The 95210-nt window shown below is 64.6% G+C and carries 87 protein-coding genes, 2 tRNA genes, 1 pseudogene and 1 other annotated feature (1 of these 91 cut by a window edge); of the genes and pseudogenes, 44 read left to right on the forward strand and 46 right to left on the reverse strand.

Annotation, left to right across the window (positions count from 1 at the left end):
* Positions 1-171: 171 nt before the first annotated feature.
* The 6 genes from AC5QPF_RS10825 to AC5QPF_RS10850 all read left to right on the forward strand — a co-directional run bounded on the left by AC5QPF_RS10825 (position 172) and on the right by AC5QPF_RS10850 (position 5539).
* Positions 172-1056 (forward strand): hypothetical protein, encoded by an 885-nt coding sequence (locus tag AC5QPF_RS10825; protein WP_494963211.1) that lies wholly within the window; start codon positions 172-174, stop codon positions 1054-1056.
* A gap of 15 nt (positions 1057-1071) precedes the next feature.
* A complete protein-coding gene (locus AC5QPF_RS10830; RefSeq protein ID WP_494963212.1) occupies positions 1072-2412 on the forward strand; it encodes an endonuclease/exonuclease/phosphatase family protein in 1341 nt (446 codons plus the stop codon).
* 512 nt (positions 2413-2924) lie between these two features.
* On the forward strand, positions 2925-3143 hold the full coding sequence (locus AC5QPF_RS10835) for an MbtH family NRPS accessory protein (protein WP_494963213.1): 219 nt from the start codon (positions 2925-2927) through the stop codon (positions 3141-3143).
* Complete coding sequence (locus tag AC5QPF_RS10840; RefSeq protein WP_494963214.1) at positions 3143-3862, forward strand: alpha/beta fold hydrolase; 720 nt, start codon at positions 3143-3145, stop codon at positions 3860-3862. The genes AC5QPF_RS10835 and AC5QPF_RS10840 overlap by 1 nt, the downstream gene beginning before the upstream one ends.
* 43 nt (positions 3863-3905) lie before the next feature.
* Positions 3906-4457: an isochorismatase family protein gene (locus tag AC5QPF_RS10845; protein ID WP_494963215.1), complete on the forward strand. Its 552-nt coding sequence runs from the start codon at positions 3906-3908 to the stop codon at positions 4455-4457.
* A gap of 8 nt (positions 4458-4465) precedes the next feature.
* On the forward strand, positions 4466-5539 hold the full coding sequence (locus AC5QPF_RS10850) for a DUF1615 family protein (protein ID WP_494963216.1): 1074 nt from the start codon (positions 4466-4468) through the stop codon (positions 5537-5539).
* A gap of 53 nt (positions 5540-5592) precedes the next feature.
* Here AC5QPF_RS10850 and AC5QPF_RS10855 read toward each other — a convergent pair whose 3' ends face one another.
* The 11 genes from AC5QPF_RS10855 to pvdM all read right to left on the reverse strand — a co-directional run bounded on the left by AC5QPF_RS10855 (position 5593) and on the right by pvdM (position 15504).
* Entirely contained in the window at positions 5593-6513 is a 921-nt protein-coding gene (locus AC5QPF_RS10855; RefSeq protein ID WP_494963217.1) for a metal ABC transporter solute-binding protein, Zn/Mn family, read from the reverse strand.
* Complete coding sequence (locus AC5QPF_RS10860; RefSeq protein WP_458976103.1) at positions 6510-7409, reverse strand: metal ABC transporter permease; 900 nt, start codon at positions 7407-7409, stop codon at positions 6510-6512. The genes AC5QPF_RS10855 and AC5QPF_RS10860 overlap by 4 nt, the downstream gene beginning before the upstream one ends.
* Positions 7409-8155, reverse strand: coding sequence for an ATP-binding cassette domain-containing protein (locus tag AC5QPF_RS10865; protein WP_494963218.1), 747 nt, complete (start codon positions 8153-8155; stop codon positions 7409-7411). The genes AC5QPF_RS10860 and AC5QPF_RS10865 overlap by 1 nt, the downstream gene beginning before the upstream one ends.
* Positions 8152-9066, reverse strand: coding sequence for a metal ABC transporter solute-binding protein, Zn/Mn family (locus tag AC5QPF_RS10870; RefSeq protein WP_494963219.1), 915 nt, complete (start codon positions 9064-9066; stop codon positions 8152-8154). Before AC5QPF_RS10870 ends, AC5QPF_RS10865 begins: the two co-directional genes overlap by 4 nt.
* A 16-nt stretch (positions 9067-9082) precedes the next feature.
* Positions 9083-9649 (reverse strand): DUF6162 family protein, encoded by a 567-nt coding sequence (locus AC5QPF_RS10875; protein WP_494963220.1) that lies wholly within the window; start codon positions 9647-9649, stop codon positions 9083-9085.
* Positions 9646-9969 carry a hypothetical protein gene (locus tag AC5QPF_RS10880; RefSeq protein WP_494963221.1) on the reverse strand — a complete coding sequence of 108 codons (324 nt, stop codon included), beginning with the start codon at positions 9967-9969 and terminating at the stop codon, positions 9646-9648. The genes AC5QPF_RS10875 and AC5QPF_RS10880 overlap by 4 nt, the downstream gene beginning before the upstream one ends.
* Positions 9966-10505, reverse strand: a complete 540-nt coding sequence (locus AC5QPF_RS10885; protein ID WP_494963222.1) for a PA2404 family protein — start codon at positions 10503-10505, stop codon at positions 9966-9968. The genes AC5QPF_RS10880 and AC5QPF_RS10885 overlap by 4 nt, the downstream gene beginning before the upstream one ends.
* Positions 10502-11704, reverse strand: a complete 1203-nt coding sequence (locus tag AC5QPF_RS10890; protein WP_494963223.1) for a PepSY domain-containing protein — start codon at positions 11702-11704, stop codon at positions 10502-10504. Before AC5QPF_RS10890 ends, AC5QPF_RS10885 begins: the two co-directional genes overlap by 4 nt.
* A 259-nt stretch (positions 11705-11963) precedes the next feature.
* Positions 11964-12824, reverse strand: coding sequence for a dihydropyoverdine dehydrogenase (gene pvdO, locus AC5QPF_RS10895; RefSeq protein ID WP_494963224.1), 861 nt, complete (start codon positions 12822-12824; stop codon positions 11964-11966).
* 14 nt (positions 12825-12838) lie between these two features.
* Positions 12839-14134 carry a pyoverdine-tailoring periplasmic protein PvdN gene (pvdN, locus tag AC5QPF_RS10900; protein ID WP_494963225.1) on the reverse strand — a complete coding sequence of 432 codons (1296 nt, stop codon included), beginning with the start codon at positions 14132-14134 and terminating at the stop codon, positions 12839-12841.
* Positions 14131-15504 carry a pyoverdine-tailoring dipeptidase-like protein PvdM gene (pvdM, locus tag AC5QPF_RS10905; RefSeq protein WP_494963226.1) on the reverse strand — a complete coding sequence of 458 codons (1374 nt, stop codon included), beginning with the start codon at positions 15502-15504 and terminating at the stop codon, positions 14131-14133. The genes pvdN and pvdM overlap by 4 nt, the downstream gene beginning before the upstream one ends.
* 206 nt (positions 15505-15710) lie before the next feature.
* Here pvdM and AC5QPF_RS10910 point away from each other — a divergent pair, with 206 nt between their 5' ends.
* Complete coding sequence (locus AC5QPF_RS10910; RefSeq protein ID WP_494963227.1) at positions 15711-16163, forward strand: hypothetical protein; 453 nt, start codon at positions 15711-15713, stop codon at positions 16161-16163.
* A gap of 71 nt (positions 16164-16234) precedes the next feature.
* Here the strand turns inward: AC5QPF_RS10910 and pbpG are convergent, their stop codons facing one another.
* Positions 16235-17155 carry a D-alanyl-D-alanine endopeptidase gene (gene pbpG / locus AC5QPF_RS10915; RefSeq protein ID WP_494963228.1) on the reverse strand — a complete coding sequence of 307 codons (921 nt, stop codon included), beginning with the start codon at positions 17153-17155 and terminating at the stop codon, positions 16235-16237.
* A 277-nt stretch (positions 17156-17432) separates the two neighbouring features.
* Between pbpG and AC5QPF_RS10920 the strand changes: the two genes are divergently transcribed.
* The 3 genes from AC5QPF_RS10920 to AC5QPF_RS10930 are packed head-to-tail and all read left to right on the forward strand — an operon-like array spanning position 17433 to position 20811.
* Positions 17433-18749, forward strand: coding sequence for an iron-containing redox enzyme family protein (locus AC5QPF_RS10920; RefSeq protein WP_494964155.1), 1317 nt, complete (start codon positions 17433-17435; stop codon positions 18747-18749).
* Entirely contained in the window at positions 18740-19693 is a 954-nt protein-coding gene (locus AC5QPF_RS10925; protein ID WP_494963229.1) for a methyltransferase, read from the forward strand. Before AC5QPF_RS10920 ends, AC5QPF_RS10925 begins: the two co-directional genes overlap by 10 nt.
* A 2-nt stretch (positions 19694-19695) precedes the next feature.
* A complete protein-coding gene (locus AC5QPF_RS10930) occupies positions 19696-20811 on the forward strand; it encodes a carboxylate-amine ligase (RefSeq protein ID WP_494963230.1) in 1116 nt (371 codons plus the stop codon).
* 68 nt (positions 20812-20879) lie between these two features.
* Here the strand turns inward: AC5QPF_RS10930 and AC5QPF_RS10935 are convergent, their stop codons facing one another.
* The gene (locus tag AC5QPF_RS10935) at positions 20880-21062 is read right to left on the reverse strand and encodes a hypothetical protein (RefSeq protein WP_494963231.1); all 183 of its coding nucleotides are present in this window, start codon (positions 21060-21062) and stop codon (positions 20880-20882) included.
* A 99-nt stretch (positions 21063-21161) separates the two neighbouring features.
* Positions 21162-21512: a hypothetical protein gene (locus tag AC5QPF_RS10940; protein WP_494963232.1), complete on the reverse strand. Its 351-nt coding sequence runs from the start codon at positions 21510-21512 to the stop codon at positions 21162-21164.
* 160 nt (positions 21513-21672) lie between these two features.
* Between AC5QPF_RS10940 and AC5QPF_RS10945 the strand changes: the two genes are divergently transcribed.
* A complete protein-coding gene (locus AC5QPF_RS10945) occupies positions 21673-22485 on the forward strand; it encodes a shikimate 5-dehydrogenase (RefSeq protein WP_494963233.1) in 813 nt (270 codons plus the stop codon).
* Positions 22486-22596: 111 nt separating this feature from the next.
* Here the strand turns inward: AC5QPF_RS10945 and AC5QPF_RS10950 are convergent, their stop codons facing one another.
* Both AC5QPF_RS10950 and sstT read right to left on the reverse strand, forming a co-directional pair.
* Positions 22597-23241 carry a DUF480 domain-containing protein gene (locus AC5QPF_RS10950; RefSeq protein ID WP_494963234.1) on the reverse strand — a complete coding sequence of 215 codons (645 nt, stop codon included), beginning with the start codon at positions 23239-23241 and terminating at the stop codon, positions 22597-22599.
* Between the two features lie 97 nt (positions 23242-23338).
* Positions 23339-24547, reverse strand: a complete 1209-nt coding sequence (gene sstT, locus AC5QPF_RS10955) for a serine/threonine transporter SstT (RefSeq protein WP_494963235.1) — start codon at positions 24545-24547, stop codon at positions 23339-23341.
* Positions 24548-24690: 143 nt separating this feature from the next.
* Between sstT and AC5QPF_RS10960 the strand changes: the two genes are divergently transcribed.
* Complete coding sequence (locus AC5QPF_RS10960; protein ID WP_494963236.1) at positions 24691-25839, forward strand: MFS transporter; 1149 nt, start codon at positions 24691-24693, stop codon at positions 25837-25839.
* On the opposite strand, the gene nhaR is transcribed toward AC5QPF_RS10960, so the two are convergent.
* Positions 25820-26725 (reverse strand): transcriptional activator NhaR, encoded by a 906-nt coding sequence (gene nhaR / locus AC5QPF_RS10965; RefSeq protein ID WP_494963237.1) that lies wholly within the window; start codon positions 26723-26725, stop codon positions 25820-25822. The two genes, AC5QPF_RS10960 and nhaR, sit on opposite strands and share 20 nt — an antisense overlap.
* 133 nt (positions 26726-26858) lie before the next feature.
* Between nhaR and AC5QPF_RS10970 the strand changes: the two genes are divergently transcribed.
* Complete coding sequence (locus tag AC5QPF_RS10970) at positions 26859-27095, forward strand: hypothetical protein (protein WP_494963238.1); 237 nt, start codon at positions 26859-26861, stop codon at positions 27093-27095.
* Positions 27096-27133: 38 nt separating this feature from the next.
* Positions 27134-27883, forward strand: coding sequence for a TerC family protein (locus AC5QPF_RS10975; RefSeq protein ID WP_494963239.1), 750 nt, complete (start codon positions 27134-27136; stop codon positions 27881-27883).
* A 102-nt stretch (positions 27884-27985) separates the two neighbouring features.
* Here AC5QPF_RS10975 and AC5QPF_RS10980 read toward each other — a convergent pair whose 3' ends face one another.
* Entirely contained in the window at positions 27986-28171 is a 186-nt protein-coding gene (locus AC5QPF_RS10980; protein WP_494963240.1) for a hypothetical protein, read from the reverse strand.
* Positions 28172-28324: 153 nt separating this feature from the next.
* On the opposite strand from AC5QPF_RS10980, the gene AC5QPF_RS10985 reads away from it, so the two are divergent.
* Positions 28325-29053 carry a PA2778 family cysteine peptidase gene (locus AC5QPF_RS10985; protein ID WP_494963241.1) on the forward strand — a complete coding sequence of 243 codons (729 nt, stop codon included), beginning with the start codon at positions 28325-28327 and terminating at the stop codon, positions 29051-29053.
* Between the two features lie 54 nt (positions 29054-29107).
* On the opposite strand, the gene AC5QPF_RS10990 is transcribed toward AC5QPF_RS10985, so the two are convergent.
* Positions 29108-30391, reverse strand: coding sequence for an NAD(P)/FAD-dependent oxidoreductase (locus tag AC5QPF_RS10990; protein ID WP_458976129.1), 1284 nt, complete (start codon positions 30389-30391; stop codon positions 29108-29110).
* Between the two features lie 224 nt (positions 30392-30615).
* On the opposite strand from AC5QPF_RS10990, the gene AC5QPF_RS10995 reads away from it, so the two are divergent.
* The 6 genes from AC5QPF_RS10995 to AC5QPF_RS11020 all read left to right on the forward strand — a co-directional run bounded on the left by AC5QPF_RS10995 (position 30616) and on the right by AC5QPF_RS11020 (position 34557).
* A tRNA-Val gene (locus AC5QPF_RS10995) sits at positions 30616-30692 on the forward strand.
* Between the two features lie 317 nt (positions 30693-31009).
* On the forward strand, positions 31010-31822 hold the full coding sequence (locus tag AC5QPF_RS11000) for an alpha/beta fold hydrolase (protein ID WP_494963242.1): 813 nt from the start codon (positions 31010-31012) through the stop codon (positions 31820-31822).
* Positions 31815-32984, forward strand: a complete 1170-nt coding sequence (locus AC5QPF_RS11005) for an ATP-binding protein (protein WP_494963243.1) — start codon at positions 31815-31817, stop codon at positions 32982-32984. The genes AC5QPF_RS11000 and AC5QPF_RS11005 overlap by 8 nt, the downstream gene beginning before the upstream one ends.
* A gap of 133 nt (positions 32985-33117) precedes the next feature.
* Positions 33118-33194, forward strand: a tRNA-Val gene (locus AC5QPF_RS11010).
* A gap of 347 nt (positions 33195-33541) precedes the next feature.
* Positions 33542-33790, forward strand: coding sequence for a hypothetical protein (locus AC5QPF_RS11015; RefSeq protein ID WP_494963244.1), 249 nt, complete (start codon positions 33542-33544; stop codon positions 33788-33790).
* A 17-nt stretch (positions 33791-33807) separates the two neighbouring features.
* The gene (locus tag AC5QPF_RS11020) at positions 33808-34557 is read left to right on the forward strand and encodes an NAD-dependent protein deacylase (RefSeq protein ID WP_494963245.1); all 750 of its coding nucleotides are present in this window, start codon (positions 33808-33810) and stop codon (positions 34555-34557) included.
* A 2-nt stretch (positions 34558-34559) separates the two neighbouring features.
* On the opposite strand, the gene AC5QPF_RS11025 is transcribed toward AC5QPF_RS11020, so the two are convergent.
* The 3 genes from AC5QPF_RS11025 to AC5QPF_RS11035 form a co-directional block, all read right to left on the reverse strand.
* Entirely contained in the window at positions 34560-35102 is a 543-nt protein-coding gene (locus AC5QPF_RS11025) for a GIY-YIG nuclease family protein (RefSeq protein WP_494963246.1), read from the reverse strand.
* A 30-nt stretch (positions 35103-35132) separates the two neighbouring features.
* A complete protein-coding gene (locus AC5QPF_RS11030; protein WP_494963247.1) occupies positions 35133-36143 on the reverse strand; it encodes a WYL domain-containing protein in 1011 nt (336 codons plus the stop codon).
* Positions 36144-36225: 82 nt separating this feature from the next.
* Complete coding sequence (locus tag AC5QPF_RS11035) at positions 36226-38322, reverse strand: AAA family ATPase (RefSeq protein WP_494963248.1); 2097 nt, start codon at positions 38320-38322, stop codon at positions 36226-36228.
* A 149-nt stretch (positions 38323-38471) separates the two neighbouring features.
* Here AC5QPF_RS11035 and AC5QPF_RS11040 point away from each other — a divergent pair, with 149 nt between their 5' ends.
* Entirely contained in the window at positions 38472-38612 is a 141-nt protein-coding gene (locus AC5QPF_RS11040; protein WP_494963249.1) for a hypothetical protein, read from the forward strand.
* 123 nt (positions 38613-38735) lie between these two features.
* Here AC5QPF_RS11040 and AC5QPF_RS11045 read toward each other — a convergent pair whose 3' ends face one another.
* From AC5QPF_RS11045 to AC5QPF_RS11085, 9 genes are all read right to left on the reverse strand, one after another.
* Positions 38736-40259 (reverse strand): dynamin family protein, encoded by a 1524-nt coding sequence (locus tag AC5QPF_RS11045; RefSeq protein ID WP_494963250.1) that lies wholly within the window; start codon positions 40257-40259, stop codon positions 38736-38738.
* A 5-nt stretch (positions 40260-40264) separates the two neighbouring features.
* Positions 40265-41017, reverse strand: coding sequence for a hypothetical protein (locus tag AC5QPF_RS11050; protein WP_494963251.1), 753 nt, complete (start codon positions 41015-41017; stop codon positions 40265-40267).
* Positions 41018-41377: a hypothetical protein gene (locus AC5QPF_RS11055; protein WP_494963252.1), complete on the reverse strand. Its 360-nt coding sequence runs from the start codon at positions 41375-41377 to the stop codon at positions 41018-41020. It abuts the gene before it with no gap.
* Between the two features lie 8 nt (positions 41378-41385).
* Positions 41386-44025 (reverse strand): hypothetical protein, encoded by a 2640-nt coding sequence (locus AC5QPF_RS11060; RefSeq protein WP_494963253.1) that lies wholly within the window; start codon positions 44023-44025, stop codon positions 41386-41388.
* 31 nt (positions 44026-44056) lie between these two features.
* Positions 44057-44605, reverse strand: coding sequence for a hypothetical protein (locus AC5QPF_RS11065; RefSeq protein WP_494963254.1), 549 nt, complete (start codon positions 44603-44605; stop codon positions 44057-44059).
* On the reverse strand, positions 44602-45108 hold the full coding sequence (locus tag AC5QPF_RS11070; RefSeq protein ID WP_494963255.1) for a hypothetical protein: 507 nt from the start codon (positions 45106-45108) through the stop codon (positions 44602-44604). The genes AC5QPF_RS11065 and AC5QPF_RS11070 overlap by 4 nt, the downstream gene beginning before the upstream one ends.
* Positions 45109-45173: 65 nt before the next feature.
* A complete protein-coding gene (locus tag AC5QPF_RS11075) occupies positions 45174-47423 on the reverse strand; it encodes a dynamin family protein (RefSeq protein ID WP_494963256.1) in 2250 nt (749 codons plus the stop codon).
* Between the two features lie 10 nt (positions 47424-47433).
* Positions 47434-49743 carry a dynamin family protein gene (locus AC5QPF_RS11080; protein WP_494963257.1) on the reverse strand — a complete coding sequence of 770 codons (2310 nt, stop codon included), beginning with the start codon at positions 49741-49743 and terminating at the stop codon, positions 47434-47436.
* A gap of 560 nt (positions 49744-50303) precedes the next feature.
* Positions 50304-50522 (reverse strand): hypothetical protein, encoded by a 219-nt coding sequence (locus tag AC5QPF_RS11085; protein WP_330075186.1) that lies wholly within the window; start codon positions 50520-50522, stop codon positions 50304-50306.
* A 149-nt stretch (positions 50523-50671) separates the two neighbouring features.
* Here AC5QPF_RS11085 and AC5QPF_RS11090 point away from each other — a divergent pair, with 149 nt between their 5' ends.
* Positions 50672-51226, forward strand: a complete 555-nt coding sequence (locus tag AC5QPF_RS11090) for an NAD(P)H-dependent oxidoreductase (RefSeq protein ID WP_494963258.1) — start codon at positions 50672-50674, stop codon at positions 51224-51226.
* Between the two features lie 99 nt (positions 51227-51325).
* On the opposite strand, the gene phnX is transcribed toward AC5QPF_RS11090, so the two are convergent.
* Entirely contained in the window at positions 51326-52153 is an 828-nt protein-coding gene (phnX, locus tag AC5QPF_RS11095; RefSeq protein WP_494963259.1) for a phosphonoacetaldehyde hydrolase, read from the reverse strand.
* 34 nt (positions 52154-52187) lie between these two features.
* Positions 52188-53294 carry a 2-aminoethylphosphonate--pyruvate transaminase gene (locus AC5QPF_RS11100; RefSeq protein WP_494963260.1) on the reverse strand — a complete coding sequence of 369 codons (1107 nt, stop codon included), beginning with the start codon at positions 53292-53294 and terminating at the stop codon, positions 52188-52190.
* Between the two features lie 111 nt (positions 53295-53405).
* Here AC5QPF_RS11100 and AC5QPF_RS11105 point away from each other — a divergent pair, with 111 nt between their 5' ends.
* Together AC5QPF_RS11105 and AC5QPF_RS11110 are read left to right on the forward strand one after the other, a co-directional pair.
* The gene (locus AC5QPF_RS11105) at positions 53406-54269 is read left to right on the forward strand and encodes a LysR substrate-binding domain-containing protein (RefSeq protein ID WP_494963261.1); all 864 of its coding nucleotides are present in this window, start codon (positions 53406-53408) and stop codon (positions 54267-54269) included.
* An 11-nt stretch (positions 54270-54280) separates the two neighbouring features.
* Entirely contained in the window at positions 54281-55330 is a 1050-nt protein-coding gene (locus AC5QPF_RS11110) for an AraC family transcriptional regulator ligand-binding domain-containing protein (RefSeq protein WP_494964156.1), read from the forward strand.
* 46 nt (positions 55331-55376) lie between these two features.
* Here AC5QPF_RS11110 and AC5QPF_RS11115 read toward each other — a convergent pair.
* A pseudogene (locus AC5QPF_RS11115) lies at positions 55377-56002 on the reverse strand (IS3 family transposase); the annotation flags it as partial.
* Positions 55620-55736, reverse strand: a sequence feature (AL1L pseudoknot). (Overlaps the previous pseudogene by 117 nt.)
* 215 nt (positions 56003-56217) lie before the next feature.
* On the opposite strand from AC5QPF_RS11115, the gene AC5QPF_RS11120 reads away from it, so the two are divergent.
* From AC5QPF_RS11120 to AC5QPF_RS11190, 15 genes are all read left to right on the forward strand, one after another.
* Complete coding sequence (locus AC5QPF_RS11120; protein WP_494963262.1) at positions 56218-60513, forward strand: NEL-type E3 ubiquitin ligase domain-containing protein; 4296 nt, start codon at positions 56218-56220, stop codon at positions 60511-60513.
* A 142-nt stretch (positions 60514-60655) separates the two neighbouring features.
* Complete coding sequence (locus AC5QPF_RS11125) at positions 60656-62308, forward strand: AMP-binding protein (protein WP_494963263.1); 1653 nt, start codon at positions 60656-60658, stop codon at positions 62306-62308.
* A gap of 11 nt (positions 62309-62319) precedes the next feature.
* Entirely contained in the window at positions 62320-63087 is a 768-nt protein-coding gene (locus AC5QPF_RS11130; RefSeq protein ID WP_494963264.1) for an SDR family NAD(P)-dependent oxidoreductase, read from the forward strand.
* Between the two features lie 12 nt (positions 63088-63099).
* Positions 63100-64293: an acetyl-CoA C-acyltransferase gene (locus AC5QPF_RS11135; RefSeq protein WP_494963265.1), complete on the forward strand. Its 1194-nt coding sequence runs from the start codon at positions 63100-63102 to the stop codon at positions 64291-64293.
* 8 nt (positions 64294-64301) lie between these two features.
* Positions 64302-65429 (forward strand): acyl-CoA dehydrogenase, encoded by a 1128-nt coding sequence (locus tag AC5QPF_RS11140; protein WP_494963266.1) that lies wholly within the window; start codon positions 64302-64304, stop codon positions 65427-65429.
* 12 nt (positions 65430-65441) lie between these two features.
* Positions 65442-66215: an enoyl-CoA hydratase gene (locus AC5QPF_RS11145; RefSeq protein WP_494963267.1), complete on the forward strand. Its 774-nt coding sequence runs from the start codon at positions 65442-65444 to the stop codon at positions 66213-66215.
* 239 nt (positions 66216-66454) lie between these two features.
* Positions 66455-71020, forward strand: coding sequence for a dermonecrotic toxin domain-containing protein (locus AC5QPF_RS11150; protein ID WP_494963268.1), 4566 nt, complete (start codon positions 66455-66457; stop codon positions 71018-71020).
* Between the two features lie 158 nt (positions 71021-71178).
* Positions 71179-72699 (forward strand): acetaldehyde dehydrogenase ExaC, encoded by a 1521-nt coding sequence (gene exaC, locus AC5QPF_RS11155; RefSeq protein WP_458976150.1) that lies wholly within the window; start codon positions 71179-71181, stop codon positions 72697-72699.
* 258 nt (positions 72700-72957) lie between these two features.
* Positions 72958-73029: a pyrroloquinoline quinone precursor peptide PqqA gene (gene pqqA, locus AC5QPF_RS11160; RefSeq protein ID WP_009394664.1), complete on the forward strand. Its 72-nt coding sequence runs from the start codon at positions 72958-72960 to the stop codon at positions 73027-73029.
* Between the two features lie 116 nt (positions 73030-73145).
* Positions 73146-74309: an alcohol dehydrogenase-like regulatory protein ErcA gene (gene ercA, locus AC5QPF_RS11165; protein WP_494963269.1), complete on the forward strand. Its 1164-nt coding sequence runs from the start codon at positions 73146-73148 to the stop codon at positions 74307-74309.
* Entirely contained in the window at positions 74293-75960 is a 1668-nt protein-coding gene (locus AC5QPF_RS11170) for a NahK/ErcS family hybrid sensor histidine kinase/response regulator (RefSeq protein ID WP_494963270.1), read from the forward strand. The genes ercA and AC5QPF_RS11170 overlap by 17 nt, the downstream gene beginning before the upstream one ends.
* A 253-nt stretch (positions 75961-76213) precedes the next feature.
* On the forward strand, positions 76214-76618 hold the full coding sequence (locus AC5QPF_RS11175) for a TraR/DksA C4-type zinc finger protein (RefSeq protein WP_494963271.1): 405 nt from the start codon (positions 76214-76216) through the stop codon (positions 76616-76618).
* Positions 76619-77167: 549 nt separating this feature from the next.
* Complete coding sequence (locus AC5QPF_RS11180) at positions 77168-78391, forward strand: methyl-accepting chemotaxis protein (RefSeq protein ID WP_494964157.1); 1224 nt, start codon at positions 77168-77170, stop codon at positions 78389-78391.
* 447 nt (positions 78392-78838) lie between these two features.
* On the forward strand, positions 78839-79306 hold the full coding sequence (locus tag AC5QPF_RS11185) for a hypothetical protein (RefSeq protein WP_494963272.1): 468 nt from the start codon (positions 78839-78841) through the stop codon (positions 79304-79306).
* The gene (locus tag AC5QPF_RS11190) at positions 79303-79497 is read left to right on the forward strand and encodes a hypothetical protein (protein WP_494963273.1); all 195 of its coding nucleotides are present in this window, start codon (positions 79303-79305) and stop codon (positions 79495-79497) included. The genes AC5QPF_RS11185 and AC5QPF_RS11190 overlap by 4 nt, the downstream gene beginning before the upstream one ends.
* 6 nt (positions 79498-79503) lie before the next feature.
* Here AC5QPF_RS11190 and AC5QPF_RS11195 read toward each other — a convergent pair whose 3' ends face one another.
* The 7 genes from AC5QPF_RS11195 to AC5QPF_RS11225 form a co-directional block, all read right to left on the reverse strand.
* Positions 79504-79863: a Na+/H+ antiporter subunit G gene (locus AC5QPF_RS11195; protein ID WP_494963274.1), complete on the reverse strand. Its 360-nt coding sequence runs from the start codon at positions 79861-79863 to the stop codon at positions 79504-79506.
* Positions 79860-80138, reverse strand: coding sequence for a K+/H+ antiporter subunit F (locus AC5QPF_RS11200; RefSeq protein ID WP_330075207.1), 279 nt, complete (start codon positions 80136-80138; stop codon positions 79860-79862). Before AC5QPF_RS11200 ends, AC5QPF_RS11195 begins: the two co-directional genes overlap by 4 nt.
* Entirely contained in the window at positions 80135-80623 is a 489-nt protein-coding gene (locus AC5QPF_RS11205) for a Na+/H+ antiporter subunit E (protein WP_494963275.1), read from the reverse strand. Before AC5QPF_RS11205 ends, AC5QPF_RS11200 begins: the two co-directional genes overlap by 4 nt.
* Entirely contained in the window at positions 80620-82305 is a 1686-nt protein-coding gene (locus AC5QPF_RS11210; RefSeq protein ID WP_494963276.1) for a monovalent cation/H+ antiporter subunit D, read from the reverse strand. The genes AC5QPF_RS11205 and AC5QPF_RS11210 overlap by 4 nt, the downstream gene beginning before the upstream one ends.
* Entirely contained in the window at positions 82302-82646 is a 345-nt protein-coding gene (locus AC5QPF_RS11215) for a Na+/H+ antiporter subunit C (RefSeq protein WP_042128349.1), read from the reverse strand. Before AC5QPF_RS11215 ends, AC5QPF_RS11210 begins: the two co-directional genes overlap by 4 nt.
* Entirely contained in the window at positions 82646-85555 is a 2910-nt protein-coding gene (locus AC5QPF_RS11220; RefSeq protein ID WP_494963277.1) for a monovalent cation/H+ antiporter subunit A, read from the reverse strand. Before AC5QPF_RS11220 ends, AC5QPF_RS11215 begins: the two co-directional genes overlap by 1 nt.
* A 147-nt stretch (positions 85556-85702) precedes the next feature.
* The gene (locus AC5QPF_RS11225) at positions 85703-86647 is read right to left on the reverse strand and encodes an EamA family transporter (protein WP_494963278.1); all 945 of its coding nucleotides are present in this window, start codon (positions 86645-86647) and stop codon (positions 85703-85705) included.
* Between the two features lie 86 nt (positions 86648-86733).
* Between AC5QPF_RS11225 and AC5QPF_RS11230 the strand changes: the two genes are divergently transcribed.
* Positions 86734-87294, forward strand: a complete 561-nt coding sequence (locus AC5QPF_RS11230; RefSeq protein ID WP_494963279.1) for a helix-turn-helix domain-containing protein — start codon at positions 86734-86736, stop codon at positions 87292-87294.
* Between the two features lies 1 nt (position 87295).
* On the opposite strand, the gene AC5QPF_RS11235 is transcribed toward AC5QPF_RS11230, so the two are convergent.
* Positions 87296-87844 carry an isochorismatase family protein gene (locus AC5QPF_RS11235; protein WP_494963280.1) on the reverse strand — a complete coding sequence of 183 codons (549 nt, stop codon included), beginning with the start codon at positions 87842-87844 and terminating at the stop codon, positions 87296-87298.
* A 107-nt stretch (positions 87845-87951) separates the two neighbouring features.
* On the opposite strand from AC5QPF_RS11235, the gene AC5QPF_RS11240 reads away from it, so the two are divergent.
* Positions 87952-88920, forward strand: coding sequence for a helix-turn-helix domain-containing protein (locus AC5QPF_RS11240; protein WP_494963281.1), 969 nt, complete (start codon positions 87952-87954; stop codon positions 88918-88920).
* A gap of 25 nt (positions 88921-88945) precedes the next feature.
* Here AC5QPF_RS11240 and AC5QPF_RS11245 read toward each other — a convergent pair whose 3' ends face one another.
* Together AC5QPF_RS11245 and AC5QPF_RS11250 are read right to left on the reverse strand one after the other, a co-directional pair.
* Positions 88946-89716 carry an alpha/beta fold hydrolase gene (locus AC5QPF_RS11245; protein ID WP_494963282.1) on the reverse strand — a complete coding sequence of 257 codons (771 nt, stop codon included), beginning with the start codon at positions 89714-89716 and terminating at the stop codon, positions 88946-88948.
* A complete protein-coding gene (locus tag AC5QPF_RS11250; RefSeq protein WP_494963283.1) occupies positions 89703-90806 on the reverse strand; it encodes a DUF3182 family protein in 1104 nt (367 codons plus the stop codon). The genes AC5QPF_RS11245 and AC5QPF_RS11250 overlap by 14 nt, the downstream gene beginning before the upstream one ends.
* Positions 90807-91009: 203 nt before the next feature.
* Here AC5QPF_RS11250 and AC5QPF_RS11255 point away from each other — a divergent pair, with 203 nt between their 5' ends.
* Together AC5QPF_RS11255 and AC5QPF_RS11260 are read left to right on the forward strand one after the other, a co-directional pair.
* Positions 91010-92170 carry an aminotransferase class V-fold PLP-dependent enzyme gene (locus AC5QPF_RS11255; protein WP_494963284.1) on the forward strand — a complete coding sequence of 387 codons (1161 nt, stop codon included), beginning with the start codon at positions 91010-91012 and terminating at the stop codon, positions 92168-92170.
* 58 nt (positions 92171-92228) lie between these two features.
* A complete protein-coding gene (locus AC5QPF_RS11260; RefSeq protein WP_494963285.1) occupies positions 92229-94040 on the forward strand; it encodes a M24 family metallopeptidase in 1812 nt (603 codons plus the stop codon).
* A gap of 36 nt (positions 94041-94076) precedes the next feature.
* On the opposite strand, the gene AC5QPF_RS11265 is transcribed toward AC5QPF_RS11260, so the two are convergent.
* On the reverse strand, positions 94077-94358 hold the full coding sequence (locus AC5QPF_RS11265; protein WP_494963286.1) for a hypothetical protein: 282 nt from the start codon (positions 94356-94358) through the stop codon (positions 94077-94079).
* A 177-nt stretch (positions 94359-94535) separates the two neighbouring features.
* Positions 94536-95210, reverse strand: the 3' portion of a protein-coding gene (gene rhtA, locus AC5QPF_RS11270; protein WP_494963287.1) for a threonine/homoserine exporter RhtA. The gene runs 213 nt beyond the window's last position; only the last 675 of its 888 coding nucleotides appear in the window; the start codon falls outside the window, past its right edge; its stop codon occupies positions 94536-94538.

Genomic DNA, 95210 nt, shown 5'->3' on the forward strand with positions numbered 1-95210 from the left:
GTAGACAGTGCTCGCCGCGACAAGACTCCATTGGAAAGGTGCCCTCATCGGCGCCGGGTTTCCGTCGGGCCGGCGAGCGGTTCTACCAGGCTCGCGAGCGCCGGCGACGACAGACCGCGGCGGGGATCGCTGCTGTAGTGGCGATCCTTGCCGACCTGCGGAGTTCGCCTCATGCAAAAGATCTGGACCACCTCGAGCCCCCACGGGATCCTCGACCATTCATACATCACCGCTGCCACGACCGAGGAAGCCTGTCGTGTCGCCCACTTCAAGGGGCGCCTGTATTGCGTCTACATCGACGGGATCCGTGAGTTCGGCACCGTCAAGGTCATCAGCAAGGCTTCCAGTGCGGGGCTCTGGAGCGAGCCGGTGGTGGTCAGTGAAACCCCGCCGCGCTGGGCGCCGTGCATCTTCACCTTCAGGGACCGCCTGCACATTGTCTTTGCCAGTACCCTGGGGACCACCGACCTGCTGACCCTGGACGAGCCGTCCGGCCTGTTCGTGTTCAATCGCACCCTGGACATCTTTCTCGAAATGACCCCGACCGTGGCGCAAGTGGCCGGCCGCTTGCAACTGTTCCATCACCTGCACGACGACGCCGTGAATATCTGGCGGCGCTCGACCCTCGACCTCAAGGACTGGACCCGCGGCGAAACGGTCAAGTCCGATGGGCTGAGTGCGGTGCGCAGCAACCTGAGCCCGGTGGCGGTCACCTACCAGCGCCTGATCCACCTGATCTACAAGGACGTTGCCGGCGGTTTCTACCTGATCAAGTTCGATGGCGTGCAGCAATGGACGCGGGCGCAACTGCTGCTGCGCGAGGACTACCCGCATTCACCGGCAGCCGTGGTGCACAACGGCCTGCTCAAGCTGCTGTTCACCCAGGCCACGGCCGAGAGCCAGGGCCCCGATGTCCACTACGAAATTCATCAGTACGCCTACGACGGCAACGTGCTCGGGCCGCTGGCAGTGAGCACCGGCCTGGGCGCGACGAACAGTCCGGGGGCGGCAGTGCAGGATGGCGTGCTGCATGTGCTGTACCGCGGCAAGCCTTGAACACGGGAGGTTCGCATGCCGATCGACACGACGATTCGCCGCTACATCGACAATCATCTGGTGGAGGGGCTGGACGACGAGACCTTCTTCAACGAAGTGGAGGTCATTCTCCTGGATACCTTCCAGTTGCTCGCGTCCTCACCCTATGACGCCCAGCCCACCGCCTCGTACCTGGCGTACGCGATATCCCGCCAGTACATGCGCAGCGCCAACCAGGCCCAGCAATGCCGCTTCGCCCAGCGCCTGACCCTGCTCCTGCGGCGGCTGTACAACAACGGCGAAACCATCGCCATGCTTGGCCGCACGCCTGGCCGGGAGCCGCTGGCACTGTTGCTGGTGGTCTACCGCTTGCACGTCGTGCTGACCCTCAATGGCCTGCTCGCGGAGCGCGGGCCGTTCGACCTGGATATTGGCGATCCGCTGCGCGCCCTGCAGTTTATCGTCGGTGCCGCCTTCGGTCCCTGGCAGGGGATGATCCAGCTCCAGGGCGGCTTGCGCGACTACTACCACGCACGCATCCGCCGCGAAACCGGCGCGCCGCTGATCGAAATTGGTCGCCCCAGTCCCGTCGGCGTGGGTCTGGAGTTGCGCCTGGCCACCTGGAACATGCAGGGCACTGCGGCGACTGCCGAAAGCAAATGGCGCACGCGCCTGCTGCAACTGGCCCGGCTCAACGACGTGGTAGTGATCCAGGAGGCTGGTGCTCCGCCCGGGTCTGCCGAGCGGGTGGTACGCATCGATGTACCGGACCAGTTCGGCGCGCATCAGGAGGTCGATCAGTACCTCTGGCATGCTGGCACCGCCACGCGCCCGGAGACCTACCAGGTGTATTTCCTCGACGTGCAACGCCTGCGCGTCAACCTCGCCATCGTGATCCGCAGCAGTGCACAACTGGATGTGCGCAACGTCATGGTCATCGCCGACGGCGTGCCGCAGTCCGGAAGCCTGCCCGTGTCCCGCCCGGCCCTTGGCGTGCGTCTGCGGCGGCGGGGAGACGGCGCGGTGAGCCGCCAGGAAGTGACGGTGTACAACGTCCATGCCCTGTCTGGTGGTGGCTACAACGCGCCGCGGATGATCCGCGAGATCAGTTGGCACACCGACACGCCCTACGTCGTGCTTGGTGATTTCAACCGTGACCCGCGCCCGTCAGCCGCGGGCGGTGGCAATTGGGTCTCGCCTGAGAGCCTGGCGCGGATTGCACCGGCCAGCGGCAGTACTCACCCGGCTACGGCGCCGGCGCACATGCTCGACTACGCCCTGGTCAATGGCACCCGCGAACCGCTCCAGCCAGGCGTGGTGGACAGCCCAGGGCCCTCTGATCACCTGGCGGTCAGCTACGTGATGCATTTTTCCTAGGGGTGGGGGAGACGAACCCATCTTCGAAAACAACATCGGCATCGGTAGCTGTTGCTTTTGCCCTTGCTCTTCGTGCGCATACTTTCAGGCGCCGCAAATTGCGACTTCAGCCGGCCGAGTGGAGGTGTCTTGCGGGGGCAGGTGCGCAGCACCCTTCGGCGAAGCCGAAGCGCGAGGTGAAGACTTGCGAAGCAAGTCGTAGGCCGCGGGCCCGCGCAAGGCACCGGAAGGAGGGGACCCGAAGCGAAGCGTAGGGCCGGCTGTGGGAGCGAGCGGTTTTCGTCCATTTTGCCGCAACAAAATGGACCCGCCGTAAAGGCGGAAGGGGCCGGTGGCGTCACCCTCTGCAATGGATAATCTCGCGACACCGACACCGACACCGACACCGACACCGACACCGACACCGACACCGAAATTCCGTGATGACCCTAATTTTCCATGACGCGGCTTCGTTCTCCAGTCAGCGTTCCCGCGTCACGGGCACCCCCATCTCAGTGAAGGAGAGACAAACAATGACTTCCGTCTTCGACCGCGACGACATCGTCTTCCAGGTTGTAGTCAACCACGAAGAACAGTACTCGATCTGGCCGGACTACAAGGCTATCCCCGAAGGCTGGCGCGCCGTTGGCAAGAGCGGTTTGAAGAAGGACTGCCTGGCCTGGATCGACGAGGTCTGGACCGACATGCGTCCCCTGAGCCTGCGGCAGAAGATGGCGGCGGCCGCCTCCTGATGTCGTCGCTGACCCTGCTGTGCCTGCCGTATTCCGGCGCCAGCGCCATGGTCTACAGTCGCTGGCGGCGCAAGCTGCCGGCCTGGCTCAACGTGCGTCCGGTCGAGCTGCCGGGACGCGGTGCGCGCCTTGGCGAGCCGCTGCGTACCGACCTGGCGGCCCTGGCCCGGCAACTGGCCAGCGAACAGCGCCTGGCCGCCCACCAGCCCTATGCGATCCTCGGCCATAGCCTCGGGGCCTTGCTGGCCTACGAGCTGGCCCATGAGCTGCAGGCCCTCGGTTGCCCGCCGCCGCTGGCGCTGTTCGCCTGTGGCACCGCAGCGCCGAGCCGTCGCGAAGGCTACAACGGGCCCGAGTGGTGCGAGCCGAAGAGCGATGCCGAGCTGATCCGCGAACTGCGCGATCTGCAAGGCACCCCGGAGGAAGTGCTGGCCAACGAAGAACTGATGAGCCTGACCCTGCCGGTCCTGCGCGCCGACTTTCTGTTGTGCGGGCGCTATAAGTACCGGGCGCGGCCGCTGCTGCGTTGCCCGTTGCACGTGTTCGCCGGCGAGGAGGACCGTGCCAGTCAGGAGCAACTGCTGGCCTGGCGCCAGGAAACCCAGGGTGATTTCTCCCTGGAAGTGTTCCCGGGCGGGCATTTCTTCATCCACGAGCATGAAGACCGTGTCCTCGGTGTCCTGTCTGCCACGCTGGAGCCATTGCGTCTGACTGCCTAGCGCCGCATAGTCGGGAACATTTCCGACTGCAAGGAGCTACGCAATGCTGATCGACGCTTCCCGGGCCACGCTGCTGGTAATCGATGTCCAGGAAAAACTCATCGGTGCAGTCAGCGACCCCGCCGGGACGCTGGCGCGGACCCGCTGGCTGCTCGCCGCCACGGCCGAGCTGGGTCTGCCGACGGTGATTTCCGAGCAGTACCCCAAGGGCCTCGGACCGACTGTCGCCAGCCTGCTGGAAGCCGCACCCGCCGCTACGGTGGTGGAGAAACTGCACTTTTCCTGTGTCGCTGGCGAATGCCTGCCGGCTTCGCTGCTGGCCCGCGATCAGGTGATCGTCTGCGGCATGGAAACCCATGTCTGTGTGCTGCAGACCGTGCTGGAACTGCTGGAGCGCGGCCAGCAGGTCTTCGTCGTCGCTGATGCCTGCGACAGCCGTAGCGCCGAGAGCAAGGCCGCCGGACTGGCACGCATGGGCGCCGCCGGGGCGCAGATCGTTACCCGTGAAATGGTCCTGTTCGAGCTGATGCGCAGTTCCGGCCACGAGAAATTCCGCACCGTCAGCAAGACCTTCCTGGTCGGGGAACAACCCTGAAACGCCTGATGCGCGGGTTGCCGTTCGGGCTGTTGGTGTTGCTCGCCGGTTGCGTCGGCACGCGTACGGGCCAGGAGCAGGCGCTGTCGCAGCAGCAGGTGCAGGCGAAGGTCGCGGCCTTGCTGCCGGTAACGGTTAACGATCGCCAGGGCTGGGCGCGGGATATCCAGACTGCGTTCACCACACAGAAGCTCGATCCCAGCCAGTCGAACATCTGTGCGGTGCTGGCGGTGACCGAGCAGGAATCCACCTTCAGTGCCGACCCCAAGGTGCCGAGCCTCGGGCGTATCGCCCGTGAGGAAATCGATCGTCGGGCGGCGAAGGCCTTCGTGCCCAAGATGCTGGTGGAGGCTGCCCTCGATACCCGCTCCGCCAACGGCAAGACCTGGAACCAGCGCCTCGCGGCGGTGCGCAGCGAACGCGAGCTGAGCGGGCTTTACGATGAGCTGATCGGCTCCTTGCCGCTGGGCAAGACCTTGCTCGGCGGTTTCAACCCGGTGCGCACCGGTGGGCCGATGCAGGTCAGCATCGACTTCGCCGAAGACCATGCCCGCGACTATCCCTATGCCCGTGACGGCAGTATCCGCCAGGAGGTGTTCAGCCGGCGTGGCGGGATGTATTTCGGCATCGCCCATCTGCTGGGGTATCCGGCTAATTATTCGCAGCCGTTGTACCGCTTTGCCGATTTCAATGCCGGTTGGTACGCCAGTCGCAATGCGGCGTTTCAGGCGGCGTTGAGTCGGGTGACCGGGGCGAAGCTGGCGCTGGATGGCGACCTGATCGCCTATGGCGCGATTCTGCCGGGGAGTACCGAGAAGGCGGCGCGCCTGCTGGGGGAGCGCTTTGGCATGCGCAATCCGGTGATTCGCGAGCAGTTGGAGAAGGGCACGGGGGCGGATTTCGAGGAAACCCGCCTGTACCAGCAGGTGTTTGCCCTGGCGGACAAGGCGTCGGGCAAGCGCGTGGCGCGGGAGGTGTTGCCGGGGATAAGACTGGAGAGTCCGAAGATTACCCGCCAGCTGACTACAGCGTGGTTTGCGAACCGGGTTGATGAAAGGTATCAGCGCTGCATGAGGCGCTAGCCGTATTCAATGGTCAACTGGCCCGGTGAATCCCCACACCGACCGCGGCGCAATCAGGAATTTTTGGCAGTCAGTGCCGTCACGACCTGCTCCACCCCAGCCTTCAACCCTGCAACGCTATCTACCGCATCGGTATCCACCACCACCAGCCTGGCCCCGCTTGCCGCGATAACATCCGCAACGGCCTTGGGCGGCTGCTTGTGATGCAGCACCAGCGCCACGTCCTGTCCCTTCAGCTCTTCGTCCAGGTGTTTGAGCTGCTCTTCGCTCCATTTGTCATCCAGTACCTGCGGATGGTCCACCAGGTCCAGGTTCAACCCGCCAATCAGGTAGCCCAGGCGATCCGACAGGTTCATCACGCTGAGATTATCCACCTCGGCCAGCTTCGCTTCGCTGCGGGCGCTGAGGTCGAGCAACTGGCGCTTGAGCCCGGCGAGGTTGGCCTGGATCTTCGCCTGGTCGGCCGGCGACAGACGTCCCAGGTCGTTGGCCAGCACGTCGGCCATGCGTCCCAGGTTGGTCGGGTTCAACCAGGGGTAGCCGGCGATCACGTTGTCGCCCTGGGCGGCGATGCCCGGTAACGCGCCGTCCACCGGCCGCGCGGCATCGATCTCGATAATGCGGATGTTGGTCCGGCGCGCCACCGGGTATAGCGGGTCGTCGCTCCAGATCGAACGCAGGTCGATCACTGCGTCGGCCTTGCCCGCCGCCTTCTGCAGGCTGGCCGCGCCACGACCGCTGAAGTACGAGGGCTGGCGGCTCGCCGGAAGGTTCTCCGGGGCGGCGCGCACCAGCTTCACCGAGGTGCCGTCCAGCAGCAGGCTGCCAAGGCCGTAGGTCACCGGCAGCGAGGCTAGCACGGTAATGCCGGCGGCCTGTTGCGCAGCGGCTTTCGCGGCCGGTGCGGCGTGGGCGGCGAGGGGCAGGCCGGCCAGCAGCAGGGCCAGGCTCAGGTGTTTGAGGGTCGGGTTCATGCCGGGTTTCCTTGCAGGCGTGGAACCAGGCCGCGAGCCAGCGCGGCGAGGGCGAAGAAGCTGCCGGCGACCAGGATGATCGCAGCCCCGGAAGGCACCGGCAGGTCGAAGACGATCGGCAGGAGAATGCCGATCAGGGTGCTGAAGGTGGCGATGAGCACCGAGGTGAAGAAGAAGCCCTTGAGCGACTGGCTGACCAGCCGCGCCGCTGCCGCCGGGATCACCAGCAGGGCGCCGACCAGGATCGCGCCGATGACCTTCACCGCCGCCACGGTGACCAGGGTTACCAGCACCACGAACAGGTAGTCGAGGCTCTTCACTGCCACCCCGCGCACCGCCGCCAGTTGCGGGTTGAAGCTGGCCAGCATGATGCGGTTGTACAGCGGCAGAGCCAGGCCGAGCACCAAGGCGCCTACGATGCCCAGCACCACCAGGTCATGGCCGCTGACCGTGAGCACCGAGCCGAACAGCACGTTCTCGAGGATATGCACGTTGATCTTGCCGGCCAGCATCAGTAGCAGGCTCGCGCCCAATGCCAGGGACACCGACAGGAACACGCCGATCAAGGTATCCGGCGATAGTCCGGTGCGGTTGCGCAGGTAGTTGAGCAGAATGCCGAATAGCAGGCAGTAGCCGAACAGGCTGCCGTAGGGGCCGGTGTAGGGCTCGCCGAGGAGGATGCCGATGGCCACGCCGGTCAGCGCGGCATGGCCCACCGCCTCGGAGAAGAAGGCGAAACGCTTGACCACCACCAGGGTACCGAGGCCGCCGAGCACCGGGCCGATCATCAGCCCGGCGAGCAGGGCGTTGACCACGAAACCATAGGCCAGGGCCTCGGGCAGGTAGCCGGAGGCGGCCCAGCCCTGGATCAGCAGGCGGAATTCTTCGTAGTTCATCACAGGCTCTCGCTGCGCGGGTGGATGGAGAACAGGCCGAGCAGACGCTCGGGGGTCAGCGCTTCCTTCGGCGGTGCGTCGAACAGTACCCGCCGGCTCAGGCCGGTGACCCGATCGGCCAGGCGCGCTACGGCCTGCAGGTCGTGCTCGATCCACAGCACCGTGGTCCCGGCCCGGCGCCATTCGCCGAGCAGGCGTTCGAACACCTGGATGCCGGCCTCGTCCAGAGCCGACATGGGTTCGTCCAGCACCAGCAGTTGCGGTGCCGGGATCAGGCCCTGGGCCAGCAGCACGCGCTGGCGCTCACCGCCGGACAGGGCGCCCATGCGTCGCTTGCGCTTGTCGAGCATGCCCACGCGGTCCAGCGCCGCGTCGATGGCCGGGCTGACCCGGCGCGACAGGCCGAGGAACGCCGGGGTGCGCTGGCACATGGCGGCCATGAAATCGTCGACGGTCATTGGCAGGCCACGGTCGAATTCAAGAGCCTGGGGCACGTAGCCGATCACCTGGCGTTCATCCGGCCATCCCAGGGCCAGGCGGCCCTGGTGCGGCATCTGCCCGAGCAGGGTCTTGATCAGCGAGCTCTTGCCACCGCCATTGGGGCCGACGATGGCATGCACGCTGCCGGCGGCGACCTTGAAACTGACCTGGTCGAGGATGCGCGTGCGGCCCAGGGTCAGGTCGATGCCGGCGAAGTCGATGGACGGGCCGCAGGGCGCGGCGACCACGGGTTCGGCGACGGTCATGCCTGGTTCTCCTTGATCGCGCGGACCACGGTGTCGAGGTTGCGCTTCATTTCTACCTCGTATTTCTCCTTGGTGTATTCGCCGTAGGAAATGTGGGTCAGCGGGTACAGCCTGACCCCGGCCTCACGCTGGATGGTGTCGACGTAGGCGGACGGGAAGTCCATTTCCGAGAAGATCACCTTCACGTTCAACGCATGCAACTGGTCGATGGTCTTCTTCAACTGCGCCGGGCTCGGCTCGATGCCGTGGGCCGGCTCCACCACCGCGGTGACTTCCAGGCCGAACTCGCGCACCAGGTAGTCGTAGGCGGCATGGATGGTGGCCACCTTGAACGACGGGTTCGGTGCCTCGGTCAACTGCGCCAGGGCGTCGGCGCGCAGCTTGCGCAGGCGCTTGGCGTAGTCGCGGGCGTTCTGGCTGTAGTACCTGGCATTGTCCGGATCGAGTTTGCCCAGCTCGCGGGCGATGTTGTTGATCTGCGCGATGCTGGCGCTGATCGACAGGAAGGTGTGGGGGTTGACCACCTTGCCGGCACCACGGGCGGCGATGCCGGTGGCGGCCAGCAGCGGTACGTTGGCATTGGATTCGATGGTGGCGATGTTCGGTTTCTCGCTGGCGGCGATCATGCGGTCGGCGAAATCGTCGTGGCCGACGCCGTTGAGCACCACCACGTCCAGCGAGCCGATGCGTTTGATGTCCTCGGCGCGTGGCTCGTAGGCATGGGGGTTGAAGCCGGCCGGGATCAGCGGCACCACCTCGGCGCGGTCGCCGACGATATTGCTGACGTAGCTGTAGTAGGGGTGCAGGGTGATGCCAATGCGCAGTGGCTTGCCGTTTTCGGCGAGGGCCAGGGCGGGCAGGGCGAGGGCGACGAACAGGCTGAGGACACGGACGAAAGCGGAGCGGAGCATGGGCATTCCTTGCGGGTCAGTGCTGATGCTGGCGGGTGACACCGGCGTCGTAGTGGGCGGCGATCTGCTTCCAGCCGGCGGCCTGCAGGACGCCGGCGGTCAGTTCGGCGGGGAGCTCGGGCTGGGCGTCACGGCTGAGCCAGACATCGGCGACACCGTCCTGCGCCTCGGGGATCAGCAGGACGAAGCTGCCGGCGGTCTGCGGCTGCGGGCTGAGGCCGACATAGGCTGCGGCGACCTGGCGCCACTGGTGTGCGCCGCGTGCCACGCTGCTGGCATCGGCGACGAAGGGCGCGAAGCCTTCCTCGGCCAGCAGCTCGACGCTGGCCAGGCCGGGCTCTTCGGCACGGCGTGCCTGGATCTCGTCGAAGGCCACCCGCAGGTCGGTGTAGATACCCTGTTCGGCGGCGTTGAGGTCGCGGCGGGCGTCGATCTGGTGGGCTTCGACCCGGGTCTCTTCCTCGTGCCCACCGCGCAGGCTGACTACTGTGGCGGCCAGCACCAGGATCAGCAGGGCCACCAGCGCCACATACAGGGTTTCATGCCCGGCGCCGGCCGGGCGCACCACCTGGACCCGGCTCATGGTTCACCGATGTCGGCGTGGTCGATTTCCACGACGTGGCCGGGACCGGCGTCGAACAGCACGTAGAACTCGCCGGCGGGACGCTTGAAGGTCAGGGTCGAGTCGGCGCCGAGCTTGCCCGGGACCAGCACGCTCTCGTCGTAGCCGATCACGTCGAGGGTCACTCCCGGCGCGCCGCTGCCGTCGGAGAAACCGCCGGTGCACTTGATCTGGTCGCCGTCCATCGGCTCGCACTGGCACATCGGGTTGTGCGCCAGGGCCGGACCGGCCAGGCACAGCAGGAACAGGGGCAGGGCCAGCCTGCCAACACCAGGTTTCATCGTTTGCCTCCTTGTTTGTCGAGCCAGGCCAGGGTCGCGGGGGATGCCTTGGCCAGCGGGACCGCGGCCTGCTGCATGCTGCCGTCCCAGCCTTCGAGGGTGATCCACAGCTCGGCGTCGGCGCGGGTGCGCTCGGGTACCGGCAGGCTGGTGCTCATGCGGTACGGGGTGCCGAAGAAGATAGTGCCGGCGGCGCGCAGGCTGCGCGGCTTGCCGATGCGCAGGTAGGCGGCCTTGACCTCGCCGACGCAGGTCTGGCACAGGGCCATGTTGAAACTCTTGAAGTAGCCGGCCGGACCGTCCGGACGCGGCGCTTCATCGCGCAGTTCGGCGAGGCTGACGCTCCACGGGCCGACCTGGATGTTTTCCATGGCATTGGCGCCGAGGCCGCTGTCGCCGCGGAACAGCTTCTGGTCGGCGAAATACTTGGGCATGAAGCCCAACGGAATCAGCAGCAGCAACACGTTCAGATGGAAGCGCCACTTCAGCCAGAACTGCCTGAGTGGCGAAGGGGTGATGATGGCGGCCTGGCTCATGGCTGCACCTCCGGGGCGGGTTGTGGGGTGGCCTTGCGTACGCGCGGCGGTTTGTCCGCACGCTTCAGCGCGGCGGCGGTGGCCTGGGCGGTGCGTTTGGTCCAGATCAGCAGGCCGCTCAAGACCATCATCGACAGCACCAGGCCGAAGAAGGCCCAGATCAGCTTGATCGCCAGGCCGCCGAAATCACCGGTGTGCAGCGGCCGCATGGATTCGGTGACGAATTCCAGGGCCGAGCGGTCGGCAAGCAGGAAGGAGGCGTCGATCTTGCTGGTGTACGGGTTGACGTTGACCGTCTGGAACATCAGCGGGTACCAGCTGCGCCCACCCAGGTAGAGGTGGGCATAGGCGTTGCCGGGCATCACCACGAAGTTCACGTCGAGCCCGGGCACCTGGCGGGTGGCGATGCGCGTGGCCTCGTCGACGTCGATGCGCGCAGCCGGGACGCTGGTCTCCGAACGCGGCACGTCCTCGCGGGAGATGCCGGGGATCACCGGTTCCGTGGAAAGGGTGACGTGGTTGTCAGCCAGGATCGCCTGGATCAGGAACCAGGTGCCGGTGATGGAGATCACCGCGATGAACCAGATCGACCAGATACCGCTGAGGCGGTGGAAGTCGCCCCAGAAGATCCGCGCGCCGTGGTTGAAGCGCAGGGTCGGCTTGAAGAAGCCTTTCCAGAAGCGCTTGTACACCACCAGGCCCGTGACCAGCGAGGCCAGCATCGGCAGGCCGAGCAGCGACACCAGGTACCAGCCCCAGCTGTAGCCGTTGGTGAAGGGCACCAGCCACCAGCCGTGCAGGGCCCGGGTGAAACCTTCGAAGTTGAAGTCCGGCTGCTTGCCCTGGATCGCCCCGGTGTACGGGTTGACATAGAGAATAGGCGCGGTGCCGTCGGGGTAGGTCACGGCGACGTTGAGGGCGAAGTGCGAGCCGTCGGGTTGGCTGATATAGCGCACGGCCATGTCCGGCTCGGCCTTGTGCAGGGCGTCGAGCACCTGCTGGAAGCTCAGGCGTTCGGCGTCGTCCTCGGGCTGGCTGGCGCGCACCTCGGGGTTGGCCAGCCAGACGATTTCCTGGCTGACCACGGCGAGGGTGCCGGTGACGCAGACGATCAGCACGAAGAACCAGACGGGCAGGGCGAGCCAGCTGTGGACCAGGAACCACAACCGGGATTTGGACTTTTTCGCTTGTTGGGCCATTTGCATCAGTCTTTGTTGTAAAAGGTGGGGGCGAGCGGACCCTCGAAAAAGAGGGGCCGAGCCAACGCTCAACCTGAGGGCTGCACTAGTAAGGACGGATGAGATTGCGAAACCCGTCAGAGCATTTGTAAGAAAATGCTTCAGTGGCGGGTTTCCATGCTCTTCCGGCAGTGCCGGGGGGACTGATGTGCTGACTGTGTTTCTCCTCCATTGGGATGGTCGGCGCGGCGGCCCGCCCTGTGGCAGCCCAGGTTTCCTGTCAGAGCTCGCGGATCACCCGGAACCCGATCCAGTCGCCACGGGTGCTCGGGTACAGATTGTTGCGGTTCCCCGAGCGCGAGAAGATCGGCGCCTCGCCCCAGTCGTTGCCGCGGATCTGCACCACCTTGCAGTCCGCCTCCATCCACGCGCTGCCGTCGCTCGGTGCGCCGACATAACTGTCGTGATGACAGTCGGCGACCCACTCGTAGACGTTGCCGTGCATGTCGTACACGCCAAAGGCATTGGCCGGATAGCTGCCCACCGGAGAGGTGAAGCTGTAGCCGTCCTTCGGTCCGTAGACGTTGGCGTGCTGGCTGATCTCGTATTCCGCGTCCGGGTCCAGCGGGAACGGGAAGGGCCCGCTGCTGCCGGCACGGGCGGCGTATTCGCGCTGGGCTTCGCTGACCATGGCGTAGCGCTTGCCGGTCTTTTTCGACAGCCAGGCCACATAGGCCTCGACATCGTGGTAGTCCATGCACACCGCCGGCTGCCGCAGGCCCTGCTTGTAGCGCGGCTTGCTGGCCTTGCACTCGCGGCCCGGACGGGTGTCGCCGTCGGCGATCTTCACCCCGGATTCGCGAATATAGGCATCCCATTCCCCGGCCGTGACCTGGAAACGGCTGATGGCGAACGGTTTGGCGAAGGTCACTTCATGCAGCGGGCCTTCGTCCGGCTGGCGACCCATCTCGTCGTCCGGGGTGCCCATCATGAAGCTGCCGGCCGGCAGCACGACCATTTCCGGGCAACTGGTCTTGCAATCGCGGAAAACCGCGCCGGGTTTCTGTTCGGCAGCGCCAGCGGACAGGCTGGTGGCCGCCAGCAGCGCGGCAAGGGTCAGTCGGGGGAGGGTAAGCGTCATCGCAAGGCCTTCTTTCAGAGTTTCTTGATCAGCAGGGCCATGGCCCGATCGATTTCCTGCTCGTCGTTGAGCAGGCCCGGGGCAAGGCGGATCACCGGACCGACATCACGGTTCACCGCGTCCGACATCACCTTGTTGTCCACCAGGTACGCGGCGATGGCGTCCGGGTCGCGGTCCTTGATGCGGAAGAAGGTGAAACCTGCGGAGAACTCGCTGCTGCGCGGGGTCACCAGCTGGATCTGCTTGTGCTCCAGCAGGCGTTCCTTGAGCCGGTCGTTGAGCTGGTGGATGCGCGACTGGACGTCGGCCTTGCCCAGTTGCAGGTGCAGTTCGAAGGCCTTGCCCATGGCCCAGCGGTGCTCGAAGGCGTGGTATCCGCCAGGGGTCATGATGGTGGCGAAGTCCTCATCCTGGGAGAACGTGGCGAAGGTCGGGGTCAGCGGGCCCATCTGCTCCGAGGCGGCGCAGATGATCCCGGTGCCGCGCGGACCGAACATCCACTTGTGTACCCCGGAAATGAAGTAGTCGCAGTTGAAGTCGGCGAAGGTGCGGTTGTCGACGCCGAAGCCGTGCACGCCGTCGACCACGTAGAGGATGCGGTGCGCCTCATCACGGTCGCGGTTGTGCCGGCGGACGAGCTCGCCGATCTCGCCCACCGGCAACTTCACGCCGCTGCCGGAGTGCACCCAGGTCATGCCGAGTACCCGGGTGTTGGGGCGGATGGCCTGATCGATGGTGGTCAGCACCTGGTCCTTCGAAATTTCCCACGGCTTGTCGAACAGGCGCAGCTTGCGCACCTGGGTACCTTGGTGGCGGCTCCGGAAGGCCAGGGTCTTGTGGGTGGAATAGTGCTCGTGGACAGTGGTGAGGATTTCCTGGTCGGCGGCCACCTGCAGGCCGCCGTAGATCATGCCCAGCCCCTCGGTGGTGCTGCCGGTCAGGGCGACCTGCCGCGGCCGCACGTCCAGGTAACGCGCGGCCCACTCGCGGACCTCGCCCTCGCGTTTCCATTCGTACTGGCTTTCCCAGTCCATCAGCGCCGCCGGGTTGCGGTCGAGGTCGTGGCGGTAGCGGTCGATGGCGTCCTGTACCGGGCGCGGGTGGGCGGTGATGAGGAAGTTGGCGAAATGCGCAGTGTCGCGCTCCAGGGGGAACAGGTCGCGCAGCTGGCGCCACTTGTCCGCGCCTTTGAATGGCATGGCGCTGGCGCTCGGTGCGACGGTTTCGGCGGCGTTGGCCAGGGAGCCGGCCAGCGGCAGACCGGCACCAAGAATGGCGGCCTGCTTGAGAAAGGTACGGCGGTCGGTCATGGCGCAGGCGATCCGGTGTTGGACGTGAGGGCGGCGACAGGGCGGGCGCTCTTCTGCACCTGTTCCCAGACCCGCAGGAAGTTGCCACCCCACAGCTTGGCGATATCCGCCTCGCTGTAGCCGCGGGTCAGCAGCTCGGCAGTGATGTTGCGGATCTCGCTGACATCCTTCCAGCCGGCCAGGCCGCCGCCGTCGTTGAAGTCGGAGGCGATGCCGACATGGTCGATGCCGATCTTCTTCACCGCGTAGTCGATGGCGTCGCCGAACTCCTTGAGGCCGGCCTTGGGCTCCTGGTCGACGATGCCGTAGAGGTTGCTGGCGTAGTCGCCGAAGCGCTTTTCCGGCCAGATGGCGATCACCGCATCGCCGGGCATCAAGGCGTTGGCCAGGCCGTTCAGGGGTTGCAGGTCGAAGCGCGTGCGCAGGGCTTCGAGCTTGTCCAGGGTCGGCTTGCTCAGCGGCCGCAGGTAGGTGGGGAAGCCGACGATCTGCACCACACCGCCGCTGTCCTTGATCAGTTGCAGTTCCTTGTCGCTGAGGTTGCGCGGTATATCCACCAGCGCCCGTGGCGCCGAGTGCGAGGCCACCAACGGCGCGCGGCTGAGCTCGGCGACCTGTTCCAGGGCCAGGGTCGACATCTGCGACACGTCGATGATCACCCCGAGGTCGTTGAGCCGGCCTACCGCCTGCTTGCCGATGGGCGCCAGGCCGCCGAGGGCATCGGCGGTGTCGTTGAAGAACGGCAGCGGCCGCGACGAGTCGGACCACGGATTGTTGCCCACGTAGTTGAAGCCGAACATGCGCATGCCGCGAGCAGTCCACAGGTCCAGTTGGGACAGGTCGTCGCCCAGCGGGTAGGCGTTGAGCATGCTGATGAAGATGGCGAACTTGCCTTCGCCGTGCAGGCGACGGAAATCGTCCGGGGTGTAGGCGATGCCGACCTGGTTAGGGAAGTCGCGGACCATGCCGGTGATGATCTTGTAGCGCACTTCCTGCTGCTGTCGGGCCTCGTCGACGAAGCCGGCGGTGGGGCGGTGCGGGGCGTTGGGGCCGTTCCACAGTTCCGGCCAGCCGAAGATGGTCAGTGCCGCGCCAGACAGGCGCCCGTGTCCGGCCTTGACCAGGTCGAACTGACCCGGGCCGTCCTTGTCCGCCTCGCGCCCGGCGGTGCCGAAGTCCAGGGGCACGGTGATGTGGCTGTCGAAGGAAATCATGTGCTCGTGCAGGGCATTGGCCTGCTCGACGATCTTGCGCGGGTAGCCGGCGTCGTTCTTCCAGTACAGCCAGCCGCCGACAGCGGCGCCGATGCCGAGCACCAGGGCCAGCGGCAGGCCGATGTACAGGGCTTTGCGGGAGCGGGGTTTGGTCATTGCCATCTCGGTCGCGATTCAGGTGGGCGGTGGTCGGGTGTCAGGGGAAGGACGAAGAGAGCAGCGGGAAATTTATGCGGGAACGACAAATGTCTTGGCGCTGACAGAGACCCCGTGGGAGCTGGTGGCCCGTAAGAATGGTTTAAAGGTTTTTTTGTAAAGGCCGATGACCTGTTCGGATCTCTTATTTCAGGACGCTTTCTCTCATGGCCGATTACCTCAAAGCCCTGGCATCCAACCTCTCGGTTGCCGGCACTGTCAGCAATGTCACCAGCAAGACCAATGTCACCTCCGATCCTTCGGCGGTGGCGCAAGGCCAGGTGCGTGGCGACCTGTCCGCCGTGCGCAGTGGTGGCGGCGCAGCGCCCACTTCCTCGGAGAAGCAGGCCGAGTCGGGCTCCAGCGAATCTGCGGAAGTGAAGCTGCTTCGCGAACAGGTCAAGGAACTGCAGAAGCAACTGGCCGCGCGGCAGAAAGAGCTGCAGCAGGCCATGGCCAGCGATCAGGAAGATACCGTCAAGCAGACCCGCGTAGCCGCTGCCCAGGCGGCGGTCGCGGCGGTCACCGGCCAACTGCTGCAGGCCAACGCGGCGCTGCTGGCGGCGCTGACCGATGCGGGCGACAGCAGCGCGGGCAACACCGTCAACACTACCGCCTGAGTCGTACAGGCGAAAAAAAGGCCCGGCTTTCATGCCGGGCCTTTTCGTTTGTCCGTGGTGCTCCTGAAAACTCAGTCCTGCGGCCGGTTCTGGCTACGCTCGGCCTTGTAGCGCGCCGCTACCGCCGGCGCCGGCTTGGTCGCGCCGGTCTCCAGCCACTGGCGCATGCGCGAGGCATCGGCGAAGTGGGTGTACTTGCCGAAGGCATCGAGGATCACCATCGCCACCGGACGGTTGTCCATCCTGGTCAGCAGCACCAGGCAGTGTCCGGCATCGTTGGTGAAGCCGGTCTTGGTCAGCTTGATATCCCAGTTCGGCTTGTTCACCAGGTGGTCGGTGTTGCGAAAGCCCAGAGTGTAGTTGGGCTTGCGGAAGGCCACGGTCTTCTCGCGGGTGGTGCTCAACTCGCTCAGCAACGGGTAGTTGCGTGCGGCCAGCAGCAGCTTGGTCAGGTCGCGGGCGGTGGAGACGTTGCTCGGCGACAGGCCGGTCGGCTCGACATAGCGGGTGCTGTTCATGCCCAGCGCCTTGGCCTTGGCGTTCATTGCCTTGATGAACGCGCCGTAGCCGCCCGGGTAGTGGTGGGCCAGGGTCGCAGCGGCGCGGTTTTCCGAGGACATCAGGGTGATCAGCAGGGTCTCGCGGCGGCTCAGTTCGCTACCCAGGCGCACGCGGGAATAGACGCCCTTCATTTCCTTGGTCTGGGCGATGGTCATGGTCAGCATCTCGTCCATCGACTGCTTGGCGTCGAGCACCACCATGGCGGTCATCAGCTTGGTCACCGAAGCGATCGGGCGGACCATGTCCGGATGGCTGGAATAGAGCACCTGGTTTGTCTGCAGGTCGACCAGCATGGCGCTGCCGGAGGCCAGGTGGAGCTTGGCCGGGTCACGCTGGACCTGGGGGGCTGGTTGGGCAACGGCGGTGGACGTGACGCCGACGGTGCCAGTGAGCAACAACAGCAGACTGAGAATCGAAAGAGAGGTTTTCACGTAGGTGCTCACTAAAAGAGGGTATGTCGTTGGCAATACAAGGATTTTTATTTTTCTAAGCGTGACATTGTGGAGTATGGCCCAGAGGCTGTCGATTGCCGTCCGGGCCTTAGTTCGAATATGAATAATCTTTAATCGCCTTGGGCCTCGCCAGCCTAAAGGCGTCTGCGCATTCTGTACTGTCGCGAGGCAATCTTTCTGAACTTGTGGTTCATGTTTCCCCTCCCTTGCATAGATAGCCAACAGGTCATGCAGGGGATGAACAGCCATGGGTCGAATGCCGGATGCAGGCGAAGTTGCCGCCAGCCCTGCCGTGAGGGCCAATAGTTTCGAATCGGTTTATTTCGAACTGCTGCGAGGCGAAGTCGACGACAGCGAACACTGGCTGGCGGCGCAGTTGCGCCGGGCCGAGTCGCTGGTGGACGATCTTCCGGGGACCCCGGGCCAGCTTGCCGACTGGATGGCCGCGCGTACCGCCAGCGTGGCGCGGCAGTACGCCGACTACCTGGCGGAGCGCCGCAGCGCAGCGCCACGGCGCATGTTCAGCAATAGAGCCCACGCCTTGTATTTCCTGCAGCAGGTCACCCCGACCAAGCTTGTCGACGGCGCCTGGCTGCACGGCGTGCTGCGTCATTGGGACGACCCGCGCTACCACGGTCTGATCCGCACCTACCTGGAAGAACTCGGCGACGGCGACCCGGCCTGCAACCACGTGGTGATCTTCCGCCGCCTGCTGAGCGAGCTGGGCTGTCACGAAGTATTGCCCCTGGCCGATGAGCGCTATCTGCAAGGTGCGGTGCAGTTGGCACTGGGTTTCAATACCGAACGTTTTCTTCCGGAAGTGCTGGGCTACAACCTGGGCTACGAACAACTGCCGCTGCACTTGCTGATCAGTTGCCACGAACTGGAAGAGCTGGGCTTCGACCCGCATTACTTCCGCCTCCACGTGACGATCGACAATGCCTGCACCGGCCACGCCAACAAGGCTCTGGAGGCGGTATGCCGGTACTGGCCGGAACAGGGCGGCGAACGCTTCTGCAAGCGCCTGGCTCGGGGCTATCGTCTGAACGACCTGGGTGCAGGTTCGATGGATATCGCCGCTGGCTTCGATCTGGAAAGCGAGCTGCTGGCGGCCTTGGAGCGCAAGCGTGCCTTCGCCCGCCACCTGCATTCCGACCGCTGCCGCTTCGATGGCCGCACGGTGAACGAATGGCTGTCGGCGCCGGGCAGTTTTCCCGCGTTCCTTGAAGTGCTGCAGCGCCAGCGCTGGATCCTGCGCGAGCGCGATCCCGCCGAAAGCCGTTTCTGGCAGTTGGTGGAAGGGCCGCAGGCGGCGATGTTCGGGGTCTTCAGCCCTTATGAAAAGCAATTGCTGCATGACTGGATCGCCGGGGACTGGGCGCCAGCGAAACGCCGCCCGCTGCCGCTGACCTTCCCCGACATTGCGTTGCCGTCATTGGCCGCCGACCTGTCCATCAGTCAACTGATCGAGCAGATGGCCGGCAACCGCCATGCCACGCCGGCCGGCCTCGCGGCCACCCGTCGCTACCTGCAACTGACCGGCCTGAAGGGGGGCCATTGCCCATGCAACTGACCGACCAGCAACGCCAGACCGACGAGGCCCTGTTGCACCTGGGGCGGCGCCTGCATGCCGATGGCTACCGTTTCACCTGCGTCACGCCCTTGACTCAGCAGCGCTACCAGGCCCGCGCCGGCAAGCGGGCGGCGCCGACCCTGCGCGATGTGTTCGGCTGGAACCTGCCCTTCGAGGAGTCGTTGCTGTCGCCGGACGAACTGCAACACATGCGCGAGGCCGGCATCGTCCGTCCCCATGACGGCCGCCTGCAGAGCCAGGTGCGCTGGTCCAGCATCGACGGCCTGCTGCTGGTGCATTCGAGTTATCCCACCGAGACCGCCGATGCGGTGTTCTTCGGTCCGGACAGCTATCGCTTCGCCCGGGTTATCGAGGACCATCTGCGGCATGTCGGCACACCGATCGAGCACGCAGTGGAAATCGGCTGCGGCACCGGCATCGGCGCCTTGCTGATTGCCCGGGCCCGGCCCCATGCCCAGGTCAGCGCCCTCGACATCAATCCGCTCGCCCTGCGCTATGCCGCGGTCAACGTGGCCCTGGCCGAACTGGGTAATGTTTCGGTGGAATACAGCGATGTGCTGGATGGCATCACCGGCACCTTCGACCTGATCGTCTCCAACCCGCCCTATATGCTCGACGCCCGCCGACGCACCTATCGCCACGGTGGCGGCCAGCTCGGCGAAGGCCTGGCGTTGCGCATGCTGCGTGAATCCCTCGAGCGCCTGAGCATCGGCGGCAGCCTGCTGCTGTACACCGGCGTGGCCGTGGTCGATGGCCAGGACGGTTTTCTCGACAGCGTGCGCGGGGTCTTGCATGGCGAACGCTGGGCTTGGTTTTACGAGGAACTGGACCCGGATGTGTTCGGCGAGCAGTTGCAGGAGCCTGGCTACGAGCGGGTCGAGCGCATCGCCGCGGTGGCTCTTACCGTGACCCGGCGGGCCTGAGCATGGGCCAGGCCTGCACCTTCGGCATCGAGGAAGAGTACCTGCTGGTCGACCTGGACAGCGGCCGCCTGCTGGACGATCCACCGCCGCCGGTGCTGGCGGTCTGCCGCGAGGTCCTCGGCGAGCACTTCGCCCAGGAAATGTTCCGCAGTCAGATCGAACTGGTGTCTCCGGTATTGGACAGCATGGTCCAGGCCCGGGACTTCTTCGCCGGGCGCCGCGAGCGCCTGGCGTTGCAGTTGGAGAACCTCGGCGTCGGCCTGCTGAACGCCGCCAGCCACCCGCTGGGCGGCTGGAACAGCCAGCGCCCGGCGGCGCAGGCGCATTTTCGCCAGTTGTTCGAGGACTATCGCCAAGTGGCGCGGCACAGCGTGGTCTGCGGCCTGCATGTGCATGTCGGCATACCCGAGGGCATCGACCGTATTGCCGTGAGTAACCGGGTGCGTGGCTGGTTGCCGCTGCTGTTGCTGCTCAGCGCCTCGTCGCCGTTCTGGGAAGGCCAGGACAGCGGCTATTGCAGTTATCGCCGGGTGCTGTGCGGGGAATGGCCACGCATGGGGCTGCCGGAACCGCTGGCCGACTGGGCCGACTATGAGCGTTACCTGGCATTCCTGCACGACAGCGGCTCGCTGCGCCCGGACAGCGATTGCTGGTGGGCGCTGCGCCCGTCCTCGAGCTTTCCGACCCTGGAACTGCGCATCAGCGACGCCTGCCCGCGGCTGGAGGATGCCCTGTGCATCGCCGCGCTGTTTCGCCAGATGGTCGAGTGGGCCGTGGCGCAGCCAGGTCCTTGTCCGCCGCCTGACGCGCCGAAGCTCTGGTGTGAGCAGGAAAACTACTGGCGCGCCATGCGCTTCGGTCGTCGCGGGCAGTACCTGGACGAACACGGCGGCTCGCGGACCGCCCGGCAGTGGCTGGACGAAACCGCCAACCGCCTGCAACCGGCCTCGGACGAAGCGCGCCAGGCCTTTGCCCAAGCCGCTTCGATCCTGCTGTTCGGCACCAGTGCCGATCGCCAGCTGACCACCTTTGCCCTGGCCCGGCAGAGCGGCGCGAGCCAGCCGCAGGCGCTGCGCCTGGTGCTGGAGCAGTTGCTGGAGGAAAGCGCCGGCCAATAAAAAGCCCCGCCATGAAGGCGGGGCAAGGGGAGGTGTGCGGAGCAACGCACAAGGGAAAGACGGTCGAGTCAGGCCTGGAACGATTCCTGCGCGATATCCCGTGCGCGGGCTTCGGCATCAGGGAGCGAAGTGATCGGGCCGCCGATCTTTTCGCCATCGCGGACCAGGTACCAGCAAACCAGCAGACCGACGTCCCGCAAGGCGGGTGGGACTGCGCTGCCGACAACGGACATGATGTTGATCGTGGCCATGGTGATTACTCCAGTTGCTGAACTCATGGCTCGTACCTTAATCGTCGATGCGGGCAGCGAGAAATCAGTGTTCTCAATAGTCGTCATTGATGAAACCAACTACCAGCGCGGGGGCCCGTAGTAGACCGGTGGCGGGCCGTAGTAACGGCGATAGTGCGGCGGTGGGGCCGGCACATAGCGTTCGACGACCGGGTACGGCTGGTAATAGACCACCGGGGCGGGCGGCGGTTGGTAGTACACCGGCGCCGGAGGCGGCGGCGGGTAATAGGCTGGTTGCTCGACGACCACGGTACGGTCGCGACCGCCAGACACCGCAGCACCGACCACGGCACCCACGACAGCCGCGCCGATCACCGGACCCGGTCCCCAGCCACCACCATGGGCGGAGGCTTGTCCGGACAGGGCCATGGCGCCGATCAGCAGGGCGACACCGGGGATAAAACGGTTCATGTTGACTCCTTGCAGGGCATAACACCGCCCGTGGAACGGGTCGGGGATACCACTATGACCGCTATTTCAAAAGGTTTCGCCGGGGTGCTTGGTAAAGGTTTTGTAAGGGCCGATAAGCGGTCGGCATACTGTCGTCTTTCGTGGTTTCCAGGAGTCCGTGATGACCCCCAGCAAAGACACCGTCCTGTGCATGTCCCTTGCCGGGCGCCCCGGTACCTTCGGTGTGCGCTTCCACAATCACCTGTATGAGCAGTTGGGGCTGGATTACTACTACAAGGCCATGACCACCCCGGACCTGCCGTCGGCGATCGGCGGGATTCGTGCCCTGGGCATTCGCGGTTGCGGGGTGTCGATGCCGTACAAGGAAGCCAGCATCGCGCTGGTGGATGAGCTGGATCCGTCGGTGGCGGCCATCGATTCCTTGAATACCATCGTCAATACCGATGGGCACCTGAAGGCTTACAACACCGACTACATGGCAGTGCGCCAGTTGATCGAGCAGCATGGGCTGGATCCGGCGCAGCGCTTTGCCTTGCGCGGCAGCGGCGGGATGGCCAAGGCGGTGGCCTGTGCGTTTCGCGATGCCGGGTTTGACCAGGGCACCATCGTCGCCCGTAACGAGGAAGCAGGCCGGCGACTGGCGGCGAACTGTGGTTATGAGTGGCGGGCGGCGCTGGGCGAGTTGCGTCCGGCCTTGCTGGTAAACGTCACGCCGATCGGCATGGCCGGCGGGGCCGAGGCGCAGCAGCTGGCGTTTGCCGAAGAGGCGATCGACGCGGCGCGGACGGTATTCGACGTGGTGGCGATGCCGGCACGTACGCCGTTGATCGTGGCGGCCGAGGTGTGCGGCAAGCAGGTGATTACCGGGCTGGAGGTGATTGCCTTGCAGGCGCTGGAGCAGTTCGTGCTGTATACCGGGGTGAGGCCGAGCCGGGAGCAGGTGGAGCGGGCGGTGGCCTTTGCCCGGGGATAGATCTGCGGTGTTCTCTCGGGCCTCATCGCGGGTAACGCCCGCTCCCACAAGGATCGCGTACACCGCCGAACCCTGTGGGAGCGGGCGTTGCCCGCGATGAGGTCTTGAAGGTCACTCCTGTTCCAAGCGAGCCAAACGCTCTTCCAGCGCCGCGATCCTGGCCTCCAGCGCCTCGATCCGCTCCGCCGACACCCCGCTGGCCACCCGCTCCGGCCCTTGCTGGCGCGCACTCAGGATCGCTTCGATCTCTTCCGGATCACCCAGCGCATGGGTATAGCGATCCTCCCGCTGTCCGGCCTGGCGCGGCAGGTGCAGGGCCAGATCGCGAGCAATCAAGCGTTCCAGCTGGTGCAGTACCTCGTCGGTATCGCTGAATTCATGCATGCGCTGACTACGGGTCAGCAGTTCGTTCAGGGTCTGCGGCCCGCGCAGGAACATCAGCCCCATCAGGATCAACTGCGCCGGCACCAGCTCCAGCGCCTTGTCCACCCGCTGTTCCCAGCGGTCGGCGCGGCTGCCCATCTGCAGGCGCACCAGGCCCTGGCCTTCCAGGTTGCGCAGGCTCTGGCCGATCTGGCCCTGGGTCAGGTTCATCACCGGCTCGCGGCTGGTCTTCTGGTTGCACGCCAGCATCAGCGCGTTGAGCGTCAGGGGATAGGTTTCCGGGTTGCTCGCCTGTTTCTCGATCAGCGAGCCGAGAATGCGGACTTCGGCAGGGGTGAAGCGGACGGCGGAGGTTTCGTGATCGGCGGACATGGCCCTGTCTCGATACAAGGAAAGGGCCACTAGCCTAGGTGCGCAACGGGGGAAAACACAAGCGACCGATGGCTTTGCGCCATCGGTCGCGGTGCGATCAGGCGCGGCGTTCCTCTGCCTGGCAGGCCGCTGCGGTGAACAGCACGTCGGTGGAGGAGTTCAGCGCAGTTTCCGCCGAATCCTGCAGCACGCCGATGATGAAGCCCACGGCCACCACCTGCATGGCGACTTCGCTGGGGATGCCGAACAGGCTGCAGGCCAGCGGGATCAGCAGCAACGAACCGCCGGCCACGCCGGAGGCGCCACAGGCACAGACGGCAGCGACGACGCTGAGCAGGATCGCGGTTGGCAGGTCGACGGCGATGCCCAGAGTATGCACGGCGGCCAGGGTCAGCACGGTGATGGTGATCGCAGCACCGGCCATATTGATGGTAGCGCCCAGCGGGATCGAGACCGAATAGGTGTCTTCGTGCAGGCCGAGCTTTTCGCTCAGGGCCAGGTTGACCGGGATGTTGGCTGCCGAGCTGCGGGTGAAGAACGCGGTGATGCCGCTCTCGCGCAGGCACAGCAGGGTCAGCGGGAACGGGTTGCGGCGGATCTTCCACCAGACGATCAGCGGGTTCATCACCAGGGCCACGAACAGCATGCAGCCGATCAGTACCAGCAGCAGGTGCAGGTAGCCGAGCAGAGCATCGAGGCCGGATTCGGCCAGGGTCGCGGCCACCAGGCCGAAGATACCCAGCGGGGCGAAGCGGATCACCACGCGCACGATCAGGGTCACGCCGTTGGACAGGTCTTCCAGCACGGTGCGGGTGGTTTCGCCGGCATGGCGCACGGCGACGCCCAGACCGATGGCCCAGGCCAGGATACCGATGAAGTTGCCGTTCATCAGGGCCTTGACCGGATTGTCGACCACGCTCAGCAACAGACCTTGAAGCACTTCACCGATACCGCCCGGCGCACTCATCTGCGCGTCGCCGGTGTTCAGCACCAGTTCCGACGGGAACAGCATGCTCGCCACCACCGCGACCACCGCTGCGCCGAAGGTGCCGAACAGGTACAGCACGAGGATCGGGCGGATATGGGTTTCCTGGCCGTGCTTGTGGTTGGCGATCGAGGCCATCACCAGGATGAACACCAGGATCGGTGCCACGGCCTTCAGCGCGCTGACGAACAGCTTGCCGATGAAGGCCAGGCTGGCCGCAGCCTGGGGGGCCACCAGGGCCAGGGTGATGCCGGCCACCAGGCCGATCAGGATTTGCACCACCAGGCTGGTGCGCTCGAGCAGTTTCAAAAGGGGCATCATGTGCGAATTTTCTCGGATCTTGTGCGCGGATGTATGAGGAACGTGAAAAAAGGGCGGGACTTTAGCACAGGGTGACGGTCATTACCGATGGCACTGGTCGGTGCCGCTGTTACCATGCGCGGCCGTTCATAGTCGGAGTCCGGATGTTCCTGCCTATCCTGTTGCTGGCCGCGGCCGGCTTTACCGTCCTCACCACTGAGTTCCTTATCGTCGGCCTGTTGCCGGGGATCGCCCGCGACCTCGACGTCAGCGTGCCCCAGGCCGGGCTGCTTGTGACCTTCTTCGCCTTCACCGTGGCCTGCTTCGGCCCCTTCCTCACCGCCTGGTGCGCGCGTCTGGAGCGCAAGCGCCTGTTCGTCGGGGTGTTGCTGCTGTTCGCCGGGGCCAACGCCCTGGCAGCGCTGGCACCGAACTACGCGGTGATGGCCGTGGCGCGGCTGGTGCCGGCGCTGGGCCTGCCGGTGTTCTGGTCGCTGGCCAGCGAGACGGCGGTGGATATCGTCGGCCCGGCCTATGCCGGGCGGGCCATCAGCAAGATCAGCTTCGGCGTGGTCTGCGCCATGGTCTTCGGCATTCCCCTGGGTACGTTGCTCGGCGATGCCTTCGGCTGGCGCGCGGCTTTCGCCCTGCTGGCCGGGCTGGCGCTGGTCAAGGCGCTGCTGCTCTGGCGCTACCTGCCGCACACGCCGCGCCAGAGCCAGGCGACCTCGCTGCGCAGCCAGTTCGGCCTGTTGCGCGGCCGGTTGTTGCAAGGTCATGTGTTGCTTTCGGTGCTGGTGTTCAGCGGCATGTTCACCGCCTATACCTACCTCGCCGACCTGCTGGAGCGCCTGGCAGGCTTCGATGGCAAAACCGTCGGTTGGTACCTGATGGGCTTCGGCGCGGTCGGCCTGATCGGCAACAGCCTGGGCGGACGTGCCGTGGATCGCCATCCGCTGCTGGCTTCGGCGGGGTTCTGCGGGTTGCTGGTGCTCGCCCTGCTGCTGGTGGTGCCGGTGATCCACTCGCCCGTCGGCCTGGTGCTGGCCCTGGCGCTGTGGGGCTGCACCCAGGCGGCGCTGTTCCTGGTCAGCCATGTCCGGGTGATCAAGGCCGCGCCCACGGCGCCTGCCTTTGGCGCCTCGCTCAACGTTGCCGGAGGCAATCTCGGCATCGGCCTGGGCGCACTGACTGGCGGGCGGGTGATCGAGCACCTGGGGCTTGCCAGCGTCGGTTATGTCGCTGCATTGCTGATCGCCTGTTCAGTGCTGCTCGCCCTGTGGCTGAGGCGCTTCAAGCCAGCGGCCAGTTGAACAGCTCGCGCCGCGCGCCTTCGGTAATGGCGACGATGCCGGGGTGCTTGACCTTGCGCTCCACCGAGATGGCGTAGAACGACTCGGTGACCGCATCGGTCTGGCCGACCAGCTCGACGCCGTACTGCCGGCAGACCTCCTCGGCGATTACGCTGGGAGCGATGAAGATGCCGCTGCCGGACTTGCCGAAGGCCTGCATCAGTGCGCTGTCGTCGAACTCGCCGACGATCCGCGGCTGCAGTTGCTGCTCGGCGAACCAGCGCAGCAGGCGGTTGCGCACCATGGTTTCCTGGCCCGGAATCAACAAAGGCGCGTGCTGCAGGCAGGCGGGGAAGGGCAGGGGCTGGCGCACCGCCAACTCCGGGGTGGCGAGGAAGCTGATGCCGCATTCGCCGAGTTTCTGGCTGTAGCCCTTGATGTCCAGATGGCCGGGCATGGGACTGTCGGAGATCACCAGGTCCAGACGCTGGATCGCCAGGTCGGCGAGCAGGCGCTCCAGCTTGTCCTCGCGGCAACTGATGCGCAGCGGCTCGGCCAGTTCCATGGTCGGCGCGATCAGCCGATAGACGATGGATTTCGGCACCACATCGGCGACACCGACGCGGAACAGGCGCTGCTGTTCGTTGGGTTGGGCGCGCAGCATGGCCTCCAGCTCGCCGCCGATCTGGAACATCTGTTCGGCGTAGGACAGCGCCTGGCGCCCGGTCTCGGTGAGTTCCAGCTGACGACCGACGCGCTGGAACAGCTCGATGCCGTAAGTCTGCTCCAGCAGGCTGATCTGCCCGCTGATGGTCTGCGGGGTCAGGTTCAGCTGCTCGCAGGCGCGGACGATGCTGCCGGTCTTGGCCACGACCCAGAAGTAGTGCATTTGGCGGTAGTTGAGCATGGCGCCTCACTCTTCGGAAAAACCGAAGTATAACCGCTGAAAATACGAATTTTTCTGAAGATTTCAGCTCTCTAGAATGCCCTCCATCGCGGCGCTGTTCCCGGGCGCCGGCTTGAATTCCAGTGAGGACAACATGCTCGACATCAAATCCATCGGTACGCCCCTGGTCCTGGTACTCGCCCTGTTCGCCATGACGGGCTGCGAGCAGGCCGAGAAATCCGCCCAGCAGGTGCTCAACCAGGCTGCCGAGTCGGCCAAGCAGGCCATCGACAAGACCAACGAAGCGGCCCAGCAGGCGCTGAGCGAAGCCACCGGCTCGCAGAAAGCGGAAAAAGAAGAACCCAAGGAAGCTGACGGTCAGAAAATCTGACCTATTTTTTCAATAATCGACAATTCAGGATCTGATTCATGGAATACCTGCTGGAACTCGCTGCAAGCCCGACCGCCTGGGTCGCCCTGGCCACCCTGGTGGCCATGGAGATTGTCCTGGGTATCGACAACCTGATCTTCATCTCGATCCTGACCAACAAGCTGCCCGTGGAGTACCGGTCCAAGGCCCGCCGCATCGGTATCAGCATGGCCCTGGTCATGCGTCTGGCGCTGCTCAGCACGGTGGCCTGGATCGTCCAGCTCACGGAACCGGTGATTGACATCCTCGGTCACAGCTTCTCGTGGAAGGACATGATCCTGATTGCCGGTGGCCTGTTCCTGCTGTGGAAAGCCACCAAGGAAATCCATGAAAGCGTGGATCCGCGGGCCAAGGAAGAATCCGCCGTGTCGTCTACCATTACCATCGGCTTCGCGGCGGCCATTGGCCAGATCCTGTTGCTGGACATCGTCTTCTCGATCGACAGCATCATTACCGCAGTGGGCATGACCGAGCACCTGCCGATCATGATCATCGCCGTGATCAGTGCCGTGATCGTGATGCTGGTAGCAGCGGACCCGCTGGCCAGGTTCATCAACGACAACCCGACCGTGGTGATGCTGGCCCTGGGCTTCCTGATCATGATCGGCATGACCCTGATCGCCGAAGGCTTCGGCGCCCATGTACCGAAAGGCTACGTGTATGCGGCGATGGCGTTCTCTACAGCGATCGAGGTGCTCAACATCATGTCGCGCCGTGCCCGTGAGCGCCGCGAGGCGGCTGAAGGCTGACGACCGAATCTGTTGCGTGCTGTAAGTTACGGGGCTCCTGATGGAGCCCCTTTTTTATGGAATAACCCTGTGGGAGCGAGCTTGCTCGGCGGCCCCAATGGTTCAGTGAGCGCTAGCGTGGCGCCGCGCCGCACGGCGATGGGCTGGCGCCGCTGCCTTGGCCTGCGGATGCGGATCCTGGTGATGCAGGTGATGACGACGGGCGATGCGCAGTACGCCCCACAACATGGCAGCGGCGACGCTCAGCCAGGCTGCGATCAACATGAAGATGGCCATGGTCAGGCTCATGGTTGCCTCCTTTGTCGTTACAGGCGGGACCTGTATTCAGACACCCCTTAAGTCTAGATGCTCATTTATTTCAGGGTATTGAACAAAGGTCTGGCGCTCAGACCGCTTTGTTCCAAGCCAGACGCGGGCTATGCCTGCGCCGTCCGTCGGCCTATGATCGCCCCTCAGGACCGGGCGCTGTCTGCCCGGCGACAGTTCAAGCGAGGACCCATGCCGATCCTTTGTGCAACACCGCGTCGCCTGCTGGCGGCCATTCTCGTGGCGGCCGCCCTTGGCGGGTGCGCCAGCCAGCCGCCTGCCGAACTCAAGCAACTGCCGCAGCGGGTTGAGCTCAGCTCGGTGCCGTTCTTCCGCGGCAATGCCCACCAGAGCGCGCCGATGGCGCTGGCGGCGATCCTGTCCCAGCAGGGCGTGCGCATCACCCCGGGCATGGTGGAAGAAGCCCTGAAGCTGCCGAAGGACCAGGAGCGCCTGCAGCAGTCCATGGCGACCGTGGCGCGCCAGTACGGGATGGTGGTGTATCCGCTGGACAGCAACCTGCCGGCCTTGCTCGGCCAGGTGGCTGCGGGGTATCCGGTGCTGGTGCGTTACCAGGAGGGTTCGGCGTTCTGGAGCGAGCCCCGTTATGCCCTGATGGTCGGTTACGACCGTTATAAGCAGCGGGTGCTGCTGCGCGCGGGCAACAATCGGCGGATGCTGATGGACTTCGATTCGTTCGAGTCGGCGTGGAAGAAAGAAGGCGCATGGGCGGTGCTGGTGCAGCAACCGCAGCAGTTGCCGGCCCGGGTGGACCGGCAGCGCTGGCTCAAGGCAGCCAACGACCTGGCCCAGGCAGGGCAGGAACAGGCTGCGCGGCGGGCCGTTGACGCCATCGGGCGTTAAACCTATTCAAAAGAAAGCCGCCGGGCCCTGTGGGGCCGGCGGCTTTCTTGGGGTTTACACGCCCAGACGGTCACGCAGCGAGTAGTACCAGGCACCGATCGCACTGAACGGCACGCGGAACATCTGGCCACCCGGGAACGGGTAGTGCGGCAGTTCGGCGAAAGCGTCGAAGCGCTCGGCCTGGCCGCGCAGGGCCTCGGCCAGGACCTTGCCGGCCAGGTGGGTGTAGGTCACGCCGTGGCCGCTGCAGCCTTGGGAGTAGTAGATGTTGTCGCCGATCCGGCCGACCTGCGGCAGGCGCGACAGGGTCAGCAAGAAGTTGCCGGTCCAGGCGAAGTCGATCTTCACGTCTTTCAACTGCGGGAAGGCTTTGAGCATCTTCGGACGGATGATCGCCTCGATGTTCGCCGGGTCGCGGGCACCGTAGACCACACCGCCGCCGAAGATCAGGCGCTTGTCGCTGGTCAGGCGGTAGTAGTCGAGCAGGTAGTTGCAGTCCTCGACGCAGTAGTCCTGCGGCAGCAGGGTGCGCGCCAGATCGTCGCTCAGCGGTTCGGTGGTGATCACCTGGGTGCCGCACGGCATCGACTTGGCGGCCAGCTCAGGCACCAGGCCACCGAGGTAGGCGTTACCGGCGACGATGATGAACTTGGCGCGTACGCGGCCGTTCGGGGTGTGCACCACCGGGTTGGCACCGCGCTCGATGCGCACCGCCGGGGATTGTTCGTAGATCTTGCCACCCAGGGATTCCACGGCGGCAGCTTCGCCCAGCGCCAGGTTCAGCGGGTGAATGTGACCGCCGCTCATGTCGAGCATACCGCCGACATAGTTGTCGCAGGCCACCACTTCGCGGATGCGGTTCTTGTCCATCAGTTCCAGCTGGGTGTGGCCGAAGCGCTCCCACAGGCGCTTCTGCGATTCCAGGTGACCCATCTGCTTGCTGGTGATGGCGGCGAATACGCCACCGTCCTTCAGGTCGCACTTGATGTCGTACTTGGCCACGCGTTCGCGAATGATGCGCCCGCCTTCGAAGGCCATCTGGCCCAGCAGTTGTGCCTGGCGCGGGCCGACGGTGCGCTCGATGACATCGATGTCGCGGCTGTAGCTGTTGACGATCTGGCCGCCGTTGCGGCCCGAAGCGCCGAAGCCGACCTTGGCCGCTTCCAGCACGGTCACGCTGAAGCCGTTCTCCAGCAGGAACAGGGCGCTGGACAGGCCGGTGTAGCCGGCGCCGATGACGCAGACGTCGGTCTGTACTTCTTCCTGCAGGGCAGGACGCGGTGGCACCGGATTGGCCGAGGCGGCGTAGTACGATTGTGGGTAGGCGATGGTGGCCATGCGCGGGGAACCTCTAATCTGTGACTTTGTAGTTGTGTGTTTTGTATTTTTTACGAATGCGCCAATCCTATCAATAATAATAAACACCCGCCAGCCGCCTGTTCGAAATCGGACGAAAGCCGTGGGCCGGACCGGGTGTCGCGATAAAAATTTTTATTATTCAGTGCTTTAGCTGAAAAATTGGTTGACACGTTTTGTCGTAAGCGTAGAATGCGCCCCACAGCAGGCACATAGCTCAGTTGGTTAGAGCACCACCTTGACATGGTGGGGGTCGTTGGTTCGAGTCCAATTGTGCCTACCAAACAAAAGCCCCGGTTTCCGGGCACTTGAAGGGCGATCCGAAGGGGTCGCCCTTTTTGTTTTCTGCCTGGTCCTCAGGCGGCGTTCTCAACGTGATGCTGCCATCTTCCGCTGTGGCGTGGCTCACCGGTAATCGAGCGGGTATTTGCTGCAAAATCCCTGGTTCGCCATGCTGTATCGCGTATTGTGTCGAATGACATGGCGTGGATATGGATGGCCCCGCCTTCAGGTCGCTCGCTTCACGTATCGACTAATCTCAATGGCAGCCGGGACGGCTTTTACTGCTCAGCATGACGTTGAACGACATCGGGATAGGTAATGACCCTGCAAAAGCGTAACAACGTGCACATGACTGGCAGCGGCAGTGCAACCGTGATCCTGTCTCATGGCTTCGGCAGTGATCAGTCCATGTGGAAGTTCCTGCTTCCGCATCTGGTCACGCGTTTCCGTGTGATCACGTATGACCTGGTAGGTGCAGGGCAGTCGGACCTCGGTGTCTATGACTGGGAAAAGTACGGGACGCTCTGGGGCTATGTCTCGGATCTCAACGAAATCATCGACGAATGTGGCGAGGGGCCGGTCATCGTGGTTGGCCATTCGGTCAGTGCGATGATTGGCGCCTTGGCGGAGCGTCAGCGAAAAGGCCGAATCGCGGCGCTGGTGATGATCGGGGGCTCGCCGTGCTACATCGATTCCGACACCTACACCGGCGGCTTTTCCCGGGATGACCTGCAGTCGCTGCTCGCCATGATCGATGACAATTACCTGGGGTGGTCCAGCACCATGGCTCCGGTACTGATGGGTGCGTCGGGGCAATCGGAACTGCAGGACGAGTTGGCTGGCAGTTTCTGTCGTACCGATCCGCAGGTTGCGCGGCACTTCGCCCGTGTCATCTTCATGTCCGACCATCGGCAGGACATCATGGGCCTGGACACGCCGACCCTGATCCTGCAATGCACCGCCGACCCGGTCGTGCCTGTGGTCGTGGGGGAGTTTCTGCATAACGTCCTGCCCAACAGCCATCTCAGCCTGATCGACAATATCGGGCATTACCCGCAGTTGAGTGCGCCCAGTGCCTGTTCTGCGGCCATGGATTCATTTTTCGCGCGTCATGGTTTTGGCCATGGATGACATGGCCTTGCTTTCGAACGATGCGTTTTTCGACAACGCACCTTGCGGGCTGGTCGTCATGGCGGCCGATGGTACGCTGCTGCGCTGCAATCAGACGCTTGGCAACTGGCTGGGATACGACAAAGACGCGTTGCAAGCGCGCAGTTTCGAGCAACTGCTGACGGTGGTGGGGCGGACCTTCCTGCTCACCCATTGGGGGCCATTGCTGAACATGCAAGGCTCGGTGTCGGAGGTGAAACTCGAGCTGCGTCATCACGACGGGCATCTTGTTTCGATGCTGCTGAACGGCGTCCGGCGTGAAACGGCCGAGGGAATTCGGTACCAGTTGGCACTGTTCAGCATTACGGAGCGTAACCGCAACGAGGGGGCCGTGTTCGTGGCCATGCAGCGTGCCGAGCAGCTACTGGCGGAAAAAGTCAGTGCAGAGGCGGCGCTCAAGCGGGCTCAGGCCGACCTTGCAGCGGCGTACGACAATGCCCAGCGCAGGGCAGTGCTGGCCGAGCAGATGGTTGCTATCGCCAGCCATGACCTGAAGAACCCGATGACCGCCATCAAGATGGCCAGCCAGATGCTGGAGGAGGACGCTCAGACCGACAAGGCGCGCCGCTTGCTGGAGAGCATTGGCGCCTCCGCCGATCGGGTGCAGGGCATGATCGTCGATTTGCTGGACTTCGCCTCGGTCAGGCTCGGCCAGGGCATCAGGATCCGCCGCCGGCGGGTCGATCTGCCTAAGGCGATGGACCGATGCGTACAGGAACTCAGGGTTGCCTTCATCGGTGCCAACATCCGTTATTGTTCGCGAGGCACTGGCACTTTCGAGATAGATGAGGAGCGCTTGCAGCAGATGATCGGCAACCTGATCGCAAACAGCGTGGCCTACGGCGACCTGCAATTTCCAATTACCTTGACCGTCGATCTTTCGGAAAACGGTGCAACTCTGAGTGTACACAACCATGGGCCGGCCATCGCCGATGCGTTGGTGCCGACCTTGTTCGAGCCGATGACGCGAGGCGGTGAGCACCAGGGTTCGCTGCGCTCGATAGGGCTCGGTTTGTTCATCGTCAAGCAAATCGCCGAAGCGCATGGTGGCACCATCGGGATGACATCGAGCGTGGTGTACGGGACCACCTTCTCCATAAGGTTGCCCTCCGGTCTGGTCTGAGGTCAGAGGCGGCATCCCGTTCTCACGTGTCGTTCCTGGTGGGAGGTTTTTGAAGTCGCTGATTTTTTTGCAGATTTTCTGCAACAAGGGTGTTGACAGCCTCAGCCAAATGCGTAGAATGCCGCCCCACAGCAGGCACATAGCTCAGTTGGTTAGAGCACCACCTTGACATGGTGGGGGTCGTTGGTTCGAGTCCAATTGTGCCTACCAAACATCGCGAAGAGGGCGATCCGAAAGGATCGCCCTTTTTCGTTTTGCTTCTGCCCCCCCCGTGGCCGATGGCGAGCAGGCTGGTGGCGGTGGAAACGCTCCTCGCCATGGCTGTGCACAAGTCCCTGGGTTTGGAGTTCGACCACACTGTCCCGGCGCGGCGCCAACGCACCTGGACAGCCACATCAGGCAGGGCGTATCGCGGTGCGTTGACGACATAAAGTGTCGTGGACATTTCGATAATGGGTTGATCGAAGGTTTTTGCAGAAGGTTGATCCCATGTGCCCCGACCCTATCGTTTTGCTTCTTGTCGTGACGTTTTCGCCGGATGCCGCAGGGAATCGCCCATGATCCCGCACAGCTGGTTGTTCCTTGCCCTTCAGGGGCTGATTCTGCTGGTGCTGGTGGTGCAGTATCTGCAGGGTGGCAGGTTGTCGCGTGCGCTGGACCACTGGCATGTCACCACCCGCGAGCGCCAGCGCCGCGACTGGTGGCATGCCGAAGAGAACCGCGAACTGAAGCAGGCGCTGCAGGCCGAGAAGGTCCTTGTGGCGCAGTTGCGGCGTAGCCTGGATGAGCTGCGCACTCAGGCATGACGGAACAAGGAGACGCCATGATCGAGATTCAACGTCGGCTGGGTGAGGCCCGCCATGTGGTGGTGTTTACCGGCGCGGGCGTATCTGCGGAAAGTGGCATTCCGACCTTTCGCGATGCCCTGAGCGGCTTGTGGAGCCGCTTCGACCCGGCTGCCCTGGCTACCGCCGAGGCCTTTCGGGCCGATCCGGCGCTGGTCTGGGGCTGGTATGAATGGCGTCGCGCCAAGGTGCTCGCCGCGACACCGAATGCCGCGCACCTGGCCATTGCCGAACTGGCACGGCAGGTGCCCGTGCTCACCGTGATCAGCCAGAACGTCGATGACTTGCATGAACGCGCAGGTAGCCGGGGTGTGATCCATCTGCATGGCAGCCTGCATGCGCCGCGCTGCTTCGCCTGTGCGCGGCCGTACGACGGCGTGCTCGACGAGGCGGATGCCGGGGGCGAGGGCGGCCGGATCGAGCCGCCCCGTTGCCGGCGCTGCAATGGCAGGATCCGGCCCGGAGTGGTCTGGTTTGGCGAATCGTTGCCGGAGCAGCCCTGGCGCGATGCCCTGGCGGCTGCCCGCGACTGCGACCTGCTGCTATCGGTTGGCACCTCGGGGCTGGTCATGCCGGCGGCGCAGATTCCCCGGGTTGCCCGCCAGCAGGGCGCCGCGCTGGTGCACGTGAACCTCGATCCGCAGGCTGTCGAAGGTGACAGCGAATTCACCCTGGTCGGCAAGGCGGCAGACCTTCTGCCGCGCTTGTTGGTACCGCCAGAGCGTTGAGCCTAGCGCGCGCCCTGCCTGCCGAACATCGGTTGGCCCAGGGCCCACAGGCCGTCTTCTATGGCCTGGATGACGGCCGATGGGGTCGTCTCGGCGAACTCCCAAACCTGCAGGTTGATGTTCCCTTCGCGTGTCGGCAGCCAATGGCTCAGGTGCATGGCGTAGGTGCTCTTGTAGCCAAAGCCCAGGTGATCTTTCATCCGCGAATGCAGGTTCGCGGAACTGCCGACGTAGAGCAGGGGCGAGGCGGTGTTCACGCGGCAATACGCGCGTCCCCCTGTGCCCGCTTGCCTGGCCGCGACAAAGGCGGCATGCAGCGCCGCGCAGTCGTCCTCGGCCACCCGGAATGCATAGATGTAGCGTGCTCCGCGGGTGGACCGGTCCTTTATCGGCTGCAACTGGCCCAGGTCGCCGTCACGGATGGCGCTGAAGGGAATGCTCAGTTGCCATGGGGCATCGAGGCTTGTGCGCTGCACATCGGCAGCCAGGTTACGCAGGTTGCTGGCAATGTCGGTCAGCGTGGCGGCATTCAACATGATCTTCATGACTCTCGAACAGGGGGCGTTGGGCCGCTTTCACGCGGGCTCATAGGCGGCCGCAGCGCGCTTCAGGGTGTCGCCGATCTGCTGGCGCAGGGTCGCGGGCTCGCGAACCACAAAGGCATCGCCCAGGGACAGGATCCACCAGCGCAGTTGCCAGGTATCGGTCACCGTCGCACGCAGGCTGAAGCCCTGCTCCAGCGGTTCGAGCTGCATGTCGGCGCTCAGCGGCGTCTCGCGGATCAGGCGTGCCTGGTGCTCGCTGACCCAGGCTTGCAGGCTGATCTTCTCCGGCTTGCCGAATTGCAGGGCGTCGCTGTCCAGGTAGGCCTGCAGCTCGAAGGCATCCAGGCCCTGGCACGGCGAATCGAGCACCGTGGCGGTGCGGAAGCGATGCACGGCGAACTGGCGGATGTCGGTGTAGGGCGCGGCGGTGGCGATCAGGTAAGTGATGAGCCCGCGTTGCACGATAGCCAGGGGGTTGAGGGTCAGTTCGCTGAGTTTGTCGGTATGCGCGGAATAGTACTGGCAGCGCACCTGGCGTTCGCTGATCAGCGCGTGCTGCAACGCCTCCAGGAGGTCAGCCTGGATTTCCGGAGCGTGCAGGTTGAAGTCGGGCCGTACGCTGGCGACCTTGTCCGGCCAGCGTGCGGCGGGGTTGCCATCGCCCAGGCCCTTGAGTTTTTGCCGGGCGTGTTCGAAGCGCGGTTCCAGCACGCTGAGCATGCTGCCCGGCAACAGGGGGCGTACCGCATCCTCGACCAGCGCCAGGCTGACGGCTTCGGTCAGGGTAACGCCCTGAAGCTCGACGCTCACGCCAGGTTTCCAGTACCAGCCGAACGGCGTGCCGCCGTCATTGCACTGCAAGGGGAAGACCAGCGACAGGTCGCGCAGGTCGCGTTCGATGCTGCGGCGACTGATGCTGTAGCCGGCGGCGGTCAGGCGCATCAACAGTTCGGTCACGGTGATGCCGGGAGCACGCTTGGGCAACTGCTGCAGCAGCTCCCATTGTCGATTCAACGCGCTGTGGGTCTTGGCTGAAGGCAAGAGAATCATCCTTGTTGAGTGAAAGCTGGCCTTTGGCTAGCTCTGTAGGCCCGCCCCTCTATCGGCGAGGGGCTGGCAACCTTTAGTGCGTCCACTGTTGAAAGCCGATTGGCCGCTGCGGCGCTCCGGATTTCAGGCGACATTCGGCGAGCAGCGCGGCGGCCAGCTCGTCGGCGCTGGCGAACGGGCGGAAGCGCCCGCGGCGGGCCACCGCGGCGAAATCCCCCGGGGTCAGCCGGGCTTCCCCGCGCAGGCGCAGGCTGGCACGGTGCTGTGGATCCTTGAGGGCCAGTGCTTTGAGGTGGGCATCGAACAGGCTGCAGACCTGGTCTGCGGCCAGGTAGCCGAAATGCACCTTGAGGTCGAAACGCCGCAGGGAGGCTTCGTCCAGATCGGCGATCAGGTTGGTCGAGGCGATGAACAGGCCGCGGTAGCTCTCCATCTGCGTGAGCATTTCGTTGACCGCAGTGACCTCCCAGCTCTGCCGGGCATTGCGCCGGTCCTGGAGGAAGCTGTCGACTTCGTCGAGGAGGAGCACGGCATCCTCCTGGTGCGCCCGTTCGAAGGCGTCCGCCAGGTTCTTCTCGGTGTTACCGACATACGGCGAGACCAGGTCGGAAACCCGCTTCACCATCAGTGGCTTGTCCAGCTCTTGCGCCAGCCAGTGGCCGAATGCGGTCTTGCCGGTACCCGGCGGGCCATAGAAGCACAGGCGTGCTTGCGGCCAGGCGCGCAGGCCGTCCACAAGGCCGTCGAGAGCCAGATCGGCGTTGATCCATTGCGGCGAATAGAAGCCCGGTAGCGCGGCCGCCTGGCTCTGCAGCTTGTCGAAGCCCTGGGCCTTCAGCGTGCCGTCGACGATGCAGCGGATGCTGTCGTCGAGCACCTTGCCCGCGCGTTGCGAAACGCTGCGGCCCACCCGTACGGCGCGTTCCAGCACGGCGGGGGTCATCTCCTCGTGGGCGCAGAGGTGCTCCATCAGTGCTTCGCCGAGCTTGCCGCCGCTGCATTCGCGCAGCATCCGTTTGCGTTGGGCCAGGGGCGGGTTGGGCACTTCGATGACCAGGTCGAAGCGGCGCACGTGGGCGGGGTCGATCGCCTCGATGCTGTTGCTCAGCCAGAAGCATGGCAGGCTGTTCTCTTCCAGCATGCGATTGATCCATCCCTTCTGAGAGCGGCTGCCGGCCTCGGTGCTGGCGCTGTGGAAGATGTCTTCGATCTCGTCCAGCACCAGCAAGGCGCGTTGTGCGTGCAGCACACTGTTGGCTGCGCGCAGCGAAGCGAGGCGTTGCCTGGCCAGTATGGGATCGCCGTGACGGTCGGTGCAGGCCACTTCGTATAGTGCGCAGTCGAGGCTCTTCGCCAGCAGGCGGCTCAGTTGGGTCTTGCCGGTCCCGGGAGGTCCGTACAGCAGGATGTTCACACCTTGGCGCCGGCGTGCCAGGGCTTTGCCCAGGTAGCGTTCGGCGATGCCCAGCGGCTGGCGGATATGCCCGTAGTGTTCGGCGCCCAGGCTGCCCGGCGGGCTGGGGCGAAAGGCGTAGGCGAACAGCTCCAGCGGGCGGCCCTTGCTGAAACGCAGCAGGCCGGGTAACTCCTGGTTGCTCACCGACAGCATCGAGCTCAGGGCCATGGCCGCACGGTTGCTGGTGCTGATATCGAGCAGGCCGCAACGCATCAACGGGCTGGCGTGGCCCAGACAGGCTTCCACCTTGGCCAGCGGCAGGCCGAGCAGCACCGAGAGCGTTTTCATCGCCCGGTTGAGGCCGAGCATGCCCAGTTGGTCGGTCGCATCGCTGAGGGTCGGATCGCAGTGCATGAGCACACAGAAGCCCAGAATCTGCAGTTCGGCATCAGACAGGCCGAGCAGGTTGCCCAGCGCCACGAGGTTGTTGGCGAGGTTGTCCGGATAGTCCGCTTGCGGGTGCTGTGCCTGGAAGCTCCGAGCATTTTTGCGCAGGTCTCCCAGTGCCCGGGCGACACTGTAGTCGTCACCGTCGATCCATTTTTCCAGGCCCAGCTCGCGGGCCAGATCATCGTCATTCAGGCCGTGGCGGCAGATGAAAGTGCGATGGCCCCCCAGTTCCAGAAGCAGTTGATAGCTCCACTTCAGGGAAAGTGCGCAGGTGTCGACAGCACGATGGCTGCCAAAGGCGAAGGGGGTGATGCGACGACCCATACCGTGTCTCCTCGAGGCTATACGGTGTGCAGGATGGCGCTGGGGGTAGTCAGGATGTGTCGCTCGCGATGGCTGTGCGGGCTCGACACAATCTGTCGCGCCCGGGTGCCAGTCTGTACTTCACGCAAGGTGCCTCGGAGGAACTGGCAATGCTGAAGAATGTGTTGGCGACGGTAGGTCTGGTGGTGGTGGTGCAGAAGGGCTTCGATCTCTATCGCAAGTACCGGGAGATGGAGGAGGAAAACGAAGCCTTGAAGAAGGCCGCCGCTCAGGAACGCACCGCCGGGTAGCAGGCGTCGCCCTGAGGAGGGCGTCTCCAAGGGGCGTGTCGTCCTTGCGGTCAAAACGCAAGGGTGACCCGAGGCCTGGTCAGTGGTACAGGCCACCGATCCAGGCACTACGGGCTGCGAAGCTCAGGCAGAGCGCTCCAGTACTGCCTGATGATGCTGGTAATAATCCTCGTAACGGCTCTGCAACAGCGAGAGTGACAGCAGCGTCGCGACCCGGCGTTCTGCCGCGGGCGTCTCGCACAGGGCCGGTACCCCACGGACCAGGCAGGCGAAACTGCCGCCGAGCAACGCCGTGGCAGCGGCGTGGCGGCTCTCCAGATGTTGCTTGAAGTGTTCCTGCAAGTCCTCGGTTTCCGGGGTCAGTTGCTCGATGGCGCGCAGCGCCTTGGCGAAGAACTTGCGGATCGGGCCGATCAGGCGATTCATCTCCAGTTGCCAGTAGTGTTCCCACCATTGTGCCAAGGGATGCCCGGCCGGCAGGGACGGTATCGACCAGTCCTTGAGTGTGTCGGCAGTGCAGGCCAGTTGACGTAGCCAGGTCTTGCGCACCTTCTCGCGAAGCTCCGCGGGCTTGAGCCCCAGCAGCCGGTACATGTTCATTCCGGCGACGAAATCACCCTCGATGCGGGCCTTGTCGAGCAACTGTCGGCCACGTTCCAGAAGGTCTGCGCACTCGCGCAGCGGCGCGCTCAGGTCCCATTCTGCCGGCCAGCGCCTGATGGCGGCGGCGCAGGGGTCGCCGACCTCGGTGCCGGCGTTGTGCCCCAGCGGTGCGAGCAGGCTGTGCCAGAAGCGTTCGCGAAAGTGCTGCAGGTCGGTCGACGGCAGGTCCTGGAAGTCGATGCAGAAGATCTCCAGTTCCAGCTCGCTGGCGTCGCGGTCGAGCTCACCCCACAGGCGCAGGGCCAGGTCCCGGGCGCGTTGCTTGAGGTGCGCTGCCTCTTGTTCCGGGCAGGCGGTGACGACCATCAGCAGCCTGGCCTGGCCGAGGAAGTCGGTATCGGCTTCGGCCAGGGCCGCCATGAAGTCCTGAAGGTGCTCGGCATTGGTCGCGCCATCGAGCCGGGCGGCCTGGCAGACATAGACCACCGCCAGGTTGTGCTGGCCGAGCATCAGCGACCTGGCACTCAGCTCGGCGATGGCGTCGTCACCGGAATTCCACCCTGGCGTGTCGATGAGGAACAGGCGCTTGGGACTCTTGTCGTCGCTGAAACCATCACCTTCGGGGAGGATCAACCGCGGTTCGTCGAGGGTCAGGCGCAGGCGATGCTTCATCGGGTCGAGGTGGGCGAGGGCCTGGCGCTCGGGGAATTCGCTGTAGAAGGAGAGGGGCACGGCCGCCGAGTAGTCATGTTCACGCTCGATCAGGCTGAGAGCTGGCGTGCTGCCGTAGGTGATTTCCAGGGGCAGACGGGTCTGGCGCTCGAGGGAACTGATGGGGAACAGTGCCGGCGGGATCCGCTCGCCGAACAGCTCGCGCAGCAGGCGGGTCTTGCCAGCGGAGAACTCGCCGACGAAGCGTGCAGTGAGGATGCCGTCCGCTGGCGGACGTGTGTCCGTCAGGTTCGCGGTGAAATCCAGCAGCAACTGCTGCAGGGCGAGTGTGCGGGGAAAGGCGATGTTTCGGGATGCAGTGGCAAAGGTCATGGCAGTCACGTGTGAAGAGGGGCAGACAGCACGCCGATCAATTGCTCGGCATTCCAGACGATACGTTCGGCCACGCTGTGCCAGCCGTGGCGATCGAGTCGGGCCAGGCTGCCGGTGTCCAGGCAGTGGGTGATGAACTCGAGTAACTGGCCACACAACTGCGCGTGCTCAAGTGCGCCCTGTTTCCATTCGTCACCGGCCTGGACCAGGGCAATGAAGTTCGACAGACCGTCCTCGCAGTCGCGGTAGGCTGCGCTATCGTCCGAGAGCAGCAGCGGCACCAGCAGCAGATGGTGATTCTTCGAGCCCCACAGGCGAGGATCGCGCCGCAGGTCATCCTGCTGTACGGCCGCCACGGTTTGCCGGATCAGTCCCGCAGCGGTATCGGCGGTCGGTGCCGACACGTTCGCGCCGATGCGCTGCACAGCTTCCCAGAACAGTGGCTGCGCGCGCAGCAGGTTCTGTCGGCAGACGGCGAGATCTTCGTCCAGCGCATCGTCGAGGATGCGCGCGTAGAGGTGCACCCGCGCGCAGTCATGCAGCAGTCGTTGCGTGCGCTCGCTGGGCGTTGCGTCGAGCCATGGCTCGGCGAGCAGGACGATGAATGCCGGTGAGTGCTCGGCCACCGCCTGCAGTCGTTGCAGGGCATGGCGGGCAGCGCTATGGCTGTCGGGCAGGTGGATGCGGGCGATATCCTCGCGCAGTTGGCATTCCAGCCGATCGATCAGGTGCTGCCGGGAAATGGTGTCGCTGTTCACTCAGATCTTCCCGAAAAGGCTGGAGAAATGATCCCCCCAGAAAGCGCCCGTAGACGAGCCCTCAGCGCTTGGCTGCGGTGCCGCTGCGGCCTGGGCTGCGGCTTTGCGTTCCTGCAGCAGCTGTGCCTGCAACGTGGCGATCTCCGTCATTGCCCGGCTTTGCACGGCCGTGGTCGCCAGTTGCCTGAGATAGTCATCACAAGGGTTCGGCAAGGTGAGGGCGAGCAGTTGGCACAACTGGCCGTGGCGCTGTTGCTCCAGTTCAGCGCGGGCCTGCAGTTCGCTGGCGCGGGCCTCGGCCGTGGCGGCGTCCAGGCGGCTCTTGCTTTTCGCCTGAGTCTTGTTCTGGCGGTTCGCCATATGGGTTCTCACTTGTCCAGGTCGAGGGTGGATAGGTTGCTGCAGGTGCCGTCGCCGGCGTCCTGCACCGACAGCGCGGTGCAATACTCGAGCAGCGAAGGGCCAACGATACGCGCGAAGAGCCGATGCCCGTGAAGCGCGCCAGACAGTGCCAGGCGCTGCTTGAACAGGCCGGGCTCGCCCTGTTTCATCGCGCCGGTGTGCGCGTGAGGCGATTGCGAGTGGTAAAGGTTGAAGACACCCTCGCTCGGCGCGCCGAGTTCGTGCCACTGTTCGTACTCCGCTCCCGGGACGATGACCGCCTGGAAATGTGCCTGGCGCACGCGGCCGACGTAGTGAGCGAACGGTGCTTCATCGCCGGACTGCGCCTGGGCGCAGTTGACCACCTTGACCGCGCTACCTGGACACAGACGCAGCAGGCCAAGAGCGACACCGGTCTTGGCCGTGGGGGTAAACGGGTTCTGCTCGCAGGCGGGCAGGGGCGCGTGCACCGTCAGCGAAAGCTTGCGGTCATGGAACAACTGCTCGGCATAGCGACCTATCCGGGCCTGCGATTCACTGCGTCCGGCAGCGGGGTCATGGCTCTCGGCCAAGGCCTCGAACGCCTCCCGCACCCAGCGCGAACGACTGGCGTTGCCCGCCAGCAAAATCTGCACCTGTTCCGGGTGCTGCCCGGCGAAGGCCTTGTCCAGTGCCGCGAGGAAATTGCATACGCCCTGTTCGATGCGCTGTTGCAGGTACCCCTCGAGTGCCTCCACGGGCACTGCCAGCTGGCAGCTTACCTTGTTGCCCTCGCGGTCCAGCAGGTCGAGGGTTTCGATCCCGGACGCGCTGTCCGGTGCGCCGTTCTCCCAGAGCGGACGCAGGCGCGCCATGAGCATGACCATGTTGGTCGAGGCGGCCTGGGTCTGTTCGAGGAACATTTCGCTGCCGGCGAAATCCTCCGCGTCCAGTGGTCGGCTGAAGGCAATCCGGTGTTTGCGACAGATCTCCAGGTTCTGGCGGAATACCTGGTACGCCAGGTGCTCCAGGAGGTTTTCGCCACCAAGGAAGCGATCGCCGGCTGCACCGAAATGCTCGAAGACTTCTTCTTTGCCTTCGTCTTCTTCGTCTGCGGTGGGCAGGCGGTAGCGACCGAAGTCGAAGTCGGTGGTGCCGCCGCCGAAATCGAACACCCCATACGCCACGCCCTCGGCGCTCGGCGTGATACCCAGGCGCGGCATGGTGCCGGCGGCATAGGCGGCCGGCTCGGAGGCGCGCTCCTCCACGCTGAAGTCGGCGAAGGCCGGTTCACCGACCAGCGAGGCCGGAAGGCTGCGCAGCAGGCCGCGACGGAACGAGGCGAGGATCTTGTCCTTGACCTCACGCGGGTAGCCCACCGGGAAGGTCATGTAGTAGCGCAAGAACAGGCCGCGGCCGCGCCAGTTGATATTCAGCCCGAGGAACCAGGCATACAGCTCGATCGGGTCGAACGGGTCCTGCGGGCTGACGCTCATGGCCTGGCCGCGCACGGGGTTGCGCAGGGTCAGGGCGGCGAGTTCGTGCTCCAGGCCTTGGGGCTCGTTGCGGTCGCTCAGGCGCAGGCGTGGTGCGGTGTTTTCGCGCAGGGCCCAGTGCTTGATCTTGGCCAGTGTGCTGGCCACCACCCGCGGGTTGCTCTTGTTGTCGCGCAAGGACTGCAGGGCGGTGTGCGAGCAGTGCACGTGATCCCACGACACGCCAGGGCGGAAGGTCTCGCTTTGCCATGCATCGAACAGGCCGGGGAAATTGATGAACTCCAGCAGGGTGGGGTTCTCGTAGTGCTCGGGACGCTCCTGGTCCCAGTAGTTGCCCATGCCGATACGCAGGAGCTTGTGCTGGTCGTTGTCGTCATAGGCCACCACGGTGCTGCTGGTGCCGAAGTCGATGGCGACGTTGCAGTCGCGCACATCCAGTGCCGGGTTGCGTGCGCGCACGCCATGCCGGTCGAGAAGGGCCGGGTCCATGCCCCAGAATTCCCAGAGGCCTTTGTTGGGGTCGGTAAACTGGGTACCTTCGAGTTCGGGCAGGCGGGCGGAGATGAAGTCGATATCGAAGTAGGCGCTCTGAAGGTCCGGCTCTTCCTCCAGCATGTTGAGCGGCAGGGGTTTGTCCTGGATGCCGTCGAGCATCTGCCAGCCCAATTGGAGTGCCATGCCCGCCACCTCGGTCCGGCTCTTGCCCACCAGCAGGTCATGGCAGGCGATCAAGGCACCGTGACGCTGGGGGAAGGTGTCATCGCTGTCGAGGTCGACCGTGCCTGTATCGGTGGCCCAGTTATCCTTGTCCAGCAGGCGATTCTTCGAGCCCTTGCGCAGCGGGTTTGCCGAGTGCCTGGCGAAGGCTGTCAGCTCTGTCTTGGCCGGCAGGCGCCAGCCCGCAAGTGTCGCGATCCGCAGCTCGGCGGCGTTCTTCCTGGCATCGACGGTACTGGAGGTCGATGTCGGATCGGGAGCGGCATCCCAGAGCAGCCCGCTGCGGCTGTCGTAGAGCATGACGTTGTGTTGCGCGGCGTTTACCCTGATCCACCATAAGACGTGTTTGTTCATCGAGTCGCTGATGATCTGTGTGAGCCTGGCGATGTAGCGCTTGTACACCGAATCGGGAAGAGTCTTTTCCGGGGTATCCATGCGGATGTCCTTGTTCTGCAATCTAGTGAATTCAGGTGCGTACCAGCGGCTTGCGCTGCACCTGCCCGGCGGCATTGCGCAGGCCGGGTAGCCATTGCTCGCTGACGGTGTGGCCCTGCAACGTGCCACGGTCGTGGGACAAGGGATCGAACGGCGCGCCGACCCGGGCGTCGAGCAGGCTGGCCTGGTGTTCCCGCCAGATCAGGTTGTGCAAGGCCAGGCTGCCAGCGAGGATCTGCCGTTCGCGCGCCGAGACGCTCCGCTGTTCGTCCTTGCAACGGGCGGCCAGGTGATCTTGCAGTTGCAGCAGGCGGTCCCACTGCGAGGCGGTGGCTATCAGCCGGACCAGTTGGCGTTCGACCGGCTCGTCGGCGTTCAGCCAGGCATCCCGCAGCGGCGGGTCCGCCGCAATGCAGTCGAGCAGTTGGCGCTCGGCCGCGAACGAGCCGCTTTCCATGGCGGGCGTCTGGGGGGCGGCGAATAGTTGTCGGAGCACCTCGCGCACGTTTTCATCGGTTGCGAGCAGTTGCAGCAGTGTCGCGCGCACGTCCTGGGTGAAATCGGCTTGATCCTGGCTCACGGTGATGTCTCCAGCAGCACTTGCATCGAGCGGCGAACACGTAGCGGATAGGGCAGGCGGCGGCAGAAATCCACGATGCCGGCACGCTCGTGCTCGCTCAGACGCAGGAAGCTCTGTTTCATATCCAGTACCCGCCAGTCGTCTGGCTCGGTGAATGGCGAGGGAATTTCCGGGATCTGCTGGCTGCCGGCGTGCAGCGCCAACTCCTCGGGCCCGACGGTGTGCCAGAAGTTGTGAAAGAAAATCGGCAGGTACAGCGCCAGCAGCTCGATATTCGGCGCACTGATGCTGAGCAGGCGCTCACGCAGCGCGCGGTTCTCCCGGCGCAACTGGTTCAGCTCATCCAGGCCGACGCGCTGTTCGAGGGACTGGGTGCGTTCGGCCAGCAGGTCGAGGTAACGGAACACCACCGCGGTTTCACTGAACGAACCGAGAAAGCGCTCCAGCGGTTCGGTCAGAGGGGAATCGGCTGCCGTGTCGGCAGTGGGGCGTGCAGAGGTCATGGGCCATCGTTCTCAGGCGTCTGGGCACCATCCCGCCCAGGCGCTGCCTGGGCGGGATGGTGGAGTCAATGCAGGGTTTGCAGGGTCTGTTCCAGGGCGTGGGCCTGTTCGCCCAGACGTACCAGCAAGGCCTGCTTGTCGGCAGCACTGGCCTGGCTTTGTGCAGTCAGCTGGTCGATGTCCTGCAAGCGCTCGTCAAGCAGCGTCTGCACGCGATCCTCCCAGTAGCTGCGTACCCGGCCGTGCAGCAGTTCGTCCATGGCCGAGGCCTGCCGGTCGAAGCCCAGCAGCCATTGGCTTACGGCTTTCTCTGCGCTGTGTCGCAGTTGGTTGCCGCGTTCCTGCTGCAGTTGCTCCTGAGCGCGGCGGTGCTCCTGCTCCGCCTGTTGGCGCAGGCGCTCCAGTTCGTGCTGTAGACGGGCCTGCTCCTTTTGGCTCTGCTCCAGCGCCCAGCCGGTCAACTCGCGTTCGTTGGCGATATCCTCGTTGCGTGCCAGCGCCCGACGCAGGCTGTGCCGCTGCTGCTCCAGCTCCGCGAGGGCCGCCTCGCGTTCGGCCAGGGCGTGGGCATCGACGACCTGGACCTCGGTGGGGCCGGTCAGGGCGTGACCCAGGCGCTCACCCCAATACCCCATCGACAGCATTTCCAGGCCGCTGAGTTTGTCCATGATCGGCTGCGGTACGCCTTTGACCTTGGCCTGGCCCTGCTGCACGCCCTTGACGACCTTGACTCCGGTGCTGATGGTCTTGGCCAGTTTTCCGGTGTTGACCGCGATCTTCGCGACCTTGGCGCCCTTGCCAATCAGCGCGGCAATTTTCGCTCCCGCAGTCGCCGGGTTGACCAGCATCAGGCCGACGTCGGCGATCTCGCCGGCGATACGTCCGAAGAAGGCGCCGTTGGCTCCGGTCTGCTGCACGATCATGGGCAGGGGTTGCTGTGCCAGCGCCTGCTGCTGTTGCGTCAGCACCTGCAGGTCCTGCTCGTGGCTATCCAGGTCCTGGACCTGCAGCGCGGCATGCTTGCGGGCGATATCTTGCGCGGCATCCTGTTCGTCACTCAACGCCTCCTGCAAGCGGGCGAGGCGGCCGATATCGAGGAAGTCCTCGGCGCACACGCTTTCCGGTGCCGGCAGGCGCAGGTTGAACGCTGCCACGTCGGTCGCGGGCAGTTCCAGGCTGCCGTAATCCCGCGACAGTTCGCTGAACTGTCCGGCGACGTCGCGGACCGCGCCCTCGAGGTCGAGGCCGCCCTGCTGGCCGAAGCGCTGCCACTGGGCTTCATCACTCAGGGTCCGGGCCTTGTCTTCCAGTTGGCGGGCCAGGTTCTGGCGCTGTTGGCGCACGATCGAGGCGGCCTGCTGGCCAAGGCGTGCGCGATCCGCCTGCTGTTCGGCATACAGGGTCGACTTGAATTCGCCCAGGCGCTGCTTGCGTGCCAGCAGTTCCTCATGCAGGGCCTGGGCCTGCTGTTCCGAGTCGACCTGGCAAGCGCGTTGCTGCTCGGCATTGTGCCCCAGTGCGTTCTGCAGGATCGGGCGCAGCTCGGCCTGGAAGCGCCGCAGGCGGATGTCCTGCAGGTCGTCCCGGGCGCGCTGGATGAACTCGAGGATGTCCTCGCGACCCAGGCCGTCCCGGTGGCTGGCGGCGAGGCGCACGCGCAGGCCGGTCGCGCCTTCGATCTGCTGTGCCCACTGTTCGAGGGATGGGGCCTTTTCACCGCGGGAAATGGCGGCTTCGACTTCGTCCCAGTGGCTGACCAGCACTTTCACCCGCTTGCCGGACTGACGGATGATGCCCAGCGTGTCCATGTCGGCGGCGGAAGGTCCCCGCGGGCTCAGCAGGAACAGCACCGTGTCCGCCTGGCCCACCTGGGCCAGGGTGTACTCGCGATGGCCTGCCGAGGTGCTGCCCAGGCCTGGCAGGTCGATGATCGAGATACCCTTGAGCCAGGCCTGGTCGAGGCCGAGCACGGCGCAGGCGGCGCCTTCCGGGGCGTGGGTGGTGACATGGGCGAACTGCGCGGCGTCCAGGGGCAGCTGGCTGCCATCCTGGCCTACCAGCAGCATGCTGCGTGCCTCGGCGTATTCGATGAAGGTGGGCAGGGCGGTGGACTCTTCCAGTGCGGCCTGCAGCACCGGCTCGCGCACCAGCATATTCAGCAGGCTGCTCTTGCCGACGGAGAAACTGCCCAGCAGCGCCACGCGCATGGGCGTTTCGGCAAGCAGTGTCTGGTCCGCCAGGGCCTGGACCGGTGCATGCCAGTCCGCAGGCAGGCTGCAGAGGAGTTCATGGAGGAAAACAGTAGGCTGGGACATGGTCGTTCCTTCAGGCAGTCAGCGCGTTGCGGGTCAAGGTCAGCAGGTCGTCGACGTCTCTGGCCGCCTGCTCCAGGCGCGCCTTGCGCTGGGCGATATCCAGCTTGCCCTGCTCCAGCAGCGAATGGATTTCCCGGCGTTTCTCCAGCTTGGCGTTCAGCGGTTCGAGGTATTGCTCCTTCACGCAGTCTTGCAGGGCCTGCAACTGGTCGGCGAAGACCTTCTCGACGGCGTCCTTCACGTGGTTCTGCAGGTGACGGATACGCTGCTCCAGCTGGCCTGCAGTGTTGCGGATCAGGCGCTGGGTGGTTTCCTTGACCAGGGTGCCTTCGGCAATCTGTGCCTGTTGTTCGAACTGTGCCTTCTTCTTCTCGAACGTGGAGACTTCGCGCTCGTACTTCTTCTGGGCCTTTTCAAGGGTCATGCGCAGGCCGGTCTTGCGCTCTTCCTCGGCGATGATCTGCTCCAGGCGCTGTTCCTTGTCTTCCAGCGAAGACTGCAACTTGTCGCGTTCCTCTTTCCAGGCGCGTACGTTGCTGTCGTCCGAGTAGGCCACGTCGCCGTAGGTGTCGTCGCTGTACATGCCGCCCTTTTTCACCACTTCACGTCGGGAAGACATCCGCGGGCTGGGTTGGCCCCCCAGGTTTTCCTGCATGCGTTCGGCGCGCTGCAGTGCCTGCTGGGCCATCTTCAACTGGGCGGGATTGGCGCCGAATTGGCTCATTTCGCTTTCGATGCTGTCGAGTTGGTCCTGCCGTGCGGCGATTTCCTGTTCCAGTGCCATCGCCTGCTGGTGATGCTCCTCGATGCCGCTGAAGTCGAGGCTGAACTGGGTATCGAGCGACGGCATCTGCACGTCGATCTTGCTCATCTCGCCGCGGATGCGGCCCGCGTGCTTTTCCATCTGCTTGCTGTAGTCGACGCTCAGGCCATCGAGAGCCCTGGCCAGCTCCTGTTTCTGTCGGTTCCAGGCATCCCCCACCTGCGCCGAGATGGTCTGGAACTGTTCGTGCAGGTGCTCTGGCAGGGTTACGCTCTTGACCCGTAGCTTGATCTGGCGCTCGACGTAGCTGGCATGCACCTGGTTTTCGATATCGGCCTTGAGCTCGGCCAGCGGGGCGATAAGTTCGCGCTGGAGGGTCTCGACCATCGCCCTGGCCGCACGGTCGTGTTCCTCGCGGGAGTCGCGGGTGACAGCCTCGGCCTCCTGCTCCAGCAGCCGGGTTTCCAGGTCGAACTGGTCCAGCTCGCGGGCCCGTTCCTCCAGACTCTTGTCCGACTCCAGCTGGCGCAGTTCGTCGTGCAGGCTTTCGGCGAGCTGCAACTGAATATGCGACATCTGTTGCATCGGTTTGCTGTAGATCTGTTCCAGTGCTTCGCCGCTGGAGAACATCTCGGCGATGCGTCGCGACAATTGCTCGATGCCGGACTGGGCTTGCTTGTCCGGGTCGTTGTGCACAGCCCAGTGGGCGCTGACCGGGATCAGGTGGTTGCGGTCGGTGAGCAGGCGGAACTCTTCATCGTCCTTGAGGTAGCGCCGGAAGTTCTGCCGAACCACTTCGAGCTTGTCCTCGACGCGCTGTTCCAGCGGGACGCGACGTTCGCGGGCGTCATCAGGGGCGAGTACCTTGTCCCACCAGCCGATCACCGTGACGAACTTGCGGAAGTTGCTGCGCAGGGTCTCGGTGAGGAATTCCCATTCCGTGGCTGCGCCACCGAGCTGGGTGGTGTTCTGTACCCAGATGGCGATGTGGGCCTCGGCGATCGCCTTGCGGGTAATGGCCTCGTGATGCTTGATCACCGTTTCCAGGCCGGGAGTATCGACCAGTACCAGGCCCTTCTCCAGCAGCGGATGGTCCATGAACGCTTCGATGTAGTCGAGCGTCTGCCGCACGTCGGCATGTGCTTCATCCAGCTCGGTGCCCCAGCGTTCGAGTGCCAGGTCGTCATCCCACGGCACTTCCTGCGGCGTCCGGCCGTCCTGGAAGTGGATGCGGATAAAGCGCTCGCTGCGATCCGTCGGCAGCATGCGGATGAAGGTGTTGATCGCGGTGGTGGCCTGGAGTGCGGTCGGCAGCAGTTCGATGCCCAGCAGCGCATTGACCAGGCTGGACTTGCCGCGGGAAAACTCGCCAAGCACGACGAGGCGTATGGCATCGGCGTCCAGAGCACCCAGCAGTTCGGCAAAGCGGGCATGGGAGGTGCGCAGGCTGGCGCTGCCGAATGTATCGAACAGGTTCTGGGTACGTGCCAGGTAGTCCTTGGCGAGGCTGATCTTCTGCTGGCGCTGTTCAAGGCCTTGACTGAGTATGTTGGTCATCGGTCGATATCTATTCGGGTTGTCGGGCGGTCTGACAAGGGAAGAGCGGTGATGCAGTCAGTGAGACGAGCATCGATGTGCACGGTGCGTGGGATCGATGGAGGGCGAATGGCCCGGAGATGAGCGGTGTGCTGTCGTCCCTGACATAGACTTTTCCTGGTGGGTGATTGGGCAGACCCGGTTGCATCCGAGCCTGTCAGATGCATGCGACAGCTTGTGTCGTACTGAAGCGAGGCAGGTTGACTCGATGCAAGCATCACTCGCGGTAGCGGTGGATCCAATCCGGCAATTTATGGCTTTTTGGCATTATTTGTCCATGACACCTTCGCCGCGTGGTGCTGCCAATAAAAAGGTTCTGCACGCAATGGCGGGAAGCCTGGGGACGAGTGGCGGTGGCGTCACCGCCTGTAATGGATAACTTCGCGACACCGACGCCGGCCTCGATTGCCACTCCTTGCAACCCCGAACTCCGTGAAGAACCATAAAAAAGGGCGACCCATAGGGGACGCCCTTTCTGTCATTCGCGAGATCGGTAATGGTGCTGCCGTTGCACCTGTCATTCAGGGAATGCGGATGATCTCTACGCCGCTCTGCACCAGCTCGAAGCGGTCTTCACCCAGATGATTGACCCGGTCGCCGATCGCCAGGCGGTACGTGGTGACCGGCAATGAGGCGGCGCTTCCATCGGCCTGCAGGGTGGCTTCCTGAAACTCATGTACGGGATAGACGCGTCCCTCGGCGTCCCGCGCATGAAATTGCCCGACCAGTACTGCTGTCATTTTCGTTCAAGGCCTCAAAAAAGATTAACTCCGTGGTCCATAGACCGTTGCGCCTGGGGGGAGTTTTACCGACCCCGGAAAAAAACCTCACAGTGCTGACCCATCATCTATAACTACCAATTCCCAATATTCGTACAGGTGAAGTGGTCATGAGCCAGGTCTATACGGTCGCGGTGCTGGTCGGCAGTCTGCGCAAGGCATCCCTCAATCGCAAGGTCGCCCAGGCGCTTGGCGAGCTGGCGCCATCGAACCTCAAGTTGAAGATCGTCGAGATCGGTGACCTGCCGCTCTATAACGAAGACATCGATGTCGATCCGCCGGCGGCCTACAAGCGCTTTCGCGAGGAGATCAAGGGCACCCAAGGGCTGTTGTTCGTCACCCCCGAGTACAACCGTTCGGTGCCGGGTGCGCTGAAGAATGCCATCGACGTGGGTTCGCGGCCCTATGGGCAGAGCGTGTTCAGCGGCAAGCCGGGGGCGGTGATCAGCGTGTCGCCGGGGGCGGTGGGCGGATTTGGCGCCAACCATCACCTGCGCCAGTCGCTGGTGTTCCTCGACGTGCCGTGCCTGCAGCAGCCGGAGGCGTATGTGGGCGGGGCGGCGACCCTGTTCGACGAGCAGGGCAAGCTGTCGGAGAAGGCGCGGCCGTTCTTGCAGGGGTTCATCGACAGCTTTGCCAAGTGGGTGGCAAGGCATCAGGGATAAGGCTGATGGCCTCATCGCGGGCAACGCCCGCTCCCACAAGGTCCGCGTACACCGCCGAACCTGTGGGAGCGGGCGTTGCCCGCGATTGGCCCGAGAGGCTTACACCGACTGCGGCATCTCACCCGCCACCAGGCGCCGGTTGATATCGGCGATCACTTCCGGCAGTTCGTTGATCGTATCGATCAGGTAATGCGGCCGCGATCCTTCGAACAGGGCATGGATCCGTTTGCGCTCACTGGCCAGCCTCACTTCGTCCAGTGCTTGGTAACCCTCGTAGGTCAGCCCCAGGGCATTGCCCGAGCAGACCAGCGCCACTGTCCACATCCCCGCGCGACGACCTTCCAGGATTCCCGGCACGGTATCGTCCACCTTCACGCACGCCGCCACATCGTCGATGCCCAGGGCTATCACGTTGGCCAGGGCCTGGGCCGGCCATGGGCGGCCGTTCGGGGTTTCGTCGGTGGCGACCACGTGGTCGGCGACGTAACCGTTCTTCTGGGCCAGCTCCACCACCTTGTCCATCACCACTTTCGGGTAGCCGGAGCAGGAGCCGATCTTCAGGCCGTCGCCGCGCAGGCGAGTGATGGTGTCCAGAGCGCCGGGAATCAGCGCCGAGTGGGTGGCGATCTTCTCGATCTGCAGCGGCATGAAGCGTTCGTAGATGGCGGTGACGTCGTCATCGTTCGGCGCGCGGCCGAACACCTTGCGGTAGCGCTCGGCGATCTGCGGCTGGTCGCACAGGGTGCGGATATGGTCCCACTTGCCCATGCCCATCGGACCGCGGGCTTCATCGATGGAGACCTCGACATCGAACTCGGCGAAGGCCTCGACGAAGATCTGCGTCGGGGCGAAGGAGCCGAAGTCGACCACGGTGCCAGCCCAGTCGAGGATCGCGGCTTGCAGCTGTTTCGGGTTGCTGTAGTTCATGTGAAAGCGTTCCTGTGCGAATTCGTTGTGGGCTTCAGATTTCGTTGACGTTCATTTCGCGCAGCACCTGCGCCACCGCATCCACCGCAGCACGCATGCCGTCCGGGTTGACGCAGCCGATGCAGCCGACGCGGAAGGTTTCCACTTCGGTCAGCTTGCCGGGGTAGAGGATGTAGCCCTTGGCCTTGACCCGCTCGTAGAAGTCCTTGAACTGGTAGCGGCTGTCTCGCGGGGCATGGAAGGTGACGATGATCGGCGCCTGGATCTGCGCCGGCAGGAAGCTGCGAAAACCGAGGTCGGCCATGGCCTCCAGCAGCGCCGTGCAGTTGTCGGAGTAACGCTGGTGACGCGCGGCCAGGCCGCCTTCCTCGTTGTATTGCAGCAAGGCTTCGTGCAGCGCGGCGACCACGTGGGTCGGTGGAGTGAAGCGCCACTGCCCGGTCTTCTTCATGTAGCTGTGCTGGTCGTGCAGGTCCATGGCCAGCGAGTGACAGTTGCCTTCGGCGGCGGCCAGGGCATTGTTCTCGGCGAAGACGAAGCCCATGCCGGGCACGCCTTCCAGGCATTTGCCGGACGCGGCGATCAGCGCCGTGAACGGCACTTGGGCGGCATCGATCGGCAGGGCACCGAAGGAGCTCATGGCGTCGATGATCAACTGCTTGCCGTGGCTGGCGACTACCTGGGCGATCTCCGCCAGCGGGTTGAGGATGCCGGTACTGGTTTCGCAGTGGATCAAGGCGACGTGGCTGATGGCCGGATCGGCGCGCAGCAGTTCGTCGACCGCGGCGGCGGTGGTCGGCTCGTCCTCGGCGGTCTGGAAGGTGCTGCAGGTGCGGCCCAGCACCTTGCAGATCTTCGCCAGGCGCTGGCCGTAGGCGCCATTGATCAGTACCAGGACCTTGCCATCGCGTGGTACCAGGGTGCCGATCGCCGCTTCCACGGCGAAGGTGCCGCTGCCTTGCAGGGGGACGCACTGGTGGCTGGCGTGGCCGTTGATGATGCCCAGCAGTTGCTCGCACAGGCTCGCGGTCAGCTGGTTGAAGTCGCGGTCCCATGAGCCCCAGTCGGTCATCATCGCGCTGCGGGTGCGCGCCGAGGTGGTCAGGGGGCCTGGGGTCAGCAGGAGCGGGGCATTACTCATTGCGGTGTTCCTCACGGCGGTTGGCAGAATCTATGGCCGCTAAGTTGCAATTCCGCGAGGCATCAATCAAATTGTTTGTCGTTATGCCAGCCATAAGTCAGGCCGATAGATATGAACCTGTTCCAGCTCCGTGCCTTCGATGCCGTCGCCCGCGAAGGCAGCTTCACCCGCGCCGCCGCGCGTCTGTTCATCAGCCAGCCGGCGGTGACCGGGCACGTCAAGGCGCTGGAGGAGCACTACCAGATCACCCTGCTGCGGCGCACCGCCCGTCGGGTCGAGCTGACCGAGGAGGGCACGCGCCTGGCGGCGATCACCCGCGCCCTGTTCAGCCTCGCCGAAGAGGCCCAGGCCATGCTCGAAGCCAACCGGCAGTTGCTGACCGGGCGCCTTGAGGTGGCTGCCGATGGTCCGCACCGGGTCATGCCGATGCTCGCCCAACTGCGCGAGCGCTATCCGGGGATCACCGTCAACCTGCGCCTGGGCAACGCTCAGGAAACCCTGGCAGCGCTGCTCTCCGAGCATGCCGACGTGGCAGTGCTGACTGAAGTCGAACCGCGCAAGGGCCTGTACCTGCAAGCCCTGGAGCCGTCGCGGATCTGCGCCTTGCTGCCGGTGGCCCACCCTTGGGCGGGCAGTGACCGGGAGCTGCCGCTGGCCGAACTGGACAAGCAGATCATGGTCCTGCGCGAACCCAGCTCGATCACCCGGCGCACTTTCGACCAGGCCTGTGATGCCGCCAGCGTGCAGCCGCGGGTGGTGCTGGAACTGGATAGCCGCGAAGCGGTGACCGAGGCCGTCGCCGCGCAACTGGGTATCGGCATCGTGTCCTCGGCGGAACTGGGTCATGACCCGCGCGTGGTGGCGCGGCCCATCGCCGGTGACGGCCTGGTCAACCAGCACATGCTAGGTTGTCTGGAGCGGCGCCGCGAACTGCGCCTGATCCAGGCCTTCCTCGGTCTGGCGCCGCAGGTATGACGCCGCCTAAGATGCCTCTCGGCGAATCCCGAGGCGAACCCCTGTTGAACACGGCGAAAGACACCATCTCCATGCAACTGGTGCGCGAGGCGTTGCTGCAGAGCTGCCCGCCGGGCCCGGCGACGACCGAGGTACTGACCCGCGTCGGCATCGACCCAAGTCATCTCGACCAGCCCGACGCCCGCGTCCCGGCCAGCGCCTATGCGCGGCTCTGGCGCCTGCTGGCACGGCGCTGCAACGACGAGTTCTTCTGCATGGACCCGCGCGGCCTGCGCAGTGGCAGCCTGGCGTTCCTCTGCCGTGCCGCCATGGCCCAGCCCACGGTGGGTGGAGCGCTGTCCTGTGCGCTGGAATTCCTCACCCTGATGTTCGAGGACCTGCAACCGGTGCTGGTGCGCCAGCAGAGCCTGGCCGAGATCGTTATCGGCGAGCCGCGCCAGGAGCCGCGGCGGCCCTTCACCTACTTCACCTTCTGGATGATCGTTCACGGCGTGGCCTGCTGGCTGGCCGGGCGGCGCATCCCGATCCTGGCCATCGAGCTGCGTTGCTCCGAGCCTGACTTCTGCGACGACTACCGGGTGATGTTCTCGCAGAACCTGCGCTTCGAGCGGCCGCGCACGCGAATGATCGTCGCCGCCGACTGCCTTGATCTGCCGGTGCGGCGTAGCGCCGAGGAACTGCAGCGCTTCCTGGCCCAGGCGCCGGGCAACATCCTGGTCAAGTACCGCGACCCGGACAGCCTGGCCCGGCGCATCAAGGACGACCTGCGCCAGCGTCCCGCCGCCGACTGGCCGGAAACCGAGGCCCTGGCCCATAGCCTGTGCATTTCCGCCTCGACCCTGCGCCGTCGCCTGGCCGATGAAGGCCAGACCTACCAGGCGCTCAAGGACAGCGTGCGCAAGGAACTGGCGATCGGCTGGCTGGCGCAGCCGGACCTGAGCTTTGCCGAAATCGCCGAGCGGCTGGGGTTTGCCGACACCAGCTCGTTCCACAAGGCCTTCCGCAAGTGGTTTGGGAGTAATCCGGGGCATTACCGTAGCTTGGTGCTGGCCAACGCTTGACCTGGGACTGGACCCTGGCTTGCACTTTGTGGGAGCGAGCTTGCTCGCGAAGTGAACCGCCCCGGGTCACGCCGCAAAGCCCCCTCTCACGCATCAACCGCTCCACTGTGCAGCGCGCTACTGCCTGATGTTCGCGATGCATCTGCCGCCAGATTTTCCTGGCCCCATAGACCTCGTAGTTTTCCTGCCAGACACGATGAATCTGTGAGGCAAGTGCCTCGTCACGAATCGCTCGGGCAGAGCGCCGTGAGCGATCACGTAACCGTACAGCATGCCGCCGGTAAGCCGATGGAGACACTTGCAACACGCGGCACAGTGGCTCGACTCCAAAGCGCTGTCGATGCTCGTCGATCAGACGCCAGATCACTTCAAACGACGGTCGAGCTCCGCCTGGGCGAAAAAAGCGCTGGCGACCTTGAGGATCTCATTGGCTCGCTTGAGCTCACGAACCTCGCGCTCCAGCTCTTTGATCCGGGGATCAGCCGGGGCACTAGACGTTGCGGGGGAAGAGGCCTTGCGGATCCAGTTGCTCAAGGTCTGGGCTGTACATCCGATCTTGCTGGACACAGCCTCGATGGCTGCCCACTGAGAATCGTGCGACTCGCGGACTTCGTAGACCATCCGCACAGCACGCTCACGGACTTCGGGGGAAAATTTAGGTGGTTTTGGCATAGTGGCTCCAGTTTCTCAAAAGGTGGAGCCTCCGCGATACCCGGGGCGGTTCAACAGCCTTGACTGCCATGTCAATGAGTGAGCGTGAGCAACCGCGTTCCCCCAATGGTCCCGGTGCCTTGGGAGAGCCTGCCGCGCACGGTGCGCTTTCCTGCTGCTCAACCTTGAGCACGTCTCCCTAGGCTGCCGGCTCTTCCAACCGAGGAGCCTCGCTCATGACCGATTCAATCCCCTCCGCCTCCCTGGATGACCGCCTGGCGGTCGATCGCTTCATCGCCGCCAATGCCCCGGACTGGCTCAAGGATGCTTCGCTCGAAGCGTTGGATGCCCTGCGCGACAGCCTCGCGGCCCATCACCGTCAACAGGCCCGTGTCAGCGAAGTGCTGGCCAGGATCCAGTCTCCGGCGGACTTCGCCTTGCCGCGTCTGGCACAGGTGCTGCGCGGCCTCGGCTGCCAACCGCAACCGCACCGTGCACTTTGGCGGGAGGTGCGCCTGCGCGTGGCATTTCCGGTATTCAGGATCACCGACGTGGACTTTCCGGTGTTCCACCCCTATCCGCAGGACAGCGAGTTGCTGCCGCGCCTGTTGCGCAATTTCAGCGCGGAACAGGCCGATGCCAGTCATTACTACCCCGGTGCGGGCGTGGTCGAGGACGGCAAGCTGCTGGCCTGCGCACCTCACCAGGTGGCCATGCGCTGCCGCGAGCTGGACCTCGGCGCCCAGTACCAACGGCATCTGGACGACATCCTGACCCCGACGGACCCGGCCCAGCGCCAGCGGGTGCTTGACCTGTTTACCGCCGACAAGCGCGCGACCCTGGTCGCCCAAGCACACTGCGCCTATCTCAAAGGCGATATCGACGCAGACGCGCTGTACCTGCTGCTGGATTTCGCGGTCGACAAGGCGGGCAGCCACGTGCGCTGTCACACCTTGCAGCTGCTTGGTTTCAACCTGCCTGGCACGCGTTTACTGGAGCTGTCTGCCGACGCGCCGGTGCTAGGCGGGCAATTGCTGTTGCACCTGCCCGGCGATCCGCGTCGGCCAGTGCGCCAGTTCACCTCCTGGACGTTGCTCAACGACGAGTTGGCGACCGAACTGCGCTACGCAGACTACGTAGACTTCCTCACCTGCCAGTTGGACCGTGACGATCGCCTGAGTTTTCTCGGCAAGCTGCGCCCATTGATGCACCAGGCCCGTCCGCAACTGCAAGCTACGGCCCTGACGTGCGCGGGCAATTCCTTCAAGGGATTGGCGCGCGAGCAGATCGAGCGGATCAAGCAGGACGCCGCTACCTTGCTGGTGTCCACCGCCGCCGTCGATGAAGCCGTACACCGCCAGCGTGTCCAGGCCCTGGAGTCGGCGGGCCTTACCGTGGCCAGCGTGCTGGCCTCATTCATTCCAGGGGTTGGCGAGCTGATGCTGGTGGGGCTGGTCAAGGACCTGCTGTCCGAGGTCTATGAGGGGGTGGTGGACTGGAGTCACGGTCAGCGCGAGGAAGCCCTTGACCACCTGTTGGGTGTGGTCGGCAACCTTGCCATCAGCGCGCTGGTCGCCGGTGGTTCTGCCCTGGCATTGCGTGAACTGCGCCGCAGTGCCTTCGTCGAGCGGTTGCTGCCGGTCATCCGTGGCGATGCGTCCCGTCGCCTGTGTGCGCCTGATCGGGTCCGCTACGCTTCGCCGCTGAGCCTGCCGGCGTCGGCCGACGACGACGGTCTGCTACGTGCGCAGGGTCGTCACTGGTGGCGCAATGCCGAGCAACTGATCGAGGTGCGCCAGGCGTCCGCCAGCGAGCGCTGGCGGATCGTCCATCCTTCGCGACCGCAGGCCTGGACTCCGGAACTGATGGGCAACGGCGACGGTGCCTGGTGGCACGCCGGTGAACAGCCACTGCAATGGCAGGGCGTCGAGTATTTGCTGCGTCGTCTCGGGCCGCGCAGCCAGGGCCTGTCGGCCAGCGCGTGCGAGGAAGCAGCGCTGATCTGTGGCTACGACGAAGCGCGCCTGCGCGGGCTGCTGGTGGAGCGTCGGCCGATGCCGGTGGAACTGGTGCAGGTGCTGGCGGACTACCGCGTGCAGGCGGGGCTGGCCGAGCCTGGCGCTGTCACCCTGGATGCGTCGGGGGTGCGCGTGCAGCGGGTTTTTCCGGGCCTGCCGGCACGCTTTGTCCAAGCCTTGCTCGGCGACGCCGATGCCGCGCACCTTGATCAGCTCGAAGCAGGCGGGCGGATTCCGCTGGCGCTGCAGGAGCGCGCCCGCGAGGTGCTGCACGATGTCCGTGTGCTGCGCGCGCTGGAGGGGCTGTACCTGGACAGCCATTGCACCAGCGATACGCTGCGCCTGGTGTTTTCCCTGTTCCGACGCCTGCCGGGCTGGCCAGGCGGGTTGTCTTTCGAGTGGCGCGACGGCGCGCTCACCGGGCCGGTCCTGGAGCGAGTGCTGCCCCCGAGCGATAGCCGCGAGGTGCGTATCCTGATCGGCGACCGTGGGCGCTTCACCGCCTACGATGCTCAGGGCAAGGCGCTCGGCGCCCCGGCCAGCCTGTTCCAGGCTCTGTACGATGGGCTTTGCGGCGAGCATCGCAGTGCCTTGGGCTGGACCGGGGATGAGGGCGCAATGGCATTGCGCACCGTGCTTCGCCAGCAGGCCGGCAGCGACCGTGAAGGCCTGCCTGGTCTGCTCGGCATCAGTGCACGGCCACGCTATTTCCGCCCACCGCAACGTTTCGCCGATGGTCGCTTGGGTTACCCCCTCAGCGGACGCGGCCTGCCCGGCTCCACCACCCTGACCGGCCTGGTGCGCAACCTGTATCCGGGGTTCAACGATCTGGAGGCCAGCGTCTGGCTCGATGAGTTGCAGCAACTGCACGTCGATCCCATGGGCGAGTTGCTACGTCTGCAGGACAGCCTGCGGACCCTCGATCGTGTGCTCGAGCGCTGGCAGCAGGAAACCTCGGTGATCGGCCGGCCTGCCCGGCGCCGTGTGGCCGAAGAGGTCCGTCGCTGCTGGTGCCGGCAGACGCCAAGCGTGGTCGACGTCGATGGCCGCATCATCGGCTATCGCTTGCGCCTGGGACGCTCGTTCGTCGGTGACCTGCCTGAACTGCCGCCAGCCGTGGACTTCTCCCATGTGGTCGACCTGGTGTTGTCCGGCTCCGGACAGTGGCGGCGGGTCGACGGTTTCCTGCGGCGCTTCCCACGCCTGCGCTGGCTCGACCTCGGCCAGAACGGGTGCAGCGAAGTGCCGTCCTCGTTGGCCGGCATGAGTGAGTTGCGCGAGCTGTACCTGGACGGCAATGACATCCACCTCAGCCAGGCCGGCCAGGCCACGCTGTCCGCACTGACACGGCTGGAAGTGTTGAACCTTGACAGCAATCCGCTGGGCCGCGAGCCCGATCTCAGCCAGTTGCTGCGCCTGCGCCGCCTTAGCGTGCGCGGCACCGGCATCCGTGCCTTGCCGGAAGGACTGTTGAACCGCCCGTTCCTCGAAATCGCCGACTTGCGTGGCAATCAGCTGACGTCGCTGCCCGAAGCGTTCTTTGCCGCGCCGGCGCGGATTCGCAGCGCCACGGTGCTGTTCGGTAATCCCCTGCGCGATGAAGTCCGCGAGCGGCTGTGGCAGGCGGGGGAGGCCGATGGTCTGGCGGGCGCCACCCTGGAGCCCGATGGCGTGCGTGAGCAGTGGCTGGCGGGTATGCAGGACCTGCTTCTGCGCGAGCGCAGCGAGCAGTGGCACAGCCTGCGTGACGAGCCCGGTTCGGACGCGCTCTTCACTTTGCTCGGCAATCTGCTGGAGACCGCTGAATACCGCCTTGCGCCAATTCATCTGCGCGAACGGGTCTGGCAGATGATCGGCGCGGCGGTGGACAGCAGCACTCTGCGCGAGTCCTTGTTCGCCCTGGCGAATGCGCCGACCACCTGTGTGGACAGCGTGTCATCGAGCTTCAGCCGTCTGGACGTGCATGTCCAGATCAGCCAGGCCCGCGCCCGTGTGGGCGAGGGTGACCAGGGCACGACACTGCTGGACTTTGCCCGTCGTCTGTTTCGTCTCGAGCGGGTGGAGCAGCACGCGCGCCAACTCATTGACCGGCGGCGCTTGCGCGGTCATGTCGTCGATGAGGTCGAGGTCAGCCTGGGCTTGCGGGTGCGCCTGGCCGAGGCGCTGGAATTGCCCGGGCAACCCCGGCACATGCAGTTCGGCGATATCGCCGCGCTCACCGAACAGGATCTCACCGAGGCGAAACAGGCGGTGGCGACGGCCGAGGCCGGTCCCGAACTGGCCCGCTACATTGCCGGGCGTGATTTTTGGGGCGAGTACCTGCGCACGCAACATGGCGCCGACTTCCGGCGCATCGAAGCGCAGTTCTGGGACCGGCTCGAGAGCCTGTGCGAGGAGCAGGCTGCATTGCCGGAAGGCGACTACCTGCGGCGAATGAACGAGCTCGGCGCGGAGCGTGAATCCGCGTTGCAAACGCTTGCCCTGCAATTGACCGAGGATGCCCTGAAACCGTGATCTGACCCGCTGTACGGTCGCGGCAGTGGCCAAACCAGTCATCCAGATTGACAGCTTTGACCATTGCCGCGGGGCGGTGCCGGGGCGACTATTTCCAGACCTTCGAATTCCTTCCAACAATAAGAAACGGGGAGTCTGGCGAATGCGTGACTACAGCGCAGCGGCACGTACCTTCAACTATCCACAGGCGGCGGCAAAGGCCCTGGCCGGCAGCCTGGAGGCGCTCAACGCCTGCGTCGAGTGCTGCGACCGGCATGCCGCGGGTGACGGCGTGGCGCTGCATTGCGAAGACCGTGACGGGCAGGGCGTGAGCTACCGCTTCAGCGAACTGCGCGAGCGCGCTGCCCGTTTCGCCAATGTTCTCGCCGCCCTCGGCGTCGGTCCGGGAGACCGCGTCGCGGGCCTGATGCCGCGTACCGTCGAACTGCTGGTTACCGTGCTCGCCACCTGGCGCCTCGGCGCGGTCTATCAACCGTTGTTCACGGCCTTCGGCCCCAAGGCCATCGAACACCGCTTGCACGCCTCTGGAGCCCGCGTGGTGGTCACCGAGCCGAACAACCGGGCCAAGCTGGACGAGGTCGAGCACTGCCCAAGCATCGTCTGCGTCAATGCCCGGCAGGGCAGTGGCGACCTGGATTTCCACACGGCAATACAGGCCGCTGCGCCTGACTGCGAGCCCGTGCTGCTGTCGGGCGAAGCGCCGTTCCTGCTGATGTTCACCTCCGGCACCACCGGCCCGGCCAAACCTCTGGAAGTGCCGTTGCGCGCCATCGTCGCTTTCCAGAGCTACATGCGCGATGCCGTCGACTTGCGTCCGGAGGACGCCTTCTGGAACCTCGCCGACCCGGGTTGGGCCTACGGTCTGTACTACGCGGTGACCGGCCCGCTGTCCTTGGGCCATGCCACTACCTTCTTCGATGGACCGTTCAGCGTCGAAAGCACCTGCCGGGTGATCGCCAAGTACGGGATCACCAACCTGGCCGGGTCGCCCACGGCCTACCGCCTGCTGATCGCGGCTGGCGACGCGTTCTCCGCGCCGATCAAGGGCCACCTGCGGGTGGTCAGCAGTGCCGGCGAACCGCTCAACCCCGAGGTGATCCGCTGGTTCCGCGATGAGCTGGGCGTGACCATCCACGATCACTATGGGCAGACCGAACTGGGCATGGTCCTGTGCAACCACCACGCCCTGGAGCATCCAGTGACCCCCGGCTCGGCCGGCTACGCCATCCCCGGTCACCGCATCGTCGTGCTCGACGAGCAGTATCAGGAACTGCCCGCCGGCCAGCCGGGCATCCTCGCGGTGGACCGGGAGCAATCGCCGCTGTGCTGGTTCGGCGGTTACCACGGTCTGCCAACCAGGTCCTTCATCGGCAAGTACTACCTCAGCGGCGACACGGTCGAGCTGAACCCGGATGGAAGCATCAGCTTCGTCGGACGCAGCGACGACGTCATCACCACCTCTGGCTACCGGGTCGGTCCGTTCGATGTGGAGAGCGCGCTGATCGAACATCCGGCGGTGATCGAGGCCGCGGTGATCGGCAAGCCGGACCCGGAGCGAACTGAACTGATCAAGGCCTTCGTCGTTCTTGGCGCCAGTCACGCCGGCAACGACGAACTTGCCGAAACCTTGCGTCAGCATGTGCGCCGGCGCCTCTATGCCCACGCCTACCCGCGTGAAATCGAATTCGTCAGCGAGCTGCCCAAGACCCCGAGCGGCAAGCTGCAGCGTTTCATCCTGCGCAACCAGGAAATCGCCCTTCAACAACAAGCGCACGCCCACAAGGCCAGCGCCTGAGGACTCTCACCATGCAGATCGCCAACCATAACTTCATCGTCAGCGGCGCGGCTTCCGGCCTCGGTGCTGCCACCGCGGAAATGCTCATCCAGGCCGGCGCCCGGGTGATGCTGGTGGACCTCAATGCCGAGGCCGTCGCGGCCAAGGCCGCCGCCCTCGGTGAGCGCGCCGCCTTCAGCGTTGCCGACATCAGTGACGAAAGCGCCGCCAAGGCCGCCGTGGACGCCGCCGTGGCCAGCTTCGGCAACCTGCATGGACTGGTCAATTGCGCCGGTATCGTCGGCGCCGAGAAGGTGCTGGGCAAGAACGGTCCTCACGGCCTGGCCAGCTTCAGCCGGGTGATCAACGTCAACCTGATCGGCAGCTTCAACTTGCTGCGCCTGGCTGCCGCAGCCATGGCCGAAGGCACTGTGTCGGCGGAGGGGGAGCGCGGGGTGATCATCAACACCGCGTCCATTGCCGCCTTCGATGGCCAGATTGGCCAGGCTGCCTATGCCGCGTCCAAAGGTGCCATCGCCAGCCTGACCCTGCCGGCCGCCCGCGAGCTGGCGCGCTTCGGCATCCGCGTGATGACCATCGCCCCGGGCATCTTCGAAACCCCGATGATGGCCGGCATGACCGACGAAGTCCGTGCCTCGCTGTCTGCCGGGGTGCCTTTCCCGCCACGCCTGGGCCGCCCGGACGAGTACGCCGCGCTGGCCCGCCACATCATCGAAAACAGCATGCTCAACGGCGAGACCATCCGTCTCGACGGCGCGCTGCGCATGGCTGCCAAGTAAGGAGAGACACAGATGAGCCTTGTCAACGATCCGATCGTCATCGTCAGCGCCGTGCGCACCCCGATGGGTGGCCTGCAGGGCGACCTCAAGAGCCTGACCGCGCCGCAACTGGGCGCCGCTGCAATCCGTGCCGCCGTCGAGCGTGCCGGTGTCGCCCCGGGTAGCGTCGAGCAGGTGCTGTTCGGCTGCGTGCTGCCCGCCGGCATTGGCCAGGCCCCGGCCCGCCAGGCGGCGCTGGGCGCTGGGCTGGATAAAGGCACTACTTGCACCACCCTGAACAAGATGTGCGGCTCGGGCATGCAGGCGGCGATCATGGCCCATGACCTGCTGCTGGCCGGCAGCGCCGAGGTGGTGGTAGCGGGTGGTATGGAAAGCATGTCCAACGCCCCCTACCTGCTGGACAAGGCCCGCAGCGGCTACCGCATGGGGCACGGGAAGATCATCGACCACATGTTCTTCGACGGCCTTGAAGATGCCTACGACAAGGGGCGCCTGATGGGCACCTTCGCCGAGGACTGTGCCGAGGCCAACGGCTTCAGCCGCCAGGCCCAGGACGACTTCGCCATTGCCTCGCTGACCCGTGCGCAGCAGGCGATCAGGGACGGCAGCTTCGCCGCCGAGATCGTTCCGGTGGAAGTCACCGTGGGCAAGGAAAAGGTATTGATCAGCGATGACGAACAGCCGCCGAAGGCGCGCCTGGACAAGATCCCGCAGCTCAAGCCGGCCTTCCGCGAAGGCGGTACCGTGACCGCAGCCAACGCTAGCTCGATCTCCGATGGCGCTGCGGCCTTGGTCTTGATGCGCCAGTCCCGCGCCGTGCAACTGGGGCTCAAGCCGCTGGCGGTGATCCACGGCCATTCGGCCTTCGCCGATACCCCGGCACTGTTCCCCACCGCCCCGATCGGCGCCATCGAGAAATTGATGAAACGCACCGGCTGGAACCTGGCGGACGTCGACCTGTTCGAGATCAACGAAGCCTTCGCTGTGGTCACCCTGGCGGCGATGCACAAGCTGGAGCTGCCCCATGACAAGGTCAACGTGCACGGCGGTGCCTGCGCCCTGGGCCATCCGATCGGCGCGTCCGGTGCGCGAATCCTGGTGACCCTGCTCTCGGCCCTGCGCCAGAAGGGCAAGCGCCGCGGCGTGGCGGCGATCTGCATCGGCGGTGGCGAGGCCACGGCCATGGCTGTCGAACTGCTGGACTGAGGTGAATCATGCTGGTCAACGATGAGCAACAACAGATCGCCGACGCCGCACGCCAGTTCGCCCAGGAGCGCCTGCGGCCTTTCGCCGAGCAGTGGAGCCGCGAGCATCGCTTCCCGAAAGAGGCCATGGCCGAGATGGCCGACATGGGCTTTTTCGGCATGCTGGTGCCGGAGCAATGGGGCGGTTGCGACACCGGCTACCTGGCCTACGCCATGGCCCTGGAGGAAGTGGCCGCCGGTGACGGCGCCTGTTCCACCATCATGAGCGTGCACAACTCGGTGGGCTGCGTGCCGATCCTCAAGTTCGGCAACGACGCGCAGAAGGAACGCTTCCTCACCCCGCTGGCCAGTGGCGCCATGCTCGGCGCCTTCGCTCTCACCGAACCCCAGGCCGGCTCCGATGCCAGCAGCCTGAAGACCCGCGCCCGCCGTGATGGCGACCACTATGTGATCAATGGCTGCAAGCAGTTCATCACCTCCGGCAGCAACGCCGGACTGGTGATCGTCTTCGCCGTCACTGACCCCGCAGCGGGCAAGCGTGGCATCACCGCCTTCCTCGTACCCACCGACAGCCCCGGCTACCAGGTGGCCCGGGTCGAGGACAAGCTTGGCCAGCATGCCTCGGATACCTGCCAGATCGTCTTCGATGATGTGCGCGTGCCGCTGGCCAACCGCCTGGGCGAGGAGGGCGAGGGTTACAAGATCGCCCTGGCCAACCTCGAAGGCGGGCGCATCGGTATCGCCGCGCAATCGGTGGGCATGGCCCGTGCGGCCTTCGAAGTGGCCCGCGACTACGCCCGCGAGCGCGAGAGTTTCGGCAAACCCTTGATCGAGCACCAGGCCGTCGCCTTCCGCCTGGCGGACATGGCCACGAAGATCGCCGTGGCCCGGCAGATGGTCCATCACGCTGCGGCGCTGCGCGATGCCGGACGTGCGGCGCTGGTGGAAGCCTCGATGGCCAAGCTTTTCGCCTCGGAAATGGCCGAAAAGGTCTGTTCGGATGCCTTGCAGACCCTCGGCGGATATGGCTATCTGAGCGACTTCCCGCTGGAGCGGATCTACCGCGACGTGCGGGTCTGCCAGATCTACGAAGGCACCAGCGACATTCAGCGCATGGTCATTGCGCGCAATCTTTGAAGGGAGCAGCTCATGACGTACGAAACCATCCTCGTCGAAAACCGTGACCGGGTCTGCCTGGTCACCCTGAACCGGCCGCAGGCGCTGAACGCCCTGAACCGGCAGATCATCGGCGAGCTGAACCAGGTGCTGGACGCCTGCGAGGCCGATGCCAATATCGGTTGCATCGTCATCACCGGGTCCGCCAAGGCCTTCGCCGCCGGTGCCGACATCAAGGAAATGGCCGAGCTGCAATACCCGCAGCTCTACATTGACGACCTGTTCAGCGATTGCGACCGCGTGGCCAACCGGCGCAAACCGATCATCGCTGCGGTGTCAGGCTTCGCCCTCGGCGGTGGCTGTGAACTGGCGCTGATGTGCGACTTCATCCTCGCCGCCGACAACGCCAAGTTCGGCCAGCCGGAAATCAACCTCGGCGTGCTGCCGGGCATGGGTGGCACCCAGCGTCTGACCCGCGCGGTGGGCAAGGCCAAGGCCATGGAGCTGTGCCTGACCGGGCGCCTGATGGGCGCCGAGGAAGCCGAGCGCGCCGGCGTGGTGGCGCGCATCGTGCCGCAGGCGGAACTGGTGGAAGAGGCGCTGAAGGTGGCGGCCGTGATCGCCAGCAAGTCGATTCCGGTGTCGATGATGGTCAAGGAATCGGTGAACCGCGCCTTCGAAGTCAGCCTGGCCGAGGGTGTGCGTTTCGAGCGGCGGGTGTTCCACGCGGCGTTCGCAACCCATGACCAGAAGGAAGGCATGGCTGCGTTCATCGCCAAGCGTGAGGCGCAGTTCAAGGACCGGTGATGCCCCTGGGCATTGATTGATGGTGTGAGTGCCGGCCTCATCGCCGGCAAGCCGGCTCCCACACGTACCGCGCTGTCCTTGAGGACACCCGCGAGCCTGTGGTAGCTGGCCCGCCAGCGGTGAAGCCGGCACGGGCAGCCCCAATCCCGGTCCGTAAGGCAGCCCAGCAAGATGTACCGCCATCTCCCCATTCCCGCCGATTGAAATGCCGCTTCCATTCGACACAAGGAAGCTGGCACATGACTCCCAAACCCTCACCTTTCGGCCATATGGTCCTGAATACGCCGTTCTGCGGTCCGATCGCCCAGCGCTTCGCCTGGCGCCCCTCATTGCACGATGTCGCCTGGTGCATGATCTTCGAACAGTGGTACCTGCGCGGGATCAAGGAGCAGGATCCGTCGGCCCTGTTGCTCTACCGCACCGACGCCAAGGGCAGCGTGCGTATCGAAGGGTTGGCCGATGTCCTGATCGAATGCTGTGCCCGAGGCGTGCCCCTGTCCCTGGACGCGGACTCGGATTACCTGAGCTTTTTCAAGGGGGCTGAAACCCCTTTTCGCAGCAAGGCCAGTGTGGTCGAGGTACAGGCACTGCTGAACGAGTGCGCGCCGTATCTGCTCTCGGCCTACCAGCAGGCACTTTACGAATACTGGGAGGCTGCGCGAGGTGAGGACGGTAGTCCGTTGCACTGGCTGGCAAACCATCTGCGCCAGCAATGCACGGATCTGGTCGGCCAGTTGTTCCGTGACGGCACTCTGGACAGTCTCGAAGCTGCCACCGTGCGGGTGGTCAGCAGCTTCCCGAAAGCCCGGGATCGGGCCTTGCTCAACAACCTCGTCGAGGTGAAGGTCAGCCTGCTCAGCCAGGCGATCTGCGTTGAGCAAGGGCTCGATCCGGAACTGGCCAGCGCGATCCTGCTGGAACGGGACGTCACCCAGTTGCAGCGGCATATGGCGCTGCTGTTCACCCTCAGCGGTGCACTTTACCGCTTCGACTCCGTGGCGGCCTTGCGTGGCGCGCTGGGTAACCGCTGCCCGGCGACCCAGAATGAACGGGTCCTGCGCCGCTACCCGGCGCCCGGTGGGGTATTCCTCGATCAAGCCTTGTTACTGCGCGAACAGCAACAGCAACTGATCGGTGAACTGGCGGCGCTGCCGGGTCTGGCCGGGATGAGCGCGAGCCAGTCGCTGATCCTGCGGCTGGATGAGGCCAGCTCGCTGCTCGGCGTGTGCCAGGCCAGCCAGCGGGAAATGCGCGAGCGTTTTCGCCTGCAATTACCTGCGTGGATGAGCAAGGCCAGCGAGATCCAGCGTCGCGACTATGCGGCCCGTCTGTTGCGACTGGCGAAGCTGCAGCGCGATGGTGATGTCACCTCGTTCCTCGACGGTGTACCGGATGCGTTCGAGTTCGCTCGGGAAAAACTGCGCGATGCGCTGCGCAAGGAGCACCCTCAGTCACCGCTGCCAGACCTGGACGATCTGCGACTGCTCAACCGCCAGGTCACCGGTGCCGCCGCCGGCAGCGGCGGCACCGTGGTAGCCGAAGGCGAGGTGAAGACCGTGCGCCTGACCCTGATGCAGTTCGCCCTGGCCAACCTGGCAGCGCTGCGACCTGGCTCGGTCAGCCTGCTCAGCTTGAGTGATGCGACCTTGCCTGCGTGGTTGACGGTGGACTACCTGAAGGACCTGGTCGCCCGCCTGGACGTGGGCAGTCAGTACCCGGCGCTGCTGCAGCGCCTGTTGCTCGACGAACCCGCCGAGCGTGAAGGGCGCCAGCGTCGTTTCGCCCAGCAGGTCTGCGAGCAGGTGCCGCTGTTGGCGTTGGAGACCCATCTACGTGACCCATCGGCCATGAGCGCAGAAAGCCTGCGCCGGCTCGACGAGTTGTTCCGGCCGGTGAGCGGCACGTCGATGGACGCGGTGATCAGGCCGCTGTCGTTCATCGCTGGCGCCGCGGCGAGCCCGGATGTCGCCAGCAATGCCTGGCTGGTGGAGGCGGTGCAGGTCGGCAGCGGGCCTTGCCTGCTTTACCGTCCCCTGCATCGCCAGCCCTTGCTTGAGTTCAGCAGCCGGGAGGCGTTCTTCAAGGCCCTGTGCGACGAAGGCGCCTTGCACGACGACATCCTCCAGCGCCTGCCCGCGGCGCGGCAGCCGATCTATGACCATGGTGGCTTCGCCGAACCGCATACCGTGCGTTTCTTCCCTGGCGACGAGTTCTCGATGCTCAGTGTGCCCGCGATGGCGAAACTGGGTGAAACGATCCTGTCAGGTGACCTCGCAGAACACCTCTACACGGCCTGTGCCAGGGAACTGATCGCACGCGCCAGCCAGGAAACCCTGTCCAGCAGCGAGAGCCGCTGGCTGGGCTACGAGGAGCTGGGTTGGCTGATGTTCAACACCGTACTGCCCTTCTTCAATGGTCCTTTGATCAAAGCCGCCTGGATGCTGCCGCTGTTCGCCAACCTGCGCCAACTGCTTGCCGAGCCACAGCCGTCCGGGGTGTCGGGTAACCTGCAGCAGTTGCTGCTCAACCTCGCCTTGCTGCTGTTGCCGGAGTCGATGTCCAGCCTGCCGCAGGAACGTGCTGCAACACCTGCGCCGGTGGCGGAGGGTGGCAATGGTGTGCGTATCCAGGTAGAACCCCTGGCGTCGCCACAACCTGTGACCTGGCCAGGCTTTGGCTGGGGCAGCACGGTGCTCAGTGCCGAACAACGCGAGGCGCTGGCCGCCTTCCGCCGCGACGTGACGCTGGCGCAACTGGGAGACGCCCAGGCCGAGGGTGAGTACCAGGGCCTGTACCGTCACGATCAGCAGTGGTGGGCGACAATCGACACAGTGATCTACCAGGTCGCCTTCACCGAAGCAGGGCCGCGGGTGGTGGACGGCGCCGGGACCTTCGGCCCGTGGATCCGGCGCGATGACGCGACGGGTCAGTGGCACCTGGACTTCGGCCTGCGCCTGCGCGGAGGCATGCCGCTTAACCGGCGCATCGAACAATTGCGCGAGCGCAACCGCCAGCGCGTCGCCCAGTTGGAAGAGCGCCATGCCAGCTTGCTGACCCAGCGCCTGGAGGTGTCGTTGCGGGTTCAGGACGACCTCGATGAGGCGGCGCGCCAGGAACATCCGTCGGCCAGCCATCTGGACCGCTATGCCAGTGACCTGCGTGAACAGGAACGTCTGTTGGTCGCCTTCGACAGCAACCTGTGTGACCTGCAGCAGCTCAAGCCGCAGGGGGAGTTCAAGCGCATGCACGCGCGCAATCTGTACGATCGTGCGGGCAATCAGTCGCAGCTGTGCTACGTCCTGCGCTCGCAGTTCGCGGACTATCAGGACACCATGAAAGGCATACGCCCGGCGACGTCGCCGGAAGAAGAGCAGTCGCCGGAGCAGGTGGAAAAGTTCGCGCGGATGATGGAGGCGTGTCGCAAGGCAAAGAGCCAGGTCGATGAACTGATCGCCTGCCATACGGTGATCGCCCAGATGCGCAAGCAGTTGCGCGATATTCTGCCGGACGGTCCCGCCCTGGCCGACAAGGCCGGGAAGTTGCTGGCCAAGGAGCCGACGTTGCGCGCCTGGATGTCGGTGGATCTGAGCCTGCGTGCCGCAGCGATTCTCGACACCGAGAAAAGCAGCGACTACATGGTGCTCTACAGCGCCCTGCTGGCGGCCCGTACCGGTTTGAACATGCGCGACACCCTGGAAATCCCCGATGCCTTCAGCGAGACGGAGCAACTGGAAATCCTCGATAGCGTGGTGGATCGCCTGGACTACGCCGTAGACACCAGCCGCCTGTACCAGGCCTTGCCACGCAAGACAGAAGGCAAGGCGGCGCTGGACAATTTCCGGGAAATCCTCGAGGGCATGCAGCGCCTGGCCCAGGAGGAACTTGCCAAACGCCTTCAGGTGTTGCCGATCCGTAGTGAACCGGTGTCGCCGCCCGTGCCAGGCCGGCGCAAGCAGGTACTGATCAGGACCCGCAATCGTGGGGTGGTCGTAGGCTCGCGACGCAAGGCACAGGGTGGCCAACCCGAGAGCGTGGTGGTTGTGGATACCATCGATAACAGCGAGCTGGCGCGTTACGAGGAGAGTTCGGAGCCGGGGGTGTGGCAACCGGCGGGTGAGATTCGCGGCGAACCTGTGCTGCCGACGCCGGCCAGCCTGGGCACGTTGATCCGGCGTTCCACGCCCTTGCTCAACAACGCCGAGCGGCGTATCGCCAAGGTGCGCAGTCAGGCCAGGACCGCCACCGTCGGTGCCGACATCGAGGACATCCTGGTGCAGCAGGCCCGTGCCCTTGATGCCTTGGCAGAACAGATCCAGGAGGCCTTGACCCGGGAGAATGCGACCGATGCCTCGGTCGAAGGCATCGATGCCGCACGCCAGACCCGCCAGCTCATCGCCAAGGCGACGCAGATGCGCGATGAGGGACGCAGGCTACGTGCCGATATCCTCAAGCGTCAGGCACCCACGGTCGGGCATGTTGCCTGGTTGCGCGAGCACGGCGAGGTGGCGATCGTCCGTGAAGGTGAGCGGGTCGCGCTGGCCAAGCGCAAGGGCTTCGCCCAGGACTACCTGCAGGAGTTCGTGATACGCGACACGAATGGCAATCCGCTGTGGTACGCACATTTCCACTACGCGAGCGCCGATGCCGTGGTGGGCGATTTCACCGCTGCCCACCTCAAGACCCGCGAACAGCGCTATGACCGTACCGTGCAAGTGGCACGCGGGCAGAGCGACCAGGCGATCATCGAGGTGTACCGCAGCCGGATCGACAAGGACAGTGCGCAGAAGCTGTTCCTGAGCCTCTGAAACGGCATGTCGGGGGCTGCGGCCCCCGGCTTTTCCCCTACTACCAAATGAGTAGGGCTTCCCTGCCAAGGGCTGATTCGTTGCCCCGGTCCGGCTGACTAAGATCCAGTCACTGCCTGTCATCCACGATGGGCGCCGTTCCGCAGAGGCCTTACACCATGATCTACGCAGCTCCCGGCAGCCCGGATGCCATCGTTTCGTTCAAACCCCGCTATGGCAACTACATCGGCGGCGAATTCGTCCAGCCGCTGAGCGGTCAGTACTTCAGCAACACCTCGCCGGTCAACGGCCAGACCATCGCCGAATTCCCCCGCTCCAATGCCGCTGATGTCGACAAGGCGCTGGACGCGGCCCACGCCGCTGCCGATGCCTGGGGCCGTACCTCGGTGCAGGATCGGTCCAACATCCTGCTGAAGATCGCCGACCGTATCGAGCAGAATCTGGAAGTGCTGGCCCTGGCCGAGACCTGGGACAACGGCAAGGCGATCCGCGAAACCCTGAACGCCGACGTGCCGCTGGCCGCTGATCATTTCCGCTACTTCGCCGGCTGCATCCGCGCCCAGGAAGGCAGCGCCGCCGAGATCAACGACAACACCGCCGCCTATCACTTCCACGAGCCGCTGGGCGTAGTCGGGCAGATCATCCCGTGGAACTTCCCGCTGCTGATGGCCGCCTGGAAACTCGCTCCGGCCCTGGCCGCCGGCAACTGCATCGTGCTCAAGCCGGCCGAGCAGACGCCGCTGTCGATCACCGTGTTCATCGAACTGGTCGGCGACCTGCTGCCGCCGGGCGTGCTGAACATCGTCCAGGGCTTCGGCCGTGAGGCCGGCGAGGCCCTGGCCACCAGCAAACGCATCGCCAAGATCGCCTTCACCGGCTCGACCCCGGTGGGCTCGCACATCATGAAATGCGCGGCGGAAAACATCATTCCGTCCACCGTCGAGCTGGGCGGCAAGTCGCCGAACATCTTCTTCGAAGACATCATGCAGGCCGAGCCGTCGTTCATCGAGAAGGCCGCCGAAGGCCTGGTCCTGGCCTTCTTCAACCAGGGCGAGGTGTGCACCTGCCCGTCCCGCGCCCTGGTGCAGGAGTCGATCTACCCGCAGTTCATGCAAGAGGTGCTGAAGAAGGTCAAGCAGATCAAGCGTGGCAATCCGTTGGACACCGAGACCATGGTCGGCGCCCAGGCGTCCGAGCAGCAGTACGACAAGATCCTTTCCTACCTGCAGATCGCCCGCGACGAAGGTGCCGAGATCCTCACTGGTGGCAACGCCGAGCAACTGGCCGGCGACCTGTCCAGCGGCTACTACATCCAGCCGACCCTGCTCAAGGGCCACAATGGCATGCGCGTGTTCCAGGAAGAGATCTTCGGTCCGGTGGTCGGCGTTACCACCTTCAAGGACGAGGCCGAAGCCCTGGCCATCGCCAACGACACCGAGTTCGGCCTGGGTGCCGGCGTGTGGACCCGCGACATCAACCGCGCCTACCGCATGGGCCGCGGGATCAAGGCCGGTCGCGTGTGGACCAACTGCTACCACCTGTACCCGGCGCATGCCGCGTTCGGTGGCTACAAGAAGTCCGGGGTTGGCCGTGAAACCCACAAGATGATGCTCGATCACTACCAGCAGACCAAGAACCTGCTGGTGAGCTACGACATCAATCCGCTGGGCTTCTTCTGAACCCTGGTTGGTAACCCTTGTGGGAGCGAGCTTGCTCGCGAATGGGCGCGAAGCGGCCACAAAACCTGAGTCCCCGGTGTGTCTGTCAAGTTCCGGACTCAGGTTTTACGACGGCTTTGCCGCCGTTCGCGAGCAAGCTCGCTCCCACAAGTCATCAGCGCTGCCTCAAGACTGTTCCAAAGTAGCATTCGACCCGCACCGGAAACGGTGTATCACTAGACCCACCGCCAGTCGGCGGTGCCAGAAGAGGATGGACCTATGTGGAAAAAGCCTGCGTTCACTGACCTGCGTATCGGTTTCGAAGTGACCATGTACTTCGCCAACCGTTGATCCCCCCTGGCGCCGGTCGTTCTCCAGGCGGCCGGCGCCGTCTTGCCATGGTCGCATTGCATTCCACTCCCGTTGCTTTAGGCTGGCGCTAACTTAAAAAAACAAGAAGGCGTTGCATGAGCCCGAATCTGAGCCAGTTGCGCAAGTTCGTCTCTCCCGAAATCATCTTTGGCGCCGGCTGCCGCCATCACGTCGCCAACTACGCCCGAACTTTCGGCGCGCGCAAGGTCCTGCTGGTCAGCGATCCCGGGGTCATCAAGGCCGGCTGGGTTGCCGACGTCGAGGCCAGCCTGCAGGCCCAGGGTATCGATTACGTGCTCTACAGCCAGGTTTCGCCCAATCCGCGGGTGGAGGAGGTGATGGACGGCGCCGAGCGCTACCGCAGCGAGCAGTGCGACGTGATCGTCGCGGTCGGCGGCGGCAGCCCCATGGACTGTGCCAAGGGTATCGGCATCGTGGTCGCCCATGGCCGGCACATCCTCGAGTTCGAAGGGGTCGACACCATTCGCGTGCCAAGCCCGCCGCTGATCCTGATTCCGACCACTGCCGGCACCTCGGCGGATGTCTCGCAGTTCGTGATCATCTCCAACCAGCAGGAGCGGATGAAGTTTTCCATCGTCAGCAAGGCCGTAGTGCCCGACGTGTCGCTGATCGACCCGGAAACCACCCTGAGCATGGACCCGTTCCTCTCCGCCTGTACCGGCATTGATGCCTTGGTGCATGCCATCGAGGCCTTCGTTTCCACCGGCCACGGTCCGCTGACCGATACCCATGCCCTGGAAGCCATGCGCCTGATCAACGGCAACCTGGTGCAGATGATCGCCAACCCCAAGGACATCGCCCTGCGTGAGTCGATCATGCTCGGCAGCATGCAGGCCGGACTGGCCTTCTCCAATGCGATCCTCGGCGCGGTGCACGCCATGTCCCACAGCCTCGGCGGCTTCCTCGATCTGCCCCATGGCCTGTGCAATGCGGTGCTGGTGGAGCACGTGGTGGCGTTCAACTACAGCGCCGCACCGGACCGTTTCAAGGTCATCGCCGAGACCTTCGGCATCGACTGCCGCGGGCTCAACCACAACCAGATCCGCGTGCGTCTGGTGGAACACCTGATCGCCCTCAAGCACGCCGTGGGCTTCCACGAGACCCTCGGCCTGCACGGGGTCAGCGGTAGCGATATCCCGTTTCTCTCGCAGCATGCCATGGACGATCCGTGCATCCTCACCAACCCCCGTGCCTCGAGCCAGCGTGATGTCGAGGTGGTCTATGGCGAGGCCCTCTGAGCCCGGTTCCGATGCGCTGGCCGGGCTGCTCGGCCTGAGCAACCACACGGTCCGCAAGAGCCATTACCCGGAACTGGCCGCTCGCCTCGACGACCTGGAGACCGAGCGCAACCGCTACACCTGGCTGTTCGAGCACGCGGTGCACGGCATCTTCCAGGCCAGCCTGGAAGACGGCCTGCGTGCGGCCAACCCGGCCATGGCGCGGATGCTCGGCTACAGCGATCCACAGCAGTTGCTGCTGGCGCGCACCGATCTCGCGGGGCACCTGTTCGTCGGCGGCGAGGCGGAACTGATGGCGATCGCCGATGAATTGCAGCGCGAGCGTGCTCTGCTGGGTTATGAGACCCAGTTGCAACGCAAGGACGGCAGTGCCATCGACGTGCTGATGAACCTGCTCCTGCGCCCGGACGAGGAGGGTGTGGTCGAAGGCTTCGTCGCCGACATTACTGAGCGCAAGTTGAGCCAGGAGCGTCTGCAGCAGCTCAACGACGAACTGGAGCAGCGCGTCGCCGAGCGTACCAACCAGTTGATGGAAGCCCGCGACGCGGCCCAGGCTGCCAACCGCAGCAAGGACAAGTACCTGGCCGCCGCCAGCCACGACCTGTTGCAACCACTGAACGCAGCGCGCCTGCTGATCTCTACCTTGCGTGAGCGGCGCCTGCCAGAGGCCGAGCAACTGCTGGTGGAGCGTGCGCACCAGGCCCTGGAGGGCGCCGAGGACCTGCTCAGCGATCTGCTGGACATTTCCCGCCTGGACCAGGCGGCGATCAAGCCGGACCTCGACCTCTATCACCTCGACGAGTTGCTCGGCCCGCTGGCCTCGGAGTTCCAACCGGTGGCCGAGGCCGCCGGGTTGAACCTGCGGGTGCGTCACGGCGCCTACCTGATCCGTAGCGATATCCGTCTTTTGACGCGGATCCTGCGCAATTTCCTCAGCAATGCCTGCCGCTATACCGAGCACGGCGGCATCCTCCTCGGTGCGCGGCGGCGTGGCCAAGTGCTGCGCCTGGAGGTGTGGGACAGCGGTCGCGGCATCGCGGCTGACCGTCTGCAATCGATCTTCCTCGAATTCAACCAGCTCGATGTCGGCCGCGCCGCCGACCGCAAGGGCGTCGGGCTGGGCCTGGCCATCGTCGAGCGCATCGCGCGGATCCTCGAATGTCAGGTGCGTGTGCGGTCGTGGCCGGGGCGTGGCTCGGTGTTCAGCATCGACGTGCCGTTGTCGCGAGAGGCCCCGCGGCCGGTGGTCGCACCCGTGGTGCCGCTGCCGGCCTTGGGCGATCCACTTCCAGGGCGGCGCTTGCTGGTACTCGACAACGAAATCAGCATCCTGCAGAGCATGGCCGCGTTGCTCGGCCAGTGGGGCTGCGAAGTGCTGGTTGCCAGCGACTGTGAGAGTGCGCTGCAGGTACTGCAAGGACGGGCGCCGGAGCTGGTGCTGGCGGACTTCCACCTCGATCATGGTGTAACCGGATGTGAAGTGGTACGCGACCTGCGCAAGCATTTCGGCGTGGCCATCCCGGCGGTGATGATCACCGCCGACCGCAGTGACCAGAGCCGCCGTGCCATGCAGCGCCTGGGGGCGCCCTTACTCAACAAACCGGTAAAACCCGGCAAGTTGCGCGCAGTATTGAGCCAATTGCTCGGATGAGTGGCGGTTGCCGTGCTTCACCCATCCGCAGGTTTTTTGCTATAAACGCTGCCCCCGCGCCATGTTCTCGGGGATAGGGGGCTTTTCGGACAAATCCGCAGTCATTTCTGTTGCCCGGCATGAGGCTCGGCCTTAGACTGCCGCCCCCTGCAAATGAGTACCGGATGGTGCTTGAAGAATTCCGCTGCAGGCGACCGGGTCGCCGCGGCACCCGATTCGTCTAAATGCACGTAAATTTTTATTAGAGATATCAATGACAAAGGAAAAGTTGCTGGCCATGCCGGCCGATGACTACATGAACGCCGAGCAACTGGCGTTCTTCGCCGCGTTGCTGCAGTCGATGAAAGTCGAGACTCACGAGCGCATCGAGGCGAGCCGTGTAACCATCGAAAGCCTGGACACGCCGGCCGATCCTGCCGACGCCGCCTCGGTCGAAGAAGAGCGCCACTGGCTGGTGAACGCCATCGAGCGCGACCAGCGCCTGCTGCCGCAGCTGGAAATGGCCTTGGGCCGCATCGCCGACGACACCTTCGGCTGGTGCGACGACAGCGGCGAGCCGATCGGCCTCAAGCGCCTGCTGATCAGTCCGACTACCAAGTACTGTATCGAGGCGCAGGAGCGTCACGAGCAACTGGACAAGCACCAGCGCCAGGTCTGACCGACTGCGGTACACGAAAGCCCCGGGCCCTATGCCCGGGGCTTTCGTTTTCGCGTGGGCGGAACATTGTCCTGTATCAAGCAGGCCCGGCTTACGCCGAAGGAAGCATGGCTAATGGCGTTGTAGTGGCGTTTAATGACGACACAATAACAACGCGGAGCCAGCGTCATGATGCGAGAAGGATCTCTGCCAGCCAGCCTGGCAACCCCTGAGCCAGCGGCGAAGGCTGCCCGTGGCTGGTCCGGCACGGCGTTGCAGAGCCTGGTCGTGGTGGTGTTGCTGGCGGCCATGGCCTTTGCCGGTTTGTCGTTCTGGTTTTGCCTGCCCCTGGCCTTGCTCGCCTTATGGCTGCCCCTGCTGCGCGCGCGCCCGCGCCCGGCGCCGGTGGTGGCCAGTGACCCGCTGGCCGAACTGACCCGCGACCTTGCCCAAAGCACTAGCCACAACGCTCTGTCTGCGGCTGGTGTGTCCTATTCGGTGCGTCAACTGGCGGAGAAGGTGCAATCCCAACTGAGCTCTGCGGCGCGCATCGTGCAGAGTGCCGAAGTCATGATCGGCACCGAGAAAGTCACCTCCCAGCTCAGTCGCGATGCTCTGGTCGCAGCCCAGCAGGCCCATGAAAGCAGTGCGGCGGGACGTACCGTCCTGGCCGAGTCGATCCAGTTGATGCACCTGCTCAGCGCCCGGGCCAACCAGAGCCGCGAGCTGATTGAAGCCCTGCACCAGCGCAGCGAGGACATTGCCCGGGTCACACTGGTGATCCAGGCCATCGCCAGCCAGACCAACCTGCTGGCGCTCAATGCCGCCATCGAGGCGGCCCGCGCTGGTGAGCACGGACGGGGTTTCGCCGTGGTCGCCGACGAGGTGCGCGGGCTGGCCGGGCGCACGGCCAGCGCCACCGAGGAGGTCGGGGTAATGGTTGCGGAAATCCAGCAGCGCACGGCCCAAGTGGTGGAGCAGATCCGTGCGCTGTCGGACGACCTGCACAATGGCGTCGGCCAGGTCGAGCACACTGGCGAGCAGCTCGACAGCATCGCGGGCCTGGCCGCCTCGGTGGAGCAACAGATCACTGAGATCGCCGGCGGCACCGAGACCACCCGCACCCAGCTCGACAGCCTGTTCCAGGCGGTGGAGCAGATGCGCGGCGACCTTGCCATCAGCGACCAACAGACCCAGCGCCTGGCTCAGGCCGCGGTGCAAATGGAAGGGCAGGCCGAAAGTATCAGCGAACGCCTTGCCGAGGTGGGCCTGGACGAGTATCACCAGCGGGTCTTCGACCTGGCCTTGCGCGGCGCACAGGAGATTGCCGAACGGTTCGAGGCGGATATTCGCAGCGGTCGGGTTAGTCATGACGACCTGTTCGATCGTCAGTACCAGGCGTTGCCGGGCACGCGGCCGGCACGCTACCGCACCCGTTTCGACCAGTACACCGACCAGGTTCTTCCAGGTATCCAGGAGCCGCTGTTGCGCGAGCATGAAGGGCTGGTGTACGCCATTGCCTGCACCCAGCAGGGCTACGTGCCGACCCACAACAATGCGTTCAACCAGCCACTGACCGGCGACGAGGCGCTTGATACCGCGCACAACCGCAGCAAGCGCAAGTTCGACGACCGCACCGGGATCCGTTGCGGTAGCCACCAACAGCGGGTGCTGTTGCAGACCTACACCCGCGACACCGGCGAGCTGATGCATGATCTGTCGGTGCCGATCAAGGTGGATGGCCGGCATTGGGGCGGACTGCGCCTGGGGTATCGGCCGGAGAAGATGCCTTGACAGCTGCAAGCCTCAAGCTTCAAGCGGCGAGAAAAGCCGGTTCACCGCTGACTGCCCTTTCTTGAGGCTTGCAGCTTGAAGCTTGTAGCTTAAAAAACAGCATCCACCTCTCGACGGATTTCCGTGTTTTCGGGCATATTCCCTACCCTGTGCGGTGAGCCACCTGCTTTCCGACGCAACAGGACTATCCTTGGTTGATGGTCCAGCGCCGCGAAGCAGCGGTGAAACACGGAATTTTCACCAGGCAGCGTCGGTCAGACGTTCGCCACCGGGCCATTGGCTGGCAGGGAAAATAGGGTTTTCCCACAAGGCGCGACGCCTCCCGGTCGCCACTTATTTGCTCTAACTCTTTAGTCTTCCGGACTTCGAATCAATGAAGTACGGCATGCCCGTGGGAGCCATTCACCACGGGTGTCGGTGTGATCTCGGTTTTTGAGGAACTTTCATTTGGCAGTCAGCAATCTGGATATGCACGCCCTGTTCGTGCTGGGAGACCTACGCGGCAAACTGGTCAAACAGTTCCAGTCGCAATTCGTCTATATCGTCGAGCAAAGCCCCGACGGCCTGTACATGGCGGAGATCGATACCTCCGAGGCCCTCGTTGTCGACGACAAGCAGCGCCTGGAGCTGAAAGTCGGCGACCACTTCCGTGCCGCCGTCCTGCCCAGCCGTGAAGGCGGCAAGTTCGAACTGCGTTTTCGTGACATCAAGCTGACCATCTATGGGCTCGGCGAGTACGCCTTCGTCAGCATCCCGGAAGGCGAGGGCATCGTGTTCCGCGAAGGCCGTAGCGTGGTCATGGTTTTCGCCGCCCACGAGCAACTGCGCGACGGCCTGTCCAAACCGCTCAAGGCCGCCGTGGCCAAGGCGGCCAAGTGGCGCAAGGGCGAGCTGACCTTCAAGGCCAGCGAGTGAGCGGGCGCCGCGAGTTCCATGAGCGCAACCAGGCCCGCGCAGAAGCGCAGGCCCGGCGGTTGCTGGAACGCCGGGACGAATTGCGTGGGCAGTGGTTGAGCTGGGTGGCCGGTCAGCTGTACCAGCTGGAACCGGCGGAGTATGCGGCGATGGTCAGACGCGAGCTGCAACGCTTGACCGAGGGCGAGTGACGGGGTTCAGTCGCGCTGCTCGCGGCTGCTGACCTCTCCCGGCACATCCTCGCCGGCCATGCGCTTGCGGAATAGCGCGGTGCGGGCCAGCAGCAGGGTGGTCACCGGCACGGTGATCGACAGCAGGATCGGGATCAGCCAGGCATGCAGCACCGGCGTTTCCTTCAGCCCCGAGAAATACAGGATCGACGCCAGGGCCACGCACCAGGCGCCGAAGGTCGAGGCCAGTGCCGGCGGGTGCATGCGCTGGAAGAAGTCCTTCAGGCGCAGGATGCCGATGGCCCCGGTGAGGGCGAACAGGCTGCTGGCCAGGATCAACCCGGCCACGATGACTTCCAGCCAGAACGGTAATACCGGAGCGCTCATTCGATCACCTCGCCGCGCAGAAGGAACTTGGCCAGGGCGAACGAGCCGACGAAGCCGAACAGGGCGATCAGCAACGCCCCCTCGAAATAGGTATCGCTGGCGTAGCGGATACCCAGCACCAGCATCATCAGCATCCCCAGCATGTACAGGTAGTCCAGGGCCAGCACCCGGTCCTGGGCCGATGGCCCGCGGAACACCCGGACCAGGGTCAGGGCCATGGCGATGACGAAGATGAACAGGCTGGCGATGATGGCATTGGCAAGCAGACCGGTCATTCGAAGATCTCCATCAGCGGACGTTCGTAGGTGCTCTTGAAGTGCTCGATGAAGCGCGCCTCGTCATCGAGGTCGAACACGTGCAGGAGCAGGACGCTGCGGTCCAGGGCCAGCTCCGACCAGACTGTGCCGGGAATCACCGTGGTGATCATCGACAGCGCGGCCAGGCCATGGGCATCGCGCAGGTCCAGGGGAATGTGCACGAAGCGCGAGCGCGGCGGCTTGCTGCCGAGGCGCCAGACCGTGAACAGCACCTCCAGGTTGGACACCACTACGTCGGCACCGACCCGCAGGATCAGGCGCACGATGGTGCCGGGGCTGCGGATGTGCGCGCGCAACGGGCGCAGGGGTGACATAAGCAGCGGCGCGAGAATGCCCAGCAGCGCGGCGAGGATGATATTGCCGGGGCTGATCGAGAGGTTCAGCACCAGCCACAGGACGAACAGCGCCAGCGACAGCAACGGCGCGGGGAACAGTCGTTTCATGGTTGCACCTGCCCGACGCTGCCCAGGGTGGTGGGGCCGGGAATCGGTCGGGTGCCGAGCACGGCTTCGATATAGCCCGCCGGGTCCTTGAGACTGGCGGCGGTATCCTGGGCGTAGCGCATCAATGGCTCGGCCCACAGGCTGAGGACCACGCACAGGCCGAGCAGGGCGACGATAGGCACGCATTCATACAGGCGCAGCAATGGCGATGGTCGCTCCTGTGGCTTCCAGAAACGCTGCACGCCGAGGCGCACCAAGGCGATCAGCGAGGCCAGGCCGGAAAGGATCAGCAGTGCCAGCAGGGTCCAGCCGCTAGCCGATAGCGGCTGGTCAGGGACCACGCCCATGCCTTGCGGGTTGAACAGCGCGGTGATCAGGCTGAACTTGCCGACGAAGCCGGACAGCGGCGGCATGCCGATGATCAGCAGGGTACAGGCGATGAAGCTGAAGCCGAGGAAAGCCATGGTCCAGGGGATGACCTGGCCGACCACCGCCTTTTGCTCATCGTCGAGGTTGATGCCCTTGGGCGGCTGCAGGGATTCCAGCGGCGAGGGCAGGGTATCGAGGTCATCGTCCAGAGCCAGATCATTGGCCGCTCGCGAACGCTCGATCAGCTCGGCGAGTAGGAACAGCGCGCACAGGGCCAGGGTCGAACTGACCATGTAGAACAGCGCCGCCGAGGTCAGCGCGGTCTGGCCGAAGCCGATGGCCGCGAGCAGAGTGCCGGCGGAGACCAGGATGCTCAGGCTGGCCATGCGCTCCAGGCGCTGCGCGGCTAGGATCGACACCGCCGCGACGGCCAGCGTGGCCAGGCCGCCATACACCAGCCACTCTCCCCCGAAGAACGCCGAGGCGCCTGCCTGCCCGGAGAACAGCAGGGTCCATAAGCGCAGCACGGTATAGAAGCCGACCTTGGTCATGATCGCGAACAGCGCCGCCACTGGCGCGCTGGCCGAGGAGTAGGCCGGCACCAGCCAGAAGTTCAGCGGCCAGATGCCGGCCTTGGCCAGGAAGGCGATGGCCAGGATCGCCGCACCCGCATGCAGCAGGCCGCGGTCGGCCTCCGGTACCAGGGGAATCTTCATCGCCAGGTCGGCCATGTTCAGGGTGCCGGTGACCCCGTACAGCATCGCCGCGCCGATCAGGAACAGCGACGAGGCGAACAGGTTGATGGCGATGTAGTGCAGGCCGGCCTTGACCCGCGCCCGTCCCGAGCCGTGCAGCAACAGACCATAGGAAGCCGCCAGCAGCACCTCGAAGAACACGAACAGGTTGAACAGGTCGCCGGTGAGGAAGGCCCCATAGAGCCCCATCAACTGGATCTGGAACAGCGCATGGAAGCTGGCGCCGGCGCGGTCCCAGCGGGCCAGGGCGAAGAGCAGGGCGCTGGTGCCGACGATGCCGGTCAGCACCAGCATCAGCGCCGACAGGCGATCCAGCACCAGGACGATGCCGAACGGCGCCGCCCAGTTGCCCGGCAGGTAGACGCCGATGGAGGTGGCCTGCCCCTGGTCCTTGACCCACAGCAGCAGGCTGATGGCGATGCCCAGCCCGGCCAGGGTCGACAGCAGGTTGATCCGTGCCTTCAATGGCCGGCGCTTTTCGCCGAGCAACAGCAGCAGGGCCGCTGTCAGCAGCGGCAGGAGGATGGGGGCGACGATCAGTTGTTGCATACCACTCATTCCTGTGGCTCCCGTCCGTCGACGTGGTCGGTGCCGGTGAAGCCACGGGATGCCAGCAGCACCACGAGGAACAGCGCGGTCATGGCGAAGCTGATGACGATGGCGGTGAGCACCAGTGCCTGGGGCAGCGGGTCGGTGTAGTTGAGCAGGTCCTGGGGCACGCCGTCCTTGATGATCGGCTCCTTGCCGATGAACAGGCTGCCCATGCTGAAGATGAACAGGTTGACCCCGTAGGACAGCAGGCACAGGCCCATGATCACCTGGTAGGTCCGCGGCCGCAGGATCAGCCAGACCCCCGAGGCGGCGAGCACGCCGATGGCAATTGCGATGACTTCTTCCATCAGGCGACTCCTTGGCTGGCGGGTTTCGCCTGCGGGCGGTGCGCGCGCACCGACTGGTGGGCGAGGGCGGTGAGGATCAGCAGGGTCGAGCCGACCACCACGGTGAACACGCCGATGTCGAAGAACAGCGCGCTGGCCACGTGCAGGTCACCCAGCAGCGGCAGGTTCAGGTGCGCGGTGTGGGTGGTGAGGAACGGATAGCCGAAGAACAGTGCGCCGACCCCGGTGAGGGTCGCGCAGAGCAGCCCGGTGCCCATCCAGCGCAGCGGCCGCAGGCTCATCTGCGCCTCGACCCACTGTGTGCCGGCGACCATGTACTGGAGGATGAACGCAACCGACATCACCAGGCCGGCGACGAAACCGCCGCCCGGCTGGTTGTGGCCGCGCATGAACAGGTACATCGACACCAGCAGGGCCATCGGCAGCAGCAGGCGCACCAGCACCGCCGGCACCATCATGAAGCCCAGCGCAGTGTCCTCGGCGTGCCGCGGGTTGACCAGGTCGGTGACCATGTCGGGAGCCAGCGAGCGTTGTTGCGCAGGCAACTGGATGCTTTCCCGCGGCGGACGGAAGCGTCGCAGCAGGGCGAACACCGCCAGGGCCACAGCCACCAGGACGGTGATCTCGCCCAGGGTGTCGAAGCCTCGGAAATCCACCAGCATGACGTTGACCACGTTGGTGCCGCCGCCTTCCGGCATCGCCCGGCTGAGGTAGAAGGAAGAAATGAAGTTTGGCGTCGGTCGGGTCAGCATGGCATAGGACAGCACCGCCATGCCGCCACCCACCAGCACCGCCAGGACCAGATCGCGCAGGCGGCGCAGGCGTGCCCGTTCCTGGGAGCCGGCCAGCGGGGAGACACCTTCGATACGACGCGGCAACCAACGCAGGCCGAGGAGGATCAGCACCGTGGTCACCACTTCCACCACCAGCTGGGTCAGGGCCAGGTCAGGCGCGGAGAACCAGACGAAGGTGATGCAGGTCATCAGGCCGCAGATGCCGACCATGATCAGTGCGGCAAGCCGGTGGTACTTGGCCTGCCAGGCGGCGCCAATGGCGCAAGCAATGGCGATCAGCCAGAGGGTGACGAATACCCCGGAGCCCGGGATCTTCGGCCGGTCGCCCCAGCTCAGGCCGTGGAACAGCAGCGGCAGCATGCCGGCCACCAGGGCCGCGAGGACCAGCATGAACAGTTGTTTCTGCAGGCGGCGAGTGGTGAAGATGCGCGAGATCCGGCGGGCGAGGCGCATCAGCATGACCTGGCCACGCTCGAACAGGCGCTTGCCATTGAAGCGTTCGATCACCGGCGGGTAGCGGAAACGTCCGTGCTGGAACTGGGTGCGCAGCACCAGGTAGAGCAGGATGCCACCGCCCATGGCGATCAGGCTCATCATCAACGGCGCGTTCCAGCCATGCCAGACCGCCAGGCTGTATTCCGGCAGCTCGCCGCCAACCACGGGCAGCGCAGCGGCGGCCAGCAGCGGGCCGACCGAGTAGGCGGGGAAGATGCCCACCACCAGGCAGGTCAGTACCAGCAGTTCGACCGGCGCGCGCATCCAGCGCGGTGGTTCGTGCGGGGTGTGCGGCAGGTCGGTGGCGGGTGGGCCGAAGAACACGTCGACGGTGAAGCGCAGGGCGTAGGCGACGCTGAAGGTACCGGCCAGGGTGGCGATCACCGGCAGGGTCATTTCGACCCAGGCGGTAGAGCTGATGAACACGGTCTCGGCGAAGAACATCTCCTTGGACAGGAAGCCATTCATCAGCGGCACACCGGCCATCGAGGCGCTGGCCACCATGGCCAGGGTTGCGGTGAAGGGGATCAGACGGAACAGGCCGCTGAGCTTGCGGATGTCACGGGTACCGCTCTCGTGGTCGATGATGCCCGCGGCCATGAACAGCGAGGCCTTGAAGGTGGCGTGGTTGAGGATATGGAACACTGCCGCCACCGCCGCCAACGGGCTGTTGAGGCCGAGCAGCAGGGTGATCAGGCCGAGATGGCTGATGGTGGAATAGGCCAGCAGGCCCTTGAGGTCGTTCTGGAACATCGCCGCGTAGGCGCCCAGCAGCAGGGTGCAGGCGCCGGCGCCGCCGACGATCCAGAACCATTCTTCGGTGCCGGAGAGCACCGGCCAGAGCCGGGCAAGAAGGAAGACCCCGGCCTTGACCATGGTCGCCGAGTGCAGGTACGCCGAGACCGGCGTAGGCGCCGCCATTGCATGGGGCAGCCAGAAATGGAAGGGGAATTGCGCGCTCTTGCTCAGGGCGCCGAGCAGGATCAGTGGCAGCAGCACCGGGTACAGGGCGTGGCCGCGAATGGTGTCACCGGCAGCGAGGACCTTGTCCAGGTCGTAGCTGCCGACCACATGGCCGAGGATGATCACCCCCGCCAGCAGGCACAGGCCGCCGGCCCCGGTGACCATCAGCGCCATGTAGGCGCCGCGGCGGGCGTCGGCGCGGTGGTGCCAGTAGCCGATCAGCAGGAAGGAAAACAGGCTGGTCAGTTCCCAGAAGAACACGATCTGGATCAGGTTGCCGGAGAGCACCAGACCGAGCATGGCACCCATGAAGGCGAGGAAGAAGGCGAAGAAGCGCGGTACCGGGTCCTGCGGCGACATGTAGTAGCGCGCGTACAGCGACACCAGGGTGCCGATGCCCAGCACCAAAAGGGAGAACAGCCAGGCAAAGCCATCCATGCGCAGGATGACGTTGAGGCCCATGCTCGGCAGCCAGAGGATCTCCTCGCGGATGACCCCGCCATCGGCGATCTGCGGGTACAGCATGGCGACCTGCACGGTGCCGATCAGGGCGACGATGCCGGCCAGTACCGACTCCGAGTTGCGTGCGTTGTGCGGCAGCACGCCTGCCAGACAACTGCCTATGAACGGCAGAAGCAGTAGAACTATCAAGGACATAGATATCTGATCTGCGGAAATTTGTAACCGATCATACGTGCCGTCCGGGTGATCACCAACCGGCAAGCTGCCGCCGACCCCTACAAGAATTGTAAGAAAAAGCGTTTTTCTTATAACAGTTTCCGCATGACGAGCGTGCTGTTTCCTTTACAGGCCGGTGTCAGCTTCCTTCTCGTCGGCGGCGGTCAGCGCTGGCTTTTCTTCGCGTGTTCCGATCTTCAGTTCGCTGACGATCACCGCGACCACGATCAGCAGGCCGCCGATCAGGGCCAGGCCTGGCAAGCGATCACCAGCGATACGTCCGACAATCCCGGCCCATACCGGTTCACCCGCGTAGATCAGCGTAGCGCGGGTTGGCGAAACCGACTTCTGCGCCCAGTTCATCGCCACCTGGATCACCGCGCTCATGGCACCGAGGCCGATGGCGGCGCCTAGCAACAGCCAGGAGAAGTCCGGCAGGCGTTCCTGGGTTGGCACTACCAGCATGAACGACAGCGCCGAGGCAGTGGCCAGTTGCACCACGGTGACTCGGCGCACGTCCACGGAGCCTGCATAGTTGCCAATCAGGATGATTTCCGCGGCGATGGCCACGGCGCTGACCAGGGTGGCGATCTCGCCGGGGCTGAAATGCACCGCGCCGCCGCTTGGCCCGGCCAGCAGCATCAGCCCGGTGAACGCCAGGGCGATTCCGATGGCCGGCATCAGGCCGGGCCGACGGCCCAGCACCAGCCATTGCAGGATCGGCACGAAGGGCACGTACAAGGCGGTGATGAACGCCGACTGGCTGCTGCTGATGGTCTGCAGGCCAACGGTCTGCAAGCCGTAGCCGAGCATGATCGACACGCCGATCAGCACCCCGGCCTTGAGCTCGCGCGGGGTCAGCCCGGACAGCGTGCGCCAGCAGGTCAGGCCGACGAACAGCGCGGCGGCGGCGAAGCGCAGGCCGACGAAGAACATCGGGCCGCTGACGGTCATGACCTTGTGCACGATCAGGAAGGTCCCGCCCCAGAGCATGGTGATGAATACCAGCACCAGTTCCGCCTTGCTCAGGCGGAAAGTGGAAGACGCACGCACGGGGTTGTCAGTAGTCATGGCTTGCACACGTAGGAAAAGGCGACGCACAATGCGCGGCAAAAGTGGGCAGTATACTGCGCAAACCCTTTTCAGTGAGCATTTCAGTGGACAAAGATTCCAATCGCGCCTCGGTTCTCCAGCACGTCAGTCAGAACGTGCGCCGCCTGCGTCATGACGCAGGCCTGAGCCAGAGCGCCCTGGCGGAGCAGTCGGGGGTCAGCCGGCGGATGCTGGTGGCGATCGAGGCGGGCGAGAAGAACGTCAGTCTGTCGACGCTGGACTTGATCGCCGAAGCCCTCGGCGTGGCCTTCAGTGATCTGATCAAGGCCCCTGACAACCGCGACTCCAGCCGTATCAACGAGCTGGCCTGGGCCGGCGAGCACCCCGGGAGCAAGGCGGTGCTGCTGGCCAGCACCCCGGCGCGGCGCGAGGTGGAGTTGTGGGAGTGGCGCCTGGAACCCGGCGAGTTCTACCAGACCAACGCCGACCCGGAAGGCTTCAGCGAGCAGGTGTTCGTCTTCGAGGGCTGCCTGACCCTGCTGATCGACGGCGAGCCACGCCGGCTGGCGGCAGGCGAGTTCTTCACCTACGCCAGCAACCGCACCCACGGCTATCGCAACGATGGCGAGGTGGCCACGCGCTTCGTGCGCAACGTGGTGATCTGAATCAGGCGGCCAGCCAGTCCTGTGTAGAGATCACCTGCGCGTAGGCAAACGCCAGCGACGACATGTACGCCGCATGGGCCTGGGCCGCCGGGATGATGCTGCCGTTGAACTCCAGGTCGCGGGTGGCGCAGGCATCGTGCAGCACCGTGACTGCGTAGCCGAGGTCGGCGGCCGCGCGCACGGCGGCGTCGATGCACATGTGGCTCATGCTGCCGACCACCGTCACTTCACTGACACGCCGCTGCTCCAGCAGGCCTTGCAGCGGCGTGTCGAGGAAGGCGTTGACCTTGTGCTTGAGTACTACTGCCTCGTCGCCCTGCGGTGCCAGCTTCGGATGAATCTGCGCACCTTCGGAGCCGGGGGCGAAGAAGGGCGCGTCGGCCGATTCGAACTCATGCCGCACATGGATCACCAGGTCGCCCCGGGCCCGCGCCGCCGCCAGGGCTTTGGCCGCGTTGTCGGCTGCGGCGTCGGCATTGGCCAGGGTCCACTTGCCGCCGGGAAAGTAGTCGTTCTGGATGTCGATGATGATCAGGGCCTTCTGGCTCATGGTGCTTCCTCATTAAGGAGAGTGGTGACGTGGTGGTAGATAGTTATAGGCTTGCCCGGCGTCGTTGCGGATTGGCGCGACCGACAATTTGACGGGAAAAACTGACAATGAACTGCGACGGCGACTTCACCGAGATCGGCATCCTCGTCTACCCCGGCGCGCAGATGGCGGCGGTGTACGGGCTGACCGACCTGTTCAGCGTGGCCAATCGACTCGCCGCCGACCTCGGCATGGCTCAGCGTGCGCCGCTGCGGGTCTGTCATTGGCAGGACTGCGATGGTGTGTTGCGGGTCAGTCATGACAGCCACCAGCGCGACAGCTTCCAGCCGCAGGTGATGATCGTGCCGCCGAGCCTGAGCCAGGAGCCCACGGCCGAGCTGCTGGAGCGTTATCGCCAGCAACTGCGCGACTGGCACGGCGATGGCGCCTTGCTGGTGTCGGTCTGCGTCGGGGTGTTCTTCATCGCCGCCAGTGGCGTGCTGGACGGGCGCTCGGCGACTACCCACTGGAACTTCGCCCAGTCACTGGCCGAGCGTTTTCCGCAGGTGCGGGTCGAGGCCAACCTGCCGCTGCTGGAAGATGGCGACGTGATCACCAGTGCAGGGTTGATGGCCTGGACCGAGGTGGGGCTGAAACTGGTTGAACGTTTTCTGGGCCAGACCCTGGCCACCGAGACTGCACGCTTTCTCGCGGTAGAGCCGGTGCAGGTGAAACCGGCCGGGAGCAGCTTCAGTCCGCGCCTGGACCATGGCGACGAGGCGGTGCTGAAGGTCCAGCACTGGTTGCAGAGCACCGGGGCGCGAGAGGTGAGCGTGCCGATGATGGCGGAGTGCGCGGGGCTTGAGGAAAGGACCTTCCTGCGGCGTTTTCGCAGTGCCACCGGGTTGAAACCGACCGAGTACTGCCAGCAGGTACGGGTCGGGCGAGCGTGTCGGATGCTGGAGTTCACCCGGCGCAGCATCGACCAGATCGCCTGGGGGGTTGGGTATCAGGATCCGGGGGCGTTCAGGAAGGTATTCCACAAGGTTACCGGGTTGGCGCCGAGTGATTATCGGCGGCAGGTGACCGGGCAGTGATGGTGTTATTGCCCGCGAAGAGGTGTCATGAATACCAAGGCGAATGATGCGGATAACGATCCAGCCGCGCCCCGATCACCATCTCGCTGACCCACGCCGTCAACAGCGCACTGTAGGCCTTCTGGCTACGGTCGCTGGACAACGCATGGTCCGCGCCATCGACGATTCGGTGAGTCAACGAATGGGCGCAGCCGAACGCCGAGCGGTAGCTCATCAGCGTGGTATGGGGCACGTAGTCATCGGTTTCCGACTCTACCAGCAGTACGTCGCCAGCGAACTCCGCGCACGCGGCCAGGGCGCGGTTGTCGCCGGGACCGAGGGTCATCAGGCGGTACTGTGACAGGCGCTGGCGGTCCAGTGCCTGCTTGGGCAGGCTCCATTCATCGTCCCAGTACAACGCCGGCACTCGCAGCGCCAGCCATTTTACCGGGCGCTGGCGGGTCAGCAGGGTGGCGAGGTAGCCGCCGTAGCTGCTGCCGATGACGGCGATGGAGCTAGTGTCCACGGCGGGATGGCTGACCAGCCGGTCATAGGCGGCCAGCAAATCGGCGAGGTTTTGCTCGCGGGTCACGCTGCGCCGCTGGCTTTCGGTTTTCTCATGGCCGCGCAGATCGAAGGTCATGCACACGCAGCCTAGCCCGGTGATGTGCTTGGCTCGCGCCAGGTCGCGTTGCTGACTGCCGCCCCAGCCATGCACGAAGAGAATCCCTGGCACCTTGGGGCTTGGGCTGAGCAGGGTGCCGGCGATGCTTTCGCCATCGACGAGAATGTCGAGGTTTTCGCTATGGATGGTCATAGTCGCGGATCCTCGCATATTTGCAGATTTGTCCGACCTCACTGTCGTCCCCTTCGTAGAAAAGCGTGGCGTCGGTGGGCAGCAAGGCGTCACCGAATACCTCATGGGTGGAGGCACGGACTCGGCGCAGGGCAGGCTCCTCGGCAAAGGCATGCAAGGCCAGCAGTTCGGCACTGCTGGCCCCGCCGATTCGCCAGGATTGTTCCAGCACGCCGCTGACCATATGCCCTGCGGCACTGACGCCGCGGGCTACGTCGTAGTTGCGGCGGGAGGCGAGAAAGCCGGGAAAGACGTCGAGCGCAGCTTGCTCGTAGCGACATGCCTGGGTAATGGCCAGGCGCAGCGGGTCTTCCAGTTCCAATTGCAGCAGTTCGTCATAGCCACCGCGGACCAGCACCAGGTCAGAGCCGCCGTACACCGACTCACCCTGGTTATTGCAGGTCAGTTGCTGCACGCCGTAGTAGCTGCAGGTTATGCCGGCCACCAGGGCCTGGCCGACGCTGTAGGTTTCGACTTTGTCGAGGTTCTCTTCCAGTACCAGGCCCCACAGGGCCAGTTCGTCCGGGTCCATTTGGCGTAGTGCGGTTTCCAGTTCCGTGACGGTGGCGATTACTGTCTGCCCGCGTCCCCCGGTGGCCCGAACCGGCTTCAGGCGCAATGAGCCATCGCTCAGAAGGAGGGGGGCAGCGGCGAGGGCGTCGTCGGCACTGAATACCGTATAACCCTTGAGCAGGGCGTCACTGGCGCGACGGGCAAATTCGTCGGTCCAGCCCAAGGGGAAGGTGGCGCCTGCGGGCAACGGATGGGAAATCGCCTTGGTCGCCATGTACGGGTGCGCAACCAGCCCGCCGAAGAAATCGTTGACCGAGGTGATGCCCTGCGGCCTTTGTTGTTGCGTGTCGATCAGTGTAGTGGTGGGCAGGTAATAGAGGTTGTCGTGCTCGCCCGTGGGTTGCTCCACCACTTCGGTGAGTAACAGGGCCGCCAAGTGTTCGGCCAGCTTGCGGTACACGGCACGTTCATGGTCGGGCGTGTGTTCCCGGGTATCGAGCAACAGCACGCCGTGCTTGTGATCGGTCCGACGGGGCATGGTCGGCGCTCCGTGACTAGGGGTTATCTGTTCTGAAGTGCGAGAGGGTATGGAAGTTCAGGGGAAGCGAGTTTTATGGGTTAAAAGTTATATAAATATGAAAATTAATAATTATTGGTTCTATGTTGTTTCAGGCACTATCACTCAAGGAATCGGGAAGCGTCGTGCTTTCCGGGGCGACAACTGCCAGAGAGCCTTGAACCATGGAAAGCCTACCGCTGTATTTCGACTATGCCGCTACGACACCCGTCGACGAGCGTGTCATCGAGGTGATGGTCAGGTGCCTGGGTGCTGCCGGTAATTTCGGTAACCCGGCATCCAGCTCGCATCGCTATGGCCAGCAGGCGCGCCAGGCGGTGGAGCGGGCACGCTCTCAGGTCGCGGCACTTGTGGGGGCCCGCGCCGAGCAGGTTGTCTGGACCTCGGGCGCCACCGAATCCAACAATCTCGCCCTCAAGGGGCTGGCCCAAGGCCGCAACGGCGGACACATCATCACCAGCCGCATCGAGCACAAGGCCGTTCTAGATACTGCGCGGCAATTGCAGGACGCTGGTTTCGAAGTCACCTACCTGTCTCCGGACAGCCAGGGCCTGATCACCCCGCAAGCAGTGACGGCGGCCCTGCGGCCCGACACCTTCCTGGTCTCGCTGATGCTGGTGAACAACGAACTCGGCACGCTGACCGATGTCCGTCGCATCGGCGAGATCGTCCGTGGCCACGGCGCGCTGTTGCATGTGGATGCGGCGCAGGCGGCGGGCAAGGTGGACATCGACCTGCAATCCTGGCCGGTGGACGTGGTGTCGTTCTCGGCGCACAAGGTCTATGGGCCTAAAGGAATTGGTGCGCTTTACGTCGGTGAGCGGGCCCGGCCACTGCTGCAGGCGCAGATCCATGGTGGTGGTCATGAAGGCGGTCTGCGTTCCGGCACCCTGGCGACCCATCAGATCGTGGCGATGGGCGCGGCATTCGCCCTGGCGAGCGAGGTACAGCAGGAGGAGTTGGAGAGGATCCGATATTTGCGTGAGCGTTTTCTTACAAGGCTGCGGGACATTTCCGGTCTCCTGTTAAACGGCAGCCCCGGGGAGTCCATTCCACACACCCTCAGCCTGACCTTCAGCGGCGATCCGCTGGACCTTTCCGCGCTTGCCGCGACCCTGGCGTTTTCTTCCACTTCAGCTTGCAATTCCGGGAGTAGTGCGCCCTCCCATGTCCTCTTGGCACTGGGCCATGACGACTACCTGGCAGGGCAGACCATCCGTCTCAGCCTCGGGCGTTTGACCCGCGTGTCGGACGTCGACCACGCTGTCGCCGCCATCCGTGCAGCACTGCGCCCCGCGCCGTTCTGGGGTGTTGCCCGGGGCTGAGGCCTGCTCCATTATCAGCGGCCTGTGATACGAGGCCGTGGTGATGAAAGGAGCAAGCATGAACAGTCAGCCGACAACGCAGGATGCGATCAGGAGTCGTGTGGCGCAGGTGCGCCAGGTGATGCGCAACGAAGGGGTCGATGCACTGCTGGTGCCTTCCGCCGATCCTCATCTGTCCGAGTACCTGCCGGGTTACTGGCAGGGCCGGCGATGGCTTTCCGGTTTTCAGGGGTCGGTCGGCACGCTGGTGCTGACGGCAGATTTCGCCGGCCTCTGGGCCGATAGTCGCTACTGGGAACAGGCCGGGCAGGAGCTGGCCGGCACGGGCATCGAACTGGTCAAGCTGCAACCGGGTCGCCCCGGTCCTCTGGACTGGCTGGTGGACAATGTCGCTGCCGGTGGAGCTGTGGCGGCGGATGGCGCGGTGATGGCCCTTGCCTCGACGCGGCAACTGGAAGAGCGCCTGCAGGCACGTAATGTGCGCTTGTTGCTGGACAAGGATCTGCTGCAACAGGTGTGGAACGACCGTCCCGCCCTACCGGACAATCCGGTGTATGCGCATCTGCCGCCGCATGCCACGACGAGTCGTGGGGAAAAGCTGGCGAACCTGCGCCAGTCCTTGGCCGGGCGGAACGCTGACTGGCATTTCATCGCCACCGTCGACGATATCGCCTGGCTGTTCAATCTGCGTGGCAGCGACGTGTCGTATAACCCGGTATTCATATCCTTTGCCTTGATCGGCAAGGAGACGGCGACGCTGTTCGTGGCCGAAAGCAAGGTGGATGAAGAGTTGCGCCGGATGCTTGCCGCCGATGGTGTCGACCTGCGCGATTACCGTGAGGTATCCGCTGGACTCGCCGGGATCGCCACGGGCAGTAACCTGATGGTGGATCCGGCCAAAGTCACCAGTGGTCTGCTCGCCAACCTGCGGGACGGGGTTCGCCTGCTGGAGGGCATCAACCCGACCACTCTGGCCAAGTCGCGCAAGAGCGAGGCAGACCTGCAGCATATTCGGCGTACCATGGAGCAGGATGGTGCTGCGCTGTGCGAGTTCTTCGCCTGGTTCGAGACCGCGCAGGGCACGACGGGCGTGACCGAGCTCGATGTCGACGAGCAACTGACTGCAGCACGTGCGCGGCGACCGGGGTTCGTCTCGCTGAGCTTTGCCACCATCGCCGCCTTCAATGCCAATGGTGCCATGCCTCATTACCACGCGACGCCGGCATCCTTCGCACGCATTGAAGGAGACGGCCTTCTGTTGATCGATTCCGGAGGGCAATACCTGGGTGGCACTACCGATATCACCCGTATGGTCCCGATCGGTATGCCAACCCACGAGCAGAAGGCGGATTGCACGCGTGTCCTGAAGGGCATGATCGCCTTGTCACGGGCTAAGTTTCCGCGGGGGATTCTCTCGCCCTTGCTCGATGCCATCGCGCGTGCGCCATTGTGGGCAGATCAGGTTGACTATGGGCATGGCACCGGGCATGGCGTTGGCTATTTCATGAATGTCCATGAAGGTCCGCAGAGCATTGCCTACCAGGCCGCCGCAGTGCCACACACGGCGATGCAGACGGGCATGATCACTTCGATCGAACCGGGTACCTATCGTCCGGGGCAGTGGGGTGTACGCATCGAGAACCTGGTGATCAACCGGGATTCGGGCAAGAGTGGTTTTGGCGATTTCCTTGAGTTCGAGACGCTGACGCTGTGCCCGATCGATACCCGATGTCTATTGATTGATCAGCTAGGCTGCGAGGAGGCTGCCTGGCTCGATGCTTATCATGAGCAAGTGCGGCGACGCCTGGAGCCACTGGTGGAGGGACCGGCGCTGGCGTGGCTGCGAGAGCGAACGCAAGCGATTGGCTGAATGGAACGAGAAGGGCAACCCGTAGGTTGCCCTTTCTTATTTGCAGATGACGATCATGCTACGGCTGGTGTAGCCGGCCGGATTGATGCCGAAGGGGTAATCGCCCGGCTCTTCGTCGTTGTCACCGGACTTGGCTATGACCCTGTAGCCTTTGGCGCCACAGGAGGTTTCCGCTTTGCTGTAGCACTTGTTCCAGGAAGAGGACAGGCCGGAGCAGTTGATGTGCAGCCCTTTCTTGCCGCGCTTGACTTCCTCTTTGGCGATCGCTGTACAACCGGCGACTGCCAGGATAGCTAGGATGAGCAAAATTCGTTTCATTCCTGTCCTTAACGCTTGCGCGGGTCTGCGCCCGTGTTCGTTCTTGTGCGCACCTTCCTGATGCTTGTTCGTCCCTGCGTCGATTGGAAAATTCAAAATAAAACAGTGGTACAGCTTAAACAGGGTAGACGGCGATGCACAATCTTTTGCGTTACTTTAAATGAAAGTATTTCTCAATCAGTCGGCGGCGATCGGTGGTGGGGTTTCCTTGCGCATGGACAGGGTTGCGCCCACCGACGCAGTGATGATCGCGGCGATCGCTAGCCATTGTGCCGGGCTCAGTACTTCATTGAGGAACAATAGGCCGGAAAGCGCGCCGAAGGCAGGTTCGATGCTCATCAGGGTGCCGAAGGTGCGCGCGGGCAAGCGGGTCAGGGCCACCATCTCCAGGCTGTAGGGCAGCGCGGTGGACAAAACCGCCACGCCAAGGGCGATTGGTATTAGGGCGGGATTGAGCAGCGCGCTGCCGGCCTGGACGATGCCGATGGGGGCGACGAGCAGTGCAGCGATGACCACGCCCAAGGCAGCGGTCTGAATGCCGTTCTCAGCGCCGGCCTTCTGACCATAAAGGATGTACAGCGCCCAGCAGACCCCGGCACTCAGTGCGTATCCGGCGCCGATCGGGTCGATACCCTTGCTGGTCTCGCCTATCGGGATCAGGAGCAGCAGGCCGGCGATGGCCAGGCCTATCCACAAGAAGTCGACCGGGCGCCGCGAGGCATAGAGAGCCACTGCCAGGGGGCCGGTGAACTCCAGGGCGACGGCTATGCCGAGGGGGACTGTCTGTAGCGACATATAGAAGAGGAAGTTCATGCCGCCCAGTGCCGCGCCGTAGATAATCACCGTCTTCAG

This window comes from Pseudomonas sp. Con_6, assembly GCF_059379395.1.

Coding starts and splice junctions, on each gene's coding strand:
- AC5QPF_RS11000 (WP_494963242.1), top strand. CDS start 31,010: ATGACCCTGCAAAAGCGTAACAACGTGCACATGACTGGCAGCGGCAGT.
- AC5QPF_RS11110 (WP_494964156.1), top strand. CDS start 54,281: ATGCCTCTCGGCGAATCCCGAGGCGAACCCCTGTTGAACACGGCGAAA.
- AC5QPF_RS11225 (WP_494963278.1), bottom strand. CDS start 86,647: ATGACTACTGACAACCCCGTGCGTGCGTCTTCCACTTTCCGCCTGAGC.
- AC5QPF_RS10870 (WP_494963219.1), bottom strand. CDS start 9,066: ATGCTCCGCTCCGCTTTCGTCCGTGTCCTCAGCCTGTTCGTCGCCCTC.
- AC5QPF_RS11075 (WP_494963256.1), bottom strand. CDS start 47,423: ATGTCCCAGCCTACTGTTTTCCTCCATGAACTCCTCTGCAGCCTGCCT.
- AC5QPF_RS11040 (WP_494963249.1), top strand. CDS start 38,472: ATGCTGAAGAATGTGTTGGCGACGGTAGGTCTGGTGGTGGTGGTGCAG.
- phnX (WP_494963259.1), bottom strand. CDS start 52,153: ATGAACTACAGCAACCCGAAACAGCTGCAAGCCGCGATCCTCGACTGG.
- AC5QPF_RS10945 (WP_494963233.1), top strand. CDS start 21,673: ATGACCCCCAGCAAAGACACCGTCCTGTGCATGTCCCTTGCCGGGCGC.
- nhaR (WP_494963237.1), bottom strand. CDS start 26,725: ATGCTCAACTACCGCCAAATGCACTACTTCTGGGTCGTGGCCAAGACC.
- AC5QPF_RS11025 (WP_494963246.1), bottom strand. CDS start 35,102: ATGAAGATCATGTTGAATGCCGCCACGCTGACCGACATTGCCAGCAAC.
- AC5QPF_RS11240 (WP_494963281.1), top strand. CDS start 87,952: ATGAACTGCGACGGCGACTTCACCGAGATCGGCATCCTCGTCTACCCC.
- AC5QPF_RS11060 (WP_494963253.1), bottom strand. CDS start 44,025: ATGGATACCCCGGAAAAGACTCTTCCCGATTCGGTGTACAAGCGCTAC.
- ercA (WP_494963269.1), top strand. CDS start 73,146: ATGAGCCCGAATCTGAGCCAGTTGCGCAAGTTCGTCTCTCCCGAAATC.
- AC5QPF_RS11070 (WP_494963255.1), bottom strand. CDS start 45,108: ATGACCTCTGCACGCCCCACTGCCGACACGGCAGCCGATTCCCCTCTG.
- AC5QPF_RS10985 (WP_494963241.1), top strand. CDS start 28,325: ATGATCGCCCCTCAGGACCGGGCGCTGTCTGCCCGGCGACAGTTCAAG.
- AC5QPF_RS10880 (WP_494963221.1), bottom strand. CDS start 9,969: ATGAAACCTGGTGTTGGCAGGCTGGCCCTGCCCCTGTTCCTGCTGTGC.
- AC5QPF_RS11150 (WP_494963268.1), top strand. CDS start 66,455: ATGACTCCCAAACCCTCACCTTTCGGCCATATGGTCCTGAATACGCCG.
- pvdO (WP_494963224.1), bottom strand. CDS start 12,824: ATGACGCTTACCCTCCCCCGACTGACCCTTGCCGCGCTGCTGGCGGCC.
- AC5QPF_RS11170 (WP_494963270.1), top strand. CDS start 74,293: ATGGCGAGGCCCTCTGAGCCCGGTTCCGATGCGCTGGCCGGGCTGCTC.
- AC5QPF_RS11080 (WP_494963257.1), bottom strand. CDS start 49,743: ATGACCAACATACTCAGTCAAGGCCTTGAACAGCGCCAGCAGAAGATC.
- AC5QPF_RS11140 (WP_494963266.1), top strand. CDS start 64,302: ATGCTGGTCAACGATGAGCAACAACAGATCGCCGACGCCGCACGCCAG.
- AC5QPF_RS11210 (WP_494963276.1), bottom strand. CDS start 82,305: ATGAGTGGTATGCAACAACTGATCGTCGCCCCCATCCTCCTGCCGCTG.
- AC5QPF_RS11255 (WP_494963284.1), top strand. CDS start 91,010: ATGGAAAGCCTACCGCTGTATTTCGACTATGCCGCTACGACACCCGTC.
- AC5QPF_RS11205 (WP_494963275.1), bottom strand. CDS start 80,623: ATGAAACGACTGTTCCCCGCGCCGTTGCTGTCGCTGGCGCTGTTCGTC.
- AC5QPF_RS10845 (WP_494963215.1), top strand. CDS start 3,906: ATGCTGATCGACGCTTCCCGGGCCACGCTGCTGGTAATCGATGTCCAG.
- AC5QPF_RS11015 (WP_494963244.1), top strand. CDS start 33,542: ATGATCCCGCACAGCTGGTTGTTCCTTGCCCTTCAGGGGCTGATTCTG.
- AC5QPF_RS11220 (WP_494963277.1), bottom strand. CDS start 85,555: ATGTCCTTGATAGTTCTACTGCTTCTGCCGTTCATAGGCAGTTGTCTG.
- AC5QPF_RS10940 (WP_494963232.1), bottom strand. CDS start 21,512: ATGAACCGTTTTATCCCCGGTGTCGCCCTGCTGATCGGCGCCATGGCC.
- AC5QPF_RS10860 (WP_458976103.1), bottom strand. CDS start 7,409: ATGAACTACGAAGAATTCCGCCTGCTGATCCAGGGCTGGGCCGCCTCC.
- AC5QPF_RS10850 (WP_494963216.1), top strand. CDS start 4,466: ATGCGCGGGTTGCCGTTCGGGCTGTTGGTGTTGCTCGCCGGTTGCGTC.
- AC5QPF_RS11235 (WP_494963280.1), bottom strand. CDS start 87,844: ATGAGCCAGAAGGCCCTGATCATCATCGACATCCAGAACGACTACTTT.
- AC5QPF_RS11085 (WP_330075186.1), bottom strand. CDS start 50,522: ATGACAGCAGTACTGGTCGGGCAATTTCATGCGCGGGACGCCGAGGGA.
- AC5QPF_RS11180 (WP_494964157.1), top strand. CDS start 77,168: ATGATCGGCACCGAGAAAGTCACCTCCCAGCTCAGTCGCGATGCTCTG.
- AC5QPF_RS11125 (WP_494963263.1), top strand. CDS start 60,656: ATGCGTGACTACAGCGCAGCGGCACGTACCTTCAACTATCCACAGGCG.
- AC5QPF_RS11135 (WP_494963265.1), top strand. CDS start 63,100: ATGAGCCTTGTCAACGATCCGATCGTCATCGTCAGCGCCGTGCGCACC.
- exaC (WP_458976150.1), top strand. CDS start 71,179: ATGATCTACGCAGCTCCCGGCAGCCCGGATGCCATCGTTTCGTTCAAA.
- pvdM (WP_494963226.1), bottom strand. CDS start 15,504: ATGACCAAACCCCGCTCCCGCAAAGCCCTGTACATCGGCCTGCCGCTG.
- AC5QPF_RS10865 (WP_494963218.1), bottom strand. CDS start 8,155: ATGACCGTCGCCGAACCCGTGGTCGCCGCGCCCTGCGGCCCGTCCATC.
- AC5QPF_RS10830 (WP_494963212.1), top strand. CDS start 1,072: ATGCCGATCGACACGACGATTCGCCGCTACATCGACAATCATCTGGTG.
- AC5QPF_RS11090 (WP_494963258.1), top strand. CDS start 50,672: ATGAGCCAGGTCTATACGGTCGCGGTGCTGGTCGGCAGTCTGCGCAAG.
- AC5QPF_RS10930 (WP_494963230.1), top strand. CDS start 19,696: ATGGGCCAGGCCTGCACCTTCGGCATCGAGGAAGAGTACCTGCTGGTC.
- AC5QPF_RS10935 (WP_494963231.1), bottom strand. CDS start 21,062: ATGGCCACGATCAACATCATGTCCGTTGTCGGCAGCGCAGTCCCACCC.
- AC5QPF_RS10910 (WP_494963227.1), top strand. CDS start 15,711: ATGGCCGATTACCTCAAAGCCCTGGCATCCAACCTCTCGGTTGCCGGC.
- AC5QPF_RS11045 (WP_494963250.1), bottom strand. CDS start 40,259: ATGACCTTTGCCACTGCATCCCGAAACATCGCCTTTCCCCGCACACTC.
- AC5QPF_RS11055 (WP_494963252.1), bottom strand. CDS start 41,377: ATGGCGAACCGCCAGAACAAGACTCAGGCGAAAAGCAAGAGCCGCCTG.
- AC5QPF_RS11175 (WP_494963271.1), top strand. CDS start 76,214: ATGACAAAGGAAAAGTTGCTGGCCATGCCGGCCGATGACTACATGAAC.
- AC5QPF_RS11265 (WP_494963286.1), bottom strand. CDS start 94,358: ATGAAACGAATTTTGCTCATCCTAGCTATCCTGGCAGTCGCCGGTTGT.
- AC5QPF_RS11195 (WP_494963274.1), bottom strand. CDS start 79,863: ATGAGCGCTCCGGTATTACCGTTCTGGCTGGAAGTCATCGTGGCCGGG.
- AC5QPF_RS11105 (WP_494963261.1), top strand. CDS start 53,406: ATGAACCTGTTCCAGCTCCGTGCCTTCGATGCCGTCGCCCGCGAAGGC.
- AC5QPF_RS11100 (WP_494963260.1), bottom strand. CDS start 53,294: ATGAGTAATGCCCCGCTCCTGCTGACCCCAGGCCCCCTGACCACCTCG.
- AC5QPF_RS10960 (WP_494963236.1), top strand. CDS start 24,691: ATGTTCCTGCCTATCCTGTTGCTGGCCGCGGCCGGCTTTACCGTCCTC.
- AC5QPF_RS10980 (WP_494963240.1), bottom strand. CDS start 28,171: ATGAGCCTGACCATGGCCATCTTCATGTTGATCGCAGCCTGGCTGAGC.
- AC5QPF_RS10990 (WP_458976129.1), bottom strand. CDS start 30,391: ATGGCCACCATCGCCTACCCACAATCGTACTACGCCGCCTCGGCCAAT.
- AC5QPF_RS11035 (WP_494963248.1), bottom strand. CDS start 38,322: ATGGGTCGTCGCATCACCCCCTTCGCCTTTGGCAGCCATCGTGCTGTC.
- AC5QPF_RS10890 (WP_494963223.1), bottom strand. CDS start 11,704: ATGGCCCAACAAGCGAAAAAGTCCAAATCCCGGTTGTGGTTCCTGGTC.
- sstT (WP_494963235.1), bottom strand. CDS start 24,547: ATGATGCCCCTTTTGAAACTGCTCGAGCGCACCAGCCTGGTGGTGCAA.
- AC5QPF_RS11005 (WP_494963243.1), top strand. CDS start 31,815: ATGGATGACATGGCCTTGCTTTCGAACGATGCGTTTTTCGACAACGCA.
- AC5QPF_RS11245 (WP_494963282.1), bottom strand. CDS start 89,716: ATGACCATCCATAGCGAAAACCTCGACATTCTCGTCGATGGCGAAAGC.
- AC5QPF_RS11200 (WP_330075207.1), bottom strand. CDS start 80,138: ATGACCGGTCTGCTTGCCAATGCCATCATCGCCAGCCTGTTCATCTTC.
- AC5QPF_RS10875 (WP_494963220.1), bottom strand. CDS start 9,649: ATGAGCCGGGTCCAGGTGGTGCGCCCGGCCGGCGCCGGGCATGAAACC.
- AC5QPF_RS10885 (WP_494963222.1), bottom strand. CDS start 10,505: ATGAGCCAGGCCGCCATCATCACCCCTTCGCCACTCAGGCAGTTCTGG.
- AC5QPF_RS10970 (WP_494963238.1), top strand. CDS start 26,859: ATGCTCGACATCAAATCCATCGGTACGCCCCTGGTCCTGGTACTCGCC.
- AC5QPF_RS10840 (WP_494963214.1), top strand. CDS start 3,143: ATGTCGTCGCTGACCCTGCTGTGCCTGCCGTATTCCGGCGCCAGCGCC.
- AC5QPF_RS11145 (WP_494963267.1), top strand. CDS start 65,442: ATGACGTACGAAACCATCCTCGTCGAAAACCGTGACCGGGTCTGCCTG.
- AC5QPF_RS11260 (WP_494963285.1), top strand. CDS start 92,229: ATGAACAGTCAGCCGACAACGCAGGATGCGATCAGGAGTCGTGTGGCG.
- AC5QPF_RS10855 (WP_494963217.1), bottom strand. CDS start 6,513: ATGAACCCGACCCTCAAACACCTGAGCCTGGCCCTGCTGCTGGCCGGC.
- AC5QPF_RS10920 (WP_494964155.1), top strand. CDS start 17,433: ATGCCGGATGCAGGCGAAGTTGCCGCCAGCCCTGCCGTGAGGGCCAAT.
- AC5QPF_RS11215 (WP_042128349.1), bottom strand. CDS start 82,646: ATGGAAGAAGTCATCGCAATTGCCATCGGCGTGCTCGCCGCCTCGGGG.
- AC5QPF_RS11250 (WP_494963283.1), bottom strand. CDS start 90,806: ATGCCCCGTCGGACCGATCACAAGCACGGCGTGCTGTTGCTCGATACC.
- AC5QPF_RS10835 (WP_494963213.1), top strand. CDS start 2,925: ATGACTTCCGTCTTCGACCGCGACGACATCGTCTTCCAGGTTGTAGTC.
- AC5QPF_RS10925 (WP_494963229.1), top strand. CDS start 18,740: ATGCAACTGACCGACCAGCAACGCCAGACCGACGAGGCCCTGTTGCAC.
- AC5QPF_RS10950 (WP_494963234.1), bottom strand. CDS start 23,241: ATGTCCGCCGATCACGAAACCTCCGCCGTCCGCTTCACCCCTGCCGAA.
- AC5QPF_RS11130 (WP_494963264.1), top strand. CDS start 62,320: ATGCAGATCGCCAACCATAACTTCATCGTCAGCGGCGCGGCTTCCGGC.
- AC5QPF_RS11020 (WP_494963245.1), top strand. CDS start 33,808: ATGATCGAGATTCAACGTCGGCTGGGTGAGGCCCGCCATGTGGTGGTG.
- pvdN (WP_494963225.1), bottom strand. CDS start 14,134: ATGACCGACCGCCGTACCTTTCTCAAGCAGGCCGCCATTCTTGGTGCC.
- AC5QPF_RS10825 (WP_494963211.1), top strand. CDS start 172: ATGCAAAAGATCTGGACCACCTCGAGCCCCCACGGGATCCTCGACCAT.
- AC5QPF_RS11120 (WP_494963262.1), top strand. CDS start 56,218: ATGACCGATTCAATCCCCTCCGCCTCCCTGGATGACCGCCTGGCGGTC.
- AC5QPF_RS10975 (WP_494963239.1), top strand. CDS start 27,134: ATGGAATACCTGCTGGAACTCGCTGCAAGCCCGACCGCCTGGGTCGCC.